Below are 113,050 nucleotides of genomic sequence, written 5' to 3' on the forward strand. Positions count from 1 at the left end.
CGGAAGACGGGATTCGAACCCGCGACCCTCACCTTGGCAAGGTGATGCTCTACCACTGAGCCACTTCCGCGTGCTCCCCGGCCTGTCGACCGGGGCACGTGCGCCACTTTACCGGATCCTCACGGGTCCGGCGTCCGTGCGCCGAGGTGGAGACGGGATTTGAACCCGTGTACACGGCTTTGCAGGCCGTTGCCTCGCCTCTCGGCCACTCCACCAGCCGGACCCCGGGGGGTCCGCCGAGCGGAAGACGGGATTCGAACCCGCGACCCTCACCTTGGCAAGGTGATGCTCTACCACTGAGCCACTTCCGCGTGCTCCCCGGCCTGTCGACCGGGGCACGAGAAAACTCTAGCGCCTCCGGAGCGTGCTCGCGCGCAACCCGGGGACAACCAGGGGTCGATCGGGGGACGGGAAGGGGGTCCGGGCGGCCCTCGGCCGGGCGTCACCGGCCTCCCCGCGCATCGGGTACGGCTCCTCGGCCGGGCGTGGCTCCCGGCTGAGCATGATCTCCCGGCCGGGTGCGGCTCCTCAGCCGGGAACCACCGTGACGTCCGCCGCCCTGACGAACATGACCCGGTGGCCGAACTGGATCTGGTGGTAGCGCGTCCGGCCCGTGACGACGCGGTGGGACGCCGGGGAGAATCCGCCCGTGTGGAAATAGGACGCGCGGCAGGTCAGGCCGAGGCTGTAGAACTGCCCGGCCGGGAGGGTGTACTGCAGGGGGGCCGGCTGCTGCACCGGTATGCCCGGCGGGTAGGCCGAGGCCTCCGGGTAGGCCCTGCCGTACACCTTGACGGAGGCGAGGCCCGGGCGGGGCGTCACCAGGGGGCCGGAGGCGGGCACGGACCTGCGGGCGCCCGCCGGGTCGTAGAACCAGGCCCGCTGCCCGAGGTACCAGATAGCGGTCCAGTCGCCCCGGCGGCCGGCGAAGGCGTAGCGCTGGCCGGTGGAGGCCCGCCCCGCGTGGTCGTACACGCTGTAGGTGGACTCCCCGGTGGGGTGCTTGCCGGCGTCGCGGACCAGCGGTGAGGCGGGGGAGGGGCGGACGTGCAGCCAGACCGTGCCGGACCCGCGGCGGCACCGGCCCGACTTGGTGCAGCCGCTGAAGAAGGACGTGTTGGCGGCGTAGTCGGGCTTGATCATCACCGAGCGTGCCGCGTGCGCCGGGCGTGACGCGGCCGCCGCCGAGACGAGGGAGACCTCCCGGCCGCGTACGCCGGTCAGCGGGCTGCCGAGCAGCGTGAAGTAGTGGTCCCAGTCCCAGTAGGGGCCGGGGTCCTCGTGCATGCCCTGCACGGTCGCCGGGGTGGCTCCGGGCACGTTGTCGTGGCCGAGGATGTGCGCCCGGTCTAAGGGGACGTCGTACTTGCGGGCGAGGTAGCGGACCAGGCGGGCCGAGGCCCGGTACATCGCCTCGGTGTACCAGGCGCCCCCCCTGGCGAGGTAGCCCTCGTGCTCCAGGCCGATGGAGCGGGAGTTGAAGTACCAGTTGCCCGCGTGCCAGCCGACGTCTCCGGCCCGCAGGTGCTGGGCGATGTGGCCGTCGCTCGATCGCAGGGTGAAGTGCCAGCTCACGTACGTGGGGTCCTTGACCAGCCGGGTCATGACGTCGTAGGGCGACTCCCCGTCGTGGATGACGATGTAGTCGATCGGGCGGGTCCCCGGGTAGCGGTCGTGGTTGCCGTGTCCGCCCTTCTTCAGCCGCCGGTAGGCGGCCGGGATCCACTCGCAGGCCAGGGCGGGCGGGCAGTCGGGGGCGGCGGCCGCCGTCGCGGCGGGCAGCCCGGTCTCCCCGGGCCCCCGTTCCGGCGCGGCGGAGGGGTCGGCGGGCAGGACCACCCGCTCACCGTCGTCGGTCACCCGTGCGGCGCCGGAGCGGATCGTCGCGTACACCTCGTCGGCGAACATCGCCGCGGTCCCGGCGTCCGTGGCGCCGGAGTAGCGGGCGACCGCGCCGTACCAGCCCGCCGGGTCCGCCCCGGGCCGCGCGCTGGCGCGCCGCTGGTGGTCGGCCAGCAGCGCGGCGCCGCCCAGGATGTTGGCGGAGGGGTCACGCCGGAGCTCGGCGGGGGCGAGACCGGTCAGCTCCGCGGCCCGGTGCAGGGTGTCGGCGGGCGGTACGGCCGGCGGCACGGCGGTCCGCTCGCCCCCGGCGGCCTCCCGGACCGTGCCCCCGGAGGGCCGCGCGGTGTCCCGGGCCGCGCCGCCGGAGGGTCCGGTGGTGTTCCGGACAGTGTCTCCCGCGTCTCCCGTGTCTCCCGAGGGGCCCGCGCCGCCGGACGGACGTGCGGGGCGCGCGCCGGCCGGGACGCCCGCGGAGGGGTCGACCAGGTGCATCGGGCCGTACCCCGCCGACACGCTGGGCAGGCCGTTGTGGGTGTCCCACCGGGACTCCAGGTAGGAGACCGCCAGCAGCACGCTCTCCGGCACGCCGTACCTCAGCGCGGCCTGGGCGAAGGCCGCCTGGCGGCCGGCCGGGGACGAGGCTCCCGCGGGAGGGGGCGGGGCCAGCAGGGTCAGGGCGGCAAAGACGGTGGGGCCCGTCAGACGGCGCATGGTGTTCCTCCGGCCAGTTGACTACCCAGCGTTATGAGAGACTACTCACCGTCCCAGGGTGCGGGCGTCGTACGGCATAAGGGGGGATCTCTGCCCGGAAGCGGGCAGGAAAATTGGTAATTGACGTTGGTTATGCGTATGGTCCTGCCCTGTGGCCACGGCATGGCAGCACCATGAGGAGCTGATTACCCATCTGGTCCGGACGAGCTCCCTCGGTCCGGGCGAGGCGGCGCGGGTCGTGGCGGACGTGCTGGCCTACTTCTCCGAGCCCGTCGAGGAGTTCGTCCGGCGTCGTCACGCCGAGCTCAAGGCCAAGGGGATGGTCAACGACCAGATCTTCCCCCGGATCGCCGCAGAGCTGCCCGCCCGCCGTGTCGCGGCACCCCAGCTCACCCTGCGCCAGCTGCGCCGGATCGTCTACGGGTAAGGAGTGCGACACATGTGCGGGATCGTGGCCTATGTGGGGCCGAAGGACGCGGCGCCGATTCTTCTGGAGGGCCTCGCGCGGCTGGAGTATCGCGGCTACGACTCGGCGGGGCTGGTGGTCTCCAACAGGGGCCTGAAGACGCGCAAGGTCAAGGGCCGGGTGGGCGACCTGGCCGCCGTGGTGCCCGCGCGTTTCAAGGGCACCCTGGGCATCGGGCACACCCGCTGGGCCACCCATGGCGCGCCCAGCGACGCCAACGCCCACCCCCACCTTTCCACCGACGAGCGCGTCGCGGTCGTGCACAACGGCGTCATCGAGAACGCCGACGAGCTGCGCGCCAAACTGGAGGCCGACGGCGCGGTCTTCGTCTCCGAGACCGACACCGAGGTGCTGGCGCATCTGATCGCCCGCACCGTCGAGGAGTCCGACTCGCTGGAGGAGGCGGTCCGCACCGCGCTCAAGCGGATCGTCGGCACCTACGGCATCGCGGTGATCGACGCCCGGCGGCCCGGTGAGGTGGTCGTGGCCCGCAACGGCAGCCCGATCGTGCTGGGCATCGGCGAGAAGGAGATGTTCGCCGCCTCCGACGTCGCGGCCCTGGTCCGCTACACCCGCCAGGTGGTCCACCTGGAGGACGGCGAGCTCGCTGTGCTGCGGGCCGACGGCTTCACCACCTTCGGCGGCGACGCGCGGGAGACCGCCAAGGAGCCGCTGACCGTCGACTGGGAGGCCGGGCACTACGACACCGGCGGCTACGAGCACTACCTGCTCAAGGAGATCTCCGAGCAGCCCGAGACGGTGGCCCGCACGCTGCGCGGCCGCCTCGACGACCGCTTCCACATCGCCCACCTGGGCGGCCTCAACATGGACGCGCGGGAGAGCCGGTCGTTCCGCCGCGTGAAGATCATCGGCTGCGGGTCCGCCTACTACTCCGGCCAGATCGGCGCCCAGCTCATCGAGGAGCTGGCGCGCATCCCGGCCGACGCCGAGCCGGCCAGCGAGTTCCGCTACCGCAGCCCCGTGGTGGAGCCCGACACCCTGTACGTGGCGATCAGCCAGTCGGGGGAGACCTACGACACCCTCGCCGCCGTCCAGGAGCTCAAGCGCAAGGGCGGGCGGGTGCTCGGCATCGTCAACACCGTGGGCAGCGCGATCGCCCGCGAGTGCGACGGCGGCCTGTACCTGCACGCGGGTCCCGAGGTGTCGGTGGCCAGCACCAAGGCGTTCACCTCGACCGCGGTGGCGTTCGCGCTGCTCGCGCTGCACCTGGGCCGGGTGCGCGACCTGTCCCCGGCCGACGGCCGCCGCGTCTGCGAGGGCCTGCGGCGGCTGCCCGGCCAGATCGAGGAGATCCTCGCGCTGGAGCCGCAGATCAAGGAGCTGGCGGCCAAGTACGCCGACACGGCGAGCATGATGTTCGTGGGCCGGGTCCGCGGCTACCCGGTGGCCCGCGAGGGCGCGCAGAAGCTCAAGGAGATCTCCTACGTGCACGCCGAGGCCTACCCGGCCAGCGAGCTCAAGCACGGGCCGCTGGCGCTGATCGGCCCGGAGACGCCGACCGTGGCGATCGTCCCCGACGACGAGCTGCTGGACAAGAACCTCACCACCCTGGGCGAGATCCGGGCGCGCGGCGGCCGGGTGCTCATGGTCGGGCACCGTACGGCGGACCCGAAGCTGGCCGACGACTGCGTGGTGGTGCCGAAGAACGAGATCGAGCTGGACCCGATCCTGCTGACGATCCCGCTCCAGCTGCTGGCCTACCACGCCGCCGTGGCGCTGGGCCGCGACGTCGACAAGCCCCGTAACCTCGCCAAGAGCGTCACCGTGGAGTGAGCCTGCCGTCCCTCCTCCCGGCGAGGCCGCCATATGTCACAGAAAGTGACATAGGTGTAACCTGAGGTATCGGGGGTCTCGGGGGGAGGGCGCGTCGTGCACCGCAGGCGGTTCTTCTCGTTCGCCGCCGGGCTCGCCGTCCTCGGCTGCTGCGGCGGCTGCGGCGGTCCGGACAGGCCGTTCACGGCCATGCTGACCCTCATCGTGCCCGCCGCCCGCGGGCACGACTGGGATCCCCTCGCCCGCGGCATGGCGGCCGTCGCGGGCGCCGAGGGGCTGGTGCGGGCGGCCGGGGTGGAGAACCGTCCGGGTGGCGCGGCGGGCGTCGCCCTGGAGGCGCTCGCCTCCCATGGGGCGCCCTACGGGACACCGTACGGGTCGCGGTCCGGGGCGCCGTCCGGGACGGCGTCCCGTGAGCGGTCCGCCCGCGACCCGCTCTCCCGCGAGCCGTTCTCCCGAGATGGGAGGCTGCTCCTCGCCGGGATGCCCGCGGTGGCCGGGGCGGAGATCGCCGACACCGCCGCCGTGGTCGACTCCACCACCCCGCTGGCCCGGCTGGCCGGCGACTGGGCGGCCCTGATCGTTCTGCCCGGCTCCCGCCTGCGCTCCTTCGAGGACCTCGCCGCGCTGCTGCGCCGCGACCCGGGCGGGCTGGTGATGGGCGGGCGCCTGGAGGGCGGCTCCGACCACGTGCTCTACGGCATGATCGCCAAATGCCTCGGGGCGGACGCCAGGCTGCTGCAGTACGCGGGATACCCCGCCGCCGCCGACGCCGTCGAGGCGCTCCGCGACGGCCGGGTGGGCGCGATCCTGGGCTCGGCGCGCTCCTTCACACGCGAGATCGCCGCCGGTCGCCTGCGGCCGCTGGTGGTCTCCTCCGCCGAGCGGCTCCCCGGGATCGACGCGCCGACGCTGATGGAGATGGACGTCCGGCTGGAGTACACCGACTGGTGCGGGGTGTTCGGCCCGCGGGGCATGAGCCCGGACGACCGGGACCGGGCCGTGGCCCTGTGCGACGCCCTCGACGCCTCGCCGCGCTGGCGGTCCCTGTGCGAGGCCGGGGGCTGGAGCCGGATCTACCTCAGCGGCGACGACTTCCGCCAGTGGCTGTCCGGCGAGACCGGCCGGGCCCGTGACGTGCTCCGTGATCTCGGTTTGCTCAAAGCCTTCGCCACAACCTGTTGGGGTAGTTGCGTCCGAAGCCACTACATGTAGGATCCTCGTCGTTGCCGGCTCGCCTTCCGCGTGGAGGCGAGGCAAGAGGGAACCCGGTGCGAATCCGGGGCTGCCCCGCAGCGGTGAACGGGAACGACCGCCGTCAGGAGCACTGGGCCATGTGCCCGGGAAGCGACGGCCAGTAGGCATGCGCCAGGCGCCCGTGAGTCCGAAGACCTGCCGGTGACGGGAAAGACGGGAGAAGGGGACCGGGCCGGGCGCCGGGGCCGCGTGAGGCGGCCCGGGGCGCGCGGCGCGGCCGCCTCTCCCGGCACAGATGTCCAGGGCCTCGAGGGTGGGCCCGCGGACGAGGCGGTCCGGCATGCCCGCGAACCGTTCTCCGACGCGTGCCCTTGACCCGGCGGGAGCCCTACGGGAAGAGCACCGAGCACGCCAGGAGGAAGCACGTGGCACCGATCGTGACCGAGGCAGCCGAGACGGCCGAGGGGACCGGGCAGGCACGCGAGGATCTGGCCGGCCGCCGGCTGGCCATCGAGGAGGCCGCCGCCCGGGTGGTCGCCGATCCGGAGAACTCCAGGGTCGCCGCCGGCCTGCTGGCCGGGCTGATCGCCGACGAGGCCGCCGCCCACGGCGTGCGGACCTTCGCCGGGTCCGTCGCCGCCGCCCACGCCGCCGGGCTGCTGCAGGACGGCTTGGCCGCCTTCGTCGCGGCGCACGCCGCCGAGCTGGACGCCCTCGTCGACGACGCCGCCGACGCCCGGTTCGAGTACTTCGGCCTGCGCACGGTCTACGACCGCTACCTGCTGCGCCACCCCGAGACCCGCGGCGTGCTGGAGCGCCCGCAGCACTTCTTCCTGCGGGTGGCGTGCGGCCTGTCGGAGACGGTGGAGGAGGCCGCCGAGCTGTACCGCCTCATGTCCACCCTGTCCTACCTGCCCAGCTCGCCCACCCTGTTCAACTCCGGCTCCCGCCGCCCCCAGCTGTCCTCCTGCTTCCTGCTCGACTCGCCCCGCGACGAGCTGGAGGCGATCTACGAGCGGTACGGGCAGATCGCGCGGCTGTCGAAGTACGCCGGGGGCATCGGCGTCTCCTGGACCCGGATCCGCTCGCGCGGCTCGCTGATCCGCGGCACCAACGGCCACTCCAACGGCGTCGTGCCGTGGCTGCGCACCCTGAACTCGAGCGTCGCCGCGGTCAACCAGGGCGGCCGCCGCAAGGGCGCGGCCTGCGTCTACCTGGAGACCTGGCACGCCGACATCGAGGACTTCCTGGAGCTGCGCGACAACACCGGTGAGGAGTCACGCCGCACGCACAACCTCAACCTCGCCAACTGGATCCCCGACGAGTTCATGCGCCGCGTCGAGGCCGACGGCACCTGGTCGCTGTTCGACCCCAAGGAGGTCCCGTACCTCACCGACCTGTACGGCGAGGCGTTCGACGCGGCCTACCGCGCCGCCGAGGCCGAGGGCCGGTACGTCCGCCAGGTCCCGGCCCGCGCCTTGTACGGCCGGATGATGCGCACCCTCGCCCAGACCGGCAACGGCTGGATGACCTTCAAGGACGCCGCCAACCGCACCTCCAACCAGACGGCCCTCCCCGGGAACGTCATCCACCTGTCGAACCTCTGCACCGAGATCCTGGAGGTCACCGGCGACGCCGAGACCGCCGTGTGCAACCTCGGGTCGATCAACCTGGCCGCCCACCTCGACGGCGGGCGGATGGACTGGGAGCGGCTGCGCTCCACCGTCCGCACCGCCGTACGGTTCCTGGACCGCACGATCGACCTGGGCTTCTACCCGACCCCCGAGGCCGAGGCCGCCAACCGCAGGTGGCGGCCGATCGGGCTGGGCGTGATGGGCCTGGCCGACGTGTTCTTCACGCTGCGGCTGCCGTTCGACTCCCCGGAGGCGCTGGAGCTGTCCACCCGGATCTCCGAGGAGATCGCGCTCGCCGCCTACGCCACCTCCTCCGACCTGGCCGTCGAGCGGGGCCGCCACCCCTCCTACGACGAGACCCGCGCCGCCCGCGGCGTGCTGCACCCCGACCACTACGACGCCGGGCGGTCGGCGGAGTGGGCGGCGCTGCGGGCCAGGATCGCCGGGACGGGTCTGCGCAACTCGCTCATGGTCGCGATCGCGCCCACCGCGACCATCGCCTCCATCGCCGGCTGCTACGAGTGCATCGAGCCACAGGTCTCCAACGTCTTCAAGCGCGAGACCCTCTCGGGGGAGTTCCTCCAGGTCAACCGCTACCTGGTCCGCGACCTCACCGAGCGCGGCCTGTGGACCCCGCAGGTCCGCGACGCGATCAAGCGGGCCGACGGCTCGGTCCAGGACGTCCCCGGCGTCCCCGGCGACCTGAAGGCGCTCTACCGCACCGCCTGGGAACTGCCGCAGAAGGCGCTCATCGACCTGGCCGCCGCGCGCATGCCGTACATCGACCAGTCGCAGTCGCTGAACCTCTTCATGGCCACGCCGACCATCGGCAAGCTCTCCTCGATGTACGCCTACGCCTGGAAGCGCGGTCTGAAGACGACCTACTACCTGCGGTCCCGCCCGGCGACCCGGATCGCGCAGACCACCGTGGCCCGCGCCGCCGCCTCCGACGCCTCCGTTCCGGAGGCCGTCGCCTGCTCGCTGGAGAACCCCGAGTACTGCGAGGCCTGCCAGTAGGGACCGCCCCGGCTCCTCGTCCCACCCGAACCTCTTCACCCGGAACCCACGGAGGGCTCTCCCGATGCTGCTCGACCCCGGAATGGACCTCACGCTGCGCCCCATGCGCTACCCGGACTTCTACGAGCGCTACCGCGCCGCGATCCGCAACACCTGGACCGTCGAGGAGGTGGACCTCTCCTCCGACCTGCCCGATCTCGCCAGGATGACGGCCGAGGAACGCCACCTGATCAACCGGCTCGTCGCCTTCTTCGCCACCGGCGACTCGATCGTGGCCAACAACCTGGTCCTCAACCTCTACCGGCACGTCAACGCCCCCGAGGCGCGGCTGTACCTCAGCAGGCAGCTCTTCGAGGAGGCGGTGCACGTCCAGTTCTACCTGACCCTGCTGGACACCTACCTGCCCGACCACGACGAGCGGGTGCGCGCCTTCGCCGCGGTCGAGCACATCCCCTCGATCCGGGACAAGGCCGAGTTCTGCTTCCGGTGGATCGACTCTCTCGGCGGGCTGGACCGCCTGGAGACGCGCGAGGACCGGCGGGCGTTCCTGCTCAACCTGATCTGCTTCGCGGCGTGCATCGAGGGGCTGTTCTTCTACGGCGCCTTCGCCTACGTCTACTGGTTCCGCTCCCGCGGCCTGCTGGGCGGCCTGGCCACCGGCACGAACTGGGTGTTCCGCGACGAGTCCATGCACATGGAGTTCGCCTTCTCCGTGGTGGACACCGTACGGGCCGAGGAGCCCGGACTGTTCGACGACGAGCTGGGTGAGCAGGTCACCCGGATGCTGGAGGAGGCGGTGGCCGCCGAGCTGGCCTTCGCCGCCGACCTGTGCGGCGACGGGCTGCCCGGAATGGAGGCGGAGCGGATGCGGCAGTACCTTGAGTACGTGGCCGACCAGCGCCTGGTCCGGCTCGGGTTGCCCGTCCGGTACGGCACCGCCAACCCCTTCGCCTTCATGGAACTGCAGGACGTACAGGAACTCGCCAACTTCTTCGAGCGGCGGGTTTCGGCCTACCAGATAGCCGTTGAGGGGAACGTCACATTCGACGAAGCCTTCTGAATACGCGGCGGGCCCGCGGGCAACCCCCATGGGGGACCGACGACGGGAGGAAAGCCGATCTTGTCCAGATGGATCATCATGCTCATCACGGTGCTCGCCGCCGCCGCCGCGGTGGAGGTGGTGCGCCGCGTGCTGCGGTCACGGCTGATCGGCGAGAGATGGGTCCTCGCCGGTCCGCTCGTGCACCGCTGCGCCTGGCCCGCCCTGACCACGGCGATCGTGGCGGCCGCCAAGACGGTCTACGTTCCGAGCATGGCCGAGGGATCGTTCGCCGACGGCATCGAGCAGGTGCTCAGCCTGGCCATGATCGGCGTCGTCTCCTGGCTGGTCATCGAGGCCGCCTACGCGGTCACCGACGTGGTGCTGGACCGGCTGGTGACCGTCCAGGGCGAGCGCAACCGGCGGGCCCGCCGCATCCGCACCCAGATCACCCTGGTCCGCCGGGTGGCCTCCGCGGTGATCATCGTGGTGGCGCTGGGCGCGATGCTCTTCACCTTCCCCCAGGTGCGCGCGCTCGGCGCCGGTCTGCTGGCCTCCGCCGGAATCGCCGGTGTGATCGTCGGCGTCGCCGCCCAGTCGACCCTGGGCAACATGCTCGCCGGGCTGCAGCTCGCCTTCAGCGACGCGCTCCGGCTCGACGACGTCGTGGTGGTCGAGGACGAGTGGGGCCGCATCGAGGAGCTCAGCCTCACCTACGTGGTGCTGCACCTGTGGGACGAGCGCAGGCTGGTGCTGCCGGTCTCCTACTTCACCACCAACCCCTTCGAGAACTGGACCCGCCACAGCAGCCGGGTGATCGGCGCGGTGATGCTCCGCGTCGACTGGTCGGTCCCGGTGGACGAACTGCGCACCGAGCTGTACCACGTCCTGCGCGAGCATCCGTTGTGGGACCAGAAGGACTGGGTCCTCCAGGTCGTCGACACCCTGCCCAACGGCCTGGTGGAACTGCGGGCGCTGATGAGCGCCGCCGACTCGCCCAGCGCCTGGGACCTCAAGTGCGACATCCGCGAGCACATGGTCAGGTTCATCCAGGAGAAGTACCCTGACTCGCTGCCCCGCTTCCGGGTGGACGACCGCGCCGCCTGACCGGCCGCGGCCCCGGGCCCCGTACGGCGGCCTCCCGGCACGGCGGGCCTGGCCGTACGGTGGGCCCCTACGCGGCCTGGCGGCCCGGCGCGGCCCCGCACCGTCATGACCGGGGAACGTCCCGGGAGAATTCACACGTGCGGATATCCGATGGTTTCCAGCTGACCACCGGCGACCATGTCGCCACCCTCCGGATCGACCGGCCCGAGAGGCGCAACGCGATGAGCGCGGCCATGTGGCGGGCGCTGCCGGACCTGCTCGCGCCGCTGGCCGCCGACCCCGGCGTGCGGGTCCTCGTGCTGACCGGCGCGGGCGGCACCTTCTGCTCGGGGGCGGACATCTCCGAGATCGCCGGTCTGGCCGACGGCGACGACGACACCGGGCTCACCGTCGCCGCCGAACGGGCGCTGACCGCCTTCCCCAAGCCGGTGATCGCGATGATCGAGGGGTTCTGCGTCGGCGGCGGCTGCCAGCTCGCCGTCGCCTGCGACCTGCGGGTGGCCGCCGAGGGCAGCCGCTTCGGCGTCACCCCGGCCAGGCTCGGGATCGTCTACCCGGTCAGTTCCACCCGCCGCCTGGTGGACCTCGTCGGACCGTCCGCCGCCAAGTTCCTGCTCTACTCCGCCGAGCTCATCGACGCAGGCCGGGCGCTGCGCACCGGCCTGGTGGACGAGGTCGTCGCCCCCGGCGAGCTGGCCGGACGGGTGTACGGCCTGGCCAGGACCCTGGCCGCCAACTCCCGGCTGACCCTGGCCGCCGCCAAGGAGATCGTGGAGGGCCGGGCCGGTGAGGCGCGGGTCCGCGAATGGCAGCGGGCCGCGCGCGAGGAGTCCGCGGAAGGGATCGCCGCCTTCCTGGAACGCCGCCCGCCCCGCTTCACCTGGACCCCGCCGGGACCCGGCGCCGTCCCCGGCGATGCCCGGGACGGCGTCTCCGGCGGCGGCCCGGACCGAGCCTCGGAGGGTGTCTCCGGTGATGTCCCCGGCGGCCTCTCGAACGGAGCCTCGGAGGAAGTCCCCGACGGCGTCTCGGACGGCTTCTCCGGCGACGCCTACTCGGGGGACATGACCTCGTAGAGGTTGCCGGAGTCGTCGCGGAAGAACAGGCCGCGCGGGCACAGCGGATGATCGACACGGCCGTTGGCGGGGTCGGCGGGGTGGCTGCCGTACGGCACGCCGCGCTCCCGGAGCCGGGACAGGACCGCGTCGAACGTGGCCGGGTCCACATCGAAGGCCAGGTGGTGTCCCTCGGGGTCCTCGACGGTCATGTAGTCGAGGGTGAGGGAGTCGTTGACCCGGACGGGCGCGAAGTGGCCGCGCATCCCGGCCGGGGGCAGGCACGCAAGGCCCATGACGTCGGCGAAGAACCGGGCCGCACGCTCGTTGTCGCAGGCGGGGACGATGGTGTGGTTCAACGTGACGGTCACTTCGGGCCCTCCTCGGCGGAGCCTCGACGGTTCGGGGCGGCGGTCATCTCGCGGTCCTCTCGGTGGAGTCCGGGCGGGCCAGCGCGCCGTGCACGAACACGTCCACGAGTTCGGCGACGTCCGGCGCGGTGTCGCCGGCCGGTCGCCTGCTCCCGGCGAACGTCAGGTCCATGAACAGCGCGGCCAGCCGTTCCGGGGGAAGGCGCAGCGCCTCGCGGTCCGGCTCGAACAGCTCGGTCAGCGCCTCGCGGGTCCGCCGGAGGGACGCCTCCCGGCCGCCCGGGGCGTGCGGCCCGCCCGGCCGGCCGGCGGCCGTCCCGTCGGCGGGTTCCCGGCTCGCGGCACCGGCCGGTGCGTCCGTACGGTCCCCGCCCGTGTCGTCGGCCGGTGCATTCGTACGGTCCCCGGCGGGGGAGGGGCGCCGGTCGTGGGACGACCGGTGGCCCGAGGCGTGCAGGGCGCCGAGGACCGTGCCGATCCGCGTCATGTGGGCCCGCATGGCCTCGGCCGCCTCGGTCAGGCGGACGGCGAGCGGCTGGTCGAGCGGGACGGCGGCGAGCTGTTCCAGCACGTGGTCGGGGCGGAGCGCCTCGGCCACGCAGGCGTCCAGCAGCTCGTCCTTGTCGGCGAACACCCGGAAGATCGTGGCCTCGCCGATCCCGGCGGTCCTGGCGATCTGGCTGGTGGTGACGGCGGTGCCGTACTCGGCGACCAGCGGGAGGGCGGCGAGCACGATCATCTCCCGTCGCCGCTCGGGGCTCATTCCCGGCGCTCTGCGCCGGGGGGATGTGGTTTCCATGCCTCTCAATCTATGGAGTGAGTACTCACTCCGTCAATGGAAAATCATGAACGAACTTTCGCGGGGAAGGCACGAGGATGCCGGATGACGCGGAGGATGTTCAGCGACATCGGTGTTTCGGAGAACCTTTCGCATCCCTGGTTCCGCGTGTCGCCGCCCCCGGGAGAGATTCCTCATCCTGCCCCGATTTCCTGCGGAAACGGTTCCCCGAACACGCCCCGTGACGGCTGATCACCCTCCATGATGTTCCCCACGAGGACTCGTCCCCTGCCTCCGATCCTCGACGGCGCGACGCGCCTACGCTGAACCCATCCCCCGAGGAGAAGAACCATGAGCAAGTTGGAGGACCGCGTGACCCGACTGGAGAACGACTTCAGGAGGCTCAGCACCGAGTGCGGACGCACGGCCTCACAGCGCGCCTACGAGGCACTGGACCCCGTCTACGCCCAGCTGAACACGGCGGATGAGCGGATCAAGCGGGTGGACGACTGGTTCAAGGGCCTGGACGACAAGGTCGTCGACCTAGGTGTCCAGACCGGGGAGCTGAAGGCCGTGGTGACCGGCCTCGACACCAGGGTCACGGGCCTCGACCGCAGGGTCGGCGAGCTCGGTACCAAGGTCTCCACGCTCGGCACGCAGGTCGTCACGCTGGACAAGCGTGTCTCCGATCTCGGCACGCAGGTCGTCACGCTCGACAAGCGTGTCTCCGATCTCGGCACGCAGGTCGTCACGCTCGACAAGCGTGTCTCCGATCTCGGCACGCAGGTCTCCGATCTCGGCACGCACGTGTCCAAGCTGGACGGCAAGATCGCCAGGTTGGACATCAGGGTCACCATGCTCGACGACCGGGTCTCCACGCTGGACGACAAGGTCTCCAAAGTGGACAAGCGCGTCTCCGTGCTGGACACCAGGGTCTCCATGCTGGGCGACCGCGTCTCCGAACTCGGTGAGCAGGTCTCCAAGCTCGACAAGCGGGTCTCCGTGCTGGACACCAGGGTCTCCAAGCTGGATGATCGGGTCTCCAAGCTGGATGATCGGGTCTCCAAGCTCGACGATCGCGTCTCCAAGCTGGATGATCGCGTCTCCAAGCTCGACGATCGGGTCTCCGTGCTGGACACCAGGGTCTCCAAGCTGGACACCAAGGTCGATCTCCTCCGCGAGGAGATGAACGCCAAGTTCGCCGCCGTCGACGAGCGCATGAACGGGCTGGAGACGCGGATGGGTGAGATGGCCGCGTTCAACGCGACCATGTTCCAGGCGATCCTCGACCGGCTTCCGGAGAAGCCCTCCGTCAACTGATCCGCCCCTCCGGGCACCGGGCCGCTCCGCGCGCGGCCCGGCACCCGGGACGCCGGTCAGCCGACGCGGCCGGGGCCCGGTCCGGACGCCGTTCAGCGGCCCGGCTCCCAGGCCGCCCGTCAGCGGTCGATGATCTCGTTCTTGCCGATGACCACGATCCCGTTCCTGGTGACCGCGAACCGGCTGCGGTCGTACTCGGGGTCGAAGCCGATCCGCGCTCCGTCGGGGATGACCACGTTCTTGTCGATGATCGCCTTGCGGACGACGGCGCCCCGGCCGATCTTCACGTTGTCCATCAGCACCGAGTCCTCCACCCGCGAGTGCGAGTGCAGCACCACGCCGGGGGAGAGGATCGAGTGGTCCGCCAGGCCGCCGGAGACGATCACACCGGCGGACACCAGGGAGTCGATCGCCCGCCCGACCCGGTCGCCCTCGTTGTGGACGAACTTGGCCGGCGGGAGCGGGTCGTGCCAGGTGTAGATCGGCCACTGCTGGTTGTACAGGTTGAAGACCGGGTGCGGCGAGATGAGGTCCATGTGGGCCTCGTAGAAGGCGTCGAGCGTTCCGACGTCCCGCCAGTAGCCCCGGTCGCGCTCGGTGGAGCCGGGCACCACGTTGTCGGCGAAGTCGTACACCTGGGCGCTGCCGGACTTCACCATCATCGGGATGATGTTCCCGCCGAGGTCGTGCTTGCTGGTGGGGTCGAGCGCGTCCTCGCGGAGCGCGTCGAGCATCGCCTGGGTCTTGAAGACGTAGTTGCCCATCGACGCGTACACCTGGTCGGGGGCGTCGGGCAGCCCCACCGCGTCCTTGGGCTTCTCGCGGAACGCGACGATCCGCCGCCCGGCCGGGTCGGCCTCGATCACCCCGAACTGGTCGGCGAGCGACAGCGGCTGCCGGATGGCCGCCACCGTCACGTCGGCGCCGGAGTCGATGTGCTGCTCCACCATCTGCCGGGGGTCCATCCGGTAGATGTGGTCGGCGCCGAACACGATGACGTGCTCCGGCATCTCGTCGTAGATGAGGTTCAGGTTCTGGAACAGCGCGTCGGCGGACCCGGAGAACCAGTGCGGGCCCAGCCGCTGCTGCGCGGGCACGGGCGTGACGTAGTTGCCCAGCATGGTCGACAGCCGCCAGGTACGGGAGATGTGCCGGTCGAGGCTGTGGCTCTTGTACTGCGTCAGCACCACGATCTTCAGATACTGGCCGTTGGCGAGGTTCGACAGCACGAAGTCGACGAGCCGGTATATCCCCCCGAACGGCACCGCCGGCTTGGCCCGGTCAGCCGTGAGTGGCATCAGCCGCTTGCCTTCGCCGCCGGCGAGGACGATCGCGAGGACTCTCATGCACCCGACCCTAACCTGATGAACAGGGATGAAACACTACGCTGATCATATGCGCGTTGATCTGCTGAGCCGCGAGTATCCCCCAGAGGTGTACGGCGGCGCCGGTGTCCATGTCGAGTACCTCGCCCGCGAACTGCGGAGGCTGGCCGAGGTCCGGGTGCGCTGCTTCGGGGCGCCCCGGACCGAGGAGGGGGTGGCGGCCTACCGGACGCCGGCCGGGCTGGAGGAGGCCAACGCCGCCCTCCAGGTCCTCGGCGTCGATCTGGAGATGGCGGCGGCCTGCCAGGGCGCGGACCTGGTGCACAGCCACACCTGGTACGCCAACTTCGCCGGTCATGTCGCCAAGATGCTGTACGGCGTCCCGCACGTGGTGACCACCCACAGCCTGGAGCCGCTGCGGCCGTGGAAGGCCGAGCAGCTCGGCGGCGGTTACACCCTGTCGTCCTGGGCCGAGCGCGGCGCGCTGGCGAGCGCCGACGCGGTCGTCGCGGTCTCGGAGGGGATGCGCCGCGACGTGCTGGCCGCCTATCCGGAGGTGGCGCCGGAGAGGGTCAGGGTGATCCACAACGGGATCGACACCGCCCAGTACGCCCCCGACGCCGACACCGGCTTCCTGTCCAGGCACGGCATCGACCCGGCCCGGCCGTACGTGGTGTTCGTGGGCCGGATCACCCGGCAGAAGGGGCTGGTCCACCTGCTGCACGCGGCCCGGAGCCTGCGGCGCGACGCCCAGCTCGTGCTCTGCGCGGGCGCGCCGGACACCCCGGAGATCGCCGAGGAGGTGACCGGGCTGGTCCGGGGGCTGGAACGCGAGCGCGAGGGCGTGGTGTGGATCTCGGAGATGCTCCCGCGCCCCGAGGTGATCCAGATCCTGACCCACGCCACGGTGTTCGTCTGCCCCTCGGTCTACGAGCCGATGGGCATCGTGAACCTCGAGGCCATGGCCTGCGAGACCGCCGTGGTGGCCACCGCCACCGGCGGCATCCCCGAGGTCGTGGCCGACGGGTCGACGGGCCTGCTCGTGCCGATCGCGCAGTCCACCGCCGACGGCTCGCCCGACGATCCCGAGCGGTTCGCCGCCGACCTCGCCGAGCGGGTCAACCGCCTGCTGGACGACCCGAAGCTGGCCGCCGAGCTGGGCGCGGCCGGGCGCGCGCGGGCCGTGGAGCACTTCTCCTGGTCCAGGATCGCCGAGCGGACGATGGACCTGTACCGGTCGGTCGCCGCCCCCTGACGACGTCGTCCCGGCCCGGACCGCGCCGCCGCGCGGTCCGGGCGGACGGCCGGGACGGCCGAGCGGACGACGGACCCGCGCCGGCCGGTCGCCGCCGCCGGGCCGCCGCCGGGCCGACGCCGGGTCAGCGGCTTCAGCGGCTGATGAAGCTCAGGATGACGTTGTGGGCGTGGTGGGCCTTCTCGTCGCCGCGGAACTCCACCTCGTAGGTGTGGGTGCCCACGTGGACCGCGATGGCGCCGGAGGAGAAGAACCCGCCCGCGAGGGACTTGTTGCTCACCACGCTGACGGCCGAGATCTTGCTGTAGGGGATGCTCGTGATGGCGATCTTCTTGCCCACGAACGACTTGTCCTGGACGATCACCCGCCTGTCGGTGAGGCCGAGGAACCCGGTGCCGGTGCCGATGGCGTCGTAGACGGCGATGATCTGCTCGCCGGGCATCAGGCCGCTCTCGATCTGGCGGAGCTGCTCCTTGCGGTCGTACGCGATCTGCGTCATGAGCTTCCTCGCGATCTGTCGGGGGAACCGGCGGAACGGAAGGTCCGCGCCGCCTGTGAAACGAACGCGGAGGGGGAGGGGTTCCGCCGGGTAGGTAAGGTCGGGGCCGTGAACGTTCAGATGAGGATCACGGACCGTCACGGAGGCGTGAGCGCCGCGCCGTACGACACCCGCAACCTCGGCGGCGCGTGCGGGGACGACCCCGCGTCGGTCGCGGCCAACCGGGCCCGTACGGCGGCGGAGTTCGGGCTGGAGCGGGTCGTGTTCATGCGGCAGGTCCACAGCGCCGACGTCCGCTACGTCACCGAGCCCTTCGGTGACGACCCGCCGCCGCTGGACGGCGTCTGCACCGACGTCCCCGGCCTGGGCCTGACCGCGCTGTGCGCCGACTGCGCGCCCGTCCTGCTGGCCGATGCGGAGGCGGGCCTGGTGGGCGCGGCGCACTCCGGGCGGGCCGGCACCGTCTCGGGCGTGGTCCCGGCGCTGGTGGCGGAGATGGCGGCGCACGGTGCCGAGCCGGGCCGGATGACCGCCCTGATCGGCCCGATGGCCTGCGGGAGCTGCTACGAGGTGCCGGAGGAGATGCGCGCCGAGGTCACGGCGGTCGTCCCGGAGGCGTGGTCGATCACCCGCCGCGACACCCCCGCCCTCGACCTGCGGGCCGCGATCAACTCGCAGCTCGCCAAGGCGGGCGTCGGCGAGATCACCCACGACACGCGCTGCACCATCGAGAGCCCCGAACTGTTCTCCCACCGCCGCGACGCCGTGACCGGCCGCTTCGCCGGCTACGTCTGGCTGGAGGAGGACTAGCCGGCGGTCGTTCACCGGGCCGGTTGTCCTGCCCTCGCGGCGGCATGGCGGCTCCATGCGCCGCCGCTCTCGTCAAAGGAGCCGGGGCCGGCGTCGTACCGGCCTGCGGGGGGCCGCCGGCCGGTCAGCGTCCGATGGGGATCCCCGGGTAGGCGCCTCCGTTCAGCACCTCCAGCGTGATGCTCGTGCGGTCGTCGGGCGGGGCCGGGTAGTAGACGTAGGCTCTGCCGGTCTCGCCCTCCTCCAGGGCGGGCACGTAGTTCTCGACGAACTCCGTGTACATCTTGAGCGGGTGGTAGCGCGCCTTGGTGGCCGGATCGACGAGGATGAACGCGCCGAAATCGGAGCCGGAGGAGAACTCGTGGTCCCACCCGGAGAAGGGGGCGGGGACCGGGATGAACGTGCCCTTGTTGACCTTGGTGATGTCGAAGGAGGCCACCACGTAGGCGCCGTCGCGATAGAGCGGCAGCACGTCCACCTTGAGCTGGTCCGTCTGGTTGTGGAATGACCAGGTGAAACCGGCCGCCCGCGCTCCCGGATCGGCGCGGAAGGGGGCCGGCGCCACGGTGGAGCCGCGTACCCGGTCGGTGGACGGGCCCGTGGTGGTGGTCACGTCCGGGCCCTGCCGCTTGATGGAGTAGGAGATCTCCACGCGGCGGTTTCTGGCCCGCCCCGCGGGATCGTCGCTCCCGTCCTTCTTCTGGTTCTTGGCGATCGGCTCGCTCTCGCCCTTGCCTTCCGGTTTGTACTGATAGTCGGTGCCGAGCCTGGCGGCCAGGTACTCCTGCACGGCCCGGGCCCGCTTGACCGACAGTGTCTGGTTGTAGCCGTCGTCGCCCTTGTCGTCGGTGTGGCCGATGATCGTGATGGGCGGTTTGGCGGGGTCGGCCCGTCGTCTGGTCTCCTCGGCCACGTCATCGAGTACGGCCGCCGCCTTCGCGCTCAGACGCGCTTCGTCGAAGGCGAACAGCACGTCGGTGCGCAGGCCGATCGTCTCCTTGTCCCCCTCCTGCGTGGTGCTCCTCACCGGCGTCTCCACCAGTTCGTTCAGGTCGGAGACGCCCGACCAGATCTTCCCGTTCGGTACGACGACGGGCCACTGGAACGTGTCGCCGGCCTTCGGCTCGGAGGAATCGCGTTCACGGGCGGCCGGTTCGGCGCCTCCGTCGGTGACCGGGATGCCGGTCATCGGGCCCATCGGCATGTCGGGCACGATCGACACCGCCTCGGCGGTGGCGGGAAGCGGCGGGAAGTAGACCTCGACCGGGTAGCGCACGCCCGGCACGAAGTCATCGGGGTAGGCGCCGGCGGGCGGGAGGTGCCTGGTGCCGAAGGCCTCGCCGTCGCCGTCGTTCTCGCGCAGGGTGAAGTACACCTTCCTGCCGACCGGGTCGAGCAGCCTGAACCTGGCGAAGGAGGCCGGCAGGATGCCGTAGCCGAAGTCGCCGATGGCGTTGGAGGTCGCGGTGGTCATGATCTCCATGCGTAACACGGTCAGCCCGGCGTGCCGCTCGATGGCCCGCACCTCGATCCTGAACGGGTTGGTGGCGTTGGCGCCGACCATGCCCTCGCTCACGTGACTTCCCGCCGCCGCGACCGGGGCGGAGGGCGGCGCCGAGGAGGTGGCGCCGGAAGCCGGGGCGGAGGGCGACGCCGGGGGAGCGGTGCTGGAGGCGGCGGCCGACGGGGTGCCGGGCACCGGCTGATCCTCCGGCCCGCATGCGCAGGCCAGGGCCGCCGTGACCAGGAGAGCGGTCGCTTTCAACAGGCGCATGCCAAAAAGCCCCTCTCTGTCTGACAAGTCAGCACTTCAGGGTATAGATCATCTGTGTGGCACGCCTGTAGATCGGTCGAACTCGCACGTCGGCACGCTGGGCCGACCCGCCGGGCGCCCGGTTCCCGGTACCGGTCAGGGCGCGCACCGGCCGCGGCGTTCCCCCGGACGGGGGAGGAGCCTCCCCCGCGCACGGGAGGGACGGGCGCCCCGCCGGTCCTACGGTCGGATCATGGTTGGTTCCGAGGTTGACCACGATCGCCCGCGACGATGGCCGGCGTACGCGATGGCGCTGCTGATGCTCGGCTACGCCGCGGGGAAGGCCGTCTTCGCCCTGCAGGCCCGGCTCGGGTTCCCGGGCGGCCCGCCGGTGTCGGCGGCCGAGGCCGAGGGCTACTTCCTCGATCCGGCCCTGGCGCAGTGGACGGCGAGCGCGTCCGGCGTGCTGGGCGCGTGCGTCGCCGTCGTCACCGTCACGGCGCTGGGACGCAGGGCGCCCAGAACGCCGATGCTGCTCGTGCTGGCCGCGATGACGCTGGCCGTCCTCGGCGGCGGCGGGATCATGGTCCTGGACGGGTTCGTCGGCATCGGCGTGGGCTGGCGGTGGTATCACGGCGTCCTCGGCGTCGCCGCCATCGCTCTGTCCGTGGAGATGTTCCGGTCCTACGCGGCGGCGACGAGACGCGCCGCGGGCTGACCGGGACCGGCCGGACGGGTACGGCACGGCGGCGGGTTCCGGCTCCGGACGCGGGACGCCGGAGTCGTGGTGCCTCCCCCGGCTTCACGCGCGCGTCCCCTCCCGGCCGTCCCGTGCGCCCCCTTCCGGCGGGGCCGCGCCGGAAGGGGGCGCGTGCGTGAAGCCATCAGGCGTCGGCGGCTCCCGGCCGCCGGCCGTCCTCGATCGCCGGTATCCGTGCCCGGCCGCCGATCGTCAGGCGTCCTCGGCCAGGACGCTTCCGTAGGCACGGGCGGCGAGGTCGGCGATGAGGCCGTGCGCGCCGAGCGGGTCGGCGCACTCGGCGCCGATCCGCGCCGCCGCGTCGCCCGCCAGGCCGGGTCCGGCCTCGGGTCCGATGAGACAGGGGGAGAGGGCGATGCGCCCGGCGCCGACGTCGCGGAGCCGCTCGGCCGCGGCGGCGACGTCCGGGCCGCCGTCCAGGGAGGCGACCAGCACGGGGAGGGTCAGCCGTGAGGCCAGCAGGACGGCCGTCGGCTGGGCCTCGGCCGCCCCGTTCGAACCGCCGACCGTGGCGAGGACGACCGCGTCGATGGGGCTTCCGACGTTGAGCAGCCGCATCCGGTCCGCGCGGGCCAGGTTCTTCTCGGCCAGGCGGATGTGCAGCGCCTCGGCGAGCAGCGGGTGCGGCCCGAGCGACTCGGTCACCCGCACCGCCGCCCCGCTCGCCGCGACCGCCGCGGCGATCACGCCGTCGGCGACCGGGTGCGGGCCGGTCAGCAGGGGAACCACGATGGCGGCCTCGCCGTCCGCGGGACGCTCGCGGGCCGCCGCCTCCAGCTCGGAGGTCAGCTCCTTGCCGTCCTCGCCGAGACCGGCGAGGCGTACTTCGATCTGTGGGTTGTCCACCCGGATCATGGACGCCAGCTCGGCGGCGACGCCTGACGCGTCGCCGAGCGTGGCGAGCACCAGCGCGGGTGCCTCGGGTGGGAGCTGGGAGGGCACGGGTCTGCGGTGCCGGCCGGAGGGCCGTACGGCGCGCCCGCGTACGGGGAGGCTGGAACTCTCACTCACAGGGGCGGACTCTAGGGGTATTTCTCCACCTTTGTTATTGAAAATGGCAGCAATTCCGTCACGACCTCCGGCATGCGGGCCGTACGGACGTCTCCGGATCCGGTTTCCTGTCGGGGCCGGTCCGGACGGTCACGGACCGTGGGCGACGGACCGTGGCCGCGGTCGGCGGGTGCGTGCCCGGGACTCTGACGGGTCGGCGGATGCGCGTCCGGGGACTCGGTCGGGTCGGCGGACGCGTGCCCGGGGCCGCGCGGGTCGGCGGGTGCGTGCCGGGGGTCCGCGCGGGACGGGTCAGACGTCGCGGTACCCCTCCCACTCGTCCTCCAGGGCCGAGTGGATCACGGAGTCGCGCCAGGCGCCCCGGGCCCGCACGTGGTGCCTGATCCGGCCCTCCTCGACCATCCCGGCGACCAGCATCGCGAGCTGGGCCGCGGTGTTGGCGGGGGAGCGCGCGCCCCAGACGCGGTGCAGGCGCAGGTCCCGGAAACCGAACGCGAGCATCAGCCGGATCAGGTCGGTGCCGATGCCGCGGCCCCAGTGGTCGGGCCGCAGACCGAGGCTCAGCTCCGCGCTGTGCGGGTGGTCGGCGTCGATGCGCAGACGGGCCACGCCGATGGCGTCGTCACGGTCGGTCTCGGTCACGGCGAGCACGTACAGCCGCCGGGGCTCGACGCCGGCGGCGTCCGTCGCCTCGGCGACGATCTCCTCGACCTCCTCGCGGGTGCGCGGGTCGAACGGCAGGTGCTCGGTGGCGGTGGGATCGCCGTACACGGCATGGAACGCGTCCACGTCCGCGGCGGTCACTTCCCTCAGCCGGAGCCTCTTGCCGGAGATCTCAACGTGGCGCATGGGCAGACGCTAATGCCTCAGCTGTCCCAGAAGCTAGGGACCGACACCCCGATACCACCCCAAAAACCATGAAATACGCCGCGAGCCGGGTTCAGGGTGAAAAAAGGGTTGTTATCCCCCTCGTGGTCGCCCGCTCGCCCGGTCGCCCCGACGACGCCGGACGGTTCCCGCCTCCGGCCTGGATCCCGGACGCATCCCCGTACGACCATTCGGTGGATAGTGGACAATAAGCGGATGATCTTCGCTTCCGAGGTGCTCGTGGTCACCGGTCCCGCCCTGGTAGCCGACCTCCGGCTGCTCACCGAGGTGGCCGACCGTGAGTTCGCCGCACTCGGCGTCCAGGGCAGGGTGTCGCCGGCGGCCGACCTGGCCGCCTTCCGCGAGGCGCTGGAGTCGCCCGGCCCGGTGGTCGCCGTCCCCGGCCCCGACCCCGAGGCGCGAGCCCTGTTCGCCGGGCATCCGCGGGCCGTCTGGGTGGACCTCACCAAACCGGCCGCGCCGGGCGACCGGCTCCCCCCGCCCGCCTCGGGCCCCGGCGCGACGTACCTGTACGGGCGCGGGGTCGGCGGGCTGACCTGGGCGATCAGGCACGCCGTACACCGGCTGCGGTGGCCGGCCCGGCGGGTCCCCTACGGTGAGCACCCCGACCAGTGGGCCGACGTGCGCCTTCCGGAGGGCGGCGACGCCGGGCGGGCGCCCGTGGCGGTGCTGATGCACGGCGGCTACTGGCGCTCCGTCTGGGGCGCCGACCTGATGGACGCGCTCTGCGTCGACCTGGCCGGACGCGGCTTCGCCACCTGGAACCTGGAGTACCGCCGCCCCGACCTGCACGGCTGGGCCGCGACCACCGAGGACGTGGCGCGCGGCGTCGCACTGGCCGCCGGGGACGCCCCCGGACCGGTCGTGGTCATCGGCCACTCGGCGGGCGGCCAGCTCGCCCTGCGCGCCGCCGCCGACGACCGCCGGATCACCCTGGCCGTCTCCCTGGCCGGCGTCGTGGACCTCGTGGAGGGCGAGCGCAGGGACCTGGGGGACGGCGCGGTGGCGGCCGCCCTCGGCGGGACGGCCGACGAGGCACCCGAGGTCTACCGCGACGCGAGCCCGATGGAACGGCTGCCCCTGGGCGTCCCCCAGCTCGTCGTGCAGGGCGGGGGCGACAACCTCGACCTCCTCGATCTGGGCCGCCGCTACGCCCGCGCCGCCCAGGACGCCGGGGACGACGTGACGTACCTGGAGATGTCCGGCGGCCACTTCGACGTCATCGACGCCGCCTCCCCGATCTGGCGCGCCACCGCCGGCGCCGTCACCGGCCGCGTCCTCCCTCCCGGCCACGCCTCCCGCGGCCTCCCCCCGGAGGCGTGAGGGCGGGACCTACGGCGTCAGGGGCCGCCAGGGGACCGGGCTGGAGAGCACCATCATGCTCGACGGGTGCCCGTACGGCGCGAGCCGGTCGATCAGATCCTCGAACGCCGTCATCGACGAGGCGGCCACCCGCAGCAGGCAGCAGGTGTCGCCCGTCACCCGGTGCACCTCCAGGATCTCCGGCCAGGTCAGCGCCTGCTCGTCGCGCAGCACGCAACGCGGCCCGTAGCAGGACATCCTGATCAGCGCCGCCACCCCGCGCCCGGCCAGCGCCGGATCGATCCGCGCGTGGTAGCCGATGATCACCCCGGTCTCCTCCAGCCGCCGCACCCGCTCGGCCACCGCCGGGGCCGACATGTGCACCCGCCGGGCCAGCTCGCTGTAGGACAGCCGCGCGTCCCGCTGCAGCTCGCCCAGCAGGGCCCAGTCCATGGCGTCCACGGTCACACTCCGTCATGTCGCAAACCGAACCGGCCGGACGCCTTCCGTTCCGAAGGCGGAAGTCGCCCATCGCCTTTGGTTGATTATTTCGCAACACGCGACTCCGGAGCACCATGGAAGTGGATCGGAAACATGCGAGGAGTACACGATGACCGCCACCAGGCAGCTCAGCGAGCATGACCGCGAACTGCGGTCCATCGCCAACGAGGGCCTGCCCACGCTCGCCTTCGACAGCGCCACGCCGTACGACGACTACGTCGGGACGGCGATCCTGCACCGGCTCCAGCGCACCGTCACCGACGCCCCCGAGGAACTGGCGTTCCTGGTGACCACGCAGGTGATGGAGCTGTACTTCGGCCTGCTGCGCGCGGAGTGGCAGCTCGCCCAGCGCCAGCTCGACGAGGACGACGCCGACGCCGTGACCGCGACGATCAGGCGTTCCGTCCGGCACTTCGAGGCGCTCAACGCCGCCTGGGCGTCGCTGAGCTGGCTCACCCCGGCGCAGTTCAACCGGTTCCGCGACGCGCTCGGCGAGGCGTCGGGCTTCCAGTCGGCGGCCTACCGGCACGTGGAGTTCCTGCTCGGCAACAAGTCCGAGGCCCTGACCCGCCCGCACCGCCGCAGCCCCGAGACCTACCGGGAGCTGGTCAAGGCCCTCTCCGAGCCGAGCCTGTACGACTCGGTGCTCGCCTTCCTCGCCCGGCGGGGCCACGCGGTCCCGCGGGAGGCGGTCGAGCGCGACTACGCCGCCGACTACGAGCCCAGCCCCGAGGTCGAGGCCGTCTGGGTCGAGGTGTACGGCGGGCCGCTCGCCCCGCTCGGCGAGGCGCTGACCGATCTGGCCGAGAAGTTCTCCGACTGGCGCTACCGCCACGTGATGGCGGTGCGCCGCTCGATGGGCGCCAAGCCCGGATCCGGCGGGTCCAACGGCCTGGCCTGGCTGGAGCGCAGCATGCAGCGCCAGATCTTCCCCGAACTCTGGACCGCCCGCACCGTCATGTGAGCCGTACGGCCCGCCTCCCCGCACGGTTGGCGCTTTCCGGCGGTTCGCGCGGGGACGCGGACCATGCCGTGCCCACCCCGGGTGCCGTCGCGTCAGGCGCGGGGGTCCGCCGGAGTCGAGGAGCGCAGCGCGGCGACGAAGGCGGCGATGGCCGGATGGTCGCCTGACCCGCGGCGGAAGGCGATCAGCGTACGGCGGCGCATCGGCAGCTCCGCGAGCCGGACGCCGCCGGGCGGGTCGGCGGCCCCCAGTTCCGGCACGAGCGCGACGCCCTGGCCGATCGCGACCATCGCCAGCACGGTGGTGAAGTCATCGACGTGGTGCCGGATCCGCGGGGCGAACCCGGCCGCCTGGCAGGCCCGCACGGTCATCGCGTGGCAGAGGGTGCCGGGGGTCGAGGTGATCCAGGGGGCGTCGCGCCACCTCGCCAGTGGATCACCGCCGGTACCGTCTCCGGTCCCGCCGCCTCCGTTCCCGCCCGCACCTCCACCTGTTCCGTCGCGCCCGCCCGCGTCGCCGTACGCGTCCGCCCGCTCCGCCGGGAAGCCGGCGCCGTCCGGGAAGTCGGCGCCGTCCAGGGAGGCGGCACGGCCTGGGGAGGCGAGGAACATCGACTCCTCCAGCAGCGGCCGGGAGTCGAGGGCCAGGTCGGGGGCGGCGGGGACGAAGTCGTACTCGTGCACGAGGGCCACGTCCAGGTCGCCCGCCCGCAGGCGCGGCGCCACCTCGGCGGGGTCGATCTCGTCCACCATCGGCTCCAGCCCGGGATGGTCGCGGCCCAGGGCGGCCAGGGCCGCGGGCAGGATGGCGCGGGTGGCGGTGGGGAAGGCGCCGATCCGGACGGTGCCGGTCAGGTCGGTCCGCGCCGCGGCCAGCTCGGCCGCGGCCTGCTCCAGCCGTTCCAGCACGGCCTCGGCGTGGCCGACCAGCGCGATCCCGGCGGGGGTCAGCCGTACCCGGCGGCCGGTCCGTTCCAGCAGCGCCGTCCCGGCCTCCCGTTCCAGTACGGCGAGCTGCTGGGAGACGGCCGAGGGCGTGAAGGCCAGGGCCTCGGCGACCGCGGCGATCGTGCCCCGGTGGGCCAGTTCGCGCAGCAGGCGGAGACGTCGCACATCCAGCATCAGTTCAGCTTAACGTTCTCGGAAGAAAAGCGAACTGGACCTGCACGGTCGGCGGCCGGGAAGCTGGAGGCATGAACCTGAACGGTGTCCTCGTCCCGCTCGTCACCCCGTTCGCCGAGGACGGCGAGATCGCCCTCGCGGCGCTCGAAGACCTGGCGTACGCCGCCCTCGACGAGGGCGCGACCGGGCTGGTCGCCCTCGGCACCACCGCCGAGGTCGCCACCCTGGCACCCGACGAACGGCAGGCGGTCGTCGAGGTCTGCGGCCGGGTGTGCCGGGAGAGGGGCGCGACGCTCGTCGTCGGGGCCGGGTCGAGCGACACCCGCGGATCGGCCGCCGCCCTGCTCGCCCTCAAGGACCGCGCCGACGCCGCGCTGGTCACCGTGCCGTCCTTCGTCCGGCCGTCCGAGGCCGGGGTGCTCGCCCACTTCGCCGCGCTGGCGCAGGAGACCCCGGTGCCGCTCGTCGTCTACAACATCCCCTACCGGACCGGCCAGTCCGTCGGCGCCGCCACCCTGCGGCGGCTGGGGGAGCTGCCCATGGTGGCCGGGGTCAAGCACGCCGTCGGCGGCGTCGACCAGGACACCGTCACCCTGTTGGCCGACCCGCCCGAGGGATTCGCGGTGCTCGCCGGCGACGACCCGTTCTTCTCCGCGCTGCTCGCGCTCGGCGCCTCCGGCGGAATCCTCGCCTCCGCCCACCTGCTCACCGCCCGGTTCGCCGAGCTGGCGCGGGCGTGGCACGCGGGCGACGTCGCGCACGCCCGGACCCTGGGGCACCGGCTGTCCGTCATGTCGGCGAGCCTGTTCACCGAACCCAACCCCACGGTCCTCAAGGGCGTGCTGCACGCCCAGGGCCGGATCCCGACCGCGGCCGTCCGGCTGCCGCTGATCCCGGCCTCCCAGGCGTCGGTCGACGCCGTCCTCCGGCTCCTCTGACCACGCGGCCGGGGCGGTCAGGAAGGCCAGGAGGTCAGGAGGTCTGGCAGCCAGGGCACCAGAACAGGTTGCGGCCGGAGAGGACCCCGGTGCGGACCTCCGCCCCGCACAGGAGGCACGGCATGCCGAAGCGCCGGTAGACGTAGACCTCGCCGCCGTGGCCGTCCACCCGGGGCGGGCGGCCCATCGCCTCCGGGGTGTGCTCGGGCCGGACCGTGTCGATCCGGCCCACGCGCACCCCCTCGGCCATCAGGAACACCAGGTCGTCCCAGATGGCGGCCCACTGCTCGCGGGTGAGGTCGCGGCCGGGCCGCGCCGGGTCCACCCCCTGGCGGAACAGCGCCTCGGCGCGGTAGATGTTGCCCACGCCCGCCACCACCGACTGGTCCATCAGCAGGACGCCGATGGAGGTGCGGCTGCGGCCGATCCGCCGCCAGGCGAGCTCGGGGTCGGCGTCCGCGCGCAGCGGGTCCGGGCCGAGCCTGGCGTGCAGAGCCTTCTTCTCACCCGGGTCGAGCAGCTCGCAGGTATTGGGTCCGCGCAGGTCGGCGTGGTGGTCGGGGCCGGTCAGGCGCAGCCGCACCGCGCCGACCGGGGCGGGCGCGGGCACCGGGCCGAAGGCGTATTTGCCGTAGATGCCCAGGTGCACGTGGAGCCAGGTGTCGTCGTCGAAGCCGAGCAGCAGGTGCTTGCCATGCGCGTCGGTCTCGCGCAGCACCCGCCCGTCGATCCGGGCGGCCCCGGCGGCGAACCGGCCCTGCGGGCTCTCGGCGCGGATCGCCCGGCCGCCGAACAGCTCGCGGTGCCGCGCGGCCAGACGGTGGATGGTGTGTCCCTCAGGCATGATGCGCACAGGATACGGCGCGTCCGGCGCCCACCCGTACGGAGCCGGTTCAGCCGGGCCCGGGGCCGATGCCGGTGGGCCGCGCGGAGCCGGCGACGGTGGGACCGAGCCACGCGAGCGGGTGGGGGCCGGCGACGGTGGGACCGAGCCACGCGGCCGGGTGGGAGCCCGCGCGGTCGGGGCCGGGTGCGAACGCGCCCGAGACGAAGCCGATCGACATTCCGAGGACGGCCGCGCCGAGAACCGCCGCGGTGAGACGCCGTGAACGCATTGTTTCCTCCATCGGGATCGATCGCGGGTGCCACGTGGCGCCCGCGTCCTGCCGGTCGGATCGGGGACGCGCCAGGTGAACGCGGGCTCTTCTCCGCCCCGCCTCGCGGTCTCTCCGGAAAGCCTCCCGGCCGTTCGACGGGTGGCTTTTTCCGGAGACATGTCCCATCGTGGACCGGTCCGCTCAACGGACTGTTGCAGGCGGACGCAGCGGACTGTTGCAGGGGGATTGCCGCCTCAGAGCCAGCCGTACTCCTCGGCGATCAGCGCCGCCTCCGCGCGGGTGCTCGCCCCCGTCTTGCCGATGGCAGAGGACAGGTGGTTGCGCACCGTGCCGTTGGACAGGGACAGGGCTCTGGCGATCTCGGCCACCGTGCCGCCGCCGCGCGCCTGCCGCAGCACGTCGCGTTCCCGGGCGGTCAGCGGACCGGCGCCGCTGGCCAGGGACTCGGCGGCCAGGGCCGGATCGACCACCCGCAGCCCGGAGTGCACCCGCCGCACCGTGTCGACCAGGTGCTCGGGGGAGGAGTCCTTCACCACGAACCCCGCGGCGCCGTTCTCCATCGCCCTGGCGAAGTAACCGGGCCGTCCGAAGGTCGTGCAGATCACCACGCGGCACGAGGGAAGCGCCGCGCGCAGTTCGGCGGTGGCGGCCAGCCCGTCCATCCCCGGCATCTGCACGTCGATCAGCGCCACGTCCGGGCGGGCGCGGCGGGCGGCCTCCACCACCTCGTCGCCCGACCCCACCTGGGCGACCACCTCGATGTCCGGCTCCAGCGCGAGCATCGCGGCCAGCGCGCCCCGGACGAGCGCCTGGTCGTCGGCGAGCAGCACCCTGATCACGATCGGCCCGCCAGCAGCCGGAAACCGCCCTCGGGCAACGGGCCCGCCTCCAGCCGCCCGCCCGCCGCGCGCAGCCGTTCCGCCAGGCCCGCCAGGCCGTTCCCGGGCCCGTGCGAGCGGGCGGGGGACCGGCCGTCGTCGCGGATCTCCAGCGACGACTCGCCGAGCCGTACCTCGCACCGGGCGGCGCCGCTGTGCCGTACGACGTTCGTGACCCCCTCGCGCAGCACGTACGCGAACGGTTCCCGCAGGTCGGAGGAGACGTGGTCCACGGCGTGCGGCAGCGTGGCCCGGATGCCCGCCGCCCGCAGCGCCGCGCGGGCCCCGGCCAGCTCGACGGCCAGCGACGGCCGGCGGCGGCCGGAGACGGTCGCGCGGACCTCCGCGTGCGCCTCCCGGGAGAGCCGTTCGGCGTCGCGCAGTTCGGCCACCGCCCGTTCCCGGTCCGCCCCGCTCTCCAGCAGGCGGCGGGCCAGACCGGTCTTCGCGGTGATCGTCGTGAGGGTGTGCCCGAGGACGTCGTGCAGGTCCCTGGCCAGCCGGGCCCGCTCCGCCGCGGTCGCCAGCGTCGCGATCTCGTCGCGGGCCTGGCTCAGCTGGACGATCAGCCGGACCAGCATCATGATCGCCACCGGCGTGACGGTGCCCGGGATGACCGCGATCCCGGCGTCCGCGTCCACCGAACCGGTCACCGCCCAGACCACGGCCAGCCGCCCCGCCGCGGCCACCAGGCCCAGCAGGACGCCCCAGCGGGCGGGCAGCAGCCACACGGCCGCGGCGAGCGCGTAGACGAGGCGGTCCAGACCGGCCAACGGGTCGTCCTGGAGCAGGACCAGGCCGCCGCCCAGCGCGAACAGCCCGCAGAGCAGCGCGATCCGCGCCCGGGGCGGCCACCCGGTGCCCATCGCCACCCCGGCGACCCAGACCGCCGCGTAGCAGACCGCCAGCACCGCGGCCGCGGCGCTGGCCGGCCCCGCGTCCGGCCGGACGGCCTCCGCGACGGCATGCCAGACCGGCCAGGCCGCGGCCAGGACCAGTACGGCGACGCCCCGCGCCGCCGTCCACCGGCCGCCCCCGCTGCCGACGCTCCGGACCGGCCACGCCGCGGCGGCGAACAGGCCCTGATCTCGCATGGTGATCACCCTAGTTCCCCGTCGGGCGGCGGACCTCCGCCCGACGCCCTGTCTCCACCCGGCCGCCGCACCCTGAGCCCGCCGTCGCCACGGACCCGCCGTCACACCCGGGACCGTGGTCATCCCGGGGCCGCCGTCACCTCGGAGACGATCCCGGGACGGCCCTTGTCCCCGAAGGGACCGCCGCGCCGGTCAGGTGCGCGCACTGTCCCGCCGGTAGCGGGCGACGACGGCCGCGCCCAGCACCACCGTGTAGAGCGCCAGCACCGCGACCGCCGTGCCGAGCCGGGCGTCGCCGGTCGCCGCCGCGTGCCCCAGCTCGGCCAGCCAGTAGCTCGGCAGCACCTGGGCGACGGCCACGAGCCCCGTGGGGAACACGGAGGCCGGGATGAGCAGCCCACCGAGGAAGCTGAGCACCAGTGCGAGCCCGCCGTAGACGACCTGCGCGTTCCGCGCGGTGACGAGCTGCCCGGCCAGCAGGCCGAGCAGGGCGAACGGCACGGTTCCCAGCCAGCATCCGAGAACCGCCCAGGCCCGGCCGCCCGCCGGCAGCTCCACCCCCGACACGGACGCGGCCAGCACCACGCCGACCACCGGGGGAAGCGCCACCAGCATGGCCACCGATGCCTTCGCCACCAGGTAGCCCCCGCCGGAGAGCGGGGTCAGGCGGAGCTGGCGCTGCCAGCCCGAATTCCGCTCCACCGCCGTGCGGGCCCCGGTGTCGAGCGCCGCCTTGAGCGCTCCGAAGGCCGCGAGCCCGCCCATCGTGTACGCGGCGGAGCCCCGGCCGGCGGCGCCGGTGGACATGCCGGCCTCCAGGAGGAAGAGCCCGACCGGCAGGACCACGGCGAACAGGAGGAACTTCGTGTCGCGCAGCGCCCGCCTGATCTCGAACGTCAGATATCCCGCCATGGTCACACCTCCTCCGCGAGAGGCGCGGTCAGCCGGAGGAACGCCTCTTCCAGGCTCAGCGCCCGGACCTCGACGTCGTGCGCGGCGGGGAAACGCGTCATCAGCTCCCGCAGCAGCGCGGCCGAGTCCGCGCAGCGCAGCTCGGCGCGGTCGCCGCGCAACTCCACGGCGGTCACCCCGGGCAGCGCCAGCAGCTCCTCCGGTCGGGCGCCCGGCACGGCGGCGCGAACCGTCCAGCCGCCGGCCTCGGAGACGACGGCGGCGACCGGGCCGTCGGCCACGACCCTCCCGCCCCGCACGAGGACGACACGGTCGGCGTGCTTCTCCGCCTCCTCCAGATGGTGGGTGGCGAACAGCACGGTACGGCCGGCACCGGTGAGGGAGCGCACCGCGGCCCAGAACTCCCGGCGGACGCCCACGTCCATCGCCGAGGTCGGTTCGTCGAGCACCAGCAGGCCCGGGTCGGACACCAGCGCCATGGCGAACCGGACCCGCTGCTTCTGACCGCCGGAGAGCCTCGCCGAGCGCCGCCCGGCGAGGTCCTCCACCCCGGCCCGGCGCAGCGCCTCCGCAACCGGCAGCGGCGCGCGGTGCAGCGAGGCGATCATCGCCACGATCTCGCGGACGGTCACGTCGTCGAGCAGCGCCGCCTCCTGGAGCATCACGCCCACCGCGCCGTCGCGCACCGCCTCGGCGGGCGTCCGCCCCAGCAGCCTGACCTCGCCGGAGTCCGGCCTGGTCAGGCCGAGGAGCATGTCGATCGTCGTGGACTTGCCCGCCCCGTTGGGCCCGAGCAGCGCCACCACCTCACCCGGCTCGACGAGAAGGTCGATCCCGTCCACGGCGCGCACGTCGCCGTAGTGTCTGCGGAGGCCGTGTGCGGCCACCGCGTGTCGATGCGTTCGTTCCATGCCGCAAGCCTCCGCCGCGGACGGGTCCTTCTCCTCGGCCGTCTGTCACGACCGGCCCACGACAGATGTCACGGGTCACTCGGCACGGGCCGTCGGCGCGGCGAGGGACCCGCCTGTCCCGGCCGGTGCCGGAGCCGGAGCAGATCAGTCCGGCCGGTCCGGTCAGACGGTCCGGTGACCGTGGCGCGAGTGGACGGCGACCGCGGCCGTGTGCGCCGTCGCGGCGAGGAGCGCCCCGGCGGCGTAGGCGGCCAGGTCGGCCGCGCCGAACGTGCTGCCGAGCACCAGCCGGGCGAGCACGCTCGCCTCCGACAGCGCCGCCGGGACCGGGGTGAGCTGGGCGAACTCCACCGCCCAGCTGAACGCCAGCGCGCAGGCCGCCGCACGGAACGGCGAGACCCGCGGAACCGCCGCGACGACGAGCGCGTGCACGAGCACGGTGTACAGGGCGTCCCCGGCGTACTTGCCGAACCAGCCGCCGGTGAGCGCGCGGACCCCCAGCCCGGCGGCAACCGTGAGGGCGACCGCGAGGACGGCGGGCAGCCGCGCGCGGACCGCCTCGAACCGGCGGGGAGGGCCGGCGGTGGGCGGGGTGTCCGGGGAGGTGCGGGGGGCGGCGGGCACGGCCACACCATAGCGGCCGCACCGCGCGGCACGGCACCGCGCCGCGCCACACGGCACCGTGCCGCCCGTGCCGCCCGTGCCGTTCGTGCCGTGCGGCGCCGTCCCGCGAGGCCGGGGCGGGCCGCCGGCGCCGGTGCTCTCGTGGCCGGCGGTCAGGAGGGCTGGAGCTCGTCGAAGAGGGCGAGGGCCTGGGCGGGGTCCGGGCTCACGAGGCGTTCCAGCCCGGCCGCCGTCATCTCCGCCCACCTGCCGGCCCGCGCCTGCATCCGTTGCTCGAAGGCGCGGACGGCCTCGTCCAGATCGCCGGGGGCGGCGACGGCCTCGGCGAGTTCGGCGCCTTCCAGCAGCGCGAGGTTCGCACCCACCCCCAGCGGGGGCATCAGGTGGGCGGCGTCGCCCAGCAGCGTCACCCCGGGGACGTGGGCCCAGGTGTGGGACACGGGCAGGACGTGGAGGGGACGGTGGAAGAAGGCGGTGCCGTGGCGCAGCAGGTCGAGGACGGGAGCGGCCCAGCCGTCGAACAGCGCCAGCAGGGCCGACCGTACGGCCTCGGCGTCGGTCAGGTCCAGGCCCCCGTCTAGGCTCGCGCCCATGCCGGTGTTCAGGCCCATGTGCCGGTCCGGGTCCGTGTGCCAGTCCAGCGGCGCGCGGAACTGGGCGTACACCTTGACGTGGCCGCCGCTGTTGCGCTGGGCGACGAGGCCGCGGTTCACCCCGTACACGGCCACGGCGCCGTCGCCGATCATCCGGGCGAGGCCGGGGTGGCGGGTGTCGACGTCGTCCAGGGAGGTCTCGACCGCGGTGATGCCGGTGTAGTGCGGCGTCGCGGACGAGACCGCCGGACGGACCCGGGACCAGGCGCCGTCCGCGCCGACCACGAGGTCGAACGTCTCCTGCCGCCCGTCGGCGAAACGGACCAGCGCGCCGTCCCGGGTTCCCGGCGTCACCTCCGTCACCTCCCGGCCCCACCGGACGTCGAGGGGGCCGAGCAGCAGGTCACGGAGCTGCCCACGGTCGATCTCGGGGTTGGCCCGCTCATCCGGGCGGGGCCGCCAGTCGCGGAGGACGGTTCCGTCGGTGTCCAGGATGCGCATGGCCTGCCCCTCCGGGCGGGACAGCGCCTGGAACCCCGCGAGCAGCCCCGCCTTGTCCAGCGCGAGCTGGCCCATCTTCTCGTGCAGGTCCAGCGTGCCGCCCGGGGGGCGGGCGTCGGGGGCGGGATCGCGTTCGAGGACGGTGACGGGGTGACCGTGTCGATGCAGGACGCGGGCGAAGGTGAGGCCGGCGGGTCCGGCTCCGATCACAGCGATACGGTGTCTCATATCGATACACTGTATTGATCTGTTGCACTGTATCGCAACAGTACGATGTGGCCATGACCGTGTGGGATCGTCCGGAGCCGCCGGCCCGCCCCGTGCCGCTCGACCGGGAGCGGATCGTCGCCGCCGCCATCGCGCTGGCCGACGAGGGCGGGCTGGAGGCGGTGTCGCTGCGCAAGGTCGCCGCCCGGCTGGACGTCGGCCCGATGCGGCTGTACGGATACATCTCCACCAAGGAGGAGCTGTTCGACCTCATGGTGGACGAGGCCTACGCCGAGATCCTCCCCGAGGAGCGGCCCGGTGACTGGCGGGAGGCGCTGCGCCTCCTCGCCTGCCGCACCAGGCGGGCCGCCCTCCGCCACGAATGGCTGGCCGACCTGCTCGGCGGCCGTCCGGCCCTGGGCCCGAACGCCCTCGCCGTGAGCGACACCACGCTGGACGCCCTCGACGGCCTCGCCGGCCTCGACACCGTCATGCGCGCCGTGGAGACCGTCAGCGCCTACTTCATCGGCGCGATCAGACGCGAGGTCGCGAACCTGCGGGCCGAGCGCGCCACGGGCCTGTCCGACCGCGACTGGCAGCGCGCCTCCGGCCCGCACGTGACGAGGATGCTGGCCACGGGCCGCTTCCCGGCGCTGGCCAAGTTCGTGCACGACGGCACGGAGGTGGACGCCGAGACGTCCTTCACGACCGGCCTGGACTGGGTCCTCGACGCCGTGGCCGCCAAACTCGCCCCGCCGCCGATCGACGCCGTGGCCGCCGGACTCGCCCCGCCGCCGTCGGCTGACGCCGGGACGTCAGCCGGTGACGGGCCGGGCGGGGAGGCCGTGCGGGCGGGCCTTCGCCAGGACGGTCTCGGCCGTCCCGCAGAGCCGTACGGCGAGTAGGAAGCGGTGCCGGTCGCCGATCCGGCGCGGCTCGAAGGAGATGTGCGCGAAGGGCGCCCGCGGCGTGCTCGTCCTCGCCAGCCGGTCCAGCTCCCGCTCGACCCGGGCCCACTCCTCGCCCCGGACGTACTGGCGCATGATCGAGTGCCAGACCACGGTGAGCGTGCCGGGCTCCGGCCGTACCCGCGCCAGGAAGTCGGCGGCGCCGATGGCCTCTACCTGAGCGGGGACCCGCGCGGCCACCCGCAGGGCGCCCTCCAGCCGGGCGAGGCGCGCGGTCTGGTCGGGCCAGACGTAGGCGCGCAGCGCCAGCGCGCCGCCGGGGGAGAGCGGGTCGATGGGCGCCGGGTCGCAGCCGCGCCGCTCGATGAAGGTCAGCTCCGGGCGCTCGGCCGCGGCGTCCAGGAGCCAGACGGGCGGGGCGTCCGCCCAGGCGTCGTCCAGCACGACCGGGGAGTCGGCGGGCCCCCAGGCGAAAGCGCCGGCGGTGTAGCGGAAGCGGTCGGCGCGCAGGTTCAGCCCGGCGCTGGCACCCAGCTCGAACAGCCGGATCGGCAGCGGGGCCGCCCCGGTGACCTCCAGCAGCCCGGCGATCAGGAGGTTGGACCTGCCGACCTCGTTGGTCTGCGGCGGACGGGTCATCCAGTCGCGGACCCACCCCGGCTCGGCGGCGACGGCGTCGCGGAAGGCCCGCCAGCAGGGCTCCGGGTCGTCCGGGTCGAACGAGCCGCCCGTGCTGGGGTAACAGGCCGCCAGGTCCGGGGCCCGGCCGGTGAGGGCCAGGGCGTGCACGCCGCCCAGCAGTCGCAGCGCGACGGCGTCGGGCCCGGGGGCGTCCTCGTACCCGGCGAGCGCGGCGGCGCAGGGACCTCCCTCGCGGACGTCCTCCGCCACCCGCTCCAGCAGGAACGCGTACAGCGGCGAACCGAGGCTCCGGCAGGCCCGGGCCTGGTGCTCGACCATGACGGCGGCGCGCTCGCGGGACATCGGACCCCTCCTGACCGGGCGCCGGTCCACCCGATCGCCCGACCGGGCGCCGACTCACCCGCATACCGACGAGCATGCACCCCCGCCGATCCGCGCGGCCGGGCGGGGGCGGGTCAGGTTCGGTCGTGGCGCGTGCCGGAGTCGGGGCCGGTCTCTCAACGGCGCAGGGCGAGGACTCTGCGCAGGGTTCTGCCGATCTCTTCCAGCTCGTGCAGGGAGAGACGTCCGGCGAAGTCGCCGAGCCGGGACACATCGGCGGCTCTGATCTGATCGACCAGGGCCCGGGTTCTCTTACCGTTCAGCTCGATCTCCGGGCGGTAGAGGGCGGGGCCGGCACTCGTGGAGGTCGGTGCGACGATTTGGGTGGACAGCGCGGACAGGAAATCGGCCTGCAGCAGCACCGCGAAGCGCTCACCCCGTTGTTCGTGACCCACGGTGTCGCGAAGCACCCGCAGGCGATAGACGTCACCACGCATCGGCGTCACCCAGCGCTCGTTGGATGGCGCGGATCTCGGCCAGATCGTCAGGGTCGGAGGCCAGTCTTTCCGCGTCGGCGCGGGCCTGCTCCATCCATCGAAGCCGTCCCGCGATGTGGATGGCCTCGCGGACCACCTCGTTCGTGGACCTGCCGTCGGCGGTCAGCTCGGAAAGAACCCTCTCCGTGTCCGGATCGATCTCGACTGTCAGCATGCCCATATCTTCACTGTACGACGGCTGGTCTCGCAGGCGTTCGAGCGATTTCCGTAACTGATTAGGCACTTAATGTGATCGATGGGGAACGGTCAGAGCCCGGCCACCTCATGGGAGGGGACCCGGCCGAGCAGCCGCCGGACCGCCGCGGCCACCCAGATCGTGCCCAGCCCCGCCCACATGACCAGCAGCGGGACGCTCTCCGGCCGCTGGAGGGCCGGCCACAGCGCGGGCAGCGCCGGTGACACCGCGATCGTCAGCGCCAGCAGCCCCGCCCACCCGGCGAGGACCTTGCGGGCGCGCGGCGCGGCGGTGTGGGCCGCCTCCTGGACCGGGGTGACCAGCGCCAGCAGCGCCGCGCCCGCCGTGCCCGTCACCGGCTGCGACAGGGCGACGCCCGTGCCCAGCAGCGCCGCGCCCGCGAGGAGTACGGCGCAGCACAGGACCGCCGACCGCACCTCGCCGCGCCGGAACAGCAGCCGGGTGTACGAGCCGCGGGCCAGCCCGAGCGTGACCAGTGACTCGGCCACCCACATCGTCCAGTGGGCCACCGCGGCCAGCACGAAGACGACGATGAGCGGGGGGATCAGGGGCAGCGCGAGCATCCATCGGGCGCTCAGGCCGCCCGGCAGCCGCGACACCGCCCGGTACAGCGGGTTGCGCCGCTTGAGCGCCACCACGAGCAGCTCCCGCGCGTGGTCCGCCCCGGGACTGAGCCGCAGCACCTCCCGGAACGCCCGCGCCGCGTCCCGGGCGGCGCCGAAGGCCAGGTGGATCCGGCCGTACACCAGGTGCGCGGCCGGCGACTCCGGGTCGAGCCGCACCGCGTCGGAGGCGGCCGCCAGCGCACCCGGCCGGTCTCCCAGCTCACCGAGGGCCACCGCGAGGAGACCGGTGAGCCGGCTGCCGTGCGGGTCGAGGGCCAGGCCCCGCCGGGCGGCCTGCGCCATCAGCGGCCACTCCTCGCGGTCCCCGTGCACCCGCGTCAGCAGCTCCCAGATCTGCGCCTGGTCATGGTCGATCGCCAGCGCGGCCCGCGCGGCGCGCAGCGCCTCCTCCGAGCGGTCCGCGTGGTAGAGGACCTGGCCCGCCGTGTGGTGCGTGTACCAGTGGCCGGGGGCCAGCCGTACCGCCTCGACGGCCTCGGCGACGGCCTCGTCCACCGCCCGCCGGGAGATCAGGGCGAGCGCGAGCAGGCAGTGCGCGGCCACGTGCCCGGGGTCGAGGGCCAGCGCGCCGCGCAGCTCCCGTTCGGCGACCTCGGCGCGGCCCAGCTCCAGCAGGGTCCGCGCCCGCTCCACGGCCGCGGCCGGGCCGTCCCCCGGGGAGGCCGCCGGACCCCCGGAGCCTCGAAGCCCCGGGCCGTGCGGCCCGGGGCCCCGCGGGCCGGACCCCTCGAAACCGGTCGTGCTCACCGCAGATCACGCAGCCAGGGCAGCAGGTCGTCCCACACGCCGCTCTCGTTGGCGTGCAGCACGTAGTTGCGCGCCGTGCCCAGCCACTCCCGTACGGCGGTGGGCCGCATCGTCCTCGCGGCGGCCATGAGGTCCGGGGTGGACAGCGGGACCGGCCGGCCCACCCGGATCGACTCCTGCAGCTTGGCCTCGACCGCGCGGTCCACCAGGCCCTTGAGGTCGGCGCCGACGAACCCCTCGGTGGCCTTGGCCACCTTGTCGAAGTCGATCTTCTCCAGGGGCTTGTCGCGGCACATCAGCGAGAGCATCGCGGCCCGCGCGGCGACGTCCGGCGGCGGCACGAACACCATCTGGTCGAACCTGCCGGGGCGGCGGAAGGCCACGTCGATGTACCAGGGGGCGTTGGTCGCCGCCAGCACCAGCACCCCCTCGTTGGCGTGCTCGTCCACCCCGTCGAGCTCGGCGAGGAACTGGTTGACGATCTGCCGGCTGTGGGCCTGGCGCATGTCGGAACGACGGGCCGCGAGCGCGTCCACCTCGTCGAAGAACAGCACGCACGGGCGGTTCCGGCGGGCCATCTCGAAGGTCGCGCGCAGGTTGCGCTCGCTCGACCCGGTCCACATGTCGAGGATGTCGGCCAGCCCGACGTCGATGAACGCCGCGCCCAGCTCACCGGCGGCGGCCCGCGCCAGGTGCGTCTTGCCCGCGCCGGGCGGCCCGTACAGCAGCACCCCTCCGCCGGCCCGCTTGCCGTACGCCGCGAACAGCTCCGGCTGCATGACCGGCAGCAGGAGCTTCATCCGCAGCGACTCCTTGACCTCCTCCATCCCGGCCACGTCGGAGAAGTCCACCCGGGAGCGCTCCACCTCCGCGGTCGGCTCCGCCTCCGCCGAGCCGTACGGCGCGCCGTCCGCGGGCTGCGGCGGCGTGTACGGGGGCGGCGGCGAGGCGGGGATCAGCGGGGGAAGCGGGGGCGCGGACGGCGAGGCGGGGGCCGGTGCGGCGGGGATCAGCGAGGGCGGCTGCGCGGCCGGGGCCGGAGCCCGCGGTGCCGGAGCGGGCGGCACGGGAGCCTGCGGCACCGGGGCGGCGGGCGGGGCGTCCTCCAGGCCGAGCCGGGCGGCGAGCTCGGGGTCGGCCTGTGACGGGTCACGGCCGACGGCGTGGCGGTACCAGTGGACGGCGCCCGGTCTGTTGACCGGAAGCGCCGCCCTGACCATGAGCATGTCGACGCGTATCGGGCGGTCGGGCATGGACACCAGCGGGTCGAGTGTTCTCAGCGCCCGGTTGTACTCGCCCAGCCCGACGTACGCCTCCGCCAGGCCGATCGTGAGATCGACGTCGCCGGGGGAGAGCGCGAGCGCCGCCCGGTGCTCGTCCGCGGCCTCGGCGAAGCGGTCCGCCGCCAGCAGCAGGCCGGCCAGGTGCCGCCGCAGCGGGAGGTTCTCCGGGGAGAGGCGGGCCGCCTCGCGCAGCGCGTTGAGCGCGGTCTCGTCGGTCACGTGACGGGTCCTTTCACAGCCGGACGTGAGCTTCGTGTCGGTTCCGGGGATTCGCCCTTTTTGGAACCGGGCACGATCTCACCACCAACCCGGCGGTTACGCGACTCGGCGGGTGTCCCCGTGGCGTCTGCCGGCGGCGGGGAGGAGAACCCGCCCGAACCACGCGATGCCTGATACGGCGCGTCTCATGATGACGAAGCGGGGCGCCTCATCGTGACGGCGGAGCCGGCGGGCGGCGCATCGCCCAGACGCGCGGGCCGCCGCCGGGCACCCGGATCTCGCCCGTCACCTCGAACCCCAGCCGCCGGTAGAAGCGCACGTTGCCCTCGGACGAGGTCTCAAGGACGGCGGGCAGGCCGACGCGGTCGGCCTCGGCCAGGCCGGGGCGCAGCACCGCCGTACCCGCCCCGCCGCCCTGCCGCTCCGGAAGCACGCCCACGGTGGCCAGCACGAACGACGGCTCACCGGTCCGCAGCACCGCGCAGGCGGACTCCGCCGCGAGCATCGCCGCGTGACGGTCTCCGGACAGCTCCTCCTCCCGGTCGGCGAGCCCCTGCCAGACCTCGCCCGGCACCGGGCGGTCGGGCCGCAGCCACACCGCCACGGCCGCCATCCGCCCGTCGCCGCCGTCCGCGGCCCACACCTCCCCGTACGGCAGGCCGACCTCCTCGACCGTGATCCGGAACAACCCGGCCAGCCGTTCCCGGTGCCGGTCGGCGGCGACCGTCCAGCTCGTCCAGGCGTACCCGTCGAAGGCCCGTGCCAGCACCCCGGCGGCCTCGGCCGCCTCCCCGGGTCCGATCCCGCGCACCTCCCGCACGGCACAACCACCTCTCCCGTCGTTCCGGACGCCGCAGGCGAGCGTATCCCCATGCCCGCCCCCGGCGGGGCATGGCTCTTCCGCTGTTCATCGCCCCCACCGGCTTGAATCCTCCCCGTTCCGGGCCGGCGTCCTGAGCGTGAATGTTTCAGAGACGTCGCGGCTCTCCGTCGATATCCGGCGAGGTCACGATTTCGCAGGAGCGCCGCGAGAATTCCGGGACTCGCCGGGGGTGGGCGGCGCTGTCATTCTTTCCAGGATGTCCGTCGCGAGACCCGAGGGAGAGTCAAATGGGCAGAGCTCGATCGCTGGCCGTCACCGCGGCACTGGCCACCGGCCTGGCGCTGTCGGTGGGAACGGCCCCCGCCCAGGCCGACAGCATCAGGTACGTCTATTACCTCTACTCCGACTGCCTCAACGGCGGAAACCTCGGTATCCAGTGGGGATGGTGGACCTCCTACAATTGCGTCTACACGGAAAGCTACGGGCCGAAATGGGCGTTGTGGGCCTGACCGTCGGCTGACAGAATTCCTTTCATGCTTCATCCGCGATAAAGGCCGATCCCGTACGCCGGCGGCGCGGGTGTCCGGGCGGCTGGGCCCGGGCCGGGCGGACGGCGGTGATGTGGCCGGCGGCGCGGTCCGGAGCTCAGGGGGCGGTCCCCGGAGCCCAGGAAAGCGGTCCGGAACTCAAGGAGAAGAGGGCCGCTGCGCCTCGTGCCGAGCGGCTTCGCCGTCCCGGCGGCTGCTCAGCACGGCGTCGAAGACCTGAGCCAGTTCGGCGGCGTCCTCACCGGCATGGTGCGTATGCGGAAGGTCCGTGATCCTCAGGCGCTGCTTGATCTCGCTCTTGCGCGAACCGGCCCATTCGCAACCGGTCATCCCCATCCAGTAACTCCGCAGGTCAAGACCGGCTCCCGAGGCGTTGAAGGGACTCTTGCCGAGAAAGCGGAGGAAGTACCAGTGGGTGAACATGCCGTCGAAGACGGCGGGGCCGCCCAGGAAGACCGGCCGGCCGATCCGGCGCAGGCCGTTGACCCAGCGCGCGGCCGCGGCCATGGCGTCCTCGGCCGCCGGAGCCTCCCGCACCAGACGGTCGCGGTCGAGCCCGGAGACCGCGAGGGCCTCCGGCACGAAGTCGTCGGAGATGGGCCTGAGCTCGGTGTAGAAGGTCAGCTCGGGACGGCCGACGACGGCCATCCCCAGCGAGATCATGCTGTAGGGGCCGGGAATGGGCCCGTCCGCCTCCACGTCGACGGCCACGTAGAGCTCGGGGAGTCTCGTCACCCGGGCCACGCTAGCGGGACGCCCGGGAGGCTTCATCGGATTTACGGCGATGATCGGTTGTAGGGTCTGGCGAATGGACGAGACCTCCGAGACCAGGCAGGCCGTGCGCGCCTATGTCGACAACACCGAGCGGCGCGACTGGGAGGGCCTCGGCGCCCTGCTCGCCGAGGACGTGGTCTACGAGATGCCGCAGAGCCGGGAGCGGATCCGGGGGAAGGCGGCCTATCTCCGCTTCAACATGGAATACCCCGGTGACTGGCACCTCGAGTTGCGGCGCGTCGTCGCCGACGGTCGGCACGCCGCGGCGTGGATCGACGCACGCGTCGGGGCGGAGCGCCAGGACGCCTGCGTGTGGTTCGAGATCTCCGAGCAGGGGATGATCAGCCGGATCGTCGACTACTGGCCGGAACCGTACGACCCGCCGTCCGGCCGCGAGCACCTGGTGGAGCGCTGGTAGGCCGGAGGGGATCGGCAGGCGCAAGGGAAGCGACCGGTCGTGTGGAGGGCCATCCGGGTGCCTTGTCGCCGGAGACATCCCATGACACCCGTAGCGAGCGCCCGCCACCACGTACGAGCACCTGGTGACCGGCGGTAAGCGGGGTACGTCGGCGCCATGTGGGCGTTCGAGTGTGATCGGGCCATGGTCAGGGCCTATTGTTCGAGGAACAGGGCGCCCGATCATCGAGGTCACGGACAGGAGTCGACGGATGCACATCGCCGAGATCAAGGTCTCCGGCGTTCGCGGCTTCTCCGGTCCCCGCAGCGTGAATCTCCGGCTGACCCGCCCGGACGGCAGCCACGCCGGCTGGACGGTTCTGGCCGGCCGGAACGGCTCCGGCAAGTCGACTCTGCTACGCGCCCTCGCCCTGGCGATGGCGGGGCCCTCCGCCGCCCGCAGCCTCGTTCCTGCCTTCGACGGGTGGATCTCCAACGGGTCCTTGGAGGGATTCGTCGAGGCCGAGATCGTTTCCGACGAGCGTTGGGACCACCTCGCCGGAGCGCGGTCTCAAGGCGGAATTTTTCCCACCCGGCTGACCTGGTCACGGGAACCGATCGGCGACTCGGGGGAGTATGGTCCGCAGCCGATCCTCCGGGGAGACGGCGAGATCGCCGTCCATGGGCCATGGGCGGACAACCCGCTGGGCTGGTTCTTCGCGGGATACGGCCCCTTTCGCCGGTTGGTCGGCGGTTCGCTGGACGCGCAGCGGCTCATACTGGGCGGCGGGCCGGTCTCCCGCCTGGCCAGTCTCTTCCACGAGGACGCCTCCCTCGCCGAAAGCGTCGGTTGGCTCATCGACCTGCATCTTCGCCGCCTGGAGGGGCGACCGGGCGCCGAGCGACTCCTGGGCTTCGTCACGGAGCTTCTCAATGACGGGCTGCTGCCGGACGGGTTCCATGTCGAGCGGGTTGACAGCGATGGACTGTGGGCCAGGCGGGACGGCCAGAGCATCCCTCTCCGAGAATTGAGCGACGGCTACCGCACCGTCACCGCACTCGTCCTCGACATGGTCCGCCAGATGTACCAGGTGCCTTATCACAAAAATCTGCCGATGGCCCGCCCCTGGTATCCGGGGAGATCCGAGGGGAAACCACTGGTCGACATGTCAGGTGTGGTCCTCATCGACGAGGTCGACGTCCACCTCCACGTGAGCTGGCAGAAGAAGATCGGCGGGTGGCTCAAGAGTCACTTCCCGAACATCCAGTTCATTGTGACCTCGCACAGCCCCTACGTCTGCCAGAGCGCCGACCCCGGGGGGCTGATCCGGCTTCCCGGAGTCGACGAGGACGTGCCTCCTCGCGTCGTCGACGAGGACCTGTACGAACGCATCGTCTACGGCAGCGGTGACGATGCTCTCCTCAGCGACCTCTTCGGAATCGACTCGCCCTACTCCCACCATGCCGAGAGCATGCGACGCAGGCTCACGGCACTGGAACGCGCGGTCCTCCGGGGAAAGGCGACCGCCGAGGAGCATCGGGAGTACGAGCGTCTGCGGGAGACGCTCACCAGCTCCCTGACCGCCCGTGTGGACGAGGTCGCCGCGAGGATCGCCGACAATCCATGATCCATATCCGTCGCGTGACGCTTCCCCCCGAGCTGGCCGAAAGGCTCCGCGACAGCACTGACGAGTTGCACGCGGCCAAGGCGGACTGCCCGACGGCGCGGGTGGCCTGGAAGTCAGCCAGAGTCGTCCGGGTGCAGTTGGCACGTCACCTCACCGCCATGGCGGCGGGAATCAAACGATGCATGTACTGCGGGGACGGGCTCGGAACGGACATCGATCACTTCGAGCCCCTGGCCCAGGCGCCGCTGCGCGCCTTCGACTGGCCCAACCACCTCCTAGCCTGCTCGCACTGCAACAGCCACCAGAAGCGGGAACTCTTCCCCCGGGGCGAGGACGGTGAGCCGCTGCTCGTCGACCCCTCCGCGGAGGACCCGTACGAGCACCTGGAACTCGTACTGAGCACGGGCGTCTACGAGGCCGTGACGTCCCGGGGCCGTGTCACGATCGAGGTCTTCGGCCTGAACCGCGCGGACCTGGTGCGTGGCCGCGCCTCAGCCTTCATCCGGACGGTGTGCATGCTCCGTGAGCGCGTCCGCCTGCTGCGGTCCGCCGGGATCGAGGAGGCGGACGAGATCGTCGCGTCGCTCCTCGACCAGCCCTTCGCCGACGTCCTGTACGCCATGCTGCGTTACCGGGATCTGCCCGGCGCCGAACACGTTCTCCGAGGCGAGGACGTCGTCGACGCCCTCGCCGATCCGGCGCTTCATCTCTGGACCTGACCTGCGGGACCCGGGACGGCCTGCGGGACCGTTCAGCGCCTTGCACCGTGGGAACGACCACCTCGGAACGGTCGCGATACGGCTTTCCGAGACCTTCATGCCCTCACGTCGCTCCTCGCTGCTTTCCTTCACGGTGGTGTTCCTGAGTGATCCAGCCCTTCCCTTCGGCGGCGATCCCTTCCAGGATGTGCAGGGTACGGCGAAGACCCGAAGCGTCCAGCGTCGCCTCGGACACCGTTTCAGGTTCTTCTCCCTCCTGGAGTTCCTCCGGCCCTGGATCGGTCGCTTCGACACGGACTTCCTGACCGTTGACGAGCGCAAGTTCGAACACCTGCCTGCCGTCGTCCTCTTGGCTCACCCGTACGGCCGCGATCTTCTCGAAGCTGTAGTTGGCTCGTCGCCGGATGTGGAACGAACCCTGTTCGAAATCGAGCGTGATGGTGAGTTCACGCACTCCGTCCGCGGTGAGAAGGAACATAAGGAGCCGATATTTCTTGTAACGCCAAGGGCCGCGTAGTGCTCGCGCGCGCGGGCTCGAGGCAGCGGGCGTCTCGATGAAGGCGTGGGCGATGACGTCACTCATCTTCAGCTCATAACGCCGCAGCGCCTCGTTCAGCAGCACTTTCCGGTCGTAGTCCAGCCAGGCGGCCATCTCCCGGTCCTTGGGTTTGTCGGTCAGCTTCGCCCGCCACCGGGCGAAGGCCATCTCGTCGCTCTCCTTCGTCTGCCTGTTCTCCACCTCGTCGGCGGCACACCGGCGACGCTCCAGGATGATGTGCAGCCAGGTACGGGCGGCGATCCACCCGCCTATGAGCGCGATGCCCGCTGAGCAGGCCGCGCTCAGAGGACTGGCCGACACCGCGCCACCCACTGCCCAAAGCCCTCCGGCGATGAAGGCGGTCAACCCGAAGATCGTGACCGCCTTCACCGACGGAGGCGTGGCGAGCTCGTCGCGGTAGCTCCAGAGCGTGCCGTTCTTCCAGCGCTTCCTGACGTCGCCGGCACGGTGCCGGATCAGCCAGGCTATCTTCTCGACGCCGATCCTCGACTCCCGATAGACCTCTACCACCTCGTCACGAAGGCTTCTGCGGATTCCCGCCGTCGTGGACAGCCAGAAATCGCGGTCGACGCCTTGTGGAAGATATATGGCGAAGTAGTGATCGAAGCGATGCTCCACCTGCCGTGCGAAGCCACCGGGCGACGCGTTGGTCGCGCGCTGCCGGGGTGTCCCGTACTCCTCGTCCTTCGCGCGACGCCGTATGACGCGGAAGCGCCACTTCACACCGTCGCGCGCGCCGAAGAAGCCGCCGGTAACGCTGAGCAGGTAGACGAGGAACGCGGAGATATGGCCTGCCTGGACCAGCAGGTAGCCGATGTGAATCGACGCCACGACGAAGGCGGCCGTCGCCGTCACAGCCCTGGTCCAGGTGGACATGGAGATCGCGGATGGTCGCGCTTGACGCTTCTGCGGCCTGGCCGGGTTCGGCGTGAAGAACTTCCAGACCCGGTCCACCCGGCCACCGGCCATGCGTTCGGCTTCGGCCAGCTTCCATGCCTCGTGCCACATCTGATCCTTGAGTGGTCCCTCAAGGAACGACTCGAGATGCCGCAGGATCAAGGTGCGTTGGAGCGGACCGAGCGCGTCGACCTCCTTCAGGAGGACGCGGCTGTCCGCATCGGACTTTCTCGCGGAGTCCAGCAGACGGTGAAGGACCTGCAGCCCTTCCGCCCACTCGTCGGCACCGGCGACGTGTCGGCTGCTCAGCGCTTTCTGGAGCACGGCGGTCTCTTCCTTAGACAGTTCGCGCCGGGTCCGGCCGCTCACCAGAGCGAGGAGCCGGTAGAAACGGACCCTGTCGGTCCGGTATTCGGCGAAGAAGGCCTCATCGATGAGCCGCCGTGCCTGGCTGATCATGTCGCCGTCGAGGCACCGGACACCGGCCTCGAACTTCTCCTTGGGAGAGGCGTCCGCGGGTATCACGTAGGCGTGGAGATCGCCGTGGATCGTTCCCACCTGCGCTCCGACATAGGCGGAACCATCGGCGGTGTTCGTCGTGGAGGCGCCTGGAGCCGTCACGACAGCCCCTGAGCCAGGCCGATGATGATCGCCAGCTCCGCGGCCAGTTCCGCAACGTCGCCGATGAGCCCGCGCAGTTTCTTGAGCGCCAGCGTCAGCCTGCCCCGGCTCTGGGGCGTGTCGGTCTCCAGCGCCTTGTCGGCCACGGCGAGTTCCGCCTCCGCCGCCGTATAGGTGTCGTCGTCCAGGTGACCGGCATCCCGTGCCCGCTGGAGCCGGGTACGGAAACCGGTGAGCGCCTCCGCCAGGTCGGCCGGCGGGGCGGGCTCCGGGGTGATCCGGATTCCGCCGTACACGGTGCCGGCCTGTACTCCCACCCGCGCGTTCCCCTTCGCGACGTTCCTGACGGTCTCGGGCATCGCCGGCCTCCTCGTCTCGGTCGTCGTGCGCCGGGCGTCGTCCCGCGCCTCGGTGGCCAGTTCCTCGGCCAGGGAGACGGCGAACGCCGCAGCGTTGGACACCGCCCGCTGCTGCCACCACTCACGGTCGGTGTTCTCCTTGGTGCCGTCGGCCCGGTCGCTGATGCCCCGGACCACGACCACCGGCAGCGACCTGTTCAGATGCCCGGCCTGCGCCACACCGGCGCCCTCCATCTCGACCGCCTGAGCGTCGTTGTAGTGCTCCCGGATCCAGCGGGCGTGCGCGGAGATCCTGGAGTTCAGTACCACCTCACCGGCGGCGATCGGTGCGAAGCGCACCTCGCAGTCCTGGCCGTCAGCGGAAAGACGGTGCTTCCAGGAACCGTCGCGGGCGAGGTGTCGGGCGGCCTGGTCGGCGGCGTGTGAGATGTCCCAGGCGCGGGGACGGCTCTTGAGGCCGTCGTCCTCGCTCGTTCCGCCGTGGTACGCGTAGACCCGCGTCGCCACCACCACGTCGCCGAGGGCGATGTGGGGGTACAGGGCGCCTGCCACCCCCACGAAGAGCAGGGCGGCCGGGGCGAACTCGTGGATGGCGCGTTCGGCCAGCACCGCCGCGGCCTGGTTGCCCATGCCCACGTGGGTCAGGGCCACTTTGCACTGGCCGTCCGCCAGTCGGCCGACCTCGAAGCGGGTGCCCTGTGGGTGCCGATGCGGACGCGGATCGACCAGTCTCTCGCGGACCGCCTGATATTCCAGGTCCAGCGCGGTGAGGATCACGATCGGGGGACGGCTCACTTCACTGCTCCTTCTCTGCTCGACTTGTGTTCGGCGACTCGGCGGGCCGGACCATCGGCGGGTACAGGACCGCGCGTGGACCGGCTTTGAACAGTCGGGCCGGTCGTCCGGTCGCGGCCTTCCGCGCCGATCCGACCGGGACGATGAAGCCATCGGTCTTCTGGACCTTGCGATAGAAGTTCCGGGGATCTAGGGGGATGCCCCACACGGCCTCGTACACTTCCTGGAGTTCGGTGATCGTGAAGATCGGCCCGCAGAACGCCGTCGCGAGCGCGGAGTGCTCGATCTTGACGCGGGCGCGTTCGACGCCGTCCGTGACGATCCGCCGATGGTCGAAGGCGAGCTTCAGCTCTCCGGAGAGCACCCGGTCGACCGGCTGCCACCTGGCGTCGGCCGCGTCCGTCCCGGCGGTCGGCTCCGGTAGCCTCGGCGTGATCGCCAGGTAGGCCACCGACACCACCCTGCCGCGCGGGTCACGACCGGGCTCGCCGTACACGCCCAGCTGTTCCAGGGGCAGGGTCTCGGCGTCCAGGTTCGCCTCCTCCAGCAGCTCCCGGTGGGCGGCGGCGGTGAGGTCCTCCTCAAGGTGCCCGAGGAAGCCGCCGGGCAGCGCCGCCGCGCCCCTGTACGGTTCGACGCCGCGCTCGACGAGCAGCACGTGCAGCCGCGATCCGCGCAACGTCAGGATCACCAGGTCGACGGCGAGCGGTACGGCGGGGGCCACCCAGCGATCGTCGGTCATGCGGTGAGACTAGCTTTTTGTCATTCTGACAGAAAGAGGAGCCACAACACTGTGCCGTTTGCGAGAGGTCAGTTGCGGGTGAGGACCCACGAGCCGTCGGCGTGGACGGTGACCAGGCGGGTGCCCGACGGCAGCAGGGCCTTGCCCCGGTAGGAGCCGATCTGGTTGAACAGCAGGTCGCCGTAGGAGCCGGGGCGGGTGTAGCCGTGGACGATGAAGTTGCCCTCGCCGTTGAAGGTCGAGCGGACGGTCCGCAGTCCGCGGGTGGGGGAGAGCTTGAGCACCTGGTCGCCGGTGCCGCGGACGGTTCCGGAGCACCAGCAGCGGGCCTTGCTCAGCGGCTTGAAGACCGCGCTCCACGCGCCGTCGGCCTTGATCTCCAGTGCCGCCGTCCCCTTGCCGCCATAGGTGTTGTACATGACGGTGCCGTTGTAGGGGCCGATCTCGTTGACCAGCAGCTCCTGCTTCTTCCCGGCCGCGGTGACGGTGAAGACGATGAAGTTGGCCTCGCCGTCGTGCCGGAACTGCAGCAGGCCGGGGGTCTTGGTGAGGCGGACGCGGACGACCTCGTCGCCCTCGCCCCGGTAGGCGGTGTCGGCGTGGGCGGTGTCGACACTCACGGCGCCGGTGGTGAGGGTCGCGGCGGCCAGGACGAGCGCGGCCAGAACACGCTTGAACATGGGGCTCCTCAGGGGGATGAACGCACACGGGGTACGGCCGGCCACGTCACCTCGCCCAGCAGCGTGGTGTGACCGACGCCACCCAGTAGAGCACGTGTTGATTCAATCAACAAACGATTTCCGCGACATTGCCGGGAAGAGACGTCCAGCGTTAGGGTTTGGTTCACGTTCGGAAAGACCCCGGGAGGCGGCCGACATGCGGCGAGACGTCCAGGTGACCGCTGCCGACATCGCGCGGCTGGCCGGGGTGGGCCGGGCGGCGGTGAGCAACTGGCGGCGCCGGTTCGCCGACTTCCCGCAACCCGTCGGCGGTACGGCCACCAGCCCCGCCTTCTCCCTGGCAGAGGTCCGCGCCTGGCTGCTCTCACCCGGCTCGCCCGGCTCCTCCGGCCATGACCGGGAACTGCCGCCCGACGAGTGGCTCTGGCAGGACCTGCGGGCCGTCGCCGATGACGACGACCTCGCCGACCTGATCGCCGACCTCGGCGCGTTCCTCGTCTACACGCACCGCCGCGCCCAGGACTGGGCGGAGCTCGCGTCCGGTGACGACGCGGCGCTCGCCGTCGGCCTCCCCCCGAGGGTCCGCGAGGTGATGCCCTCCCTCCTCGCGAGGGCGGGCGAGGTCACACCGTCCTTCCCCGCCGCCCTGTCCCCGGACCGGGTTCCGCTGATCCGCGCCGTCGCCCGGCTCGGCGTGGAGCGCGGCGCATCCGACGCCTTCGAGTTCCTGCGCGAACGCTACTTCGAGACCCACTCCCGGCGGCTCCACCTCACCCCGCGCGAGATCATCGAGCTCACCCTGGAGCTGGCCGGGCTCGGCGCGGAGGAACCGGCGGGTCCGCGGGCCCGCGGTGACAGCGGATCGGAACCGGCCGGTCCGCAGGACGGTGGTTCGCCCGGTCCGGAGGAATCGGCCGGTTCGCGGGTCCGCGGCGCCTCCGGCCCGGGGACGCCGGGCCGACGGGTCCGCAGCGTCCTCGATCCGGCCTGCGGCGCCGGTGACCACCTCCTCGCGATGCTGGACCGCTCACCCGCCGTCCGGGTCATGGGTCAGGAATCCGACCCGGCCGTCGCCCGGCTCACCGCCGTACGGCTCGCCCTGCGCGGCGACGACACCGACGTCCGCACCGGAGACTCCCTGCGCGCCGACGCATTCCCCGGCGAGACCGCCGACGCGGTGGTGTGCAACCCGCCGTTCAACGACCGCGCCTGGGGCTACGAGGAGCTGACCTCCGACCCGCGCTGGGAGTACGGCCTGCCGCCCCGGATGGAGTCCGAGCTCGCCTGGGTCCAGCACGCCTTGGCCCACCTGCGCCCGGACGGCGTCGCCGTACTGCTGATGCCGCCGGCCGTGGGCAACCGCAGGTCCGGCCGCCGCATCCGCGGCCAGCTGCTGCGCCGCGGTGCGCTGCGCGCTGTCATCGGACTGCCCGCCGGAGCCGTGCCCAACGTCGCGGTCGCCCTGAACCTGTGGGTGCTGCGCAGACCCGCCGAACCCCGCACCCCCCGCCACGTCCTGATGGCCGACACCTCGGGACGGCCTGAGGACTACGCCGAGACGGCCGTCGCGGCCTGGCGGCGGTTCGACGCCGGGAAGGAGCTGGACGAACCCGGGGTGAGCCGTACGGTGCCGGTCATCGACCTGCTGGACGACGAGATCGACCTGACCCCGGCCCGCCACCTGTCCACCGCCGCCGCGAACCTGGCGCCCGAACGGGTCACCGGCACCCGTGACCGCCTCGCCGACCTGCTGCGCACCGTCGCCGAACTGGCCCCCGCCGTTCGGACCGAACCGCGCGACCTGCCGCTCATGCCGCTGTCGGAACTCCTGCGGCGCGGCATGCTCACCCTGCACCAGCAGGCGCCTGTCCGCCCCGGCGAGGAGACCGAGGTCACCGACGGCTCCGCCGTATTGACCGCCGAGGATGTCGTGCTGGACCGGCCGCCCTCCGGCCGCACCCCCGCTCACGCGGTGCGGCGGGAGATCCTGACCCGGCCGGGCGACGTCGCGGTGCCCCAGATCGTCCGCGTCCCCGTCGCCCGGGTCCTCACCCGGGGCGGCGCCGTACTCGGCACTCATTTACACCTGCTGCGGACCGACCCCGAGACGCTGGACCCCGACTTCCTGGCCGGCTTCCTGAGCGGCCCGGCCAACCTCCGCCACTACGGCCCGGCGTCCAGCACCGGCATCCGCGTGGACGTCCGCCGCGCCGAGGTGCCGCTGCTGCCCATCGAGGAACAGCGCGCGTACGGCGAGGCGTTCCGGCGGCTGACGTCCTTCGCCGCCGCGCTGCGGGAGGCGGCCGAAGTGGGAGAGAATCTGATCCGGCTGACCGCCGACGGGCTCACCCACGGCGGCCTCCGCCCGCCCGTCGATGACGACCCGTCCGCCCCCCGCACGACGTGAAGAAGGAGAGCCGTGAGCGGTAACCACCAGAGGTACGCGGACTTCATCTGGTCGGTCGCCGACCTGCTGCGCGGCGACTACCGCCAGTCGGAGTACGGCAAGGTCATCCTGCCCTTCACCCTGCTGCGCCGCATCGACTGCGTGCTCGCCCCCACCAAGCAGGCAGTCCTGGCCAGGGCCGGGGAACTGAAGGACCGGGGCCTGCCGGAGCAGGCCGTGGACCGGATGCTGCGCGACGTGGCCGGGGCGAGCTTCTACAACCGCAGCCCTCTCGACTTCGGCAGGTTCATCGGTGACGCCGAGAACGTCGCGCGGAACCTCCGCTCCTACATCGGCGGGTTCTCCGGCGGCGCCGCCGAGGTGCTGGACAGGTACCGCTTCGACGAGCAGATCACCCGCCTCGACGAGGCCGGGCTGCTCTACCTCGTGACCGCGAAGTTCGCCGAGATCGACCTGCACCCGGACGTCGTCGACAACCATCAGATGGGCTACATCTTCGAGGAGCTCATCCGGAGGTTCTCCGAGATCTCCAACGAGACCGCGGGAGAGCACTTCACCCCCCGTGAGGTCATCAAGCTGATGGTCAACCTCCTCATGGCCCCCGACGACGCGGACATCATGACGCCGGGCATCGTCCGCACGATCTACGACCCGGCCTGCGGCACCGGCGGCATCCTGTCGGCCGCCGAGGAGCACATCACCCGCTACAACGCGCACGCCACGGTGAAGGTCCACGGCCAGGAGCTCAACCCCGAATCGTGGGCCATCTGCCGCTCCGACATGATGCTCAAGGGCCAGGACCCCTCCCAGATCATCCTCGGCAACTCCTTCACCCACCGCGGCCACGCCGACAAGAGGTTCGACTACCTCATGGCCAACCCGCCGTTCGGCGTGGAGTGGAAGAAGGTGCAGAGGCAGGTCGAGGACGAGGCCCGCGACCTCGGCTGGGCCGGCCGGTTCGGCGCGGGGACGCCCCGGATCAACGACGGCTCGTTCCTCTTCCTCCAGCACATGATCTCCCACATGAAGCCGGTCGAGCAGGGCGGCTCCCGCATCGCGATCGTCTTCAACGGCTCCCCGCTGTTCACCGGCGCGGCCGGCTCGGGGGAGTCGGAGATCCGCCGCTGGATACTGGAGAACGACTGGCTGGAGGCCATCGTCGCCCTGCCCGACCAGCTCTTCTACAACACCGGCATCTCCACCTACTTCTGGATCCTGTCCAACCGCAAGGCCCCCGCCCTGAAGGACAAGGTGATCCTGCTGGACGCCCGGGAGTGCTGGACGAAGATGCGCAAGTCCCTCGGCGACAAGCGCAAGGTGATCCCCGACGAGCGGATCGACGAGCTGACCGCGATCTACAAGGACGCCCTCGCCGTCGCGGCCGACGCCGACCACGAGCACCACGCCAAGGTGAAGATCTTCCCGCGCCACGCCTTCGGCTACCAGCGCATCACCGTCGAACGCCCGCTCCGCCAGCGCTTCGAGGTCACCGACGCCACCACCGACGCGGTCGCCGAGGCCAAGGCCGTCGCCAGGTTCGACCACAGCGACGCCCTGCTCGCCGCCCTGCGCTCCCTGTCCGGTACGGCGTGCGGCACCAAACTGGAGTTCGCCGGCAAACTGGACGCCGCCCTCGCCGAGCACGGTCTGAGCAAGCTCCCCGCCCCGGTGGAGAAGGCCGTCTGGGCCGAGGTCGCGGCCGGCGACCCCGAAGGCCAGCTCCAGACCGACCGGAAGAACAACCCGCTGCCCGACCCGGATCTGCGGGACAACGAGAACGTGCCGCTGACGTCGATGAACTCCACCCCGGCGGAGCGGGAGGCGGAGATCGAGGAGTACCTGCGCCGCGAGGTGCTGCCGCACGTGCCGGACGCGTGGGTGGATCATACGAAGACGAAGCTGGGGTTCGAGATCCCGTTCACCCGGCACTTCTACGTGTACACGCCGCCTCGTCCTCTGGAGGAGATCGACGCGGAGCTTCGGGCGCTGGAGGCGGAGATTCAGAAGCTCTTGGGTGAGGTGACTCGATGAGCGGCGCTGATCTGGCCCCGTGGCTCGCACAGTCGAAGTGGCCTACTGTACCGATCAGGTACGTCGCCAAGCTGGGCACGGGCCACACGCCGAGTCGCCAGCACTCGGAGTACTGGGAAGACTGCACCATCCCCTGGATCACTCTGGCCGACGTCTGGCAACTCCGGGACGGAACGCGCGACACGGTCGTGGAGACCAAGGAGAAGATCAGCCGCCTTGGCCTCGCCAACTCGGCGGCGGTTCTCCATCCGGCGGGGACGGTCATCCTCTCCCGCACGGCGTCGGTCGGCTTCTCAGCGATCATGGGACAGGACATGGCGACCAGCCAAGATTTCGCCACCTGGACCTGCGGCCCGAAGATCGAGCCGCGTTATCTGCTGCATGCTCTGAGGGCGATGGCGCCTGACCTTCGCCGGGTGGCGGCAGGGTCAACGCATAAAACGATCTATATGCCGGATATTGAGCAACTGAGGCTTCCTCTGCCTCCAACTGATGAGCAGCGGCGTATCGTCCAGTATCTAGATGCTAAAATCGCATATTTGCATTCTTTGAAAGAGCTCCGTGAACGTCAAGTTAATTTAATATCGGAACGACGTTCAGCTTTTATAAGATCTTTAGTGGCGGGTGAAAGTTCGTCGGCAACCAGGCGCAAAACCGGTAGCCCCTGGGTTCCTAGTGTCCCAATTCATTGGGGAGTTCTTCCATTAAAGCGGAGATGGTCGATAGTTGACTGTAAGCATCGAACCCCTGACTACGTAGACCATGGTTACCCTGTGGTGAGTCCCGGTGATGTGACGGTCGGAAGGCTTGACTTGAGTCGAGCTCATCGTTTCGTAGATGGGGATGACTTTAGAGATTTGGCCGATGGGCCGCGAAGGCCGCGGCGCGGAGACATTATTTATAGCAGAAACGCATCTGTTGGAATCGCCTCTTACGTAGATACGGATGAGCCGTTTACTATGGGGCAAGACGTCTGCAGGATAACTAGCAAATCCGAGAGTCAGCTTTACCTTTATTACGTGCTGAATTTTATGGCGCAAAGTCAGCTAGAGGCGCTTCAGATTGGTAGCATTTTTGCTAGGGTGAACATTGGAGCCCTTCTTGATCTTCTCGTCCCTTGCCCTCCGCGGCAAGAGCAAGAAGAAATTGCGCGGCGCATCGATGTGGAATTCGGTCGATATGAGCGAACGATGAAAGTTCTAAAGAATCAGATCCTCTTAATTTAAGAAAGGCAGCAGGCATTGATTGTGGCGGCGGTCACCGGGCAAATTGATATGGCGACAACATGAGGTGACCGGCGTAGCTGTACTTTATTCAATTGGGAAGCAACTTTTATGGGCTGTGAGGCTCGGCCTGATTCGGTGAGCTGGAGGTTGGGCGGCCTAGTCGCGAACCAATGGGCGCTTGCCGCTCTCGCACCCCCTCTCGCTGAACTGAAAAAATACAGGTTTTGGCGTGCGTTGAAGTCCGACAATTTCCGCATGCCCTGATGGTCCGCTCTGAACACCTCGCCTTTCTCGGAGTGAATATGTTCAGCACGCCGAATTTCAGTTACCTTGGGTGTTCGATCGGTTGCGAAAGGTGAGCGCTGGGTTGTCGGCGCTGTCCTTGAAGTCGGGCAAGGAGGGCGAAATGGCCAACATCTACACCCCCCAGGCGATCTGGGGCCGGGAGCTTCGTCACTACCGCAAGGGAGCGGGCCTCACTCAGGGGCAGCTAGCCCAGAAGATCCACTTCAGCGAGTCGCTGATCAGCGGCGTAGAGACCGGTCAGCTCCCCGCCAGCCCGGACTTCGCCGAAACCTGCGACAAGGTCCTCAACACGGGTGGGGCCCTGCACCGCCTCCTCGACTGGCGGAAGGGCCAGACCTTTCCCTCCTGGTTCGGCCCCTGGCGCGAGAAGGAACAGGAAGCGATCGCCCTCCGGACCTATGAGCCACTGGTATTCCCCGGCCTGCTCCAGACGGAGGCGTACGCCCGCGTGCTGCTGCGCGGAAACGAAGCGGCGGTGGAGGCCCGCATGGACCGGCAGACCATCCTTGCTCGGCAGAGCCCGCGTCCGCCGTCCTTCCGGTGTGTGATCGACGAGGCGATGCTCTACCGCCCGGTCGGTGGGCCGGAGGTGATGCGAGAGCAGTTGGAGCGTCTCGTGTCGATGACCGGCGAGCGCCTCAGCGTTCAGGTGATTCCGAACGGCATGCACTCGGGCTTGATGGGCGGCTTCGCAATCGCCACCCTGGAGACGGGGCGCGACGTACTGTATGCCGAGACGGCCGTGCGCGGTATCACCACGAACGACCCCGAGGACGTCGCCGTGGCCCTGGAGCGTTTCGACGCCATCCGTAGCGAGGCGCTGCCGATCAACATGTCTATCGATCTCATCAAGAAGGCGGTAGTCGAGAAATGGACCTGAGCAACGCCAGGTGGGTCAAGTCAAGCTTCTCCGGAGACAATGGCGGCAATTGCGTTGAAGTGGCGGAGTTGACGAGCGTCGGCGACGGCACCGGTCACAAGGACGGGCACCCCGACCTGATCGCCGTACGTGACTCCAAGGACCCCGACGGCCCCAAGCTGTTCTTCACCCCCGCCGAGTGGGACGCCTTCCTCAACGGCGCCAAGGCCGGCGAGTTCGACCGCCACTGACCCGCTTCTGCCCCTACCGAGTCACCGGCCGCCGAGGTGTCCCCTCGGCGGCCGGTGAGTCTCACGGCTTCACCGCCGAATGGGATCTCCGTACCGCTACGCTCGTCAACCTGTTGGATCACTGCTGCGGAGGCGGGGAAGATGGTGCGCGACAGCCGGGGACGGTCGGCGGCGCGACCTCCGTACCAGCCGGCCGGAGAGCGGGGGATCATGGTACGGCGTCTGAGCGAACTGAAGGTGCAGAACTTCCTCAGCCTGAGGGACGTGACGCTGCCCCTCAATCCGGTCAACGTGCTGGTCGGACCGAACGGCGCGGGAAAAACGAACGTTCTGAAGGTGTTCGACTTCTTGGCTGACGTCGTCCGCAGTGATCTGGGTCCAGCCCTTGATAGGCGTGGGGGGTTTGACCGGCTGGTCTTCCGTGGCGGCGATCCTGAGATTCACCGCGTCATGGTTGGTCTCAAAGGCAGGTGGTCAGCATTCGCCAGTGACCAGCCAGATGAGTACGAGATGGTGCTGAACGATCGATTGTTGAAGCGAACGGAGGCTTTCGACCTGGCGCTGCCGAACGGCGGCAGACGTAAGATCCAGGTCAAGGAAGATGGCGTGGTCAGCGACAGGAATATCGGGGGACTACCCCCTCCGTTTAGGATCGTATCCACTGGAGGAAGTGCACTCACCCTCAGCGCTCTGACCAGTGCTCTATCGACCCTGCCTCGGCTGTCCGAGAAGCTTGGAGGCCAGGAGGTCGTAGCCTTGGCTGATTTTCTTGCCGGTTTCCGTGTCTTTGATGTAGATGTCACCCGCGCCTGTCTGCCGTCCCGTGTCGTGGAAAGCGGTCATGACGCCATCGAGGACGACGCCTCCAACCTCGCCGGGTTCCTGATGACGCTGCGAGACGCCGGCGAAGAGCCCTGGGAACGCCTCCAGGCCGACGCGGTGGAGGTCCTTCCTCACCTCGAAGCCATCGACTTCGAGCACCCTTGGGGGGCGGCTCACACCGTCGTCGTCACCTTGCGCGAGCGGGGGTTGCGAGGTGGCACCCCCCTGCTCGACGCCTCCTACGGCACCATCCGGCTGCTCGGCCTCCTCGCCATGCTCCACGACCCGAATCCTCCGGCGCTCACCTGCGTGGAGGAGATCGACCACGGCCTGCATCCTCAGGCGCTGGAGCTGCTGGTCGAGCGGGTCCGGGAGGCCAGCGAGCGGACGCAGTTCATCATCGCCACGCACTCGCCGGCCCTCGCCGACCGGCTCAGGCCGGAGGAGCTCATCGTGTGCGAACGTGGCGAGGACGGCTCCTCCCTGATCCCGGCCATCCCGACGGCCCGGGTGGAGGAGATCGTGCGGGCCAGCGAGGGGATGCCGCTGGGTGAGCTGTGGTTCTCCGGGGCGTTAGGCGGCGATCTGTGAGCAGGCGCGGAGGCACCCGCGCCCGGCCGGCCAGGAAACCGGTCGTGGTGGTCGCCGGTGAGGACCGGAACGACCGGCTCGGCATCCGGATCCTGCTGGAGGACCTCTGCCCCGACATGCGGGGTCGGGTCGTGGAGATCAGCGACCCGGTGCGCCTGCGTCAGGCCACCGGTGCGAACCTGACCGCGCGTGCCGAGACGCTCGCCCGCAAGGTCCGGGCGCGGGCCGTACGGGACGACACGACGGTGGCGTGCGTCTTCGTCCACGAGGACCTCGACGCGGTCGACGACGACCGGTATCCGCTCGTTCGCCTGCGGGTGGAGAAGGCGCTGGAGTCCGCGCTGGGCACGGCCCACTACGCCCTGGCCGTGTCGGAGATCGAGTCGTGGCTGCTGCTGTTCCCGGACGCCCTCACCGCCCTCTGCGGAACCTGGTCGGTCCCGGCCCGCCACCGGGGCCGGGACACCGGCAAGCTGGCCGACCCCAAGCAGATCCTGATGAAGGAGGTCAGCGGCTCGGGCCGCCGCTACCGGGAGACCGACGCCCCGGACGTCCTCGACCGGGCCGTGACGCTCGGGCTGACCAGGAGCCCGCTGGGCCGTAACCGGTCCTACGAGCGGCTTCGTGAGGACGCCGCCCGCTGCTGCACCGAACACCTCCGGGAAAGACCCCGCTGATCTCCTTCGGAGCGTTGGACCACGAACCTCGGGAAGCCCTCAGATGAGATCCGCACAGGACGACGTCCTGTTCGAGTACGACTCGGCAGGAGCGAGCACGGGTGTCGAGTTGGAGGTCATCGAGGCGATCGATGAGCCGTTCGATCCGGAGCTGATCGATGTGGTGACCAGAAACCCCACCGTGGACCTGCTCCTGTCACGCATCAAAACGGGCATGATCGATCTGGCGCCCGACTTCCAGCGCAAGGTCGGCATCTGGAACGAGAAACACCAGAGCCGCCTGATCGAGTCTCTGCTGCTCAGGATCCCGCTCCCCACCCTCTACGCCTCCGAGGGTGAAGACGACGTGTGGACGATCGTGGACGGTATTCAGCGCCTCACCGCGATACGGCGGTTCGTCGACCCGTCAGGCGCCGGCAGGGAGCAGCTGTTCCTCCAAGGCCTGGAGTATCTCCAGGACTACGACGGGTGCGCCTTCGACGACCTTCCCGGTCGCCTCCAACTGCGGCTGCGGGAGACCGAACTGGTCGTCCACCTGATCCGCCGTGGCACTCCGGAGGCGGTGAAGTTCAACATCTTCGCCAGGATCAATACGGGCGGTCTGCCGCTGTCCCGCCAGGAGCTCAGGCACGCTCTCATCCCGGGCCGCGCTCGCGAGCTTCTCGGGGAACTCGCCGGATCGGAGTCGTTCCTCCGGGCGACCGACAAGAGCGTCAACCCGGAGCGCATGGCTGATCGGGAGATGGTCCTGCGGTTCATCGCGTTCCGGCTGACTTCTCTGGCCTCCTACGCGTACACCGATTTCGACCACTTCCTTCGCGAGTCCATGCGTGCCATCGACAAGATGACGAGCAAGGATATCTGGCACATCAAACTGCAATTCGCTCGCGCTATGGACGCCGCCCACCATATTTTCGGTCCTCACGCCTTCCGCAAGCGCTATCGTGACGTCGAGCGGAGGTTCCCGATCAACAAAGCCCTCTTCGAAACCGTTGCGGTGAACCTCGCGAAGCGGACCGACGAAGATCTGGCCCTGCTGATGTCCCGGCGTGACCTGGTCCAGGTCGGCCTCGTCGACCTGCTCACCGATTACCCCGATTTCGAACGGGCGATCTCGCAGAGCACGGGAGACCACAGCAAGGTACGCCTGCGGTTCAATGCGGTGAAGGATCTCCTCGCGACGGTGATCATTGACTGAGCGGCTCGATGCCTCTCATGACACCATCCGGCCGCTTGGACTCCTCCCGATGCTCCATGCCTCCAGCCCCCGGCGTTTACCTGTGCAGAGGAGACCCGTGCAGGTTGGCGAAGGAGCGCCGTCGTCCGGGCAGTCCTGAAAGAGGACCTCGAACCAGCAGTGCTCGGTCCAGCGCATGTGAGAGACGAGGCCGGTCACCGTCATCAGCGGTGAGGCGGGCAGCACCGGACGGTAGGCGTCCTCCTCCGACAAGCCCTCACATTTCCACCGAACGAGTGCGCGCTGCATGTCGAGTCGGCCGACGAGCCGGGTTCGCTCATCGGCGACGATCGGGCCCTTGGTGCTACTTGCCGCGCAGCCGCCTGACGGCGCTCTGAAGCCGGGGGAGGATGCCTCTGTTCTGAGGAGGGACGGCGGCGGCGAAGGCGCGGTCGACCTCGGCGGTGAAGAAGTCCTCGCCCTGGTCGCCCCGGGTGACCGTCACCCGTACGGTCCGTGCCTTCTGCCAAAAACGGTAGATGTCCCTGCTCTCCATCAGGTGGCTGAGCGCGCCGCGCAGTTCGGCCAGCTCGATGGTCCGGGTCTCGTAGGCGACCTTCTGCAGGTTGAGGATCAGGTTGCAGTAGTGGTCCTTCTTCGTCGCCTCGACCCCCGGCGACATCAGCGGCCACACCTCCCGCAGCTCGGCGTCGTCGATCGCCATCCTGATCAGGCTGGTGTGCAGTTCACGCAGCGCGATCTCGCTGCTGCGCTGCTGCTCCTCACGCGCGATGGTCAGCTCCTCGCGCTGGTTGCGCAGCTCGCGGCCCTGGAGGAAGAGGGTGAGGGCGATGCCGATGAACGCGACGCCGGAGAAGAAGACGCCGATCGGCGACAGCGCCTCTCCGATCTTCGACCACTTGTCGAGGGTCGCGGCGTCGGAGCGGAGCAACAGAATCGCAGGGATGACCAGCACAATCGCCACCAATGCGATACCGAGAATCGGAGCGGAGGAAAGGGCGACGGCTCTCAACCACCGGCGGCGACTCATCATCGGAACGTATCCGGAGGACCGCCCGCCGTCCATGCCCGATCAAATATCGGCCATGAACTCCTCGAACGGTACGGCGCGCCGCCGAAGTTCGGTTGCCTTCTTCTCCAGCGCGGCGATCACATCGGGTTCGTGCGTCACCCATCCGCCCGACTGAAGGCCGATCTCCCCGTAATCATGGATCAGCGCCGTGTGCCGGTCGAAGAGGAGGAAATCGAAATGCTCATCGTCGGGAAGCCTCATCGCGGGATCGCAGCGCACGATTTCGATGTTCTCACCGATCTTCATCCGGATGCGGTAGGCGATCAGCTCGTAGTCGAGATAGGGCGTCAGCGGCTCCTGGATCAAGCGGATCCGGGCGTAGTCGATGCCTCTTCGCTCGACGTCCTCGTACAGTGACCGCTCGGCCTCCGACTCCGTCCGGAGCAGCCGTTCGGCCTCGGTGAGGTCACCCCGCTCGTAGGCGGCCTGGGAGGTCGTGATGTCGCGCTCTCGGTAGCTCTGCCGGCATTCGAGCTTGAGGAACCGCTTGTCCGTGCGTGACCAGGCGTCCAGGAAGCACGTCCCGAACTCGTCGAGGTCCAGTCGCCGGCCCGATGTCGTTGCCCACCGCGGAGGACGCATCTACTGCTCCGGAATGTCGCTCTTCGCCGAGATCAGCGTGGCGCGTGAGATCAGTACGATCCGTTCGTCCGGGGCACATCGTGCGTCGTGCAGTGGATTCACGCCGAGCTGGTCGGTGATATCGGTCCCGATGACGGCGAAGTTTCCGTCATCCAATTCGATGATATCCGGTGACCCTGTGGCGGCAGTGGTGTCGCCGCGCTCTTTCGGAGTATTTCCCAGGCGCCGAACAGCCTTCATTCGCCCTCTTTTCGATTGAAGGTGTCCATTCCTCCATATCATCGTTTGTGGTGAATCGCAAGAAAGATCGGCCTGCTTGATTCGGCGCTCTGATATGGTCTGCCCGGATATATCGCCATCGATAATTCGGTGTCCGCATGGGACGGATGAGAACGCCGCCCGGCCGTCACCGCGACGGCGGCAGCCAGCAGACCCCGGCCGCGAAGGCCGGCGTCCACGGCGTCCACCTCGGCGGAGGCCCGTCGTACGGTGGCCTCGGCCTTCCGCCGGGCCGGGGTCCCGGCCGATCAGGTGTTCAGGGCCAGGCGAGGAGCTGGAACCAGACGGACTTGCCGTACGGGTTGAGGGTCCAGCCCCAGTTGTGGGAGAGGTCCTCGACGATGGACAGGCCGCGGCCGGAGGTCTCCAGGTCGGACGGTCTGCGCATCCGGGGGATCTCGACGCAGGAGTCGTAGACGTCCACGACGAGCAGCGCGCCCAGCTTGCCGACCGTGACCCGGATGACGTTGCGGGCGGGGGCGTCGGCCGTGCCGTACGCCATGGCGTTGGTGGCCAGCTCCGAGACGAGCAGTTCGGCGATCTCCGGGGCCTCCCCGGCCGCGTCCCAGTCGTCGGCTGTGTCGCGCACGAAGCGGCGGATGGACGCCACGCTCCGCTCCGCACGGGTGATCCACCGCTCGCCGAGCGGGAAGAGGTCCGGGTTGGGCGTGTAGTGGTATCTGCTCAGCGTCGCGCACGCTTGGAGAGCCTCTTCCACGCTCTCTTTCTTTAACTCGGAATGCATGCGTTCAGCGTGCCCGGACGTGGTCATGGCGGGCACCCGAATGGTTGCGAGCGGCGAGCGTTGAGGTTCACGCCGTCGTCCTTGAAATCCGGCAAGAAGGGCATGACGGCTGTCCGATCGGGTTTCCGCTGCCACCTTCCCGGCTGGTTGGCGGGACCCTCATCGTTTCGGCGGTAAATCGCTTTTGTAGGGGCCGTATATCGGGAATGTCTGTTTCGGGAGACTTCAACGCCAGACCTTGATCCCGGATGACCTTGCGTGAGACTCTGACGCATTGTGGCGGCGAATGCGACTGCGGAGTTGGAAGCGGCGTTGTCGCGGATCACTCAGCTCGGCCGGAGCCATGCGGCGGCGCTGGACTCGTCCGTGCGGTACATGGTGGCCAACGCCTGGGTCGGCGGGGGAGCGCCGGCGTTCGCCCAGGCGCTCGCGGCCCGCCGTACGGCATTGCAGTCGGCCTTCCAGGACGCGGCCGAGGAGATGGCGCGGCGGATCAGGCAGCTCGGCGGCCAGGCGCAGGCGCCCTCGTTCTCCACATCGGTCGCTACGGCGGCGGCCCGGCCGTCCTCCTTCTCCGGGATGGACGTCGCGGCGATGGGCCGCCTGGTGGCCGACCTCCAGCGGGCCGGACCGGAGCTGATCGGCGCCGGGCAGCGGCTCACCGCCGAACTGTCCGCGCTGTGCGTCGCCTCGCCCTCCGTGCGGCAGGTCGGCGACGCCGGCGTCTGGGCTGAGGAGCAGGTCCGCGACCTGCGGCAGCGGTTGGCGGTGATCCAGCAGACCCACGACATCGGCACCGCCTCTCAGGCGACGGCCGCCTTCGGCCTGTTCGGCGGGCACGCGCCAGACTCCAACGGGGTGGGCAGGCTGACCGCCGCCGCGGCCCGCGGGGACGTCACGGCGCTGAAAGCGCTGGCGGACCTGCAGAAGACCGGTAAGGACAAGACGCTCGCCGGACGGCTCAGCGTGTGGTGGCGGCAGCTCGGCCCGCTGGCGCAAGGTCAGTTGATGAACGCCTCCCCGGGCCTGGTCGGCGGCCTGAACGGGCTCCCCGCGGTGGACCGTGACAAGGCCAACCGGGCGTATCTCGCCGCCCAGAAGGTCGCGATCCCGCCGGAGCTACAGCGTCTCCGCGCCTCCTCGGCCGCGCTGGGGGCGGAGATGAAGAAGCTCAACGACCAGATGGCGGGCATCCGTGATCCTTACCAGAAGTACGGTCTCAGCCAGAGACTGGAGCAACTGCGCGAGTCCTCGGAGCGAGTGAAGGGGTCGATCGAGGAGCAGGAGCTGAAGATGCGGCAGCTGGCGGCGGTGGAGAAGGGGATGGCGCTCGGCGGGCAGAACGGTCGGCCTCCAGCCTTCCTGCTGCAACTGGAGTTGGGGGGCCCAGGTAAGACCGCCATCTCATTCGGAGATCCCGATGAGGCTGACAACTTGGTCACCTACGTCCCCGGAACCGGAACCACTTTGGAAGGCTTCGCTGGGGACGCCAATCGTGCTGCCGTCATGTGGGACCAGGCACGCAGGTTCCAGGAGAACAAGAAGATCGCATCTATCGCCTGGCTCGGCTATGAGGCCCCGCAGTGGGGATCGACTTTCAGCTTGAGCAGGACGGTCGTCAACGACAATGCGGCCAAAGAAGGTGCTCCGGCGCTCGCCAGCTTCGCCGATGGCCTACGTGCCGCCCATGACGCATCCTCAGACGCCCGCTTCACCGTGCTTGGACACAGCTACGGCTCCACTGTCACAGGCTTGGCCGCCAAACAGCGCCCGGGTGCTTTCGCTGACCAGGTGATCTTTGTGGGAAGTCCCGGTGTGGGTGCCGCGAGAGCGAGAGACCTGGGGGTCGGCTCGGTATGGGTGGGAGAGGCTCCCAACGATCCGGTGGGAGACATAGGCTCCATGCCTCTTCAGTTCACCGGGACCCTTGACGACGATGCGCCGCACCTTCCCGCAATGAGCGGCCCACTTGGCGTAGACCCGAGTTCGGCCGAGTTCGGCGCCCGGCAGTTCTATGTCGAGGACTCGGGAGACGCCGCCTACACCTTCAAGGGGCACTCGAAGTACTGGAGCGCTAACTCCATATCGCTGAAGAACATCGGGTATCTGATCGACGGTAAGTACGACTCTCTTCAGGCGCCTCCTACTACCCAGAGGCAGAGCCCTCCCTCTCCTGCCATGCCTCCCGCTCCACCAGTGAATGCGTTGACGAACGGAAGGCCGTCGCCGCAGCCGCAACCTTCGCCAACCCCGGCCGGAGATTAGATGCCACGCCTCACCGCGATACTCGTTGTCATTGCCGTCCTCGTCACTGGCTGTACCGGAGGAGGAGCTGTGCAGGAGCCCACGATGACCCAGGCTCAGGCGCTGGCTCGTGTCGAGCAGCTCATCAAGGAGACGGCTGCGGTGATCACGCCGACGCCTCGGCTGGATCTCGATCGCCCCAGCCTCAACGTCAACGGTTGTCTCGATCCTACTGACGGAGGCTCCGAGGACCGCGTGGTGATCGCCCGCTCTTACTATTTGCGAGACATCCCCAAGGAGCAAGTACCCGAGGTGGCCCGGCAGGTCGAGCGGTATTGGAAACAACAAGGCCACTACATCGGGGCGGTCTCCGCGAACGGCCTGAACATCTCAGGACGCTCCCGGCCTGACGACTTTCTGCTCTCCCTCGCACCGACTGGCGACGACGACGTATTGAACATGGGCGTCACCTCTCCTTGTATCTGGCCCAACGGCACCCCCGAACCCTCTTCCGCCGACTGATCTCCGCCTCACCATCCGCTCTTCGAGCGCTTCCCCGGTTGTTGCCTTCGGGGTAACCCGAACCCCGGGCAGTCCGCTTGGGGAGGAATATTCGGAACGTTCCATAAATATCCCCCATCGTCCCGCGTCTTCTGTTTCAATTGTGGGCTCTGAAGTTTTCCGCCCGAGGAACCCGAGACCCCCGAGAACCTCAGAACCTGAAGGACCGGTGACCGTGCCCCCCGTGCACCACGAGAAGGTCTTCGAGGACGCCATCGAGTCGGCGCTGATCGACGCGGGCTGGCTGAAAGGCTCGAACGACCTCTACGACCACGCCCTCGGGCTGAACACGCAGGAGCTGCTCGACTTCGTGCGGGCGACGCAGCCTAAGGAGTGGCGGCGGCTGGTCGTCGCGCATGCCGGGAACGAGGCGGTGGCCGCGCGGCGGCTGGTCGAGCGGGTGGCCAGGGCGATCGACGACGAGGGCGCGCTGGAGGTGCTGCGGCACGGCGTCAAGGACCGGGGCGTCCTGTTCCGGCTGGCCTACTTCCGGCCCGCGCACACCGTCGCCGCCGACGCGCTGGAACCGTACGGCAAGAACATCCTTAGCGTGGTCCGCCAGTTCCGCTACTCGGCGAAGACGGCCGACACCCTCGACCTGGCCATGTTCGTCAACGGGATCCCGGTCGCCACGGCCGAGCTGAAGAACCCGCTCACCGGCCAGACCGTAGAGCACGCCAAGCGGCAGTACCGTGAGGACCGCGACCCCCAGGAGTTGCTGTTCGCCCGGCGGGCGCTCGTCCACTTCGCCGTGGACCCCGACCTGGTGTTCGTCACCACCCGGCTGGCGGGGGAGCGGACCCGCTTCCTGCCGTTCAACATGGGTACGGCCGGCCCGGGCAGGCCGGGCGGCGCGGGCAACCCGGATGTCCCCGGCACGGCTGACTCGGGTTATCCGTACGTCACGAGCACCCCTGACGGCGTGAGCGCCTACCGGACCGCCTACCTCTGGACGCGGATCTGGCGCCCCGACACCTGGCTCGACCTGCTCAGGCGGTTCCTGCACGTCGACGACGAGGACGTCAGGAAAGGCAAGGGCCGCAAGCCGTCCCCGGGCAAGGCCCACCGGCTGCCGTTGATCTTCCCCCGGTTCCACCAGTGGCACGCCGTGCAGACCCTGACCGGGCACGCCAGGCGATACGGCGCCGGCCACAACTACCTCGTCCAGCACTCGGCGGGGTCGGGCAAGTCCAACACGATCGCCTGGCTCGCGCACGCGCTGTCCGGCCTCCACACCCCGGCCGCCCTCGCCGGGATCGACGAGACCGCGCTGGCCAAGGGATATGAGCCTGACCAGCCTGTCTTCGACAAGGTCATCGTGATCACCGACCGGGTGGTGCTGGACCGCCAGCTCCAGGAGACGATCTACCAGTTCGAGCACACACCGGGTGTCGTCCGGCGGATCGACCAGCATTCCGACCAGCTTGCCGAGGCGCTGCAGGGGGAGACGGCCAAGGTCGTCATCACCACCCTGCAGAAGTTCCCTCATGTCCTGCAGAAGATCGAGGGCCTGCGCGGTCGGCGGTTCGCGGTCATCGTGGACGAGGCGCACTCGTCGCAGTCCGGCGAGGGGGCGGCGGCGCTCAAGCGGGTGCTGCTCAAGCTCGGCGGCGGCACCGTGTCCGGCGACGTGTCCGGTGCCACACCAGATACCGCGCCTGTTGACGCGGCCGGCGCCGCGAGCACCGATGACATCGACGAGGACGGCGACCTGCTGACCGCGAGCGCCCTCGCCCGGGGCAGGCATGACAACCTGTCGTATTTCGCGTTCACCGCGACGCCGAAGGGCAAGACGCTGACCCTCTTCGGCGTGCCCGGCGAGGACGGCAAGCCGCGTGCCTTCCACGCCTACTCCATGCGGCAGGCGATCGAGGAGGGCTTCATCCTCGACGTGCTGAAGAACTACGTCACCTACGCGACGTTCTGGCGGCTGGCCAGCACCGAACCCGACGACCGTGAGGTCGACCGGCGCAAGGGGCAGGCGCTGCTCACCCGGTTCGCCGAGCTGCACCCGACGAGCATGCAGCAGCGGGCGCAGATCATCGTCGAGCACTTCCGCCGGCACACCGCCGGGCGGATGGGCGGCCGGGCCAAGGCCATGGTGGTCACCCGCTCGCGCGAGCACGCCGTACGGCTCGGCCAGGCGATCCGCGACCACGTCGCCGCGAACGGCTACTCCGACTGTGGCACGCTCATCGCCTTCTCCCAGACGCTGAAGGTCGACGGGGTGGAGTACACCGAGTCACGCCTCAACGGCTTCAGCGAGCGGGAACTGCCGGAGCGGTTCGGCTACTGCCGCGCCGACGATCCCTCGCCGGGCGCGGCGGAGAAGACGGAGTACCGGATCCTGGTCGTCGCCGACAAGTACCAGACCGGGTTCGACCAGCCGCTGCTGACCACGATGTACGTCGACAAGAAGCTCGCCGGGGTGGCGGCGGTGCAGACGCTGTCGCGGCTGAACCGTACGCACCGGCTCAAGTCGCAGGGCGACGTGTTCGTGCTCGACTTCGCGAACGAGGCCGAGGAGATCCAGGAGGCGTTCCGGCCGTACTACGAGGGCAGCGCCACCGAGCGGATCGACCCCAACCTGCTGTACACCCGGGAGGCGGCCGTGCTCGGGCACGCCCTGCTGGTGGAGTCGGAGATGCAGGCCCTGGCCGAGGGCTACCTGCGGGCCGAACGGACCTCGGCGACCCGGCGGGAGCTGGAGAAGGCGCACGCCGAGCTGTACCGGCTGACCGGGCCCGCGGTGCGGCGCTTCGTCGAACGGCAGCGCGAGGACGCCGAGAACGGCGGGGACGCGGCCGAAGAGTTCCGCGGTGACCTGCGCGGATACGTCCGTCTGTACGGTTTCCTGTCGCAGGTCGTGCCGTACGTCGACCCCGATCTGGAGCGGCTGTACCTGTTCGGCCGCTTCCTGCTGAACCGGCTGCCGCGCCGGGAGGACCCGGCGGTGGACATCGGCGAGATCGACCTCACCCACCTGAGGATCAGCCTGACCGGTGAGCACGACATCAGCCTCTCCGAGGCGGAAGAGGTGACGATCCCCGGTCCGGACGGCGGAGGAGGCGCGGCCCCCGAGCCGGAGACGGCCTCGTTGCGCGACCTGATCGCCGCGTTCAACGACAGGTACGGCCTGGGCCTGTCGGAGGCGGACCAGGTCTGGGTGGAGCAGCAGTTCCGTGAGGCGGCGGGCGCCGACGCGCTCCGGCAGGCCGCCCTCGTCAACGACGAGGCCAACTTCGGCGAGGTGTTCGCCGACCATCTGGAGAAGGTCGTCATCGACCGGCACACCGGCAACACCGGCCTGATGCAGCGCTTCTACGACGACTCGCTGTTCCGGTCGCGGATCACTGAGATCGGGCGTCGGCAGGTCTACCGGATGATCCGCGACAGCGAGGGGCTGTGACGGCCGCTGGGCGCCGTTTCAGGGAGGGAGCGGGCCTTCAGGGGACGAGTCTTCTCCCGAAAGGGACAGGTCTCCTCTCCGAGGCGGCGGGTTTCCCCCCGGGGGAGACAGATTTCTTCCGGAAGGGGGGCGCGTGAACCGGGGAGACGTCGTCGGCGACCGGTACGAGCTGGCCGACTACCTCGGCCGCGGCGGTTACGGCGAGGTCTGGAAGGGCTTCGACCGGTCGCTGGACCGGCACGTCGCGGTCAAGTTCATCCGTACGGAGCGGTTCCCCACCCCGGAACTGCGTGAGGAGGCCGAGCGGCGCTTCCGCCGTGAGGCCCGGGTCACCGCGCGGATCGGGCATCCCGGGGTTCCGGTCATCCATGACCTCGGTACCCATGACGGTGACCTCTACCTGGTGATGGAACTCGTCGAGGGCTTCCGCGTCGACGATCTGATCGCCTGCCATCACCCGCTCCCGGTCGCCTGGGCGGCGGCGATCGCCGCCCAGATCTGCGCGGTCCTGACGGTCGCGCACGCCCGCTCGCTCATCCACCGCGATCTCAAGCCGACCAACCTGGTCCTGTGCGCCGACGGCACGGTCAAGGTCCTCGACTTCGGCGTCGTCGCGATGCTGGGCTCGGCGGACGTCACTCAGATCACCCAGGACGGGCAGACCGTCGGCACGCCGCACTACATGTCGCCCGAGCTGGCCGTCACGGGTCTGGCCAGTCCGCGAAGCGACCTGTACGCGTTGGGCTGCGTGCTGCACGAGCTGCTGACCGGGTCGCGGGTCTTCGAGTCGGCGTACACCGCCGCCGAGGTCGGCCGCCACTACACCGAGGCGCCCACCCCCTTGCGGTCGCTCCGCGCGGATGTGCCCTCCGAGATCGAACGGCTGGTCCTGGAGTTGCTGGCCAAGAGCGCCGCCGACCGGCCCGTGGACGCGGCGGAGGTGTACGGGAGGCTGCTGCCGTTCGTGACGGCCCCACCGCCATTGCCCGGTGTGACGGCCGCGCCGCCGTCGCCCGACCCGCTGCGGATGTACGCCGCCGTCGCCGAGCGCGTCGCCGAGACCGCGTTGACCGGCCCCCGCGCCTCGATACGGGATGCCGGACCCGGGCGGAGCCTCTCCGAGGCGGAGCTGCGGGCGGCGAACGAGCGCGCCGAGGAACTCGCCCTCGAAGGACGGTTCAGTCAGGCGGTCGAACTGCTCGAAAGCGCGCTCGCCGGGGCCGGGGGCGTCCTTACGCCGGAGGATCCGGTGGTCTTCGCGCTGCGCATGCGGCTGGCCGGCTCACGCTTCGCGGCCAGGGACTACCGGCGGGCGGCCGAGGACTACGACGACCTCCTGCCCCGGCTGTCGGCGCTGCTGGGAGCCGTCCACCCGGCGGTGCTGGGCTGCCGCCTCAACCGGGCGCTCTGCGCGGCGGCGCTCGGGCGGCACCGGGTCGCGCTCTCGCAGATGGACGGCCTGCTCCGCGACGCGCGGCCGGCGCTGGGGGATCGCGACGGGTTCGTCCTGGAACTGCGCAGGGAACTCGGCACGCTCCTCACCCGGCTGGGCGACTACGGCCGGGCGCGCGCCGTCCTGCGTCCCCTGCTCACCGATCTGGAAGCCGTGCACGGCGCCGGCCACCCCGACGCCCGCGACGTCCGAGACCTGCTGCGGTCCCTGGAACGTGTTTCGCCGGCCCGGCCGGTGACGGATGGGGAAGGCGGACGGGCATGAGGATCGCCGAACGCCATGAGCTGCGCCGGAGTCGCGGCGTGGCCGCGAGGTGCTCCGCGCGCGGCGGGGTGACGTCATGCCTCACCCGACGCCCTGATCCGCGGGGGAGGGGAATAGCCTTGATTGCGGATGTTTTCGTCATCCGAAATGGAGCGGATCAATGTCCCGGACATATGACCCCCGCCACACCGCCGTCCTGCTGGTCGACCCCTACAACGACTTCCTGTCCGAAGGCGGCAAGATCTGGCCGCGCGTGGAGTCCGTGGCCAGGCAGGTCGGGCTGCTGGACCATCTGCGTTCCGTGATCGAAACGGCCCGGGACGCCGGCGTACGGGTGGTGTTCGTCCCGCACCGCCGCTGGGAGCCGGGCGACTACGAGACCTGGAACCACCCCAACCCCACCCAGCGCGCCATCATGGAGCGGCACAGTTTCGCCCGCGGCACCTGGGGCGGGGAGTTCCACCCCGAGTTCCAGCCGCAGCCCGGCGACGTGGTGACCGGGGAGCACTGGGCGCAGAGCGGGTTCGCCAACACCGACCTCGACTTCCAGCTCAAGCAGCACGGCGTCACCCACGTCGTGCTCGTCGGCCTGCTGGCCAACACCTGCATCGAGTCCACCGGCCGATTCGCCATGGAGCTCGGATACCACGTCACGCTGGTCCGGGACGCCACCGCGGCGTTCCTCCCCGAGATGATGCACGCCGCCCACGAGCTGAACGGCCCCACGTTCGCCCACGCCATCACCACCACCGGCGAACTCACCGCCGCGCTCGGGGGAACGCGCGCATGACACCGGCCGGAGGGCCGCGGGGCGGGACGGCCTCCTCCGAATCCACGAACCTCTCGTTCTCCTTCACGCGTACAGTTCCGAGCATGAGCACTCACACATCCGGCGTGTCGGCCTGCACGACGCGAGGAGGCCGGCCGGCCTTCGTCGTGAACGTCGAGGTCTTCCTGGAGAGGGACGGCCGTTGGCTGCTCATCCGGCGTGGGATGGGGGAGTCCCATGCTCCCGGTGCCCTCGCCGGTGTCGGCGGCAAGGTCGAACTCGACGGAGCCGGAGCCGACGTGCTGGAGGAGACGACGCGCCGGGAGGTGGCGGAGGAGATCGGCGTCGACATGACGGGAGCCGCGCTCGTCTATGCGGGAAGCGGATTCTTCGTGACCGACGACGGCGACCCGGTGATCAACGTGGTGTTCCGGGGCGAGCTGCCGGCGCACGCCGAGCCCGTGGCCGCCTCGGCGGAGGAGGTGGCCGGGTTCGTCTGGCTCACCGTCGCCGAGGCCGAGTCGACCGCGGACTGCCCGCCGTGGGTTCTCCGCGGTCTGCGGCGTGCGGCCTCGTAGGACGGTTTCGCCCCTTGGCCGCCCTCGCAGCGGCGTGACGGCTGCCTGAAGCGAGGGAAGAGGACCTCACCGGCGCGGGGCGGGAGAGCCGGCGATCGACGGCGGGGGCTCAGTAGTAACCCTTGGTGCCGTCGAGCAGTTCCCTGACGGTGTCGAGGTGGCCCACGTGCCGGGCGGTCTCCTCGACCATGTGGATCAGCATCCAGCGCAGGGTCGCGCCGGCCGACCGGTATTCGGGGTGCTTGCCCACGTCGTCCAGTGCGTGGGCGGCGATGATCTCGTTGGAGATCCGGCACTGCCGCTCGAACTCGTCGAGCAGCCGGGCGAGCGGGACTCCCTCGACCCGCATGTCGGCGTCGTCCACGTCCTCGTCGAACTGCGGGTTGCCGTCGGCCGGGCGGCCCAGGAAGAGGACCTCGAACCAGCAGTGCTCGGTCCAGCGCATGTGGGAGACCAGCCCGGCCACCGTCATCAGCGGCGAGGTGGGCAGCACCGGCCGGTACGCGTCCTCCTCCGGCAGCCCCTCGCATTTCCATCGGACGAGTGCGCGCTGCATGTCGAGCCAGCCGACGAGCTGGGTCCGCTCATCGGCGACGAAGGGAGGACGAACGCGGGGAAGGGTCATGGCCGCCGACGATACTTCGGTCTCCCGCGACGCCGCACCACGTTTTGGCCGGAGACCGCTCCCCGGACGCGCCGTACCGGGCGAGGCGCGTGTCCGAAAACCCCGCGCGCCGCCCGGCGAGGAGAGGAGCCGGGGGAGCGTTTGACCTTCCAGCGGCTGGAGACTCGACGATGGGCCGCATGGATTCGATTCCCGCGGAGATCACCCGCGACATCTACGGCATGCCCGCCTTCGTCTCACTGACCGTCGCCGACCTCGACCGCACGGTCGACTGGTACGTCAACGGGCTGGACTTCATATCGCTGTTCACCATGCCCGGACCCGGCGGCGAGCCCGCGCTGGTGCACCTGCGCCGCTGGCGGTACCAGGACATCCTGGTGCGTCCCGGCAAGGCCGAGCCGGGGGAGGGCTGGACGATCGGCGTGATGGCCGAACTGGAGCAGCTCGACGCCCTCGCCGACCGGGCCCGCGCACACGGCGGCGGCACGGTCGAGGGTCCCGTCGACACCCCCTGGAACACCAGGGACCTGCGCGTCACCGACCCGGACGGGTACACCGTCGTCTACACGGCCCGGCGCGCGGAGGGCGAGCGCGACGCGCGCTTCACCGCGATGATGGAGAAGGAGGCCCGCCGGCAACTCGGCGGGTGAGGCCGGGCACCGGCCCCCTCGGAGTTCCCTGCCTCGCGGATGGGTGCCGAGGGGTTTCCGGCGCTGTCAGAATCAGTGCCGACGACACCTCGGCCCCGTACGGAGGACGGCATGGCACGTGACCTCTTCGTCGGCATCCCCGTCACCGACTGCGCCGCGGCGTTGCCGTGGTATGAGCGGCTCTTCGGCCGGGGGCCCTCGTTCCTGCCGAACGACGTCGAGGCGGTGTGGGAGGTGGCCGAGAACCGGTACGTCTACATCGTTCAGGACCCGGAACGGGCGGGGAACGCCCTGGTGCTGTCGTTCGTCGACGACCTGGACGACCGGGTCGCCGAGATCGCGCGGCGAGGCGTCGAGCCCGCCAGGCGTGAGACGTACGACGGCGGTGTGACCAAGGTGACCTACCGGGACGCGGAGGGCAACGAGATCGGCTTCGGCGGCGTTCCGGGGTGACGCCCCCTCGTGGTCTCGGCCCGGAGCTCCGTGAGCACGCCGGCACCGTCCTCTCCGACGCCTGGATCTTCGCGCCGCGCTCTCGTCTGCCGTGCTGGCTGAGCGGACGGGAACGACTGAAGGGGATCACATGATGGTCCGTGATGAGGTGGACGGGTGTCAGCCGGCGTCTTCGGCTTCGATGAGGTGACCGGAGTGGTACAGGCGGGTCCTCCACGGACCTCGCGCCGTACGGAAGCGGGTCGTGACCCCGGAGGCGAGCCCTGGCTCCGGGGTTCGAGGGACCGTCGTCAGTTCGCTGAACCGGCCCGTTCCGCGGTCGCCCGTGCCTCACGCGTCCGCCACTCCTCGGCCAGTACCGACCAGATCTGGATGTCGATGCGGCCGCCGTCGCCGGGATACACCTGGCGCAGGGTGCCGTCGAGCGACATGCCCAGCCGCTTCGCCGCGTTGACGCTGCGGGTGTTGCGGGCATTGGTCCGCCACTCCACGCGCTGGATGCCGCGTTCCGTCACCGCCCAGTCGATGATCTGCCCGGCGGCGCGGCTGACCAGCCCGCGCCCCTCGGCGGCGGGCTCCAGCCAGCAGCCCGCCTCGCAGAGCCCCAGCGCCGCGTCGAACGACACGAACAGCACGCCGCCGACGAGCGTTCCCTCCAGCCAGATCCCCCAGATGCCGCCCGCGTCCTGGGCCCATCTGTCGGCGTAGCGCTGCAACAGGGCGCGGGCCCCGGCGACGTCGGAGGCGGCGAACAGGGGCGAGACCCACGGCGTGATGTGCTCGCGCGCCCGATCCAGATGGGCGAGGAACTCCTCGGCCCTCCAGGGGTCGAGCGGCCGCAGCTCGGCGTGCTCGGTGAGGGGCAGGGCGAACATCGGGCCTCCAGGGGGTTCAGGACGGGTGCCGGGTACGAACGCTAACGGATCATGATCCTGGATCACACCGGTTATGACGCCCGCCGCCCCGGCACCCGCCGTCGCGCCGGCACGCGGGCCGGCTCCTCTCGCGGAACCTCAGGAGGGCGGCACCGGGGCGGACGGCGCGGCGGGCGCGGCGGGCGCCCCCGGAAGCCGGGAACCGGCCGGCAGCAGCGGCTCGCAGGCCTTCACCGCCGCCCCGTACTTCTGGGACACGGCGTCGACGCGCTCTCCCTTGATGTCGAGGTTGACCAGCCCGTCGGAGGAGAACGAGACCTCCGGGAAGCCGGGCGACCCGTGCGAACGCATGCACGCGGTGAACGTCCCGCCGCCGTCCGCGGGATCCTCGGCGGAGGTGACCACCGCCCAGCCCGCTCCCGCCGCGAGCACCGCGGCGGCGAGGACCACCTTTCCGATCGTCGAACCGAACATGATCGCTCCCTTCGTCTCCATCGATGGGTCCAGACAAGCCGAGGGCCGGTTACAGGACCGCAACGGTGACGGTCACCCCGCTGTAACCGGGCGACGAGGATGCTGGAGATCATGAGGGTGCTGATCGTCGAAGACCACGAGGAGCTGGCCCTGACGGTGGCCACGGGGCTGCGCCGTGAGGGCATGGCCGTCGACGTCGCGCTGGACGGCCACGCCGCGCTCGACCGCGCCTCGGTCAACCACTACGACGTGGTCGTCCTGGACCGGGACCTGCCCGGTCTGCACGGCGACGAGGTGTGCAGGTCGCTGGTCGGCACAGGCCATCCGGCGCGGGTGCTGATGCTCACCGCCGCGGGGACGATCGAGGACAGGGTGACCGGGCTGGGCATCGGAGCCGACGACTACCTTCCCAAACCGTTCGCCTTCGCCGAGCTGGTCGCCCGGATCCGGGCGCTGGTCAGACGGGCGGGCCCGGCGCTCCCGCCGGTGCTCGTCCGTGGTGACCTGCGGCTGGACCCGGCCACCAGGATCGCCACCCGTGACGGGCGCCGGCTGTCGCTGAGCCCCAAGGAACTCGCCGTACTGGAGCTGCTCATGGCCGCAGGAGGCGCGGTGGTCTCCGCCGAGCAACTGCTGGAGCGGTGCTGGGACGAGTTCGCCGACCCGTTCACGCAGACCGTGAAGGTGACGGTCAGCAGGCTGCGCCGCAAGCTGGGCGACCCGCCGCTGATCGAGACGGTCCCGCAGGCCGGATACCGGATATGAGACGGACGGTACGGCTGCGCCTGGCCCTGCTCTACACCGGCCTGTTCCTGGTGGCGGGGGTGCTGCTGGTCGCCCTCATCTACGTCCTGGTCGAGTTCTCCCCCTTTCCCGGGGCGCCCGTCGCCCCCGCGTCGCCCGGCGGACCCGTACCGCCGGCCCAGGCGTCCACGACGGCGCAGGCCGGGCACCTGCGCCGGCTGCTGGTCAACTCCCTGATCGCACTGGTGGTCATGGCGTTCGCGGCGGTGCCGCTGGGCTGGCACATGGCCGGCCGCGTGCTGCGGCCGCTGGGGGAGATGACCGCCACGGTCCGGCGCATCACGGCCGACCGGCTCGACCGGCGGCTGGCCGCGTCCGGACCGGACGACGAGCTCAAAGAGCTGGCCGACACCTTCGACGAGCTACTGGACCGGCTGGAGGCCGCGTTCACCGCTCAGCGGCGGTTCGTCGCCAACGCCTCCCACGAGTTGCGCACCCCGTTGACGCTGCAGCGGGCCATGGCCGAGGTGGCGCTCGCCGACCCGGCGGCCGACGCGGAGTCCCTGCGGAAGGTCCTGGAACGCGTGCTGGCCGCGGGCATGGATCAGGAGCGGCTCATCGAGGCGCTGCTCACGCTGGCCCGCAGCCATCAGGGACTGCGTCACCGGCAGTCCTTCGACCTGGCCGAGATCGCCGGTCGGGCCGTCGGCCACCGTGAGGGTCCGGACCCCCGCGTCGAGTCCGATCTCCGGCGGGCACCCGCCTCCGGCGATCGCGCCCTGGTAGAACGTCTGGCCGGCAACCTGCTGGACAACGCTCTGCGGCACAACGTCCCCGGCGGGTGGGTGAGGGTGGAGACCGCCGTACGGTACGGACGACCCGCCCTCAGGGTCGCCAACAGCGGTCCGGTGATCCCGGCCGACCGGCTTCCCGTGCTCCTGCAGCCCTTCCAGCGCCTGGACGCCGGCAGGAAAGCCGGTGGCGACGGCCTGGGGCTGGGCCTGTCGATCGTGGCCGCCATCGTCGAGGCGCACCGGGGCACGCTGGAGATCCGGCCCCTCCCGGCGGGAGGGCTCGACGTGAGCGTCACCCTCGATCCTTCCCGAGCTCTCGACTGCTCCTGAGCTCTCGACTCTCCCTGAGCTCTCGACTCCTGAGCCTGGGCGAACCCGTGACGGACCCCTGGCCGTCATCCCGGGCGACCGCTGACGCCTCCGACGCCGGAGGGGGCTGACGGGAGGGGGACAGGGAGGTCACCGGGGGCGGTCCCACCGGTAGCGGCGTTCCGGGCGTCCCGCGGCACCGTACTTCAGGGAGACGTGGACGTGTCCCAGGGTGACGAGGTGCTCCAGGTAGCGGCGGGCGCTGACCCGGGAGATGCCCACGCGGGAGGCGCACTCACCGGCCGACAACGTGCCGTCCGCCGCGCACAGCTCCCGCCGGACCAGCTCCGCCGTCTCCACGCTCATGCCCTTGGGCAGGACCGGGGAGGGCGACGGCCCGGCCCCGGCGAGGACCCGGTCCACGTCGGCCTGGCTGCTGATGACCACGCCGCCCAGCTCGGTCCGCCGGGCGGCGTACCGCTCCAGCCGTACGCGCAGGTCGTCGAAGTCAAACGGCTTGAGAAGGTAGTTGTTCACCCCCCGCCGGGCGGCGCCGCGGACCGCCTCGATCTCGCGCGCCGCGCTGATCACGATGATGTCGCAGTCGTGGCCCCCGGCACGGATCCGGCTGATGACGTCCAGCCCGAAGACGTCGGGCAGGTAGAGGTCGAGCAACACGAGGTCCGGACGCAGCTCACCGACGCGGGTGAGGGCCTGCTCCCCGGTGCCGGCCGTACCCACCACGCGGAACCCGCCGACCCTGCCGACGAACCCGCTGTTGATCCTCGCGACCATGAAATCGTCGTCGACGACGAGCACGTCGATCACAGGGACGCCTCCAGCAGTTCCCGGGGCACGCGGCCGACGGACATCCGGGCGGTGAACATCGCCCCGTCGGCGGTGTTGGTGACGGCCACCTCACCGCCGCGGCGGCGGCAGACGAGCTGCGTGAGCGCCAGGCCGATCCCTCGTTCGCCCCCCAGCGCGGCCTTGGTGGTGAAACCCCGGGTGAAGACCTCCCGGGCGAGCTCGGGGGCGACGCCCGGACCGGAGTCGCGCACCACGATCTCGACACTGGAGGCGTCCTGACGCAGCTCGACCTCCACCCACGCCTCCGGTTCGCCGCCCGCGGCGCCCGCCACGTCGACCGCGGCCTCGATGGCGTTGTCGACCAGGTTGCCCGTCACCGTCGCCACGTCGGCCGCGTCCACCGGGTCCAGCCGGTCCAGGGTGGTGCGGTCGGACAGGCGGAGCTCGACCCTGCGTTCGGCCGCGAGCGCGGACTTCGCCGTCAGCAGCGCGGCGACCGCGTTGTCACGGACCCTGGTGGCCAGGGCCAGGTCGAGGGACTCGCGGTGCTTCCTCAGCGCCCGGATGTACCGGACCACCTCGTCGTGCTCGTCCACCTGGATCAGTCCCGAGATGACGTGGAGCTGGTTGGCGAACTCGTGGGCCTGGGCGCGCAGCAGCTCGGTGGAGCTGCGGAAGGACCCCAGCTCGCGCTCCAGCTGGGCCAGCTCGGTCCGGTCGCGCAGGGTGGTCACCGAGCCGAGGCGCCGTCCGTCCTTGACGACGCTCATCCGGTTCATGACCAGCACCCGCCCACGGTGGATGACGATCTCGTCGCGGGCCTCCTCGTTCCCGGCGAGCACGTCGTACAGGCGCCCCTCGACGCCGAGCGCCCGCAGGGTCATCCCCACGCAGTGGCCGGGGAGGTCCAGCAGCGTCCGGCCCATGTCGTTGACCAGCGTGAGCCGCAACTGCGGGTCGAGCGCGACGACGCCTTCGGCGATGCCGTGCAGCATGGCCTCCCGGTGTTCGGCGAGCCCCGCGATCTCGCGCGGCTCCATGCCGAGGGTCTGCCGTTTGATGCGCCGGGCCAGCAGCCAGGAGCCCAGCACCCCCAGCGCGCTGGCGACCCCCAGGTGGACCAGCAGGTAGGACGACGCGCCGACCAGACGCTGCCATGCGGTGGGAGCGGCGACCCCGATCATCACGGTCCCGAGGTGGCGGCCGTGGTCCTCCGGCTCGGCCCCCAGCACCGGGACCTGGGCGACCAGCTCACGGGTCCCGCCGACCGGGAGGTAACCGGACCAGCCCCGGGTCCGGGCGGCTCCGGGAGCGCTCAGCGGCAGTGGCGTCCCGAGCAGCGTGGCGTCCGAGGAACCGACGATCCTGCCGCCGACGTCGGCGATCGAGACGGAGGTGACGCCGGACTCGGTGAGCGTCGACTGCACCAGCGGGGCGAGCACCTCGGCGGGCGCCGGCTGGTCGATCTGGCTGCGGACCAGAGGGTTCCACGACAGCTGCTCGGCCAGCGCCGTCACCCGGCGCCCCTCGACCCGGTCGAAGGTCGCCTCGGACTGGGCCAGCGAGATGGCGCCGACGGCGAACAGCACCACCACGACGATGACGAGCTGCAGGGCCAGCAACTCGCCCGCCAGGGTCGGGCCACGCGATCTCATCAACTACCTTCAGCGTGAAGACCCGGTCCTTCAGGGCCGATGGGAAACGTGGCACGGTGCCGCGCTTCGGGCTCAGTGGTGTAGCCGTAGCCATCGGCGCGCTGGAGCAACCGGACATGCCGATGGCCGATGCCCTGCACGGTGCCATGCCGGGTAGTGATGTTGAAGCTGCCGGTGGAGCGGACCGCGACCCGGCCGATGTGCGTCCCGGTGTTTCTGCCACTCGGCACGGCGGCGCGGACCAGGTCGCCGGTGGCGAAACCCTTGAAGCGTTTGGTACGGGGCAGCCGCAGCCGGGGGAAGCCGTAGCGGTCGGTGCGGGTGCGGCAGTAGACGCCACGGCCGGTCGCGCGCGCGATGAGGACCATCGACGGCCAGGTGATGACGGTTTCCAGGTCGCCGACGTGCAAGGCGTCGAGGGTGTGGGACTTCGGCGCGCCGGTGCGGGAGCGGTTCCACTTCGTACGGTCACCCGAGGCGGCGTGCACCGGCAGCCCGGTCGTCTCCAGCGCCCGCCACAGCGCCCACCGGGTCGCGTTGACCGCCGCCGCGTCCCGCAGCGAAGTCTTCGCCTGCGCGAGGATCCTCGCCAAGAGGGCGGGCTTGGTCTTGAGGAACTCTCCGATCGGGGTGGTGTTCTTGGCCTGATTGCACGCGATACAGGCCAAGGTGAGGTTGCTGAGGCGGTCGGAGCCGCCCCGGCTGCGCGGATGGATGTGGTCGAGGTTCAACGGCACACCGCTCGCGCCGCAGCAGGCGCATATTCGGCCCCATTTGACCAGGAGATACTCGCGTACCTCGTATCCGGCCAGGGCGCCCCGCTGATACTCCGCCCCCTCCAGCGGCCGGCCCGCCGACAAAGCATGGGTGTCGAAACAGACCCGCTCGACGTGGACGGCCCGTACCGGCGCCCAGGGGGTCAGCCGTCCCACCCACGACATCGTGGTCTCCACCCGGTGGCGCAGCGACGGCGCCAGCCACCCGGTGGATTTGGTGCGGTTGAGGAAACGGGGGGCGCGGTAGCGCAGGTTGCGGGAACGTCGCCCCCGCCGGTAGGCGGCGCGGGTGGCGAGCTTGTCACGAATCGCCGATCCCCGATGGCCGAGCCGGATGCTGTACTTCCCGGCTCTTCTCCCGCCATGTTCGGTGAACACCGCGATACCGGTGTGTCGGGAGCCGGGATCGACTCCGACCGCGACGCCCTGGACGGCCGACTCGGCGCGGGTCCGATCCTTCAGCCGGATCACCACGGCCCGCCCCGCGGCCAGCAGGCGGCGAGCTCGGGCCGGATGACACGGATCAAGCGGACGACCGTGCTTATCAAGAACGAACACGGCCGGGTGAACCTCACGGTTCGCTCCCTCCGGCGCTGAAATGCCGTCGGGGTGACGCCGGTCCGGGCGGGTGCCACCCGGACCGATCTCCCCTCGCCCCTGTTCCACGCCGGTGCCCGGCACAGCCGGGAGTCCGCGAGCCGTTTCGTCCCCACCCCGGGGGTTGTCTGCTCCCGCGGATTCCAGAGCAGGCCGCTGAGGAAGCACGGCCTGGTGGGTCCGCTCACCTGCGTGAAACGCCGTCAACCGAAGGCACCTCCTTCACCATGATCGACACGGGCTGGTCAACACAGGGCTTCCAGGCACGGTGCCGCATCTGGAAGCCCCCTCCCTCAGGAGGGGGTCGTTGACGACCACAATGAACTCAATCTCCGCTGCTCACAGAAGGAAGACGGCCTGCCGCCCGACTCGCATAATCATGGCCCGAAACCTCTCACCAGGAAAGAGACGATTGTGAGAAACCGGATCAGCGTTCTCCTCGCCGCCCTCGCGGCGCTGTCGGCCCTGGCGGCGGGGGGCTGCGGCGCGACGGCGGAGAAGGGAACCGGCGCGGCGGCGGGCGGCGGCCCGGTCACCGGGCTGCGCCTCATGGTGCCCAACACCCCCGGCGGGGGATACGACACCACCGCGCGGACGGCGGCCAAGGTCATGGAGGACGCGAAGATCGCTTCGGGCGTCCAGGTGTTCAACCTTCCCGGCGCGGGCGGCACGGTGGGCCTCCAGCGGATGATCAACGAGAAGGGCAACGGCAAGCTGGCCATGCAGATGGGCCTGGGGGTCGTCGGCGCGTCGTACACGTCCAAGTCGGAGGCGACGCTGTCCCAGACCACCCCCCTCGCCAAGCTCATCGAGGAGGCCGGGGCGATCGTCGTGTCGAAGGACTCGCCGTACCGGACGATCGAGGACCTCGTCGCCGCCTGGAAGAAGGACCCGAAGAAGGTCACGGTCGGCGGCGGCTCATCGCCGGGAGGGCCGGACCACCTGCTGCCGATGCGGCTGGCCAAGGTCGTCGGGATCGACCCCCGGCAGGTCAACTACGTCTCCTACGACGGCGGCGGCGAACTGCTGCCGGCGATCCTCGGCGACAAGGTCGGCTTCGGCGCGAGCGGCTACAGCGAGTTCCTGGACCAGGTGAACGCCGGTCAGCTGAGGGTGCTGGCGGTGACCAGCACGGAGCCGGTCCCGGTGCTGAAGGACGTCCCCACCCTCAAGGCGTCGGGCATCGACCTGGTCTTCACGAACTGGCGCGGGATCGTGGCCCCGCCCGGCATCGGCGACGCCGACAGGCGGATGTGGACCGACGCGCTCACCCGGATGCACGACTCGCAGCAGTGGAAGGCCGAGCTGACCAAGCGCGGCTGGACCGACTCCTTCGTCACCGGTGACGCGTTCGCCGCCTATCTGGCCGAGCAGGACAAGAGCGTCGCCTCCATCCTCGCAGAGCTCGGACTGGCATGAGCGGGGGAAACGAGCCCGCCCGCGAGCCCGGGGAGGGGCGCGAGGACGGCCACGTCGGCGTGCGGGCAGGTGAACGGCTCTCGCTGAGCGAGAGGCCCTCGCCGGACGGCGGGCCCCGGGACGGGGACCGCGCGCAGTACGGCGTGTGCGCGTTCCTCGCCCTGCTGGGCGCGCTGGTGATCGTCGACGCTCTCAGGATCGCCCCTCTGACCAGCAGCAACGATCCCATCGGCCCCCGCCCGGTGCCGGTGCTCCTGGGCGTGGCCCTTCTGGCGGTCGCGGTCGTGTACGGCGTGGACGTCGCGAGGGGAGGCCGCGGCGAACCCGAGGCCGGTGAGGACGTGGACCTGTCCACGGCGGTGGACTGGCGGACGGTCCTGCTGCTGGCGGGCGCCTTCGTGGCCAACGCCGTACTGATCGAGCCCCTCGGCTGGGTCATCAGCGGGACCGTCCTGTTCTGGGGGGCGGCCTTCGCCCTGGGCAACAGGCACCACGTGCGCGGACTGGTGATCGCGATCGTGCTGTCGCTGGCCACGTTCTACGCGTTCGCGATCGGCCTCGGGGTCAATCTGCCGGCCGGCGTGCTGCAGGGGATCCTGTGATGGACAACCTCGGCAACCTGCTCGACGGGTTCGTCAACGTGCTGTCCCCCGGCAACCTGCTCATGGCGCTGCTCGGCGTGGTCGCCGGGACCGCCGTCGGGGTGCTTCCCGGCATCGGCCCGGCCATGACGGTCGCGCTGCTGCTCCCGGTGACGTACGGCATGGACCCGACCCAGGCGTTCATCCTGTTCGCCGGCATCTACTACGGCGGCATGTACGGCGGCTCGACGACCTCCATCCTGCTCAACACGCCCGGCGAGTCGTCCTCGGTCGTCACCGCGATCGAGGGGAACAGGATGGCCAAGGCGGGGAGGGCGGCGCAGGCGCTCGCGACCGCGGCCATCGGCTCGTTCGTCGCCGGCACCATCGCCACGCTGCTGCTCGTGTTCGTGACGCCGCTGGTGGTCGCGTTCGCCATCGGCCTCGGCGCGCCCGACTACTTCGCGATCATGCTGCTGGCCTTCGTCGCGGTGTCGGTGACGCTCGGCTCCTCGCGCGTGCGCGGCTTCGCCTCGCTGCTGCTGGGGCTCGTGATCGGCCTGATCGGCATCGACGGGGTCACCGGCCGGCAGCGGCTCACGCTGGGCATCCCGCAGCTCGCGGACGGCATCGACGTGGTCGTCGTCGCGGTCGGGATCTTCGCCGTGGGAGAGGCGCTGTGGGTGGCCGCGCACATGCGGCGCACGGACATGCCGGTCATCCCCGTCGGCCGGCCCTGGCTGGGCGCCGAGGACTGGCGCAGATCGTGGAAGCCCTGGCTGCGCGGCACCGCGCTGGGATTCCCCTTCGGGGCGTTGCCCGGCGCCGGGGCGGAGATCCCGACCTTCCTCTCGTACGTGACGGAGAAGAGGCTCGCCAGGCGGCCCGAGGAGTTCGGTCACGGCGCCATCGAAGGCGTCGCCGGGCCCGAGGCGGCCAACAACGCCTCCGCCGCGGGAACGCTGGTGCCGATGCTGGCCATCGGCCTGCCGACCACGGCGACGGCCGCGGTCATGCTCGCGGCCTTCGAGTCGTACGGCATCCAGCCCGGGCCGCTGCTGCTGGAGCGGCAGCCGGCTCTGGTCTGGACGCTGATCGCGAGCCTGTTCGTCGGCAACCTACTGCTGCTCGTCCTGAACCTGCCGCTCGCGCCGGCCTGGGCGAAGCTGCTGCGCGTCCCCCGGCCCTACCTGTACGCGGGCATCCTGTTCTTCGCGTCCATGGGGGCCTACGCGGTCAACTCCCAGCCGCTGGACCTCGTCCTGCTGCTCCTCCTGGGCCTGCTCGGCTTCGCGATGCGGCGCTTCGGGCTGCCGGTGCTGCCGTTGATCGTCGGCGTGATCCTCGGTCCGCGTGCGGAGCTCCAGGGCCGCCGGTCGCTGCAACTGTCCGGCGGCGACCTGTCGGGTCTGGTCGGCGGCCCGCTGTCCATCGCGATCTACGTCGTTCTCGTGGTCCTCCTGGCCTGGCCGCTGATCAGACGGCTCGTCCCGCGGAAGGCGTCGTGACGGTTCCGGTGCGGGGCCTTCTTCCCATGGGAAGGTGAGCCGGAACCGGGCGCGCCGTAATGCGGAATCCTCCCCGACGCCTCCGTAGCCCCCGGCCAGAGGCTGAATGCCCAGGTGAATGTGACTTTCGACCCATGAATGAGGTAGACAGGAGAGGCAGCTTCCCCCGTCCGGCCCACGGCCACCGCCCAGCATCCGCCGACAGGCGTGGAAGAGCCCGTATCCGTGGTCCGGCATCCGCCGAAGGCACGGAGGAACCCGCGCCCGGCCGGGGTGTCCAATGACCAACCGGAAGTCGATCCGTCATGAGCACACACGTTCACGTCCGCCTCAGTCATGGACTGTCCATGAGCGAGGAGGGAGAACTGGTCCGGCTGTCGCGCTGCCGGTGCGGCGCCGCATGGACCACCACCTACTGGGCCGAGGAGGCCGACGCCGAGTAGCCGCCGCGGCGGTGTGAGACGCGGCCCGAGGACGCTCCGGGTCAGCTGGTGATCGCCATCATCACCTCGGCCGCCGTCGGCCGTTGCCGTGGGTCCTTCGCCAGGCACCGCTCCACCGCGCCGCGCAGGGCCAGAGGCAGCACCGACAGGTCCGGATGGTGGCTGACGAGCATCCGGTGGACCTGCGGCAGCGACCCGCCTTCGAAGGCGTCCCGCCCGGTGGCGCCGTAGAGCATGGTCGAGGCCCAGCTGAAGATGTCGGAGGCCGGACCGACCCGCTCGCCGGAGATCTGCTCCGGCGACATGTACGGCAGGGTGCCTCTGAGGTTGTCCGCCGAGGCCATCGCCATCCGGTCCAGCGCCCCGGCGAAGCCGAAGTCGATCACCCGGGGGCCGTCCGGGCCGAGCAGGACGTTGGCCGGCTTGAAGTCCCGGTGCACGATGCCCGCGGCGTGGATCCCCTTGAGCGCCGCGATCGTCCCGATCGCCAGCCGGGTCAGGCTGTCGCCGTTCCGGGGGCCCTGCTCGTAGACCAGCTTGGCGAGGGAGGGGCCGGGCACGTACTCGGTGACGATGTAGACCAGATCGTCCATGACCCCGGCGTCGAGGATCCGCGCGGTCGCGAAGGGGCGCACCCGCCTGGCCATCTCCGCCTCCCGGAGGAAGCGTTCGCGCTGGTCCGGGCCGCCGACCAGCCTGCCGTGCAGGACCTTGACCGCCACAGGCCCGCCGTTCGGGCCCTTCGCCAGGTAGACGGAGCCCTGGCCGCCCGAGCCGAGCAGCCGCGTCGGCAGGTACGGCCCGATCGGCGGGAACGGGGCGTGCACCGGACCGCCGGGCGCGCTTTGCGGCGGCAAGGGTGCGCTTTGCGGAGGCGGAGCCGGGGAGGCCGGGGGAGGCGCGGGAGCAGCCTGAGCCGGGGGAGCCATCGGAGGCGGAGGAGCCGGCGAAGGTGAGGAAGCCGGCGGAGGCGCCGGAGCGGCCTGAGCCGGGGAAGCCATCGGAGGCGGGACGGCGGATGCCCGGGGCGCCGGCGACGGCGGTTGGGGCGCTTGGGGCCGCGCCGACGGCGGTCGGGGTGCTTGGGGCTGTGCCCGCGGAGGCTGCGGTGTCTTGGCCTGCGGTGTCTGGGCCTGCGGCGACGGGGGACGAGGCCGGCGCGGTGGCGGAGGATACGTCTGGCCGGGATGCGCGGGGCGACGCGCCGCGGACCCGGGGCGGCTGAGATGCCCGGAGTCGTCGAGGGGCCGGGAGAGATCAGGCTGTCCGGGCTGCCCGGGGCGGCCGGCCTGTCCAGGACGGCCCGGAGGTTCGAAGCGTGCCGGACCCGAGGGGCGGGAACCCGGCGGACGTCGCCGGATAGCCGTGGGAGCCGGGCCGGGCGCGAAGACGGCGGGCCGGAGGACCAGCGCGTGCGCCGTGCCGCCCAGCCAGCCCACGAGGACCCAGATCGCCGTGGCCAGGACGTACCGGGAGCCTCCGCTGCCGGGGAGGCCCGCGGCGACGACGTAGACGAACAGCAGCAGGCCGTACGCGCCCGCGGCGAGGGCCGCCGTGCGGCTCCGGAGCCTGACGGCGGCGTGGCCGATGACGAAGGGGGTCGCGAGCCCGCAGGTGTACAGCGGGGCGAACGCCCACGCGAAGCTCAGCGGGGTGATCCGCGGCGCGGGCCCGCCGGGCATGTTCCGCCTGCCGGACCCACCGGGCACGGGTCCACCGGGAGCGCCGGAACCGCCGGGCACCGGTCCACCGGAAGCATCGGGTCCCGGTCCACCGGGGCGGCCGGGTACGGGCCCGCCGGGCGCGCGTTCGTCGGCGTCGCCGTGGTGGGGGACCGAGGGACCGCTGGCTGGGGGCACGCTGTGAATGATACGGCTCGTGCCCCCGCGCGGGCCTGCTCACGACCCGTTCGGCGCGCTGGCCGTCCGGCTCGGTCCGGTCCGGTGCGGCCCGGGGACGGGTGGGTGTCCGGCGGGCGTCCGCCGGGCCATGGAGTCCGGCTCAGCCGAAGCCGGGGGCGGACTGCCAGAGGCTGATCACGGTGCCCTGGTCGTCGGTGATGGCGCAGCCCCGCCCCGACTTACTGTCGAAGATCTCCTCGGCGGTGCCGCCGAGCTTACGGACCATCTCCACGGCCGCCTCGACGTCCTCGACGGAGTAGTACAGGTTGGGCTGCGATGAGGGTCCGTTCGCGTTGAGGCCCATCGGAACCGCGGTGTTGGTGACGTGCAGGTACGTTTCGTGTTCCCGCCTGAACTCCCAGCCGAACAGCGGGCCGTAGAAGGCCGCTCCCCGGTCGAGGTCCGTGACGGACAGCGTGTAGTACCCCAGTTCGACGGCCATGTGCCGGCCTCCGTGATAATCGTCGTTGTCGTTAACTGTTAACAGATTAACGAAAGTGGGCAATAATTAACAGTACCGTGAACCAATTGGACGCCACCCTGGCGGCGCTGGCCGACCCGACCAGGCGCAAGGTGATCGAGTTGCTGCGTGAGAGGCCCCGGCCCGCCGGGGAACTGGCGCAGGCCGTCCGGATGAGCGCGCCCGCCCTCAGCAGGCACCTGCGGGTGCTGCGGGCGAGCGGCCTGGTACACGCCGAGTCCGGTGACGCGGACGCCCGGGTGCGGCTGTACGCGCTGCGCCGCGAGCCGTTCACGGACCTGCAGTCATGGCTGGACCAGGTGCAGGCCTTCTGGGCCGAGCAACTCGGTTCGTTCCGGGATCATGTGGAGCGCGTCGCCTCCTCGGCCGAGCGCTCCTCGACCGAGTACCTCCCGGATGGGCGTTCGCCCGGCGAGTCGGGTGGGCGCTGTGAGCCCGCCGGGCGGCCCGATCCGGCCGGAGACGACACGGAGGACAGCGCGGAGGACGGCGTGGAAGGTGACGCGGAGGACGGCGTGAAGGACAGGGCGGAAGACGGCGCGGGGGGCGGCCGGTGAGTGGCTCCGTCCAGGCCGGGGTCACCGTGCCGGTGGACCGGGCCGCGGCGTTCCGGATCTTCACCGAGGAGATCGACGGCTGGTACGTCCGCGGACCGCACAGCTGGGTCGATCCCGGCCGGGCGGTCGGCATCCGTTTCGAGGACGGTTTCCTGCGCGAGCTGTGGTCGGACGGCGGGCACGTCGACCTCGGCAGGCTCGTGGCCTGGGAGCCGCCGCACCGCCTCATGTGGGCGGACCTGGTCAACCCCGGCGGGCGGATGGAGATCGAGGTGACCTTCCATCCCGTCGAAGACGGCACCGAGGTGCGGCTGCTGCACCACGGCCTCGACACGCTGCCGGCCGACGTGGCCGACCGGATCCGCCGCGGCTACTCGTGGAACATCGCGCTCCGGTGGTTCGCCGGGCGATGGGACTCCGGACGGTCCACCGAGCCGGCCGGTCGCCCGCCGGTGTGAGCGGGCCGCCGAAGCGGCCGGTCGCCCGCCGGTACGAGGGGAGCGTCGAGCCGGCCGGTCGCCGTGGCGGACCGGCCGGGAGACCTGGCGGATCGGCCGGGAAAACAGAGAATCCCAGGCCAGCGGCCTGGGATTTCTTGAGTGGACGATACTGGGATTGAACCAGTGACCTCTTCCGTGTCAGGGAAGCGCTCTCCCGCTGAGCTAATCGTCCGTGCCGGGGTCGGAACATCGGGCGGTCTCCCGGATCCGCCGCCTCGCCCCCGGAGGGGGAGGCTTCCGAGCGGAAGACGGGATTCGAACCCGCGACCCTCACCTTGGCAAGGTGATGCTCTACCACTGAGCCACTTCCGCGTGTTTCCGCCGGGGCTCTCCGCCCCGCGGCGACGAGAGAACTCTAGCGGGTTTTCCGAGTGGTTGCGTAACCGTCATCCCACGGCTCCCGGCCGGCCTCTGCCCGGCCGGGAGCCGTCGCGGCCGGGCAGAGAACGGAGCCGATTCGTACCGCCGCGCGCCGTACGGTAGAAACACGAGGTGGAGTCGTTGAAGCTGGGAGCGCTCGAGGTCTGGCCGCCGGTGGTGCTCGCGCCCATGGCGGGGATCACGAACGCGCCGTTCCGCACGCTCTGTCGTGAGCAGGGCGGCGGGCTGTTCGTCTGCGAGATGATCACGACGCGGGCGCTGGTGGAGCGCAACGCCAAGACGCTCAAGATGATCCGGTTCGGCCCGCGGGAGAAGCCCCGCAGCATCCAGCTGTACGGGGTCGACCCGGTGACCGTCGGGCGGGCCGTCCGCATGATCGCCGACGAGGACCTGGCCGACCACGTCGACCTCAACTTCGGCTGCCCCGTGCCCAAGGTGACCCGGCGGGGCGGCGGCTCGGCGCTGCCGTACAAGCGCAACCTGCTGCGGGCCATCCTGCGCGAGGCGGTGCGCAACGCCGGGACGCTCCCGGTGACCATGAAGATGCGCAAGGGCATCGACGACGACCACCTGACCTACCTCGACGCCGGGCGGATCGCCGTTGAGGAGGGCGTCGCGGCGATCGCGCTGCACGGCCGCACCGCGGTCCAGCACTACGGCGGGACGGCCGACTGGTCGGCCATCGCCCGCCTGAAGGAGGCGGTTCCGGAGATCCCGGTGCTCGGCAACGGTGACATCTGGAGCGCCGGCGACGCGATGCGGATGATGGCCGAGACCGGGTGCGACGGCGTCGTCGTCGGCCGGGGCTGCCTGGGCCGTCCGTGGCTGTTCGCGGACCTGGCGGCGGCCTGCGAGGGCCGCGACGACCGCGTCCGGCCCGCGCTGGGCGAGGTGGCCGCGACCATGGACCGGCACGCGACCCTGCTAGCCGAGGCGTTCGGCAACGAGCAGCACGCCGTGGCGGACTTCCGCAAGCACGTCGGCTGGTACCTCAAGGGATTCGTCGTCGGCGCCGACCTGCGCCGCAGCCTGGCCACCTCCTCCACCCTCGCCGGTCTGCGCGAGGGGCTGGCCGGGCTCGACGCCGCCCAGCCCTGGCCCGACGGGGCCGACACCCCGCGCGGCAAGACCAACCCGCGCGACCGGGTCCACCTGCCCGCGGGCTGGCTGGACGACCCGTACGAGATGGCGGTCCCCTGCGCCGACGCGGAGACCGACACCTCCGGCGGCTGACCGACCGCCCGCCTTCCCCGGGTCCGCCCGGCTCCGTCCCCTGCCTCCCCGTTCGCGCGCGTGCGACCGTCCGCCCGCCGTACGAAGCCGCCGGCCGAAGGTCCTCGCCGTGCCGCGGACGGAGGAAGTGATCATAATGTGATCTTCCCTTGACTGGCCGCCGTCGGCTCCCCGGGTATCCACTGTCAGTGACCCGGCGGCTCACGGCTGGAGACGGCGTTTGACGGAGACCACGCCCACGGGGACCGGCACGACCGACGACCTGATCGCCGAATTCGACGCCGAGCGGCCCGCCCGGCGCCTGACCGGCCGATTGGCCGCGGCCGTCACGGTCGTCGCGCTCTGCCTGTCGCTCTACGCGCTGTACCAGGTGTTCCGTCCCGGGCAGGTCCTGCCGTACCGGATGCTCTTCCTCGCGGTCGCGCTGCCGCTGACCTTCGTCTGCTACCGGCCGGGGCGGCGCGGCGGGGCCCGCCCGGGGATCGCCGACTGGACGCTCGCCGCGCTGTCGCTCGCCGCCTGCCTCTACCCGCTGGTCGTGTTCGACGGGTTCATCCGGCGGGCCGCCGACCCCACGAGCCTCGACGTGGCGGTGGGCGCGGTCGTCGTGCTGCTGGTGCTGGAGGCGTGCCGGCGCACCGTCGGCTGGATCCTGCCGGTCGTCTGCCTGCTCTTCCTGGCCTACGCCTACTACGGTGGCTACCTGCCGATCGACTGGGTCGTCGGGCACCGCGGCTACGACATCGACCGGATCATCGTCGCCTCCGTGATGGGCACCGACGGCGTGTACGGCGTGCCGCTGGACGTGGCGGCCACCTACATCATCCTGTTCACGATCTACGGGGCCGTCCTCGACCACTCCGGCGCGGGAAGGTTCTTCGTGGACGTCTCCCTGGCCGCCTTCCGCCGCTCCCGCTCGGCGCCGGGCCGTACGGTCACCCTCGCCGGGTTCCTGCTCGGCACGGTCAGCGGCTCGGGCGTCGCGACGACGGTGAGCGTGGGCAGCGTCGCCTGGCCTATTCTGCGCCGGGCGGGCTACCCGCCGGAGCAGGGCGGGGGTGTGCTCGCCGCGGCGGGCATCGGCGCGATCCTGTCGCCGCCCACGCTGGGCGCGGCGGCGTTCATCATCGCCGAGTACCTACGGGTGAGCTACCTGACCGTGCTGGTCTACGCGACGATCCCCACGCTCCTGTACTACCTCGGCATCTTCCTGGCCATCGAGATCGACGCCCGCAGGTACGGCACGCGGACGGTCGAGGTGGACGCGCCCCGGCTGTGGCCGCTGCTGCGCCGCTTCGGCTACCACTTCAGCTCGCTGTTCGTGATCGTCGTGCTGATGGCGCTGGACCAGTCGCCGTTCCGCGCCGTCGTCTACGCCACCCTGCTGGCGTTCGCGCTGTCGTTCCTGGACCGCGAGCACCGGCTGACCCCGCGCCGGGCGGCCGACGCGCTGGCCGCGGGCACCACGGGGGTGCTGCCGGTCGCGGCCACCTGCGCCGCGGCCGGGCTGATCGTCGCCGTCGTCACCCTGACCGGGCTGGGCCTCAAGGCCGGCTCGCTGATCGTCGGCGCCTCCGGCGGGCAGCTCCTCCTCACCGCGCTGCTGTGCGCGCTGGCGGTGCTGATCCTGGGTCTGGCCGTGCCGGTGACCGCGTCGTTCGTCATCGCGGCGGTGATCATCGGGCCCGCGCTGACCGGCCTCGGGGTCACCCCGGCCGAGGCGTACATGTTCATCTTCTACTACGCGGTGCTGTCGGAGGTCAGCCCGCCCACGGCGCTGTCGGCCTTCGCGGCCTCGGCGATCACCGGCGGCAACGCGCACCGGACCATGCTGGCCACCTGGAAGTACACGCTTCCGGCGTTCCTGGTGCCGTTCGCGTTCGTGCTGACCCCGGCGGGTTCGGCGCTGCTCGCCCAGGGCGGAGCAGGGGAGATCCTGGCCGCCGCGGCGGTCTCGGCGCTCGCCGTGGCCGCGCTGGCCGCCGCCACCGGCGGCTGGCTGGCCGGTCCAGCCGGGCCGGTCGAACGGGCGCTGTGCGGGGTGGCCGCGGTCCTGCTGCTGTTCCTGTCGCCTCTCCCGGCCCTGGCCGGGGCGGGCGTCCTCGCTCTCGCCATCGCACTGCATCTCGTCACACGAGCACGGGAGAGACGATCATGACATTCAGACGGGTGGCGGCCGTGCTGGCCGCCGGGACGCTGGCGCTGACGCTCGGCGGCTGCGGCGGCGACCGGTCGGCCGAGCGGGGGACGGGCGGGACCGCCGCCCAGGGCGGGCGGCTGTCGATCGCCACCGGCAACACCACCGGCGTCTACTACGTCCTGGGTGGCGGACTGGCCGACCAGATCGGCAAGAACCTCCCCGGCTACCAGGCGACGGCCGAGGCGACCGGCGCCTCGGTGGAGAACATCCAGCGGGTGGTCAAGGGCGACTCCGACATCGCCTTCAGTCTCGCCGACTCGGCCGCCGACGCGGTGGCGGGTAAGGGGGCGTTCACCTCCCCCCAGCCGATCCGCGCGCTCGCCCGCCTGTACGACAACTACACGCAGGTCGTGGCCACCACCGACTCCGGGGTGAAGTCCGTCGCCGACCTCAAGGGCAAGCGGGTCTCCACCGGATCGCCCAACTCCGGCACCGAGGTCATCGCGTTGCGCATGCTCAAGGCGGCGGGCCTCGATCCCGAGGCGGACGTCACCCGCCAGTCGCTGGGCCTGCCCGAGAGCGTGCAGGGCATCAAGGACGGCACCCTCGACGCCCTGGTCTGGTCCGGCGGGCTGCCCACCCCCGGCATCACCGACCTGCTGACCAGCATGAAGGGCGAGGTCGTCTTCGTCCCGCTGGACTCCGTGCTGGAGCCGATGCGGGCCGAGCACGGCCCGGTCTACGCCGCGGGCACCATCGCCAAGGACGTCTACGCCACCCCGGCCGACGTGTCCACGATCGTCGTGCCGAACCTCCTCGTGGTGAACGAGAAGATGGACGCCAAGCTGGCGGGAGACCTGGCCAGGCTGCTGTTCGACCACAAGGCCGACCTGGAGAGGGTCCACCCGGCCGCCAAGGCCATCACCCGGGAGAACGCCCCGAAGACCGACCCCGTGCCGCTGCACGACGGCGCGAAGAAGTACTACGGCTGACCGGCCCACGGTACGGCGGGCCGTACCCACGGCGGGCGGCTCGCGGTACGGCGGGCCGGCCGGTCCGGTGTACGGCCCGCACCCGCGGGCGGCGGCGCGTCAGCGCGATCGGGCCAGGTCGCGGCGCAGCTCCTCCGCGGTGACGGAGCCGGTCGCCTCCAGCAGCGCCCGGGGCGTGCCCTCGAACACGACGGCGCCGCCCTGGTCGCCGCCGCCGGGCCCGAGGTCGACGACCCAGTCGGCGCTCTTGACCACGTCGAGGTCGTGCTCGATGACGATGACCGTGTTGCCCGCGTCCACCAGCCCGTCGACGATTCCGATCAGCCGGTCCACGTCCGCCATGTGCAGGCCGGTGGTGGGCTCGTCCATCACGTAGACACCGCCGCTCCTGCTGAGTTCCCCGGCGAGTTTGATCCGCTGGCACTCGCCGCCGGACAGGGTGCTGAGCGGCCGGCCGAGCGTGAGGTGGCCCAGCCCGACCTCCTCGACCGAGCGCAGCACCCGCCGCGGCTTCGGCTCGGTGAGGAACCCCGCGGCCTCGCTCACCGTCATCTCCAGCACGTCCGAGATCGACCTGCCGCGCAGGGTGTGCCGCAGCACCTCCTCCTGGAAGCGCCGCCCGTGGCAGGTCTCGCACACCGACGTGACGCCGTCCATGAACGCCAGGTCGACGTGGACGACGCCGAGGCCCCGGCACGCCGGGCAGGCGCCTTCGGAGTTGAAGCTGAACAGCGCCGGGCTCACCCCGTTCGCGGCGGCGAACAGCCTGCGGATCTCGGTCATCAGACCGGTGTAGGTGGCCGGGGTGGAGCGGACCGACGTGCCGACCGCGGACTGGTCGACGACCACCGCCTTCGGGTGCGCGGTCAGGAACGCCTCGTTGACCAGGCTGCTCTTGCCGGACCCGGCGACGCCGGTGACGACGGTGAGCACCCCGGCGGGGAAGGAGACGGTGACGTCCCTCAGGTTGTTCACGTTCGCGCCGGTGACGGTCAGCTCGCCGGTCGGCGCGCGGAACCTCTCCTTGAGCGGCCGGACGCGGCGCAGGTGCCGTCCGGTGACGGTGTCCGCCTCGCGCAGGCCCGTGACGCCGCCCTCGTAGACGATCTCGCCGCCGTGCGTCCCCGCGCGCGGGCCGACGTCCACCACGTGGTCGGCGATCTCGATGACGTCGCGGTCGTGCTCCACGACGAGGACGGTGTTGCCCTTGTCCCGCAGCGCGCGCAGCAACGCGCTCATGTTCGCCACGTCGCGCGGGTGCAGCCCGATGGTGGGCTCGTCGAAGACGTACGTCATGTCGGTGAGGCTGCTTCCGAGGTGCTTGACCATCTTGATCCGCTGCGACTCCCCGCCGGAGAGGGTCGCGGTGGGCCGGTCCAGGGTGAGGTAGCCCAGACCGATGCCGGCCATGTGCCGCAGCCGGTCCAGAAGGGGCGGGACCACCGCCGCCGCGACGGGGCCGTCGATCCTCTCGATGACCCCGGCGAGGTGGCGGACCTCCATCGCGGACAGCTCGGCGATGTTGCGGCCGTCGATCCGGCAGGCCAGCGCCGCCGGGTTGAGCCGGGCGCCCCGGCACGCCGGGCACGGCCGGGAGGAGGTGAACGCCATCACCTCCTCCCGCCTGGAGGTCTGCTCCCCGTCCCGGTTGACGTAGAGGCGGTCGAACTTGACGACCAGTCCCTCGAACCTCTGCGGGGCCGTGCCGCTCCGCATCTCCATGGAGACCGTCGTCCCGCCGCCGTACAGGAACCGGTCCCACTCCTCGGGGGTGTAGCCGGTCAGCGGCCTGTCGTTGTCGAACAGGCCGGAGGCGGTGTAGGTCTTCCAGTACCACGTGCCGACTCCGAAGCCCGGCAGGAGGATCGCGCCCTCGTTGAGGGACCTCGTCCGGTCCAGCGCCCGGTCGAGGTCCAGCGCCACCTTCCGGCCGACGCCCTCGCACTCCGGGCACATCCCGGCCGGGTCGTTGAAGGAGAACGCGTTGGAGTAGCCCGCGGGCGGCGTGCCGATCCGGGAGTACAGCAGGCGCAGCAGGGGGTGGATGTCGGTGACCGTTCCGACGGTGGAGCGGGAGCTGCCGCCGATGCGCTGCTGGCCGATGACGACGGCGGCCGACAGGCCCTCGATGTGGTCGGCGTCCGGCCTGCCGTACTTCGGCAGGCGGTTGCGGACGAACGCGGGGAAGGTCTCGTTGAGCTGCCGCTGCGACTCCGCGGCGATCGTGCCGAACACGAGAGACGACTTGCCCGACCCCGAGACGCCGGTGAAGACCGTGATCCGCTGCTTCGGGATCTTCAGGGAGACGTTCCGCAGGTTGTTCTGCCGGGCGCCGGTGATCTCGATGTGACTCATGCGGACGACGCTACGAGGGGTCGCGGTCAGATTCCGGCCGCGATCGGTGGGATCGTGGAGGCATGAGCGACACCACGGGACGGACGCTCCGGCTGCTGTCACTGCTCCAGGCGCACCGGGAGTGGCCCGGGGCCGAGCTCGCCGGGCGGCTCGGGGTCAGCCCGCGCACGCTGCGCCGCGACGTGGACCGGCTGCGGGAGCTGGGGTATCCGGTCCGCTCCGTCAGCGGCCCCGCCGGGGGGTATCGGCTGGAGGCCGGGACCGCGATGCCGCCGCTGCTGCTCGACGACGAGGAGGCGGTGGCCATCGCGGTGGGCCTGCGGACCGCGGCGGCCGGTACGGTGGCCGGGATCGAGGAGACCTCGGCCCGCGCCCTGGCCAAGCTGGAGCAGGTGCTGCCCTCCCGGCTGCGCCGCCGGGTCGCCGCCCTGCACACCCAGACCGTGGCGCTGCCCGGCGCGCTGCCCCGTCCCTGGCCGACCGTCGACGCCGAGACCCTCGCCGTCCTGGCGCAGGCCGCCCGGGACCGCGAGCGCCTGCGCTTCGGCTACCGGGGCCGCGACGGCGCCGAGAGCGCCCGCCTGGCCGAGCCGTACCGGCTGGTGTCCACCGGGCGGCGCTGGTACCTCGTCGCCTGGGACGCCGGGCGGGAGGACTGGCGGACCTTCCGGGTGGACCGGATGAGCGGCGCGCGGGCGGTCGGCGTCCGCTTCACCCCGCGGGAGCCGCCCGAGGGTTACGTCGAGCGTTCCGTCGTCGCGCCGATCAGCCGCCACCGGGCGGTGGTCACCCTGTACGCGCCCCTGGCCGTCGCCGCCGAGCGGATGTGGCCCTCCGAGCACGTACGGCTGGAGGCGATCGACGAGCACAGCTGCCTGCTGCGCACCGGGGGCGACTCACTGGAGTGGCTGGCCCTGGTCATCGGCCTGCTGGACCTGGACTTCACCGTTCACGAGCCGCCCGAGCTCATCGGCCGGATGCGGCGGCTGGCCGACCGGCTGCGCGTCCCCGCGGGGTCCGGCGGGGACGGGTCCGGCGGGGACGGGCCCTGCGGGCCGGGTCCTGCGGAGGCGGGGACGCCCCCGCAGGACCCGGCCGGGGTGCGAGCCTCCGCGGAGGAGGCGTGACCGGCCGGGTGCGGGGACCGGCCGGCCGTACGGCGGAGCCGCCGGACGCCGCTCAGGGCTCGACCGAGCCGCCGGTGCGCCAGTAGACGTTGTTCTCCCTGCCCAGCATCCCCTCGTCGACCAGGTAGCGGCGCAGCGCCGCGAAGTCGTCGTGGAAGGCGCGCAGCGCGACGTCCACCTCCTTCTCCGGGTAGCGGACCCCCGGCTCGAAGACCTGGGCGATGTAGTCGAGCACGATGATCTGCTTGTCGCGCTTGGTGGGGATCGCCCGCAGCCGCCCGTCCACCAGGAACGACCGCAGCACCTTCTCCTCGGGGGAGGACGGCTCGGCGGGCCTGGCCGTGGTGTGCAGCAGCTCGCGGAACCGCTCCCTGCGCACCGTCCACCGGCCGTCGTCGTCCCGTACGGCCAGGCCCCCGCGTTCCAGCCGGTCCAGCGCCCGGCGTAACGCCTCCTTGCCGAGTCCCGAATCCTCGGGTTCGCCGTTCAGCGTCAGCGCCGCCAGCGTCCGCAGCGTGTCCTCCTGGTAGAGCAGGCCCAGCACCTGCCTGATCGCGTCGTCACTCATGCCCCTATTCTCTCGGCCCCGCCGGGTGTTTCCGGCCGCCCCGGAACGGCCGGAGGACCCACGCGGAGGACCGGGACCGGCCACCGGAGACGATCAGGGCCGGGTCAGAGCCGGTTGAGGCCGGTGACGTGGACGACGGCGCGGCCCTCCTCGTCGGAGGCGGCGAGGTCCACCTGGGCGTCGATGCCCCAGTCGCCGTCGCCCGCCGGGTCGGCGATGACCTGGCGGACCCGCCACAGCTCCTTCTCCTCCTCGATGCGCAGCAGCGCCGGGCCGCGGGCGTCGGGGCCGGTGCCGACCTCCTCGTGGTCGTCGTAGTAGGCGTCGAGGGCGGCCGGCCAGTCGACGTCGGGGGCGAGCTCGGCCAGCTCCTCCTCCTTCTCCAGGGCGACCAGCTCGACCAGGCGGAACATCGCGTTGCGGACCAGCACCCGGAACGCGCGCGGGTTGGCGGTGACCGGCCGCGGCTTCGTCTCGATCTCCTGCTCCGCGCCCTCCTCGGTGGTGGGGTTGGCCAGCTTCTCCCACTCGTCGATCAGGCTGGAGTCGACCTGGCGGACCAGCTCGCCCAGCCACTCGATGAGGTCGACGAGGTCCTCGGTCTTGAGGTGCTCGGGGATGGTCCGTGACAGCGTGCGGTAGGCGTCGGCGAGGTAGCGCAGGATCGTGCCCTCGGAGCGGGACAGGTCGTAGAACTGCACGTAGTCGGAGAAGGTCATCGCCCGCTCGTACATGTCGCGCACGACGCTCTTCGGGCTGACCGTGTAGTCGCCGACCCAGGGGTGGCCCCGGCGGTAGGTCTCGTAGGCGCCCAGCAGCTCGTCGGCCAGCGGCATCGGGTGGGTGATCTCGGCGAGCAGCTCCATCCGCTCCTCGTACTCGATGCCGTCGGCCTTCATCTGCGCCACGGCCTCGCCGCGGGCCTTGTTGAGCTGCGCCGACAGGATCTGGCGGGGGTCGTCGAGGATGGACTCGATGACCGAGACCGCCTCCAGCGCGTAGGTCGGCGACTCGAGGTCCAGCAGGTCGAGGGCGGCCAGCGCGAAGGTGGACAGCGCCTGGTTCAGCGCGAAGTCCTCCTGCAGGTCGACGGTCAGACGCGCCCGGCGGCCCTGCTCGTCGGGCTCGGCGAACTGCTCGACCACGCCGCCGGCCAGCAGCGACCGGTAGATCGCGATGGCCTGGCTGATGTGCCGCCGCTGCCACCTGCGGTCCTCGTGGTTGTCGGTGAGCAGGTGCTTCATCGCCGCGAAGCAGTCGCCGGGGCGGTTGATCACCGCGAGCAGCATCGCGTTGGTGACCTTGAAACGGGAGCCGAGCGGCTCCGGCTCGGCCTGCTGGAGCTTCTCGAACGTCTCCTCGCTCCAGCCGACGAAGCCCTCCGGCGGCTTCTTGCGGGCGTAGCCGCGCCGCCTCTTCGGGTCGTCGCCGATCTTGGCCAGCGCCTTCTCGTTCTCGATGACGTGCTCGGGGGCCTGGCAGACGACGTAGCCGATCGTGTCGAAGCCCGCCCGGCCGGCCCGCCCGGCGATCTGGTGGAACTCCCGGGCGCGCAGCCGGCGCACCTTCGTGCCGTCGTACTTGCTCAGCGCGGTGAACAGCACGGTCCTGATCGGCACGTTGACGCCGACGCCGAGGGTGTCGGTGCCGCAGATGACCTTCAGCATGCCCGCCTGGGCGAGCCGCTCCACCAGCCGGCGGTACTTCGGCAGCATCCCGGCGTGGTGGACGCCGATGCCGTGCCGTACCAGGCGGGACAGGGCGCGGCCGAAGCGGGTGGTGAAGCGGAAGTTGCCGATCAGCGCGGCGATGGCCTCCTTCTCGGCCTTGGAGCACATGTTGATGCTCATCAGCGCCTGCGCCCGCTCCATGGCCGAGGCCTGGGTGAAGTGGACGACGTAGACCGGGGCCTGGCCGGTCGCGAGCATCTCCTCCAGCGTCTCGTGCAGGGGGGTGAGGCGGTAGGAGTACACCAGCGGGACCGGCCGCTCGGCGTTCTTGACGACCGCGGTGGGCCTGCCGGTGCGCCGGGTGAGGTCCTCCTCGAACATGCTGACGTCGCCCAGCGTCGCCGACATCAGGATGAACTGCACGTGCGGCAGCTCCAGCAGCGGCACCTGCCAGGCCCAGCCCCGGTCGGGCTCGGCGTAGAAGTGGAACTCGTCCATCACGACCTGGCCGATGTCGGCCGCCGCGCCGTCGCGCAGCGCGACGTTGGCGAGGATCTCCGCGGTGCAGCAGATGATCGGCGCGCCCGGGTTGACGCTCGCGTCGCCGGTCATCATGCCGACGTTCTCGGTGCCGAACACCGCGCACAGGTCGAAGAACTTCTCCGACACCAGCGCCTTGATCGGCGCGGTGTAGAAGGTGCGCACGTCCCGGGTGAGGGCGGTGAAGTGGGCGCCGGCCGCCACCAGGCTCTTGCCCGACCCGGTGGGCGTGGCCAGGATCAGGTTGTTCCCGGAGACGACCTCGATCAGCGCCTCCTCCTGGGCGGGATAGAGGGTGAGCCCCCGCTCGGAGTTCCACGCGACGAACGCGTCGAAGATGGTGTCGGGGTCGGCGTCGATCTCTTCTGGCAGGCGATCTACAAGGCTCACGGTTCAATACTGCCGAAGAACCGGCGGTGGTCGGACCAGCGGGGGGCGGATCGGGTCACGTTTCGGCGGGAACGCCGGCCGTACGGGCCCCGCGGATCACCGCCGGGTCCCGGGGGCGGGCGCCGCGTTCCGCCGGGCGGGCGCGGCCGTACGGCCGAGCAGCAGCGCCGAGAGCAGCAGCCCCGCGCCGGCCAGCGGCGCCGGTCCCGGCACGAAGCCGAACGCGGTGAACAGGAGCAGGCCCGCGGTGGCCAGCCCCGCCGCCACCGCGATCCGGACCGTCCCCCCGGTGTACGGCGTGGCCGGCCGGGGCGTCTCGAACCGGGAGAAGGCGCGCAGCAGCGGCCACAGCGCCAGGACGAGCAGCAGCAGCCAGTGGGGCCAGCCCGCCAGCCAGGCCGGGCCGCCCGGCTCCGGGGTGGAGATCCCCAGGCCCACCACGACCATCGCCGTGACGACGCACAGGGCGCTCATGTGCCACAGGTAGACCGTCATCATCCGCGGGCCGGTCCAGGCGAGCACCCTGGACACCGCGGGGAGGCGGGCGAACGCCATCGCGCAGGGACGCAGGGCCAGGGTCAGGCCGACCTGCCCGGCGCCCACCGCCAGCAGCGCGAGGGTGGGCGGCGCCATGTTGGAGACGGCCGCGCCCGGCATCCCGATCATGCTGCCGGGGTAGGGGCCGGCGGCCACCAGCACCGCGGCCGCGCCGTACCCGGCCAGGGCGATCAGCCAGGGGCGGCGCGGGCGGCCCGCGGCGTACCGCAGGCCGAGCTGGTGGATCGCGGGCCAGACGAACGCGATGTTGAGGTACCCGGCCGCCTCCAGGCCGCCGGCGAAGCGCACGAGGTCCACCACGACGGCCCCCGCCGCCATCGCCGCGGGCACCCGGAGCCCGTACGCCGCGTCCAGCCTGACCAGCAGCGGGGTCAGCGCCACCACGGCCACGTACACCGCCAGGAACCACAGCAGCTGCCCGGCCAGCCGCGCGGCCGTCAGCACCGGCTGCTCCGGCAGGCCCATCGCGAGCAGCAGGTGGGGCAGCGGCAGCCAGACCGCGGCCAGCGGCACCACCGGCAGGACCAGGCGGCGCAGCCGGGCGGCGACCCAGGCGGGGGCCGGAAGACCGCGCCGCGCCGCGCGGCCGAAGGAGATCGCACCGGCCGCGCCCCCGGCGAAGAAGATCAGCGGCATGACCTGGCTGACCCAGGTGACCAGCCACATGTTCCCGGACGCGAGCGCGTTGCCGGTGGTGATCCTGCCGTCGCCGAAGGACAGCACCGGCATGCTCCAGTGCTGCAGCACCACCAGCGCCATGCCGAGCAGGCGCAGCACGTCGACGAACAGGTCGCGGCCGGGCTCCGCGCCGGGCGCGGGGCGACCGGGCGGCGGCCCGGACGCCGTGCGCCGGGGCGGCACCGGACCGGGTGCGGGACGACCGGCCGGCGCGGTCACCGGCGCGGCCGCGGGTGCCGTCGCCGGGGCGGTCCGCGGCGCCGTACGGCCCGCGAGGAGGGGGATCACGGCGGTCAAGGGAGGGCCTCGATTCCTCGAAAAGGGGATGTCCCGACCCTCCCGCGCGGCCCCCGCCCGGCGCAGTGACGCCCGCAGCAGTCTTCGGGTGCGGGCCGCCTCCGCGCCGGGGGTAGGGCAGGCCCCACCCCCGTACACCTGCACACCGGCTCGATCGGCCATGCCCCCCGCACCTACCGTTGGCCGTATGAGACCGCTCCTGCGCCGGGCCGGCGCCGACACCCGCTACCTGCTCGCCGGCTTCCCCATTTCGATCGTCTTCTTCTCCCTCATGGTCGCGGGCTTCGCCGCGGGGGTGGGCACCGCGGTGGTGTGGATCGGCGTGCCGATCCTCGCCACGACGCTGCTGGCGGCGCGCGGGCTGGCCGACACCGAGCGGAGGATGCTGCCGGAGGTGCTCGGCCGCCCGCTGGCCCGGCCCCGCTACCGGCCCGCCCCGGAGGGCGCCGGGCGGCTCCGCCGGATCGTCAACCCGCTGACCAGCGGGCAGTCATGGCTGGACCTGCTCTACGGCATCGTGTCCTTCCCCATCGCGATCGTGACCTTCGTCTTCACGGTGACCTGGTGGGCCGGGACCATCCTCGGCCTGACCTATCCGATCTACGGGTGGGTCATCGCCGCCATCCCGGGCAACGAGGGACTGCCCTACCTGCTCGGGCTGGGCGACGCCATCTGGCTGGAGGTGGCGTTCAACACCGGCATCGGCGTGCTGTTCGCCCTCACCCTGCCGCTCGTCCTGCGCGGCTGCGCGCTGGTCCGGGCCGGGCTGGGCCGGGCGATGCTGGTCAGCGTCGCCGAACTGCACGAGCGCATCGACGACCTGGCCGAGGGGCGGGCCGCGGCGGTGTCGGCGGAGGCCAACGCGCTGCGGCGGCTGGAGCGCGACATCCACGACGGGCCGCAGCAGCGCCTGGTCTCCCTGGCCATGGACCTGTCCCGGGCACAGCGCCAGCTCAGGCGCGACCCCCAGGCGGTCGAGCAGATGCTCGGCCAGGCCATCACCTCCACCCGCGAGACCCTCGACGAGCTGCGCGCCCTGTCGCGCGGCATCGCGCCGCCGATCCTCACCGACCGGGGTCTGGCCCCGGCGCTGGCGGCGCTGGCCGGCCGCTGCACGATCCCCGTCGAGCTGGACGTCCAGGTGACCGGGCGCTTCGCCGCCGCCATCGAGAACACCGTCTACTTCGTGGTCGCCGAGTCCCTGGCCAACGCCGCCAAGCACAGCCACGCCACGGTGTGCTCGGTCACGCTGGCGCGGACCGGCGGCGTCCTGATGCTCACGATCGGGGATGATGGGGTGGGCGGCGCACACGTCGCCAAGGGGCACGGCCTGTCCGGCCTCGCCGACCGCCTGAGGGCGGTGGACGGGGAACTGACGGTGGACTCACCGGTGGGCGGGCCGACGGTGATCGTGGCGGAGGTTCCGTGCGGGTAGTGGTGGCCGATGACGCGGTGCTCATCAGGGAGGGCCTGATCCGGCTGCTGGAGGAGTTCGGCTGCGAGGTCGTCGCCGCGGTGGGGGACGGCGACGCCCTCGTGCGGGCCGTCGCCGAGCACCGGCCGGACGTCTCGGTGGTGGACGTCCGGATGCCGCCCGGCTTCACCGACGAGGGGCTGCGGGCGGCGGTCGAGGCCCGCCGCCGGGTGCCCGGCGCGCCGGTGCTGATCCTGTCGCAGTACGTCGAGGTGTCCTACGCCGACGACCTGCTCGCCGACGCCAGGGGAGCGGTGGGATACCTGCTCAAGGACCGCGTCGTGGACGTGGACGACTTCATGGGCGGCCTGCGCGCGGTGGCGTCCGGCGGAACGGTCTTCGACCCGCAGGTGGTGTCCCAGCTGATGGTACGGCGCCGCCGCGACGACCCGCTCGGCTCCCTCACCCCCCGCGAGCGCGAGGTGCTGTCCCTGATGGCGGAGGGGAGATCCAACCCCGCCATCGGACGGCACCTCGTGATCAGCGAGGGGGCGGTGGAGAAGCACATCCGCAACATCTTCGCCAAGCTCGGCCTGTACGCCGAGGACGGTGACCAGCATCGCCGCGTCCTGGCGGTGCTGGCCTACCTGCGTTCCTGACGCCGCGGCCGGGGCTCCGGTCCTGGCGGCCCGACGTGGTTCCGCCTCATCCGGCCCCGCATGACCGGTCTCACCCGGTCCGGCCGCGCCGTCTCATCCGGTTTCGCGGCCCCGGGTCACGCCGGCACGTAGATCCGCTCCAGGTAGCCGTTGGCGACCAGCCAGCTCACCGGCAGCTCCGCAGGGTCCTGCGGCGCCTCGGGGATGTACTTGCTGAGCAGGTGGTACTGGATCCCCCCGCCCCGCAGCTGGAACGCCGGGGCCGCCGGGCCCGCGTCCACCCGGAACGCCTTCAGCACCTGGTAGGCGTGGTAGCTGCACGGGTACTCCGGCGCCGCCGGGAAGGTGTTGAGGTTGCTCGGGGGCAGCGCGCGCCCGACGTAGGAGCCGCCGAAGGGCGCGAGGAACGAGCCGCCCTCGCCGCCGAAGCGGTCGAGCTTCCGGCCCACGGGCAGCGTCACGGTCGTGACCAGCGGCCTGCCGTTGGGCCAGCCGCCGGAGGTGGCGAAGCCGAAGTACGGTGGGTAGCGGTAGAACCCGGTCGTCTCGTCCTGGTAGCGGTAGAGGAACTTCCACGGCGGCAGCCCGCCCAGCGGGGTGTAGCCGCGCAGGATGCTGCCGAGCAGCCCTCTCCTGGGCAGGTACACCGGCCCCAGTTCCGGCTTGTCGGCGATGTACGGCGGGCCACAGAGCTGTCGCGGCTGCGGGCCCGGCGGTGGTCCGGGCGGCGGTCCGGGCCTGACGCCGGGCCTGGTGTGGGGCGGCGGTACGGGCCAGGTGCCGGTGCCGGCGGCGTTCGCGCCGGCGACGGCCGGTGGGGCCTGGACGGCGTCCGTCCGCGGCGCCGGCACGGTCACCGGAGCCCGGTCCGCCCGCGGCGCGGCCGCCCCGGCCGGGGCGCCGGGCGGGACGGCCGGGACCGAGGCCGGGGACATGGTGTCCGTGGCCGGTCCGGAGCGCGGAGCCGCGACCGGGTCCGCGCACGGGACGCCGGGGGCCGAAGCGGCCGTCCCGCCCGCCGGCGCCGGCCGGCCGGTCGCGGGCAGACAGTACGCCCCGCCGGGCGCGGGAGCGGCGCCGGAACGGGTGTCGTCCTGTGCCGCCGCGGCGGCGCCGGACACCGTGGCGAAGGCGCCCATGGTGCTCAGGGCGGCTGCCAGCAGCGCGCGTCGTGGTGAGTACCGCACGATTCCTCCCGAGGAATTAGCGCATGGCTGAATGGCGGCTTCGCGCCGCATCAGCGGATGAGCGGGGAAGGCGCGCGGAATACGGCCGTTCTCCCGTGACTTTTCCCGGGCCGGGCCGTCCGGAGGCGGCGGCCTCTGCGCCCGCCGCCGTCCGTTCCGGACGGACGGCCGATCCGGGGCTTACCCGGCTATTCGTCAGGGGCAGTGCGTGAGAGTTAATCTAATGACAAAAGTGAGACGACATAAAGGGCTTCCGCTTGTATCGCTAATCAGTTTCCTAAAAAGCCCTGGAAGCTATTAATGGCTATATATCCCTTTTTCGGAACAGGGGGGTGTCCTCCCAGAGCGCGGCGGCGGCCTCGGCGCACGCCACGTCCTGGGCGACGGTGCCTCCGCTGACGCCGACCGCCCCGGCCACCCGCCGCTCCTCGCCGGGGTGGCGCAGCGGCACGCCGCCGCCGAAGCAGACGTACCTGTCCCCGGGGAGGCCGTACAGCTCCCCGCCGGGCCGGACCAGGCGGGCCAGGTCGGCGGTGGTCATCCGGTGGGCCACCGCGGTGTACGCCTTGCCCGGGGCCAGCGTCACCCCGGCGATCTCCGCCCCGTCCATGCGCTGGAAGGCCACCAGGTGGCCGCCCGCGTCCACCACGGCCACCGAGACGAGGGCGCCCTCACGCCCCGCCTGCCGAACCGACGCCTCACACATCCGCAGCGCGAGTTCGATGTTCACCGGGCTCCTTCGGCCGTGGCACCCTTTTGCGGGACAATTCGGTTTGTATCCGCCACCGCCCGGCGGTGCAAGATCCCATACGGGATCCGAAGCCTTCGCAGCGCGGCTCCCGCGCACCGCCAGGTCCTGTTTCGTGGATCTTCGCCGTGGCGAGGGGCCGCCTGGGCGACCGCGGTAGGCGAAAGATCCACAGAACAGGACCTACGGAGGATCCATGCACGACGGCCGCCCGCCGTACCCGGACCGGCCGGAGCGGGTCCACGACCTGTCGGCCGGCGACGGGGCGCTGGCCGCCGCGCACCGGGCCGCCCGCGAGGCGGCGCGGCTCCACGGGATGCCCCGCGCCGGGGTCACGCTGATCAACGTGTCGGAGAACGCCACCTTCCGGCTGGACGACCCGGACACCGGGGAGCGGTCGATCCTGCGGGTGCACCGATCCGGCTACCACTCCGTCGCGGCGATCCGCTCCGAGCTGGCCTGGCTGGAGGCGCTCCGCGAGGAGGCGGGGGTCCGCACCCCCCGGGTGCTGCCCGCCCCCGACGGCTCCCGGGTGCTGACCGTCCCCGGCGCGCCGCCCCGCGCCTGCGTGCGGTTCGAGTTCCTGCCCGGCGCCGAGCCGCCCCGGGACCGCCTGGTGCCCGGGTTCGGGCGGCTCGGCGCGGTCACCGCGCGGATGCACCGGCACGCGCGCGCCTGGCGGCGCCCGGCGGGCTTCACCCGCTTCCACTGGGACCACGCCGCCGCGCTGGGCGCCGGGTCGCGCTGGGGCCGCTGGCAGGACGGCCCCGGCGTGGACGCCGAGGCGCGCGCCGTGCTGGGACGGCTCGACGCGGAGCTGCGCCGCAGGCTGCGCCGGTTCGGCCGGGACCCGGACCGCTACGGCCTGATCCACGCCGACCTGCGCCTGGCCAACCTGCTGGTGACCGGCGACGGGCCGCCCAGCGTCATCGACTTCGACGACTGCGGCTTCGGCTGGTACCTGTACGACCTGGCCGCCGCGCTGAGCTTCATCGAGCACGACCCGCTGGTCCCCGAGCTGATCGCCTCCTGGCTGCGCGGCTACCGGGACGTGCTGCGCCTGCCGGCCGAGGACGAGGCGGAGACCTGGACCTTCGTCATGTTCCGCCGCCTGCTGCTGGTCGCCTGGATCGGCACCCACTCCGGCGTGGACATCGCCGCCGAGCTGGGCGCGGGCTACACCCGGGGGACCTGCGAGCTGGCCGAACGCTACCTCGGCGGCACGCTCGCCTGACCGCCGCAGGCCGGCACGGCCCGGCCCCACCGTGACAGGCCGGTCCGTGACAGGCCGGTCCGTGACGGGCTGTGGCCCATGCCGGGCCGTCAGTCCTCCAGCTCCCGGCGGACGTCCTCGTCGTCCGGCGCCAGTTCGAGGGCGCGCCGCAGGTCGGCGGACGCCTCCCCGGCGCGGCCCGCGGCGCGCAGCGCCATCGCCCGGTTGTACAGCAGCGCGGGGTCGTCCCCCGACTCCAGCGCGCGGGTGAAGTCGGCGACCGCGCCCGCGGGGTCGCCGGTCTCGAACGCCAGAGCCCCCCGCCCGGCCCACGCCGCCGCCAGCGACGGCGCCCGTTCCAGGGCGCCGTCGAACGCGGCCCGCGCCCGGTCCGGCCGCCCCGCGGCCGCCTCGACCTGCCCCAGCGCGCACAGCAGGTACGGGTTGCCCGGATCGATCGCGAGCCCGGTCTCGACGTCGGCGCGGGCTCCGCCGTACTCGCCGAGCGCGGCCAGCAGCCCGGCCCGGTTGGCCAGCGCGTCCACGAACCCCGGGTCCAGCTCCAGCGCGTGGTCCAGGTCGTCGAGGGCGCCGCGGTGGTCACCGGCGGCGAAGCGGATCTCGGCCCGGTTGTAGTAGGGCTCGGGGAACGGCGGGCCGACCCGCATCGCCGTCTCGTAGTCGGCGACCGCCTCCTCCTCCCGGCCCAGCCGGTGCAGCAGGTTGCCCCGGTCGATGTAGTAGTCGGGGTAGCCGGGGTCGGCCGCGATCACCGCGTCGAGGTCCCCGAGCGCCTCCTCCGGACGGCCCAGCATCACGGCGAGCTGGGCCCGGTTGGCCAGCAGCACCAGCCGGTGGATCGGGTGCTCGTCCGCTCCCAGGTCTCGCCCGGCCAGCTCGACGGCCTCCTGGACCAGCTCCAGGGCCCTGGCCGGGCGGCCGAGCCGTACCTCCACCAGGGCCCGGCCGTTGAGGTCGAAGCCGAGCTTGAAAGCCCGCTCGCGCGGGTCGGGCAGCAGCGTGGAGATGGCGATCGCCTGGTTGACCCAGGCCAGCGCGGCCTCCGGGTCGCGGCGCGCCGGGTCGTGGTGGCGGACCTTGAGCATCGCGGTGGAGTAGGCGGCGGCGGCGTGGACGGCGGGGGAGACGCTCTCGCGCCTGGCCCGGTCGAACAGGGCCTCGGCCTCCTCCTCGCGGTTCAGCGCGCCGAGCGCGGTCGCGGTGCTGTGCAGGAAGCGCCACCAGACCTCCGGCTCGGCGGCCGGGTCGGTCAGCGCCAGCGCGCGGGTCCCCAGTTCGGCCACCGCGTCGTGGCAGCCGGCGTCCAGGCACCACCGGACCGCGAACCGCAGCGCCTCCACCGCCCGGCGCGGGTCGGTGCCGCGCTCGCGGTGGTAGGGGATCGCGCCGAGGCGGGCGCCGACGGTGCCCTCCCGCTCCAGCTCGTCGGCGAGGGCGTCGTGCTCGGCGGGGGTGAGTGCCTTCCAGGGATCCCCGGGCTCCCCGGGCTCCGCGGCGTCTGCGGTCTTCGCGGGCCCGGCCGGCTCCGCGGATCCGGCGGGCTCGCCGGTCATGACGGCCAGCGACCCGGGGTCGATCCGCCGCCGCAGCACCGCCAGCAGTTCCCGGTCGGTGGGGTCGGCCAGGTGGACGTTCTCCACCACGAGGGTGCGCGGCCCGGTCTCCGCCAGGTGCTCGCGGACGAACTCGGCGAACCCGTTGGCCAGCCGCAGCGTGCGCCGGGGGGCGTGGACCAGGATCCGCTCGGCCCGCGGCAGGTGGGCGGCGAGCGACCGGCGCCTCTCCGGGATCAGCTCGCCCATGTCGGGCGCCATGGCCCGCAGCTCGATGTCGTAGCGGGCGACCAGCTCCGGCCGGGCGGCGGGCACCAGCGCGGCGACGATCGCGCCCCCGGCGGTGTACGGCCCGCGCAGGCGCCGGTCGGCGTCGACGGGGGGCAGGAGCAATGGAGGAAGGGGCGTGTTCTCCGGCGGTGACTGTCCCCGGCTCACCGTTCTCCTCTGCGCGTTCTCCGGGAACCGGCACCCATCTCTGGGCGCCGGTTCCGCGTTTTTTCGGATTTTTCCGGCGTCAGCCTACGTGCTTGGGGCTCGCGGCCCCCGTCAGCGCCACTGTGCCGGGCTTGTGGACAATGATGAGTTTCATTGCGCGGGGCCTTCCTCGATACCAAGAACAAACCGCAAGTATTCGCACTGATCGCCAAGGCTGACAAGATCTTTTTCTTATGGTGGCCGGATCAGGACACTCGCTGGACAAAAGGCCCCTGGAAGGTTCCACGGCTCACGGGCGCGGTTGCTGCTGGGTGATGCAGTGGATTCCGCCGCCGAGGGCGAAGATGGGCCGGGCGTCCACGGTCTCGATGGCACGCCCGGGGAAGAGCCGGGCGAACACCTCCGCCGCCGCGGCGTCGCGCGGATCGCCGAACGAGCACAGCAGGGCCAGGCCGTTGGCCAGGTAGTGGTTGATGTAGGAGTAGTCGACCGGCTCGCCGTCCACCTCGCGGGTCTCCGGGGCGGGCAGCTCGACGACCTCCAGCGCCCGGCCCCGGGCGTCGGTCGCCGACCGCAGGATCCGCAGGTTCTCCCGGGTCACCTCGTGGTCGGGGTGGTCCGGGTCGGGCTGGACATGGCAGAGCACCAGGCCGGGGCGGGCGAAGCAGGCCAGCAGGTCCACGTGGCCGCCGGTGCCGTACCGGCCGTAGTCGGCGGTCAGGCCGCGCGGCAGCCAGATCACCTTCCGCGCGCCGATCCGGTCGCGCAGCTCGGCCTCCACCCGCTCCCTGGTCCAGCCGGGGTTGCGCCTCTCTCCGAGCTGGACGGTCTCGGTGACGATGACCGTGCCCTCCCCGTCGACGTGGATGCCGCCGCCCTCGTTGACCATCTCCGAGCGGAACCGCCGCGCGCCCACGCGCTCCAGGACGGCCGCCGCCACCAGGTCGTCCTTGGCGTGGGCGTTCCATCCCCAGCCGTTGAACGTCCAGTCGACCCCGGCCAGGCCGCCGGCGCCGTCCACCAGGAAGGTCGGGCCGTTGTCGCGCATCCAGCAGTCGTCCAGCGGCTGTTCCATCACCTCGACCTCCGGCGCCAGCCACCGGGCGGCGGACTCCCGCTCGCCGGGATCGACGACCATCGTGACGGGCTCGTAGCGGACGATCGTGTTGGCCACGGCGGACCAGGCGCGGTGCGCGGCCTCAGGCCCGGCGTCGAGGGTGTAGCCGGGGACCGGCCAGGACATCCAGGTGCGCTCGTGCGGGTGCCACTCCGGCGGCATGAAGAACAACGTAGGACTCCTTCTCGGACGGGGACGTCTGTGAGGGGGCGGGGGAGGCCGCGGGCTCTCCGGCGGCCTCCCGGGGGCTCCGCGGGACGGGACGGTCAGAGGAAGTACAGGCGGCTCAGCGAGACCGACTCGGCGGGTTCCGAGCGCACCGGGTCGCCGTCGAGGGTGACCAGGCCGGCCGCGTCCACCCGCACCTCGCCCAGGCGCGCGTTGCGCACCAGGTCGGCGGGGCCGATGCCGCGGGTGCCGCGCACGGCGACCCGGCGGCGGCGGGTGGTCATGCGGTCGTCGCCGGACTCGACCGCGGCCCGGCTGACGAACGCCACCGACAGGTCGGCGGCGGTCGCGCCGTGCGCACCGAACTGCGGGCCCAGCACCAGCGGCTCACAGATGTCGGTGGAGGCGTTCGGGTCGCCGGTGACGCCGTAGGCGGGGAAGCCGGCCTTCAGCACGAGCTGCGGCTTGGCGCCGAAGTGGTCCGGCCGCCACAGCACGATGTCGGCCAGCTTGCCCGGCTCCAGCGAGCCGACCTCGTGCGCCAGGCCGTGCGCGATGGCCGGGTTGATCGTCAGCTTGGCGAGGTAGCGCAGCACCCGTTCGTTGTCGTGCCGCTCCGGGGCGCCCAGCTCGGCCTTCATCTTCCCCGCCATGGCGAACGTCCGGCGCACCGTCTCGCCCGCCCGGCCCATGCCCTGGGCGTCGGAGGAGGTGATGCCGATGACCCCGAGGTCGTGCAGCACGTCCTCGGCCCCCATCGTGCCGGCCCGGATCCGGTCCCTGGCCAGCGCGGCGTCCCCCGGCAGCTCGGGCCGCAGGCCGTGCACCGAGACGATCATCCCGTGGTGCTCGGCGACCGCGTCGCGGCCGAAGGGCAGCGTCGGGTTGGTGGAGGAGCCGATGACGTTGGGAACGCCGGCCAGCCGCAGCACGTTCGGCACGTGGCCGCCGCCGCAGCCCTCGATGTGGAAGGCGTGGATCGTGCGCCCGTCGAGCACGGCCAGGGTGTCCTCCACCGACAGGCACTCGTTCAGGCCGTCGGTGTGCAGGGCCACCTGCACGTCGTGCTCCTCGGCGACCCGCAGCGCGGTGTCCAGCGCCCGGGTGTGCGCCCCCATGTCCTCGTGCACCTTGAATCCGCTCGCGCCGCCCTCGGCGAGGGCCTCCACCAGCGGGGCCGCGCCGGAGGACGAGCCGCGCGCCAGGAACCCGATGTTCACCGGCCAGGCGTCGAAGGCGTTGAACGCGTGGCGCAGCGCCCACGGCGAGTTCACCCCGACGCCCCAGACCGGCCCGAACTCCTGGCCGATGATCGTGGTGACGCCGGAGGCCAGGGACGCCTCCATGATGCGCGGGCTGAGCAGGTGCACGTGGGTGTCGATCGCCCCGGCCGTGGCGATCAGCCCCTCGCCGGACACGATCGCGGTGCCGGTGCCGACCACCACGTCCACGCCGTCGAGGGTGTCGGGGTTGCCGGCCCGGCCGATCGCGTGGATCCGCCCCTCCCGGACGCCGATCGAGGCGGTCCGCACGCCCAGGAACGGGTCCAGGATCAGGACGTTGCTGATCACCAGGTCGCAGGTGTCGCGGACCGAGGCGGCCTTCAGGTGCAGCCCGTCGCGCGCGGTCTTGGCGAATCCGGCGATGAACTCGTCCCCCGGCCGGTGGGCGTCGTGCTCGACCTCCACCACCAGGCCGGAGTCGCCCAGCCTGACCCGGTCGCCCCTGCGCGGGCCGTACACGCTCACCTGCCGCCCCCCTCGCCCGTTCCCGCCGGTCCGGCCGGCCGGGGGTGTGCGGGGCCGCCGGCCCCGCCCGTCTCCTCGCCGCCGAGATACCCGCAGGCCCGCGCCTTGTCCATGGCCCGCTCGAAGGCGCCGGGCGCGTCCAGCGGCCCGTCCACCAGCCCGGCGAACCCGATCGCCACCCGCGCGCCGCCGATGGGCGTCAGCCGGACCGTACGGCCCTCGCCCGGGTCGAAGCGCACGGTCGAGCCCGCGGGGACGGCCAGGCGCCGCCCGTAGGCCGCCGCCCGGTCGAACCGCAGCCGCGGGTTCACCTCGAAGAAGTGGAAGTGCGAGGTGACGCTGATCGGCACGGTCGCGGTGTTGACCACCTCGACCTCGACGGCGTCCTCCTCCGCCGGCGCCTCCCGGGGCGCCTCGATGACCGCGCCGGGGGCGGCGTCCCCGAGGGAGCCGCCGCCGAACGGGTCCGTCACCACGGCCAGCCGGGTGCCGTCGTCGAAGACCGCCTCGACCATCACCTCGGTGACGACGTCGGCCACCCCGGGCAGCACGTCGTCCGGGCCCAGCACGGCGCGGCCCGCCGCGACGGCCTCGGCCAGCCGGGCGCCGTCGCGGGCGGCCTCGCAGACCGCGTCGGCGACCAGCGCGGTGGCCTCGGGCACGTTGAGCCGCAGGCCCCTGGCCTTCCTCGCCCGCGCCAGCTCCGCCGCGGTGAACAGCAGGAGCCGGTCGCGTTCCGTCGGTGTCAGCCGCACGCGATCTCCCTTAGAACGGATTTCAAACTTAGAACGGCATTCTAAACAGGTACGGTGATGAGCCATGACTGCGAAGCCGGCGCGCCCCGACGTGCGAGCCCACGTGCTCCGGGCGGCGCTGCAGGCGATCGACGAGGTGGGGCCGGAGCGGCTGCGGGTCCGCGACATCGCCGAGCGGGCCGGCATGAGCAGCGGCCACGTCATGTACTACTTCGGCAGGCGCGACCGGCTGATCGTCTCGACCCTCCTGCTCAGCGAGGACGAGCTGGCCGAGCGCCGCACGGCCGAGCTCACGGCCGTCGCCGACCCGGTCGAGGCGGTCCGGCGGCTGGTGGAGCTGTACCTCCCCGGCGGCGCGGGCGACGTCCGCTGGCGGCTGTGGGCCCAGATCGTCGCCCAGCCGCCCCGGGACGAGGAGACGCTGACCCGGATCGCCTCCTTCACCGGCACCTGGGTCCGCGAACTGGCCGCCCTCGCGGTCCGGGGGGCGGGGGAGGGGGTGTTCCGCCCGCTGGACGACCCGGAGGACTTCGCCGGGCGGATCTGCCGGATCATGGACAGCCTCGCGGGCGACGTGTTACTCGGGCTGCCCGGCCGCGACGCCGGATGGGCGCACGAGCAGGCCATGCGGGCGATCTCCCGGGAGCTGCTGCCCTGAGCGCGGCCCGGACACCAGGTAGACCAGGGCGGCCAGGAGTTGCACCCCGGCCCCGGTCAGCAGGGCCGCCGGCACCGAGTGCTCGGCCAGCGGCCCGGCGACCGCCGAGCCGACCGCGAAGGCGCTGATCTTCAGGCTCGCCGCCGTGGTGAAGACCTGCCCGCGCAGCCGCTCGGGCGCGTCGCGGTGCCGTACCACGAGCACCGCGATGAGCTGCGGCCCCTGACCGAGACCGGCCAGCACCGCGGCGACCACCGCCGTCGCCGGGGAGCCGGCCACGGCGGCCAGCACCGAGCCCGCGGCGATCGGCAGCGTGCCCAGCAGGATGACCCGGTCCGGCACGGCGGGCGGGCGGCGGGCCAGGACCATGTTGGCCACCAGCGCGCTCGCCGCCAGCGCGGACAGCAGCAGCGTGCCGTAGCCGTCCTCCCCGGTGAGCCGGGCGCCGAGCAGCGGCGCGCAGACCGTCAGGACGCCCGCCCCGGCGAAGGACACCGTCGTGGTGAGGGTGGCCCGCCGCAGCCGGGGGTGCCGGGTGATCGCCGACAGCCCCGCGGCCATGTCACGCCACAGCGGCTCGCGCGCCGCGCCCGCCGCACCCGCGTCCCCGGCCTCAGGCGCCCCCTT

The 113,050-nt window shown here is 71.7% G+C and carries 103 protein-coding genes, 5 tRNA genes and 1 riboswitch (1 of these 109 running past the window's edge); of the genes, 50 read left to right on the forward strand and 58 right to left on the reverse strand.

Annotation, left to right across the window (positions count from 1 at the left end; translation table 11 throughout):
- The 4 genes from ACZ6W9_RS08520 to ACZ6W9_RS08535 all read right to left on the reverse strand — a co-directional run bounded on the left by ACZ6W9_RS08520 (position 1) and on the right by ACZ6W9_RS08535 (position 2,556).
- Positions 1-70, reverse strand: a tRNA-Gly gene (locus tag ACZ6W9_RS08520).
- Positions 71-144: 74 nt separating this feature from the next.
- Positions 145-215, reverse strand: a tRNA-Cys gene (locus ACZ6W9_RS08525).
- A 24-nt stretch (positions 216-239) separates the two neighbouring features.
- Positions 240-311: transfer RNA gene (locus ACZ6W9_RS08530), tRNA-Gly, on the reverse strand.
- 217 nt (positions 312-528) lie between these two features.
- Positions 529-2,556, reverse strand: coding sequence for an N-acetylmuramoyl-L-alanine amidase (locus ACZ6W9_RS08535; RefSeq protein ID WP_470117010.1), 2,028 nt, complete (start codon positions 2,554-2,556; stop codon positions 529-531).
- Between the two features lie 151 nt (positions 2,557-2,707).
- On the opposite strand from ACZ6W9_RS08535, the gene ACZ6W9_RS08540 reads away from it, so the two are divergent.
- From ACZ6W9_RS08540 to ACZ6W9_RS08570, 7 genes are all read left to right on the forward strand, one after another.
- Positions 2,708-2,983 (forward strand): hypothetical protein, encoded by a 276-nt coding sequence (locus tag ACZ6W9_RS08540; protein ID WP_470117012.1) that lies wholly within the window; start codon positions 2,708-2,710, stop codon positions 2,981-2,983.
- A gap of 12 nt (positions 2,984-2,995) precedes the next feature.
- Positions 2,996-4,816 (forward strand): glutamine--fructose-6-phosphate transaminase (isomerizing), encoded by a 1,821-nt coding sequence (gene glmS, locus ACZ6W9_RS08545; protein ID WP_389969429.1) that lies wholly within the window; start codon positions 2,996-2,998, stop codon positions 4,814-4,816.
- Between the two features lie 96 nt (positions 4,817-4,912).
- Positions 4,913-6,031 carry a Bug family tripartite tricarboxylate transporter substrate binding protein gene (locus tag ACZ6W9_RS08550; protein WP_470117014.1) on the forward strand — a complete coding sequence of 373 codons (1,119 nt, stop codon included), beginning with the start codon at positions 4,913-4,915 and terminating at the stop codon, positions 6,029-6,031.
- Positions 6,030-6,230: riboswitch (cobalamin riboswitch) on the forward strand. It overlaps the preceding gene by 2 nt.
- A gap of 208 nt (positions 6,231-6,438) precedes the next feature.
- Positions 6,439-8,664 carry a ribonucleoside-diphosphate reductase subunit alpha gene (locus ACZ6W9_RS08555; protein WP_470117015.1) on the forward strand — a complete coding sequence of 742 codons (2,226 nt, stop codon included), beginning with the start codon at positions 6,439-6,441 and terminating at the stop codon, positions 8,662-8,664.
- A 64-nt stretch (positions 8,665-8,728) separates the two neighbouring features.
- The gene (locus ACZ6W9_RS08560) at positions 8,729-9,724 is read left to right on the forward strand and encodes a ribonucleotide-diphosphate reductase subunit beta (RefSeq protein ID WP_362936334.1); all 996 of its coding nucleotides are present in this window, start codon (positions 8,729-8,731) and stop codon (positions 9,722-9,724) included.
- Positions 9,725-9,784: 60 nt separating this feature from the next.
- Positions 9,785-10,810, forward strand: coding sequence for a mechanosensitive ion channel family protein (locus tag ACZ6W9_RS08565; protein WP_389969435.1), 1,026 nt, complete (start codon positions 9,785-9,787; stop codon positions 10,808-10,810).
- Positions 10,811-10,947: 137 nt separating this feature from the next.
- On the forward strand, positions 10,948-11,886 hold the full coding sequence (locus ACZ6W9_RS08570; protein ID WP_389969437.1) for an enoyl-CoA hydratase/isomerase family protein: 939 nt from the start codon (positions 10,948-10,950) through the stop codon (positions 11,884-11,886).
- Here the strand turns inward: ACZ6W9_RS08570 and ACZ6W9_RS08575 are convergent.
- Together ACZ6W9_RS08575 and ACZ6W9_RS08580 are read right to left on the reverse strand one after the other, a co-directional pair.
- Positions 11,862-12,236, reverse strand: coding sequence for a VOC family protein (locus ACZ6W9_RS08575; RefSeq protein WP_389969439.1), 375 nt, complete (start codon positions 12,234-12,236; stop codon positions 11,862-11,864). The genes ACZ6W9_RS08570 and ACZ6W9_RS08575 overlap by 25 nt on opposite strands.
- A gap of 43 nt (positions 12,237-12,279) precedes the next feature.
- Positions 12,280-13,035 (reverse strand): TetR/AcrR family transcriptional regulator, encoded by a 756-nt coding sequence (locus ACZ6W9_RS08580; protein ID WP_389969441.1) that lies wholly within the window; start codon positions 13,033-13,035, stop codon positions 12,280-12,282.
- Between the two features lie 330 nt (positions 13,036-13,365).
- Here ACZ6W9_RS08580 and ACZ6W9_RS08585 point away from each other — a divergent pair, with 330 nt between their 5' ends.
- Positions 13,366-14,334 carry a hypothetical protein gene (locus ACZ6W9_RS08585; RefSeq protein ID WP_470117018.1) on the forward strand — a complete coding sequence of 323 codons (969 nt, stop codon included), beginning with the start codon at positions 13,366-13,368 and terminating at the stop codon, positions 14,332-14,334.
- A 119-nt stretch (positions 14,335-14,453) separates the two neighbouring features.
- On the opposite strand, the gene glgC is transcribed toward ACZ6W9_RS08585, so the two are convergent.
- Positions 14,454-15,680: a glucose-1-phosphate adenylyltransferase gene (glgC, locus tag ACZ6W9_RS08590; RefSeq protein ID WP_389969445.1), complete on the reverse strand. Its 1,227-nt coding sequence runs from the start codon at positions 15,678-15,680 to the stop codon at positions 14,454-14,456.
- Positions 15,681-15,729: 49 nt separating this feature from the next.
- Here glgC and glgA point away from each other — a divergent pair, with 49 nt between their 5' ends.
- Positions 15,730-16,914 (forward strand): glycogen synthase, encoded by a 1,185-nt coding sequence (glgA, locus tag ACZ6W9_RS08595; protein WP_389969447.1) that lies wholly within the window; start codon positions 15,730-15,732, stop codon positions 16,912-16,914.
- A gap of 133 nt (positions 16,915-17,047) precedes the next feature.
- Here the strand turns inward: glgA and ACZ6W9_RS08600 are convergent, their stop codons facing one another.
- Positions 17,048-17,413: a PH domain-containing protein gene (locus ACZ6W9_RS08600; RefSeq protein ID WP_179827625.1), complete on the reverse strand. Its 366-nt coding sequence runs from the start codon at positions 17,411-17,413 to the stop codon at positions 17,048-17,050.
- A 120-nt stretch (positions 17,414-17,533) separates the two neighbouring features.
- Between ACZ6W9_RS08600 and pgeF the strand changes: the two genes are divergently transcribed.
- Positions 17,534-18,223, forward strand: a complete 690-nt coding sequence (gene pgeF / locus ACZ6W9_RS08605) for a peptidoglycan editing factor PgeF (protein WP_389969582.1) — start codon at positions 17,534-17,536, stop codon at positions 18,221-18,223.
- Between the two features lie 124 nt (positions 18,224-18,347).
- Here the strand turns inward: pgeF and ACZ6W9_RS08610 are convergent, their stop codons facing one another.
- The gene (locus ACZ6W9_RS08610) at positions 18,348-19,997 is read right to left on the reverse strand and encodes an OmpA family protein (RefSeq protein WP_470117021.1); all 1,650 of its coding nucleotides are present in this window, start codon (positions 19,995-19,997) and stop codon (positions 18,348-18,350) included.
- Between the two features lie 232 nt (positions 19,998-20,229).
- On the opposite strand from ACZ6W9_RS08610, the gene ACZ6W9_RS08615 reads away from it, so the two are divergent.
- Positions 20,230-20,694, forward strand: a complete 465-nt coding sequence (locus tag ACZ6W9_RS08615; RefSeq protein WP_470117023.1) for a hypothetical protein — start codon at positions 20,230-20,232, stop codon at positions 20,692-20,694.
- Positions 20,695-20,928: 234 nt separating this feature from the next.
- Here ACZ6W9_RS08615 and ACZ6W9_RS08620 read toward each other — a convergent pair whose 3' ends face one another.
- Positions 20,929-21,747 (reverse strand): sirohydrochlorin chelatase, encoded by an 819-nt coding sequence (locus tag ACZ6W9_RS08620; protein WP_389969453.1) that lies wholly within the window; start codon positions 21,745-21,747, stop codon positions 20,929-20,931.
- Positions 21,748-22,038: 291 nt separating this feature from the next.
- Entirely contained in the window at positions 22,039-22,596 is a 558-nt protein-coding gene (locus tag ACZ6W9_RS08625) for a GNAT family N-acetyltransferase (protein WP_389969455.1), read from the reverse strand.
- A gap of 234 nt (positions 22,597-22,830) precedes the next feature.
- Between ACZ6W9_RS08625 and ACZ6W9_RS08630 the strand changes: the two genes are divergently transcribed.
- A complete protein-coding gene (locus tag ACZ6W9_RS08630) occupies positions 22,831-23,958 on the forward strand; it encodes an alpha/beta hydrolase (protein ID WP_389969457.1) in 1,128 nt (375 codons plus the stop codon).
- Between the two features lie 9 nt (positions 23,959-23,967).
- Here ACZ6W9_RS08630 and ACZ6W9_RS08635 read toward each other — a convergent pair whose 3' ends face one another.
- Positions 23,968-24,390, reverse strand: coding sequence for an Lrp/AsnC family transcriptional regulator (locus ACZ6W9_RS08635; protein WP_470117193.1), 423 nt, complete (start codon positions 24,388-24,390; stop codon positions 23,968-23,970).
- Between the two features lie 157 nt (positions 24,391-24,547).
- On the opposite strand from ACZ6W9_RS08635, the gene ACZ6W9_RS08640 reads away from it, so the two are divergent.
- Entirely contained in the window at positions 24,548-25,402 is an 855-nt protein-coding gene (locus tag ACZ6W9_RS08640) for a tryptophan 2,3-dioxygenase (protein ID WP_389969459.1), read from the forward strand.
- Positions 25,403-25,494: 92 nt separating this feature from the next.
- Here ACZ6W9_RS08640 and ACZ6W9_RS08645 read toward each other — a convergent pair whose 3' ends face one another.
- Positions 25,495-26,523 (reverse strand): LysR family transcriptional regulator, encoded by a 1,029-nt coding sequence (locus ACZ6W9_RS08645; RefSeq protein ID WP_470117027.1) that lies wholly within the window; start codon positions 26,521-26,523, stop codon positions 25,495-25,497.
- Positions 26,524-26,594: 71 nt separating this feature from the next.
- Between ACZ6W9_RS08645 and ACZ6W9_RS08650 the strand changes: the two genes are divergently transcribed.
- Positions 26,595-27,461, forward strand: a complete 867-nt coding sequence (locus ACZ6W9_RS08650) for a 4-hydroxy-tetrahydrodipicolinate synthase family protein (protein ID WP_362946426.1) — start codon at positions 26,595-26,597, stop codon at positions 27,459-27,461.
- Positions 27,462-27,495: 34 nt separating this feature from the next.
- On the opposite strand, the gene ACZ6W9_RS08655 is transcribed toward ACZ6W9_RS08650, so the two are convergent.
- From ACZ6W9_RS08655 to ACZ6W9_RS08690, 8 genes are all read right to left on the reverse strand, one after another.
- Entirely contained in the window at positions 27,496-28,305 is an 810-nt protein-coding gene (locus ACZ6W9_RS08655; RefSeq protein WP_470117029.1) for an Fpg/Nei family DNA glycosylase, read from the reverse strand.
- Positions 28,306-28,354: 49 nt separating this feature from the next.
- Positions 28,355-28,576, reverse strand: a complete 222-nt coding sequence (locus ACZ6W9_RS08660) for a hypothetical protein (RefSeq protein ID WP_389969465.1) — start codon at positions 28,574-28,576, stop codon at positions 28,355-28,357.
- Between the two features lie 236 nt (positions 28,577-28,812).
- Positions 28,813-29,418 carry a response regulator gene (locus tag ACZ6W9_RS08665; protein WP_470117032.1) on the reverse strand — a complete coding sequence of 202 codons (606 nt, stop codon included), beginning with the start codon at positions 29,416-29,418 and terminating at the stop codon, positions 28,813-28,815.
- Entirely contained in the window at positions 29,415-30,551 is a 1,137-nt protein-coding gene (locus ACZ6W9_RS08670) for a sensor histidine kinase (RefSeq protein ID WP_470117034.1), read from the reverse strand. Before ACZ6W9_RS08670 ends, ACZ6W9_RS08665 begins: the two co-directional genes overlap by 4 nt.
- 192 nt (positions 30,552-30,743) lie before the next feature.
- Positions 30,744-31,463, reverse strand: coding sequence for an ABC transporter permease (locus ACZ6W9_RS08675; RefSeq protein WP_389969471.1), 720 nt, complete (start codon positions 31,461-31,463; stop codon positions 30,744-30,746).
- A gap of 2 nt (positions 31,464-31,465) precedes the next feature.
- Positions 31,466-32,374, reverse strand: coding sequence for an ABC transporter ATP-binding protein (locus ACZ6W9_RS08680; protein WP_389969473.1), 909 nt, complete (start codon positions 32,372-32,374; stop codon positions 31,466-31,468).
- A 162-nt stretch (positions 32,375-32,536) separates the two neighbouring features.
- A complete protein-coding gene (locus ACZ6W9_RS08685; protein WP_389969475.1) occupies positions 32,537-32,998 on the reverse strand; it encodes a ribosomal maturation YjgA family protein in 462 nt (153 codons plus the stop codon).
- Positions 32,999-33,150: 152 nt separating this feature from the next.
- The gene (locus ACZ6W9_RS08690) at positions 33,151-34,320 is read right to left on the reverse strand and encodes an FAD-dependent oxidoreductase (RefSeq protein ID WP_389969477.1); all 1,170 of its coding nucleotides are present in this window, start codon (positions 34,318-34,320) and stop codon (positions 33,151-33,153) included.
- A 53-nt stretch (positions 34,321-34,373) separates the two neighbouring features.
- On the opposite strand from ACZ6W9_RS08690, the gene ACZ6W9_RS08695 reads away from it, so the two are divergent.
- Entirely contained in the window at positions 34,374-35,204 is an 831-nt protein-coding gene (locus tag ACZ6W9_RS08695) for a TetR/AcrR family transcriptional regulator (protein WP_470117037.1), read from the forward strand.
- Here ACZ6W9_RS08695 and ACZ6W9_RS08700 read toward each other — a convergent pair.
- The 6 genes from ACZ6W9_RS08700 to ACZ6W9_RS08725 form a co-directional block, all read right to left on the reverse strand.
- Positions 35,115-36,191, reverse strand: coding sequence for a DUF2332 domain-containing protein (locus tag ACZ6W9_RS08700; protein ID WP_389969481.1), 1,077 nt, complete (start codon positions 36,189-36,191; stop codon positions 35,115-35,117). The two genes, ACZ6W9_RS08695 and ACZ6W9_RS08700, sit on opposite strands and share 90 nt — an antisense overlap.
- 155 nt (positions 36,192-36,346) lie before the next feature.
- A complete protein-coding gene (locus ACZ6W9_RS08705; protein ID WP_470117195.1) occupies positions 36,347-36,667 on the reverse strand; it encodes a type II toxin-antitoxin system PemK/MazF family toxin in 321 nt (106 codons plus the stop codon).
- Positions 36,657-36,887, reverse strand: coding sequence for a hypothetical protein (locus ACZ6W9_RS08710; RefSeq protein ID WP_389969483.1), 231 nt, complete (start codon positions 36,885-36,887; stop codon positions 36,657-36,659). The genes ACZ6W9_RS08705 and ACZ6W9_RS08710 overlap by 11 nt, the downstream gene beginning before the upstream one ends.
- 86 nt (positions 36,888-36,973) lie before the next feature.
- Positions 36,974-38,296, reverse strand: coding sequence for a tetratricopeptide repeat protein (locus tag ACZ6W9_RS08715; RefSeq protein WP_470117040.1), 1,323 nt, complete (start codon positions 38,294-38,296; stop codon positions 36,974-36,976).
- Positions 38,293-39,798 carry an AAA family ATPase gene (locus tag ACZ6W9_RS08720; protein WP_470117042.1) on the reverse strand — a complete coding sequence of 502 codons (1,506 nt, stop codon included), beginning with the start codon at positions 39,796-39,798 and terminating at the stop codon, positions 38,293-38,295. Before ACZ6W9_RS08720 ends, ACZ6W9_RS08715 begins: the two co-directional genes overlap by 4 nt.
- Positions 39,799-40,006: 208 nt before the next feature.
- Positions 40,007-40,618, reverse strand: a complete 612-nt coding sequence (locus ACZ6W9_RS08725; protein ID WP_470117044.1) for a GNAT family N-acetyltransferase — start codon at positions 40,616-40,618, stop codon at positions 40,007-40,009.
- 290 nt (positions 40,619-40,908) lie between these two features.
- On the opposite strand from ACZ6W9_RS08725, the gene ACZ6W9_RS08730 reads away from it, so the two are divergent.
- Complete coding sequence (locus ACZ6W9_RS08730) at positions 40,909-41,130, forward strand: hypothetical protein (RefSeq protein WP_389969491.1); 222 nt, start codon at positions 40,909-40,911, stop codon at positions 41,128-41,130.
- A gap of 177 nt (positions 41,131-41,307) precedes the next feature.
- Here ACZ6W9_RS08730 and ACZ6W9_RS08735 read toward each other — a convergent pair whose 3' ends face one another.
- The gene (locus tag ACZ6W9_RS08735; RefSeq protein WP_470117046.1) at positions 41,308-41,904 is read right to left on the reverse strand and encodes an exonuclease; all 597 of its coding nucleotides are present in this window, start codon (positions 41,902-41,904) and stop codon (positions 41,308-41,310) included.
- Positions 41,905-41,977: 73 nt separating this feature from the next.
- Between ACZ6W9_RS08735 and ACZ6W9_RS08740 the strand changes: the two genes are divergently transcribed.
- From ACZ6W9_RS08740 to ACZ6W9_RS08750, 3 genes are all read left to right on the forward strand, one after another.
- Positions 41,978-42,361, forward strand: coding sequence for a nuclear transport factor 2 family protein (locus ACZ6W9_RS08740; RefSeq protein WP_470117048.1), 384 nt, complete (start codon positions 41,978-41,980; stop codon positions 42,359-42,361).
- A gap of 250 nt (positions 42,362-42,611) precedes the next feature.
- Positions 42,612-43,967, forward strand: coding sequence for an AAA family ATPase (locus tag ACZ6W9_RS08745; RefSeq protein ID WP_470117050.1), 1,356 nt, complete (start codon positions 42,612-42,614; stop codon positions 43,965-43,967).
- Positions 43,968-43,981: 14 nt separating this feature from the next.
- Positions 43,982-44,686 (forward strand): HNH endonuclease, encoded by a 705-nt coding sequence (locus ACZ6W9_RS08750; protein ID WP_470117052.1) that lies wholly within the window; start codon positions 43,982-43,984, stop codon positions 44,684-44,686.
- Between the two features lie 103 nt (positions 44,687-44,789).
- On the opposite strand, the gene ACZ6W9_RS08755 is transcribed toward ACZ6W9_RS08750, so the two are convergent.
- From ACZ6W9_RS08755 to ACZ6W9_RS08770, 4 genes are all read right to left on the reverse strand, one after another.
- Positions 44,790-46,763, reverse strand: a complete 1,974-nt coding sequence (locus ACZ6W9_RS08755; RefSeq protein WP_470117054.1) for a hypothetical protein — start codon at positions 46,761-46,763, stop codon at positions 44,790-44,792.
- Positions 46,760-47,917 carry a 5'-methylthioadenosine/S-adenosylhomocysteine nucleosidase family protein gene (locus tag ACZ6W9_RS08760; protein WP_470117056.1) on the reverse strand — a complete coding sequence of 386 codons (1,158 nt, stop codon included), beginning with the start codon at positions 47,915-47,917 and terminating at the stop codon, positions 46,760-46,762. Before ACZ6W9_RS08760 ends, ACZ6W9_RS08755 begins: the two co-directional genes overlap by 4 nt.
- Before the next feature lies 1 nt (position 47,918).
- A complete protein-coding gene (locus ACZ6W9_RS08765; protein WP_470117058.1) occupies positions 47,919-48,659 on the reverse strand; it encodes an NUDIX hydrolase in 741 nt (246 codons plus the stop codon).
- Between the two features lie 68 nt (positions 48,660-48,727).
- Positions 48,728-49,339: a hypothetical protein gene (locus ACZ6W9_RS08770; protein WP_470117060.1), complete on the reverse strand. Its 612-nt coding sequence runs from the start codon at positions 49,337-49,339 to the stop codon at positions 48,728-48,730.
- Positions 49,340-49,535: 196 nt separating this feature from the next.
- On the opposite strand from ACZ6W9_RS08770, the gene ACZ6W9_RS08775 reads away from it, so the two are divergent.
- The 8 genes from ACZ6W9_RS08775 (at position 49,536) to ACZ6W9_RS08810 (ending at position 59,707) form a co-directional block, all read left to right on the forward strand.
- Positions 49,536-51,746 carry an N-6 DNA methylase gene (locus tag ACZ6W9_RS08775; RefSeq protein ID WP_362933923.1) on the forward strand — a complete coding sequence of 737 codons (2,211 nt, stop codon included), beginning with the start codon at positions 49,536-49,538 and terminating at the stop codon, positions 51,744-51,746.
- A gap of 12 nt (positions 51,747-51,758) precedes the next feature.
- Positions 51,759-53,777, forward strand: coding sequence for a type I restriction-modification system subunit M (locus ACZ6W9_RS08780; protein WP_470117062.1), 2,019 nt, complete (start codon positions 51,759-51,761; stop codon positions 53,775-53,777).
- On the forward strand, positions 53,774-55,003 hold the full coding sequence (locus ACZ6W9_RS08785) for a restriction endonuclease subunit S (protein ID WP_470117064.1): 1,230 nt from the start codon (positions 53,774-53,776) through the stop codon (positions 55,001-55,003). The genes ACZ6W9_RS08780 and ACZ6W9_RS08785 overlap by 4 nt, the downstream gene beginning before the upstream one ends.
- Positions 55,004-55,409: 406 nt before the next feature.
- Positions 55,410-56,189 carry a helix-turn-helix domain-containing protein gene (locus ACZ6W9_RS08790; protein WP_362933932.1) on the forward strand — a complete coding sequence of 260 codons (780 nt, stop codon included), beginning with the start codon at positions 55,410-55,412 and terminating at the stop codon, positions 56,187-56,189.
- A complete protein-coding gene (locus ACZ6W9_RS08795; RefSeq protein ID WP_362933935.1) occupies positions 56,180-56,419 on the forward strand; it encodes a DUF397 domain-containing protein in 240 nt (79 codons plus the stop codon). Before ACZ6W9_RS08790 ends, ACZ6W9_RS08795 begins: the two co-directional genes overlap by 10 nt.
- Before the next feature lie 141 nt (positions 56,420-56,560).
- Positions 56,561-57,832 (forward strand): AAA family ATPase, encoded by a 1,272-nt coding sequence (locus ACZ6W9_RS08800; protein WP_362933938.1) that lies wholly within the window; start codon positions 56,561-56,563, stop codon positions 57,830-57,832.
- Entirely contained in the window at positions 57,829-58,509 is a 681-nt protein-coding gene (locus ACZ6W9_RS08805) for a hypothetical protein (RefSeq protein ID WP_470117067.1), read from the forward strand. The genes ACZ6W9_RS08800 and ACZ6W9_RS08805 overlap by 4 nt, the downstream gene beginning before the upstream one ends.
- 43 nt (positions 58,510-58,552) lie before the next feature.
- Entirely contained in the window at positions 58,553-59,707 is a 1,155-nt protein-coding gene (locus tag ACZ6W9_RS08810; RefSeq protein WP_470117068.1) for a GmrSD restriction endonuclease domain-containing protein, read from the forward strand.
- A gap of 15 nt (positions 59,708-59,722) precedes the next feature.
- On the opposite strand, the gene ACZ6W9_RS08815 is transcribed toward ACZ6W9_RS08810, so the two are convergent.
- From ACZ6W9_RS08815 to ACZ6W9_RS08835, 5 genes are all read right to left on the reverse strand, one after another.
- A complete protein-coding gene (locus ACZ6W9_RS08815; RefSeq protein ID WP_470117197.1) occupies positions 59,723-60,037 on the reverse strand; it encodes a mycothiol transferase in 315 nt (104 codons plus the stop codon).
- A 13-nt stretch (positions 60,038-60,050) separates the two neighbouring features.
- Positions 60,051-60,662 (reverse strand): DUF6082 family protein, encoded by a 612-nt coding sequence (locus ACZ6W9_RS08820; RefSeq protein ID WP_470117070.1) that lies wholly within the window; start codon positions 60,660-60,662, stop codon positions 60,051-60,053.
- Positions 60,663-60,779: 117 nt separating this feature from the next.
- A complete protein-coding gene (locus ACZ6W9_RS08825; protein WP_470117072.1) occupies positions 60,780-61,361 on the reverse strand; it encodes a DUF6879 family protein in 582 nt (193 codons plus the stop codon).
- The gene (locus ACZ6W9_RS08830; RefSeq protein WP_470117073.1) at positions 61,362-61,601 is read right to left on the reverse strand and encodes a hypothetical protein; all 240 of its coding nucleotides are present in this window, start codon (positions 61,599-61,601) and stop codon (positions 61,362-61,364) included.
- Between the two features lie 295 nt (positions 61,602-61,896).
- Positions 61,897-62,358, reverse strand: a complete 462-nt coding sequence (locus ACZ6W9_RS08835) for an ATP-binding protein (protein ID WP_470117075.1) — start codon at positions 62,356-62,358, stop codon at positions 61,897-61,899.
- A 303-nt stretch (positions 62,359-62,661) separates the two neighbouring features.
- On the opposite strand from ACZ6W9_RS08835, the gene ACZ6W9_RS08840 reads away from it, so the two are divergent.
- The 6 genes from ACZ6W9_RS08840 (at position 62,662) to ACZ6W9_RS08865 (ending at position 71,663) form a co-directional block, all read left to right on the forward strand.
- Positions 62,662-64,650: an alpha/beta hydrolase gene (locus ACZ6W9_RS08840; protein WP_470117077.1), complete on the forward strand. Its 1,989-nt coding sequence runs from the start codon at positions 62,662-62,664 to the stop codon at positions 64,648-64,650.
- A gap of 84 nt (positions 64,651-64,734) precedes the next feature.
- Positions 64,735-65,151: a hypothetical protein gene (locus ACZ6W9_RS08845; RefSeq protein ID WP_470117079.1), complete on the forward strand. Its 417-nt coding sequence runs from the start codon at positions 64,735-64,737 to the stop codon at positions 65,149-65,151.
- Positions 65,152-65,359: 208 nt separating this feature from the next.
- Positions 65,360-68,599: a type I restriction endonuclease subunit R gene (locus tag ACZ6W9_RS08850; protein WP_470117081.1), complete on the forward strand. Its 3,240-nt coding sequence runs from the start codon at positions 65,360-65,362 to the stop codon at positions 68,597-68,599.
- A 133-nt stretch (positions 68,600-68,732) separates the two neighbouring features.
- Positions 68,733-70,316: a serine/threonine-protein kinase gene (locus ACZ6W9_RS08855; protein WP_470117083.1), complete on the forward strand. Its 1,584-nt coding sequence runs from the start codon at positions 68,733-68,735 to the stop codon at positions 70,314-70,316.
- Positions 70,317-70,476: 160 nt separating this feature from the next.
- Positions 70,477-71,106: a cysteine hydrolase family protein gene (locus tag ACZ6W9_RS08860; protein ID WP_389969494.1), complete on the forward strand. Its 630-nt coding sequence runs from the start codon at positions 70,477-70,479 to the stop codon at positions 71,104-71,106.
- 83 nt (positions 71,107-71,189) lie between these two features.
- Positions 71,190-71,663, forward strand: coding sequence for an NUDIX hydrolase (locus tag ACZ6W9_RS08865; protein ID WP_389969496.1), 474 nt, complete (start codon positions 71,190-71,192; stop codon positions 71,661-71,663).
- A 109-nt stretch (positions 71,664-71,772) separates the two neighbouring features.
- Here ACZ6W9_RS08865 and ACZ6W9_RS08870 read toward each other — a convergent pair whose 3' ends face one another.
- Complete coding sequence (locus tag ACZ6W9_RS08870; RefSeq protein ID WP_389969498.1) at positions 71,773-72,288, reverse strand: DinB family protein; 516 nt, start codon at positions 72,286-72,288, stop codon at positions 71,773-71,775.
- A 179-nt stretch (positions 72,289-72,467) separates the two neighbouring features.
- Between ACZ6W9_RS08870 and ACZ6W9_RS08875 the strand changes: the two genes are divergently transcribed.
- The gene (locus ACZ6W9_RS08875; protein ID WP_470117086.1) at positions 72,468-72,938 is read left to right on the forward strand and encodes a VOC family protein; all 471 of its coding nucleotides are present in this window, start codon (positions 72,468-72,470) and stop codon (positions 72,936-72,938) included.
- 111 nt (positions 72,939-73,049) lie between these two features.
- Positions 73,050-73,391, forward strand: coding sequence for a VOC family protein (locus ACZ6W9_RS08880; RefSeq protein ID WP_470117088.1), 342 nt, complete (start codon positions 73,050-73,052; stop codon positions 73,389-73,391).
- A 290-nt stretch (positions 73,392-73,681) separates the two neighbouring features.
- Here the strand turns inward: ACZ6W9_RS08880 and ACZ6W9_RS08885 are convergent, their stop codons facing one another.
- Complete coding sequence (locus tag ACZ6W9_RS08885) at positions 73,682-74,266, reverse strand: GNAT family N-acetyltransferase (RefSeq protein WP_389969509.1); 585 nt, start codon at positions 74,264-74,266, stop codon at positions 73,682-73,684.
- 138 nt (positions 74,267-74,404) lie between these two features.
- Positions 74,405-74,740: a hypothetical protein gene (locus ACZ6W9_RS08890; protein ID WP_389969511.1), complete on the reverse strand. Its 336-nt coding sequence runs from the start codon at positions 74,738-74,740 to the stop codon at positions 74,405-74,407.
- A 111-nt stretch (positions 74,741-74,851) separates the two neighbouring features.
- Here ACZ6W9_RS08890 and ACZ6W9_RS08895 point away from each other — a divergent pair, with 111 nt between their 5' ends.
- Positions 74,852-75,505, forward strand: a complete 654-nt coding sequence (locus ACZ6W9_RS08895; RefSeq protein ID WP_389969513.1) for a response regulator transcription factor — start codon at positions 74,852-74,854, stop codon at positions 75,503-75,505.
- Complete coding sequence (locus ACZ6W9_RS08900; protein ID WP_389969515.1) at positions 75,502-76,608, forward strand: ATP-binding protein; 1,107 nt, start codon at positions 75,502-75,504, stop codon at positions 76,606-76,608. Before ACZ6W9_RS08895 ends, ACZ6W9_RS08900 begins: the two co-directional genes overlap by 4 nt.
- A gap of 129 nt (positions 76,609-76,737) precedes the next feature.
- Here the strand turns inward: ACZ6W9_RS08900 and ACZ6W9_RS08905 are convergent, their stop codons facing one another.
- The 3 genes from ACZ6W9_RS08905 to iscB are packed head-to-tail and all read right to left on the reverse strand — an operon-like array spanning position 76,738 to position 80,386.
- The gene (locus tag ACZ6W9_RS08905) at positions 76,738-77,415 is read right to left on the reverse strand and encodes a response regulator (RefSeq protein WP_389969517.1); all 678 of its coding nucleotides are present in this window, start codon (positions 77,413-77,415) and stop codon (positions 76,738-76,740) included.
- Positions 77,412-79,052 carry a sensor histidine kinase gene (locus ACZ6W9_RS08910; RefSeq protein WP_389969518.1) on the reverse strand — a complete coding sequence of 547 codons (1,641 nt, stop codon included), beginning with the start codon at positions 79,050-79,052 and terminating at the stop codon, positions 77,412-77,414. The genes ACZ6W9_RS08905 and ACZ6W9_RS08910 overlap by 4 nt, the downstream gene beginning before the upstream one ends.
- Positions 79,052-80,386: an RNA-guided endonuclease IscB gene (gene iscB, locus ACZ6W9_RS08915; RefSeq protein WP_470117092.1), complete on the reverse strand. Its 1,335-nt coding sequence runs from the start codon at positions 80,384-80,386 to the stop codon at positions 79,052-79,054. Before iscB ends, ACZ6W9_RS08910 begins: the two co-directional genes overlap by 1 nt.
- Before the next feature lie 453 nt (positions 80,387-80,839).
- On the opposite strand from iscB, the gene ACZ6W9_RS08920 reads away from it, so the two are divergent.
- From ACZ6W9_RS08920 to ACZ6W9_RS08930, 3 genes are read left to right on the forward strand one after another with little or no spacing between them, the layout of a single operon-like run.
- Positions 80,840-81,844, forward strand: coding sequence for a Bug family tripartite tricarboxylate transporter substrate binding protein (locus ACZ6W9_RS08920; RefSeq protein ID WP_362934016.1), 1,005 nt, complete (start codon positions 80,840-80,842; stop codon positions 81,842-81,844).
- The gene (locus ACZ6W9_RS08925; RefSeq protein WP_389969523.1) at positions 81,841-82,446 is read left to right on the forward strand and encodes a tripartite tricarboxylate transporter TctB family protein; all 606 of its coding nucleotides are present in this window, start codon (positions 81,841-81,843) and stop codon (positions 82,444-82,446) included. The genes ACZ6W9_RS08920 and ACZ6W9_RS08925 overlap by 4 nt, the downstream gene beginning before the upstream one ends.
- Positions 82,446-83,933, forward strand: coding sequence for a tripartite tricarboxylate transporter permease (locus ACZ6W9_RS08930; RefSeq protein WP_389969525.1), 1,488 nt, complete (start codon positions 82,446-82,448; stop codon positions 83,931-83,933). Before ACZ6W9_RS08925 ends, ACZ6W9_RS08930 begins: the two co-directional genes overlap by 1 nt.
- A 484-nt stretch (positions 83,934-84,417) precedes the next feature.
- Here ACZ6W9_RS08930 and ACZ6W9_RS08935 read toward each other — a convergent pair whose 3' ends face one another.
- Both ACZ6W9_RS08935 and ACZ6W9_RS08940 read right to left on the reverse strand, forming a co-directional pair.
- Positions 84,418-85,203, reverse strand: a complete 786-nt coding sequence (locus ACZ6W9_RS08935; RefSeq protein WP_389969527.1) for a serine/threonine-protein kinase — start codon at positions 85,201-85,203, stop codon at positions 84,418-84,420.
- 1,174 nt (positions 85,204-86,377) lie between these two features.
- Positions 86,378-86,719, reverse strand: coding sequence for a VOC family protein (locus ACZ6W9_RS08940; RefSeq protein ID WP_389969529.1), 342 nt, complete (start codon positions 86,717-86,719; stop codon positions 86,378-86,380).
- Between the two features lie 86 nt (positions 86,720-86,805).
- Here ACZ6W9_RS08940 and ACZ6W9_RS08945 point away from each other — a divergent pair, with 86 nt between their 5' ends.
- Both ACZ6W9_RS08945 and ACZ6W9_RS08950 read left to right on the forward strand, forming a co-directional pair.
- A complete protein-coding gene (locus tag ACZ6W9_RS08945) occupies positions 86,806-87,315 on the forward strand; it encodes an ArsR/SmtB family transcription factor (RefSeq protein WP_470117096.1) in 510 nt (169 codons plus the stop codon).
- Entirely contained in the window at positions 87,312-87,773 is a 462-nt protein-coding gene (locus ACZ6W9_RS08950) for an SRPBCC domain-containing protein (RefSeq protein WP_470117098.1), read from the forward strand. The genes ACZ6W9_RS08945 and ACZ6W9_RS08950 overlap by 4 nt, the downstream gene beginning before the upstream one ends.
- A gap of 142 nt (positions 87,774-87,915) precedes the next feature.
- Here ACZ6W9_RS08950 and ACZ6W9_RS08955 read toward each other — a convergent pair.
- Positions 87,916-87,987 (reverse strand) — tRNA-Val (locus ACZ6W9_RS08955).
- A 68-nt stretch (positions 87,988-88,055) separates the two neighbouring features.
- Positions 88,056-88,127: transfer RNA gene (locus ACZ6W9_RS08960), tRNA-Gly, on the reverse strand.
- Between the two features lie 180 nt (positions 88,128-88,307).
- Here ACZ6W9_RS08960 and dusB point away from each other — a divergent pair.
- The 3 genes from dusB to ACZ6W9_RS08975 all read left to right on the forward strand — a co-directional run bounded on the left by dusB (position 88,308) and on the right by ACZ6W9_RS08975 (position 92,561).
- Positions 88,308-89,429 (forward strand): tRNA dihydrouridine synthase DusB, encoded by a 1,122-nt coding sequence (gene dusB / locus ACZ6W9_RS08965; RefSeq protein WP_389969535.1) that lies wholly within the window; start codon positions 88,308-88,310, stop codon positions 89,427-89,429.
- A gap of 220 nt (positions 89,430-89,649) precedes the next feature.
- Complete coding sequence (locus tag ACZ6W9_RS08970; RefSeq protein ID WP_470117101.1) at positions 89,650-91,587, forward strand: TRAP transporter permease; 1,938 nt, start codon at positions 89,650-89,652, stop codon at positions 91,585-91,587.
- Entirely contained in the window at positions 91,584-92,561 is a 978-nt protein-coding gene (locus ACZ6W9_RS08975) for a TAXI family TRAP transporter solute-binding subunit (RefSeq protein WP_389969539.1), read from the forward strand. The genes ACZ6W9_RS08970 and ACZ6W9_RS08975 overlap by 4 nt, the downstream gene beginning before the upstream one ends.
- A 99-nt stretch (positions 92,562-92,660) precedes the next feature.
- Here the strand turns inward: ACZ6W9_RS08975 and ACZ6W9_RS08980 are convergent, their stop codons facing one another.
- On the reverse strand, positions 92,661-94,916 hold the full coding sequence (locus ACZ6W9_RS08980; protein ID WP_389969541.1) for an ATP-binding cassette domain-containing protein: 2,256 nt from the start codon (positions 94,914-94,916) through the stop codon (positions 92,661-92,663).
- Positions 94,917-94,978: 62 nt separating this feature from the next.
- Between ACZ6W9_RS08980 and ACZ6W9_RS08985 the strand changes: the two genes are divergently transcribed.
- The gene (locus ACZ6W9_RS08985) at positions 94,979-96,043 is read left to right on the forward strand and encodes a helix-turn-helix transcriptional regulator (protein WP_389969543.1); all 1,065 of its coding nucleotides are present in this window, start codon (positions 94,979-94,981) and stop codon (positions 96,041-96,043) included.
- A gap of 52 nt (positions 96,044-96,095) precedes the next feature.
- Here the strand turns inward: ACZ6W9_RS08985 and ACZ6W9_RS08990 are convergent, their stop codons facing one another.
- From ACZ6W9_RS08990 to ACZ6W9_RS09000, 3 genes are all read right to left on the reverse strand, one after another.
- Positions 96,096-96,611: a DUF2087 domain-containing protein gene (locus ACZ6W9_RS08990; RefSeq protein WP_362934049.1), complete on the reverse strand. Its 516-nt coding sequence runs from the start codon at positions 96,609-96,611 to the stop codon at positions 96,096-96,098.
- Between the two features lie 104 nt (positions 96,612-96,715).
- Positions 96,716-99,211: a DEAD/DEAH box helicase gene (locus tag ACZ6W9_RS08995; protein ID WP_389969545.1), complete on the reverse strand. Its 2,496-nt coding sequence runs from the start codon at positions 99,209-99,211 to the stop codon at positions 96,716-96,718.
- A 96-nt stretch (positions 99,212-99,307) separates the two neighbouring features.
- On the reverse strand, positions 99,308-100,735 hold the full coding sequence (locus ACZ6W9_RS09000; RefSeq protein WP_389969586.1) for an acyltransferase family protein: 1,428 nt from the start codon (positions 100,733-100,735) through the stop codon (positions 99,308-99,310).
- Between the two features lie 196 nt (positions 100,736-100,931).
- Here ACZ6W9_RS09000 and ACZ6W9_RS09005 point away from each other — a divergent pair, with 196 nt between their 5' ends.
- Both ACZ6W9_RS09005 and ACZ6W9_RS09010 read left to right on the forward strand, forming a co-directional pair.
- Positions 100,932-102,179: a sensor histidine kinase gene (locus ACZ6W9_RS09005; protein ID WP_389969547.1), complete on the forward strand. Its 1,248-nt coding sequence runs from the start codon at positions 100,932-100,934 to the stop codon at positions 102,177-102,179.
- Entirely contained in the window at positions 102,170-102,817 is a 648-nt protein-coding gene (locus ACZ6W9_RS09010; RefSeq protein ID WP_470117106.1) for a response regulator transcription factor, read from the forward strand. Before ACZ6W9_RS09005 ends, ACZ6W9_RS09010 begins: the two co-directional genes overlap by 10 nt.
- Positions 102,818-102,933: 116 nt before the next feature.
- Here ACZ6W9_RS09010 and ACZ6W9_RS09015 read toward each other — a convergent pair whose 3' ends face one another.
- Positions 102,934-104,004: a TNT domain-containing protein gene (locus ACZ6W9_RS09015; RefSeq protein WP_470117108.1), complete on the reverse strand. Its 1,071-nt coding sequence runs from the start codon at positions 104,002-104,004 to the stop codon at positions 102,934-102,936.
- A 304-nt stretch (positions 104,005-104,308) separates the two neighbouring features.
- Complete coding sequence (locus tag ACZ6W9_RS09020) at positions 104,309-104,734, reverse strand: GlcG/HbpS family heme-binding protein (protein ID WP_389969551.1); 426 nt, start codon at positions 104,732-104,734, stop codon at positions 104,309-104,311.
- Positions 104,735-104,948: 214 nt separating this feature from the next.
- On the opposite strand from ACZ6W9_RS09020, the gene ACZ6W9_RS09025 reads away from it, so the two are divergent.
- Positions 104,949-105,986 carry a phosphotransferase enzyme family protein gene (locus tag ACZ6W9_RS09025; protein WP_470117110.1) on the forward strand — a complete coding sequence of 346 codons (1,038 nt, stop codon included), beginning with the start codon at positions 104,949-104,951 and terminating at the stop codon, positions 105,984-105,986.
- Between the two features lie 89 nt (positions 105,987-106,075).
- Here ACZ6W9_RS09025 and ACZ6W9_RS09030 read toward each other — a convergent pair whose 3' ends face one another.
- The 4 genes from ACZ6W9_RS09030 to ureA form a co-directional block, all read right to left on the reverse strand.
- Positions 106,076-107,932, reverse strand: coding sequence for a tetratricopeptide repeat protein (locus ACZ6W9_RS09030; protein WP_470117112.1), 1,857 nt, complete (start codon positions 107,930-107,932; stop codon positions 106,076-106,078).
- A 334-nt stretch (positions 107,933-108,266) separates the two neighbouring features.
- Positions 108,267-109,256, reverse strand: coding sequence for an agmatine deiminase family protein (locus ACZ6W9_RS09035; RefSeq protein WP_470117199.1), 990 nt, complete (start codon positions 109,254-109,256; stop codon positions 108,267-108,269).
- Between the two features lie 104 nt (positions 109,257-109,360).
- Positions 109,361-111,010: an urease subunit alpha gene (locus tag ACZ6W9_RS09040; protein ID WP_389969555.1), complete on the reverse strand. Its 1,650-nt coding sequence runs from the start codon at positions 111,008-111,010 to the stop codon at positions 109,361-109,363.
- Positions 111,007-111,765 carry an urease subunit gamma gene (gene ureA / locus ACZ6W9_RS09045; protein WP_389969557.1) on the reverse strand — a complete coding sequence of 253 codons (759 nt, stop codon included), beginning with the start codon at positions 111,763-111,765 and terminating at the stop codon, positions 111,007-111,009. The genes ACZ6W9_RS09040 and ureA overlap by 4 nt, the downstream gene beginning before the upstream one ends.
- Before the next feature lie 64 nt (positions 111,766-111,829).
- Between ureA and ACZ6W9_RS09050 the strand changes: the two genes are divergently transcribed.
- Positions 111,830-112,423 (forward strand): TetR/AcrR family transcriptional regulator, encoded by a 594-nt coding sequence (locus ACZ6W9_RS09050; protein WP_389969558.1) that lies wholly within the window; start codon positions 111,830-111,832, stop codon positions 112,421-112,423.
- On the opposite strand, the gene ACZ6W9_RS09055 is transcribed toward ACZ6W9_RS09050, so the two are convergent.
- Positions 112,343-113,050: the 3' portion of an MFS transporter gene (locus ACZ6W9_RS09055; protein WP_389969560.1), read on the reverse strand. Its footprint extends 624 nt past the window's final position; the window shows 708 of its 1,332 coding nt (coding positions 625-1,332); its start codon lies off the right edge, out of view; it ends in the stop codon at positions 112,343-112,345. The genes ACZ6W9_RS09050 and ACZ6W9_RS09055 overlap by 81 nt on opposite strands.

It is taken from the genome of Streptosporangium sp. NPDC053982, assembly GCF_055585205.1.

What these genes read in the sequence shown, in the direction of transcription:
- ACZ6W9_RS08860 (WP_389969494.1), top strand. Translation starts at nt 70,477, where the DNA reads ATGTCCCGGACATATGACCCCCGCCACACCGCCGTCCTGCTGGTCGAC.
- ACZ6W9_RS08610 (WP_470117021.1), bottom strand. Translation starts at nt 19,997, where the DNA reads ATGCGCCTGTTGAAAGCGACCGCTCTCCTGGTCACGGCGGCCCTGGCC.
- ACZ6W9_RS08875 (WP_470117086.1), top strand. Translation starts at nt 72,468, where the DNA reads ATGGATTCGATTCCCGCGGAGATCACCCGCGACATCTACGGCATGCCC.
- ACZ6W9_RS08865 (WP_389969496.1), top strand. Translation starts at nt 71,190, where the DNA reads ATGAGCACTCACACATCCGGCGTGTCGGCCTGCACGACGCGAGGAGGC.
- ACZ6W9_RS09025 (WP_470117110.1), top strand. Translation starts at nt 104,949, where the DNA reads ATGCACGACGGCCGCCCGCCGTACCCGGACCGGCCGGAGCGGGTCCAC.
- ACZ6W9_RS08645 (WP_470117027.1), bottom strand. Translation starts at nt 26,523, where the DNA reads ATGCTGGATGTGCGACGTCTCCGCCTGCTGCGCGAACTGGCCCACCGG.
- ACZ6W9_RS08825 (WP_470117072.1), bottom strand. Translation starts at nt 61,361, where the DNA reads ATGCGTCCTCCGCGGTGGGCAACGACATCGGGCCGGCGACTGGACCTC.
- ACZ6W9_RS08680 (WP_389969473.1), bottom strand. Translation starts at nt 32,374, where the DNA reads ATGGAACGAACGCATCGACACGCGGTGGCCGCACACGGCCTCCGCAGA.
- ACZ6W9_RS08660 (WP_389969465.1), bottom strand. Translation starts at nt 28,576, where the DNA reads ATGCGTTCACGGCGTCTCACCGCGGCGGTTCTCGGCGCGGCCGTCCTC.
- ACZ6W9_RS08765 (WP_470117058.1), bottom strand. Translation starts at nt 48,659, where the DNA reads ATGACCGACGATCGCTGGGTGGCCCCCGCCGTACCGCTCGCCGTCGAC.
- ACZ6W9_RS08740 (WP_470117048.1), top strand. Translation starts at nt 41,978, where the DNA reads ATGGACGAGACCTCCGAGACCAGGCAGGCCGTGCGCGCCTATGTCGAC.
- ACZ6W9_RS08925 (WP_389969523.1), top strand. Translation starts at nt 81,841, where the DNA reads ATGAGCGGGGGAAACGAGCCCGCCCGCGAGCCCGGGGAGGGGCGCGAG.
- ACZ6W9_RS08980 (WP_389969541.1), bottom strand. Translation starts at nt 94,916, where the DNA reads ATGAGTCACATCGAGATCACCGGCGCCCGGCAGAACAACCTGCGGAAC.
- ACZ6W9_RS08580 (WP_389969441.1), bottom strand. Translation starts at nt 13,035, where the DNA reads ATGGAAACCACATCCCCCCGGCGCAGAGCGCCGGGAATGAGCCCCGAG.
- ACZ6W9_RS08845 (WP_470117079.1), top strand. Translation starts at nt 64,735, where the DNA reads ATGACCCAGGCTCAGGCGCTGGCTCGTGTCGAGCAGCTCATCAAGGAG.
- ACZ6W9_RS08630 (WP_389969457.1), top strand. Translation starts at nt 22,831, where the DNA reads ATGATCTTCGCTTCCGAGGTGCTCGTGGTCACCGGTCCCGCCCTGGTA.
- ACZ6W9_RS08695 (WP_470117037.1), top strand. Translation starts at nt 34,374, where the DNA reads ATGACCGTGTGGGATCGTCCGGAGCCGCCGGCCCGCCCCGTGCCGCTC.
- glmS (WP_389969429.1), top strand. Translation starts at nt 2,996, where the DNA reads ATGTGCGGGATCGTGGCCTATGTGGGGCCGAAGGACGCGGCGCCGATT.
- ACZ6W9_RS08830 (WP_470117073.1), bottom strand. Translation starts at nt 61,601, where the DNA reads ATGAAGGCTGTTCGGCGCCTGGGAAATACTCCGAAAGAGCGCGGCGAC.
- ACZ6W9_RS08730 (WP_389969491.1), top strand. Translation starts at nt 40,909, where the DNA reads ATGGGCAGAGCTCGATCGCTGGCCGTCACCGCGGCACTGGCCACCGGC.
- ACZ6W9_RS08785 (WP_470117064.1), top strand. Translation starts at nt 53,774, where the DNA reads ATGAGCGGCGCTGATCTGGCCCCGTGGCTCGCACAGTCGAAGTGGCCT.
- ACZ6W9_RS08585 (WP_470117018.1), top strand. Translation starts at nt 13,366, where the DNA reads ATGAGCAAGTTGGAGGACCGCGTGACCCGACTGGAGAACGACTTCAGG.
- ACZ6W9_RS08985 (WP_389969543.1), top strand. Translation starts at nt 94,979, where the DNA reads ATGAGCGACACCACGGGACGGACGCTCCGGCTGCTGTCACTGCTCCAG.
- ACZ6W9_RS08675 (WP_389969471.1), bottom strand. Translation starts at nt 31,463, where the DNA reads ATGGCGGGATATCTGACGTTCGAGATCAGGCGGGCGCTGCGCGACACG.
- ACZ6W9_RS08655 (WP_470117029.1), bottom strand. Translation starts at nt 28,305, where the DNA reads ATGCCTGAGGGACACACCATCCACCGTCTGGCCGCGCGGCACCGCGAG.
- ACZ6W9_RS08910 (WP_389969518.1), bottom strand. Translation starts at nt 79,052, where the DNA reads ATGAGATCGCGTGGCCCGACCCTGGCGGGCGAGTTGCTGGCCCTGCAG.
- ACZ6W9_RS08795 (WP_362933935.1), top strand. Translation starts at nt 56,180, where the DNA reads ATGGACCTGAGCAACGCCAGGTGGGTCAAGTCAAGCTTCTCCGGAGAC.
- ACZ6W9_RS08800 (WP_362933938.1), top strand. Translation starts at nt 56,561, where the DNA reads ATGGTGCGCGACAGCCGGGGACGGTCGGCGGCGCGACCTCCGTACCAG.
- ACZ6W9_RS08890 (WP_389969511.1), bottom strand. Translation starts at nt 74,740, where the DNA reads ATGTTCGGTTCGACGATCGGAAAGGTGGTCCTCGCCGCCGCGGTGCTC.
- ACZ6W9_RS08885 (WP_389969509.1), bottom strand. Translation starts at nt 74,266, where the DNA reads ATGTTCGCCCTGCCCCTCACCGAGCACGCCGAGCTGCGGCCGCTCGAC.
- ACZ6W9_RS08560 (WP_362936334.1), top strand. Translation starts at nt 8,729, where the DNA reads ATGCTGCTCGACCCCGGAATGGACCTCACGCTGCGCCCCATGCGCTAC.
- ACZ6W9_RS08745 (WP_470117050.1), top strand. Translation starts at nt 42,612, where the DNA reads ATGCACATCGCCGAGATCAAGGTCTCCGGCGTTCGCGGCTTCTCCGGT.
- ACZ6W9_RS08535 (WP_470117010.1), bottom strand. Translation starts at nt 2,556, where the DNA reads ATGCGCCGTCTGACGGGCCCCACCGTCTTTGCCGCCCTGACCCTGCTG.
- ACZ6W9_RS08640 (WP_389969459.1), top strand. Translation starts at nt 24,548, where the DNA reads ATGACCGCCACCAGGCAGCTCAGCGAGCATGACCGCGAACTGCGGTCC.
- ACZ6W9_RS08790 (WP_362933932.1), top strand. Translation starts at nt 55,410, where the DNA reads ATGGCCAACATCTACACCCCCCAGGCGATCTGGGGCCGGGAGCTTCGT.
- ACZ6W9_RS08775 (WP_362933923.1), top strand. Translation starts at nt 49,536, where the DNA reads ATGCGGCGAGACGTCCAGGTGACCGCTGCCGACATCGCGCGGCTGGCC.
- ACZ6W9_RS08900 (WP_389969515.1), top strand. Translation starts at nt 75,502, where the DNA reads ATGAGACGGACGGTACGGCTGCGCCTGGCCCTGCTCTACACCGGCCTG.
- ACZ6W9_RS09050 (WP_389969558.1), top strand. Translation starts at nt 111,830, where the DNA reads ATGACTGCGAAGCCGGCGCGCCCCGACGTGCGAGCCCACGTGCTCCGG.
- ACZ6W9_RS08770 (WP_470117060.1), bottom strand. Translation starts at nt 49,339, where the DNA reads ATGTTCAAGCGTGTTCTGGCCGCGCTCGTCCTGGCCGCCGCGACCCTC.
- ACZ6W9_RS08600 (WP_179827625.1), bottom strand. Translation starts at nt 17,413, where the DNA reads ATGACGCAGATCGCGTACGACCGCAAGGAGCAGCTCCGCCAGATCGAG.
- ACZ6W9_RS08975 (WP_389969539.1), top strand. Translation starts at nt 91,584, where the DNA reads ATGACATTCAGACGGGTGGCGGCCGTGCTGGCCGCCGGGACGCTGGCG.
- ACZ6W9_RS08670 (WP_470117034.1), bottom strand. Translation starts at nt 30,551, where the DNA reads ATGCGAGATCAGGGCCTGTTCGCCGCCGCGGCGTGGCCGGTCCGGAGC.
- ACZ6W9_RS08880 (WP_470117088.1), top strand. Translation starts at nt 73,050, where the DNA reads ATGGCACGTGACCTCTTCGTCGGCATCCCCGTCACCGACTGCGCCGCG.
- ACZ6W9_RS08930 (WP_389969525.1), top strand. Translation starts at nt 82,446, where the DNA reads ATGGACAACCTCGGCAACCTGCTCGACGGGTTCGTCAACGTGCTGTCC.
- pgeF (WP_389969582.1), top strand. Translation starts at nt 17,534, where the DNA reads ATGAGGATCACGGACCGTCACGGAGGCGTGAGCGCCGCGCCGTACGAC.
- ACZ6W9_RS08650 (WP_362946426.1), top strand. Translation starts at nt 26,595, where the DNA reads ATGAACCTGAACGGTGTCCTCGTCCCGCTCGTCACCCCGTTCGCCGAG.
- ACZ6W9_RS08705 (WP_470117195.1), bottom strand. Translation starts at nt 36,667, where the DNA reads ATGCGTGGTGACGTCTATCGCCTGCGGGTGCTTCGCGACACCGTGGGT.
- ACZ6W9_RS08810 (WP_470117068.1), top strand. Translation starts at nt 58,553, where the DNA reads ATGAGATCCGCACAGGACGACGTCCTGTTCGAGTACGACTCGGCAGGA.
- ACZ6W9_RS08615 (WP_470117023.1), top strand. Translation starts at nt 20,230, where the DNA reads ATGGTTGGTTCCGAGGTTGACCACGATCGCCCGCGACGATGGCCGGCG.
- ACZ6W9_RS08700 (WP_389969481.1), bottom strand. Translation starts at nt 36,191, where the DNA reads ATGTCCCGCGAGCGCGCCGCCGTCATGGTCGAGCACCAGGCCCGGGCC.
- ACZ6W9_RS08940 (WP_389969529.1), bottom strand. Translation starts at nt 86,719, where the DNA reads ATGGCCGTCGAACTGGGGTACTACACGCTGTCCGTCACGGACCTCGAC.
- ACZ6W9_RS08625 (WP_389969455.1), bottom strand. Translation starts at nt 22,596, where the DNA reads ATGCGCCACGTTGAGATCTCCGGCAAGAGGCTCCGGCTGAGGGAAGTG.
- ACZ6W9_RS09035 (WP_470117199.1), bottom strand. Translation starts at nt 109,256, where the DNA reads ATGCCGCCGGAGTGGCACCCGCACGAGCGCACCTGGATGTCCTGGCCG.
- ACZ6W9_RS08895 (WP_389969513.1), top strand. Translation starts at nt 74,852, where the DNA reads ATGAGGGTGCTGATCGTCGAAGACCACGAGGAGCTGGCCCTGACGGTG.
- ACZ6W9_RS08635 (WP_470117193.1), bottom strand. Translation starts at nt 24,390, where the DNA reads ATGGACTGGGCCCTGCTGGGCGAGCTGCAGCGGGACGCGCGGCTGTCC.
- ACZ6W9_RS09005 (WP_389969547.1), top strand. Translation starts at nt 100,932, where the DNA reads ATGAGACCGCTCCTGCGCCGGGCCGGCGCCGACACCCGCTACCTGCTC.
- ACZ6W9_RS08990 (WP_362934049.1), bottom strand. Translation starts at nt 96,611, where the DNA reads ATGAGTGACGACGCGATCAGGCAGGTGCTGGGCCTGCTCTACCAGGAG.
- glgA (WP_389969447.1), top strand. Translation starts at nt 15,730, where the DNA reads ATGCGCGTTGATCTGCTGAGCCGCGAGTATCCCCCAGAGGTGTACGGC.
- ACZ6W9_RS08870 (WP_389969498.1), bottom strand. Translation starts at nt 72,288, where the DNA reads ATGACCCTTCCCCGCGTTCGTCCTCCCTTCGTCGCCGATGAGCGGACC.
- ACZ6W9_RS08690 (WP_389969477.1), bottom strand. Translation starts at nt 34,320, where the DNA reads ATGAGACACCGTATCGCTGTGATCGGAGCCGGACCCGCCGGCCTCACC.
- ACZ6W9_RS08710 (WP_389969483.1), bottom strand. Translation starts at nt 36,887, where the DNA reads ATGGGCATGCTGACAGTCGAGATCGATCCGGACACGGAGAGGGTTCTT.
- glgC (WP_389969445.1), bottom strand. Translation starts at nt 15,680, where the DNA reads ATGAGAGTCCTCGCGATCGTCCTCGCCGGCGGCGAAGGCAAGCGGCTG.